Raw genomic sequence first — 115343 nt, 5'->3', positions numbered from 1 at the left:
AGAGTCAGTGAGTAATGAGCAAGGTAGCCGTTTAAAACCTGATGAATTATATGTTTCAGACCGTCGTTGGAAAAAAGCAGTTAAATTACTTAAAGCCAGTGCTTATTTTAATGGTCGAGATGAAATTAATGCATTAGATTTACTCTTATTGAAAGACTGCTTATGGAATTCACCAGAGTCTAAAATTATCGTAAATCAAGCGGTTGAGGATTTTTTACATGATTATGCCTACGATCAATTACTCTTAGAGCAAGAGATTGATCAAGTTGATCTGCAATTGAAAGGACTAGATAAGAATATTACCGAAACCTTCAATATTCAATTAGAAGGAAATACCGAAGGCACACTGCGCCGTAAGCAAATTTATCAATATGATTTATCTAAGTCGAAACGCTATAAAGTTTCTCATTCTAGTAACTTAATTAAGCTCGTCTTATTGGATAGTAATGTTTCAATTATAGAGCAAGAAAATACCGAACATTATTGGATCTATGTGTCTAGCAAAGAGTTAGAACAAGTTATCCATGATGGCAGTGGTCAAGCATATGGTTATGTAAATCGTATGACTGAAATCGTCGCTTTTAAGTTTGAAGTGAATGTTAATCAGCAACTGGTGATAAAAGATATCGCAAATCGTTCTGTTTCTCTTGCGCTTGTTACTGAAAATGGCTTATCGGATTCTATTCTTAAAGAATGGAAAGAACATTCAGAGTCACTCCATCAATTATTGGTCTCAATGGACTTTAAAGTTAAGAGTGCTCGTAATGATTTCCATGATGGTTTACCACACTTATTCATTGATAATCATTTAACATTAAAAATTGAATCTAGCATACAAGCATTGCTTGAGCGTTCTGAATTGATTAAATCCCAAAGCCAAGAGGTCCTAATGAAATTAGAACGTTTAGAAGAAGCTTTTGGGTCATAATTATGTTGGGAATTGATGCATTAGAAGCGGCAGTTCACATGGTTGATTCTGGTATGATGGAAGCTGCTATCAACGATTTAATGGGGCGCTCCCAGCTCAATCCGATAGTTGAACAAAACAAAAAGGTAAAAAGTTTAGTTCGTACGAAATTAACCCGATGGAGAAAAAAGACTTCGGTTAAGATTTCTCTGGCGGCTAATTCGACACAGATGAAGGAAGAGCTCGCTTTATATCAAGAAGTGATTCATTACGATGAAGCGCAATTTGAACAGCAATTGACGCTGATTCTACAAAAGCTTGAGCCATGCTCTTTGTTCTATCAAGATGCAAAGAAAATGGTTCAAGATGGTCAAGCGCAACATAACCCAGTCTTTCCTTATTATTTTTGTCAACGCTGGTACGAAAGTATTCAGGCTCGATTTCAAGAAGCTCAACAAGCTCAGTTAGAAGAAGAAAAGCAGCTCGAACTAGACGAACTTTATAAACGCTTAGCTAATTTAGAAAATATGAATTCAGTTAGTGAAGATATTGACACGAATGCTATTGCGGGACGTTTATGGGATATGACGAGTGTGAATTTATCTAAGAGCGATTGGTCGGTGATGAAGGCTCAAGCTGACTTTCTAAAAAAACATCCAAAGCTACAAGAGATTGCAGAGACTTTAGGCCGTATGGCAAGAGAGTCGCTTTGTAATATGTCACCTCAATTAAATGAAAGTATTCATTTTGAAGAAGATCAGAAAACAGAATCATTGGACGATATTGTTGGTGTCCATGAAAATGATGATCTTAATAAGTTACTTCCAAATGAATTACTTTTTTTAAGTCATCCAGAACTCGAAGTCGTTTTTTATAAACACCTTATCGATAAGCGATTAATGAATTATAAGATGAAGGGAAAAAGTCATTCGGTGAAAAAGGTGACATCGATGGAAGCTATGCCTGCAAACCTTGAGGACGTTGGTCCATTTATCGTCTGTATCGATGCCTCAGGCTCTATGCGAGGTTTTCCTGAACAATGTGCTAAGGCTATTGCATTCGCACTTATGCAAATTGCGCTAGCGGAAGAACGTGATTGCTATGTAATCATTTTCTCAACAGAGATCATTACTTATCAATTGACGAAGCAAGATGGACTGAGAGAAGCAAGTGACTTTCTTTCTTATACCTTTCATGGGGGAACAGACTTTGAACCCGCGATCTATGAGTCAATTGCTCAAATGAAAGGGGAAAAATATCAACATGCAGATTTAGTGATCATTTCAGACTTTATCGCACCGAAACAATCTCAAAGCTTGATGGTTGATGTGGAGTCTTTGAAAAGCAAAAATAACCGCTTTCATGCAATTTGCTTGTCAAAGTATGGAAATCCAGATTTGTTAAATATTTTTAGCCATGTATGGAAATATACACCTGGAATAGGGCAACGCTTTATAAAAAAAAAGTAATGAAATTTTTTATTAAAGTATGAACTTTGTTTTATTGGTCTGTTTTTTGAACACTTAAATTGTTTGATGATAATTTATTGTTGACTCGAAGTTTTTCTCAAGTAAAGTACGAACAAACCAAGTAAGCGGAACCGTTTAATTGGAACACAAATTTAAGATATGGCGCAAGCGATATCAAGATGGTGTCATTAACTTTACAGTTAGGCGTATCGTAAAGAATTGCGTGCCCTGGTGGTGGAATTGGTAGACACAAGGGATTTAAAATCCCTCGGCGTTCGCGCTGTGCCGGTTCAAGTCCGGCCCGGGGCACCATCTATATCAAAGGCTTACCGATATCGGTAGGCCTTTTTTATTTTTCACATCTCAAAACTCCCTCTCGTAATCAAATCGAAATATTACTGTCATTTAAAATTCAAATATAACCTAGAGCATAGTGTTTTTTATTATCAAAGGAAGATAGAACACAATGAACACTAAGTTATTACCTGTATTATCTGCATTAGCCCTCAATCTCTCTGCTTTTCCTAGTTACGCACTTACGATGGATCTAGTCGGGCGTTATCAAACGGGAATTTATGGGGAAGCTGGTGCTGAAATTGTCGACTATCATCAAAGCACACAATCGGCTTATGTGGTCAACGGTGCAAAAAATCGCATTGATATTATCAAATTAGATAACTTGTCTTCGGAAGCGATTAAAAATGCATATACCGCCAACACGTTAAAGGCAAACCAATTAACCTTACCTAAAGAAGTCCTCACAACAAACCGCCAAACTATACAACTGGGCGCCGCTAACTCGTTAAGTATTCATGGTGACTGGTTAGCTGTGGCAGTGGCTAATAAAGAGAAGCAAGAAAACGGTGTGGTTCTTTTCTATCAAATTAAATCTGATCAGCCAAAGCTAATTAAATCCGTCGAAGTCGGCGCTTTACCCGATATGGTGACTTTTACCCCCGATGGTTCAAAGGTAGTGGTGGCCAATGAAGGGGAGCCGACGAATGATTACCAGCATGATCCTGTGGGTAGTGTCGGCGTGATTGCTTTCGATAATAACGGCCCAGTTAATACCGCTGTTTTACTCATGTTTGATAAATTTGAAAAACAAAAAGAACAGCTGATAAAACAAGGCTTCAAATACGCGAGTCCAAAAGGACATTCACTAGCACAAGATATTGAGCCTGAGTACATTACCGTCAGTGTCGATAGTCGTTATGCCTGGGTTTCCTTACAAGACAACAATGCTTTAGCTAAAGTCGATTTAGAGAAAAGTAATATTGATGCGATTTACCCACTTGGTCTGAAAGATTATGGCCTAGAGAAAAATGGAATTGATGCAAGCGATAAAGATAAGGCTATAAACATCCAACCGTGGCAGGGGGTCTATGGCTTATATCAACCAGATACAATCCATAGCTATACCGTCGGCGGTAAGAGTTACATTGTCACAGCCAATGAAGGAGACTCACGAGACTGGTGGTTTGAGGCGAGTGATAAACAAGCTTGTATCGATGCCGGTAGTAAAAAGTATGATAAAGAAGATGGCTGTCTAGCTTACAGTGAAGAGACCCGTGCGGCTAAATTACCGTTAGCCGAAGATAGCCCAGCGAAGCAAAATATGAGCAAACAAGCACTTGGTCGCCTTAAAGTCACAAAAGCGATGGGTGATGAAGATAATGACGGTTTTTATGAGAAAGTTGTCAGCTTCGGTGCTCGATCATTTTCTATTTGGGATGAACAAGGGCTTCAAATTTTTGATAGTGGCAATGAGTTTGCCCAAGTGATTGCTGAACGTTTTCCGGGTAGCTTCAATACTAATGAAACTGAAAACAAAATGGACAATCGTTCTGACGATAAAGGCTCAGAACCTGAAGCGCTTGCAATAGGGGAAATTGACGGCAAGACCTACGCTTTTATTGGCTTAGAGCGTATGGGCGGAATCATGATTTATGATATCAGCCAACCAAAGCAATCTAAGTTTGTCGATTATCAGTTGAATCGCGATTTAACCGTTAAATTCGAAATAGATGATTCAACTCAACCAATCACTTTAAAAGGTGATTATGAAAAAGCTGGTGACTTAGCACCAGAAGGTATGCGCTTTATTGGTAAACAAGAAAGCCCAACCAGTCAGGCATTGTTACTGGTAGCAAATGAGGTCAGTGGGAGTGTGTCAGTCTATCAACTGAAATAAAACAATCTAAAGACCAAATATCTAAATATCTAAATATCTAAATATAAGAGTAAGCCTTGTTGAGATAACAAGGCTTTTTTTAACTGGTTAATTTGAAAAATATCAAAAAGTGGCCAAATATGAATAGAGCAAAATATATCCAACAGCGATAAGACATTAATTTCTTTTAAAAAAGACACTTTAAAAGTCATGGTTATGTCAAACTTAGTACAAACGTCAAACTTAATATAATGTTCAAGTAATTGATATTATTGTATTTTTTAAAATTTCAATACAGATGTACGCTCGAAAGTATTTGCACGGATATGTGAACTGGTTCAAAATTATCATTTAGTGGGTAACTGGTAAGAGTTCTTCTAACATCTTATAGGGCAAAGACTGAACATGAAAGTCGTTGATATGATCAAGCACAAAACAGATTCTTTAGCGAAGCATCAATTTGAATTGAAAGATTTGATGTCGCCAGTATTAAGAGAATACTGGGCTGATTTTATTAATCGTGCTAATTCCCAACAAATATTTCCTTGGCTAAAAGATCATCAAACACCAGCCGTAAATGAAGAAGTAGCACCTACTGTTGTTCCTGAGATAGAAATGTCACCGGAAGCAGAAGCCTTGTACCTTGAGTTAAGTGAAAAGATTGACCAAGAAATTCATGTAGGTGACTGGTTATCTGTCGATCAAGACCGTATTAATGCCTTTGCTCAAATTACTGAAGACATGCAATGGATTCATACTGATGCCGATCGTGCGGCAACAGAATCGCCTTTTAAAACCACAATTGCACACGGCTTTCTGACGTTATCGTTATTGTCTCGTTTAACGGATAGTGTTGATGAGGAAAATCCTCCATTTCCAACCGCTAAAATGACGGTTAATGTAGGGCTGAATGAAGTTCGTTTTCCTTATCCTGTTAAAGCTGGCAATAAGATCCGTGCTCGTAGCAAGCTTTTGAAGGTGACACCGATCAAACGTGGTTTAGAAATCGAACGTGAAATAAAAGTTGAAATTGATGGTGTACGACGTCCAGGTTGTGTGGTCGTTTCGGTGATCCGCCTTTATTTTTAATTTAAAGATATTTAAAGATATTTAAAGAATACATTATAAAAAATAGCGCTGATAATATTAGCGCTATTTTTTATTAAGAGAGGTTAATATGGCTCGTACCGCCGCGGCACTGCATATCTTAGTAAAACATGAGTCTCAAGCAAAAGACATTCTACAACAGCTTAAGAAAGGCGCTAAGTTTCAAGCATTAGCTAAGAAATATTCAACATGCCCATCAGGTAAGAAGGGGGGGGATCTAGGGGAGTTCCCTAAAGGTGCGATGGTGCCCGCTTTCGATAAAGTTTGTTTTAACGGTGAGTTAATTACCCCTCATTTAGTTAAAACCAAATTTGGCTGGCATATCATAAAGGTGCTTTATCGCACTTAATTACTCGATAACTAAACAACAAAAAAGCGTTCACTTCAAATTGAAGTGAACGCTTTTTTGTATTCGAAGTAACGTTTAAGCTGCTGGGAGCATAGGGGCTGGCATGCCGAGAAAGTAACCTTGATACATATCGATATTTAATGCGCGCATGGTATCTAATTGTTCCTGAGTTTCTATGCCTTCAATGACGGTTTGAGCGCCGTAAGCTTTGATGATCGCTATTGCTTCTAGCAGTTTATCTTGTTCTCCTTTCATGTATTGCTCTAAAAGACTACGATCAATTTTAACAATACTGGGATTAATCAGATTAACACGTTCACTATTTGAGTATTCTGAACCAAAATCATCAATCGCAATATCAAAACCATGAGCACTCATTTTTCTCACTGAGGCTTTCAGTTGTTCGATATTTTCACAGTGAAACTCAAGTAATTCGAGTACGATTTGATCCGAGCAAACATTAAGTTTGTTCAGTTCTTTTAAAAAATGAACTTCATGTGGACAAGAGGGTTCTAGTGCTTTAAAACTATTGGGTAAAAAGTTTAGAAATAACTTCATTTTTTTGTGCTGAGATTCAACGAAATTATTGATATGTAGAGTTCGACTAATAAGGTCTATCGCACCTTTATCATCATTGTTAGAGTTTTCATCTGAAAAATAGTAACCAGGGCAGATATGCTCGCCAGATTCACTCTTCATTCTCACTAATGCTTCAATACCAACAATAGCATTGTCTTGGTTAAAAATGGGTTGAAAAACGCTGCTTAATATTAAGTTTTTGTATTTTGCAAAGTGGTTGCCACAATCACTTTTAAAAAAAGACATGTCGAAATTTTTTGACATTGATAAAGATGCTCAAATTATTACTACAAATTGAGTTTAAGATAACAAATACGACAAGTATCAGCCACGTATTTAATGCCATAAAAAAGCGATTTTTATTTTTTAAAATCAATTGAGTAGATCATGTTCGCCAAATGTTACCTGTCATCGAAAAAGTCTTTGTCACGAATATATTTACTCATCAAATGATAAGAAAAAGGTCTAATTAACCAGCTCAATAATGAACGACCTAACCGTAATATCGTGGGAATATTTTCATAAATACGTCCATTGTATAACCACAGCATTTTCCCAACATGCCAGTACATAAATGGTATAGGTGGCAAAAAGGTGACGATATCAATATCACAACAAATACGAAATGTTCTTCTGGCTAACTGATAATGTCGTCGAAACCGCCACCCTCCGATGGCAGGCTGACCAAATGTCACCACTCGCTTTATAATATTAGGGTGCTTTGTCTCTAAATAATCGGCGAAAACTAACCCTATAGCGCCACCTGAAGAATGACCGGTAATACTGATTCTTTTACCTTGCTCAATTAGAGGCGTGAGTATCTTCTCTAAACGAATATAAACCGAATCACCCAGTTTATCGTCACGATGAGAAGGCATGCTTTCTTGATGTAATAAATAATAAAAGCCAGCGTGAATTGAATAAGGTAGGCCTAAGGTCGGAAGACAGGATTTATGCCACATAGCAAAGTTTAACAGCCAGTCGTTTATACTATGCGAGCCTTTAATCACAACAATCACTTCTTCTTTATCTTTACACCACAACACGCGGATTAAAGTTTTCCCTCTGGCATTATTAATAATACGCTGTCCATTCGGGTCAAAACCATAGCGTGTTTGCTTAAAAACTCGAAGGTAGGCCAATTGGCAAAGGATGGCATAACGTTCGTATTGGTAGCGTTTAAGTGTCTTCAAATAAAAAATCATCGTCAGCAAGTTATCCACTATCTTGCCAAACGATGATGAAGAAATTATGACTGTGCTTTATTTTTGACGCTGAATATGAAGCCAGCGCTGGATTTTTTCTTTTCTTAGCCACAATAAAAACAAGGCTCCTGCAATATAGAGGCTTGGCTCAAAAACTTCAGACTTAACTGACCAGTAATAATGGATTGGTGTGAGTATGGCGGCAAGATATACCCAATTGTGCAATTGTTGCCATTTTCTGCCCAGTTTGCGTTGCATCGCTTGTGTGGAAGTGATAGTCAGTAACAGTAGGATAATCCAAATCATCGCACCTAAAACAAGGTAAGGGCGTTTAATGATTTCACTGCCAATTAATTGCCACTGTAAAGCCAAATCTAGCCAAGCAAATGCCGTTAAGTGTATAACCGCCCAAGCGAAGCTATAAACACCTAACAGTCGGCGCGCTCTAATTAGCTGACCTTGTTTGAATTTTCTCGCTACCGGTGAAATAAGTAGAGTAATCAGCAGGGTATTAAGGGCCGCTTTACCGGTAAAGTGAATAATTGGCTGAACAGGATCTGCCCCTAAATGTCCATTAATCACGGCAAAAACCAACCAAGTAAATGAAAATATTTGGGCTAAATGTATGAACACTTTTAACCCAATAATGTGCTTTGGCTTTAAAGGCATTAATAATTTCGCTTTAAGTCTAGATCTTTATACAACGAGGCAACTTGCTCACCGTAACCGTTAAACATCAGTGTCTCTTGTCGAACGGAGCTGAATAGGCTGCCTTCACCAATAAATCGTTCACTTGCTTGGCTCCACCTAGGGTGATCAACATTTGGATTCACATTGGCATAAAAGCCATACTCATCAGGAGCAAGTAAATTCCAGGTAGTTGGCGGTTGCTTTTCAAGTAAGTGGATTTTGACAATCGACTTAATTCCTTTAAAGCCATATTTCCAAGGCACAATGAGTCGTAATGGAGCGCCATTTTGTGGGGCGAGAGTTTTACCATATAAACCGACCGTCATTAAGGTCAGTGGGGTCATAGCCTCGGCAATGGTTAAACCTTCTACGTACGGATAATCGATACTTGAAAAACCGCGCTGTCCAGGCATTTGTTCAGGATCATAAAGCGTTTCAAATGCCACATATTTCGCTTTACTGGTTGGTTGAACCAATTTTAATAGTGACGCTAATGTGAAACCTAACCACGGAACATTCATCGACCAGGCTTCTACGCAGCGGTGACGATAAATTCGTTCCTCAATCTCCATATTCTTCATCACATCAGCCATATCAAGCTTCACTGGTTTGGTAACTTCCCCTGTGATTTCTATCGTCCAAGGCGTGGTTTTAAAATTCTTTGCTTGCTCTGCAGGCTGGCCTTTACCTGTACCAAATTCATAAAAATTATTATAAGTCAGTATTTTATTTTCTGGTGTCAGCGCTAGTCCTTTCGTGGAATACTTAGAATCGGAGCCTTTTAATACTACTCTTGAATCTTGAGCCATGGCTTTTTCATCAGATGAACTGAATACATCAAACAATCCGGCATGAGCCTGAGACGCAAAAGGAGCAGCTGCCGCAGCAATACCTAGTTTTTTAACAATGTCTCTACGCTGTTTATAAATAGACTCTGGAGTGGCATCATTTTCACTTAAAAACCAAGATGGGCGTGATTTAATCAACATAAAGCAATCCTTGTGAAGATGAAAAATAATATTCGTTTTTATACTTAAGTGACTTTAAGCTCAGAGTTCAATTCTGCATTTTAGGTCACTTGGGTATAAGACCGCAGTAGGGCATAAATAATTTCAGTTTATTCATATGCATTGATTAACTTGACACTTCTTGACAAAATATTTGTTACATAAAAGTATCTATGATTTTACGTTTGTTATTCCTTACAATACTAATGGTTGTCACAATGTATACAACATCGTCAAAAAAATTGAACAAGTTGACCAAAGCAGACTCTTATCTTCTGTGAATGTTTTAGTAATACTATGACTAAACGAAAATAACTTTCATATATGGAATTAGTTACATGAATCAAGTTGTACATAGCTATAACCTTATTAGCAAAATTAACCATTGGATTTCGGCTGTTGTTATTATTGGCTTATTTGCTGCTGGTCTATGGATGGTTGATTTAAGTTATTACAGTGCTTGGTATCAAGATGCACCACATTGGCATAAATCAGTCGGATTATTGCTCGCGGCTTATACTGTGTTTCGAGTGATTTGGCGCTTATTTACGCGCTCACCTGAAGTAGAAGGGACTGCATTTGAAAAAGTGACAGCGAAAATAGCTCACTTTTTAATGTATGCGTTGCTGTTTGGCATTTTTATTTCAGGTTATCTCATTTCCACTTCTGATGGACGTGGGATTGATATTTTTGATTGGTACACCGTACCATCCCTCGGTGCACTATTTGAAGACCAATCAGATATCGCAGGTTTACTACATTATTATTTTGCATGTACCTTGATAGGTTTAACATCTATACATGCGATTGCAGCACTAAAACATCACTTTGTTAATAAAGACAATACGTTACGTAAAATGACAGGAGCGACAAAATGATCAAAATGGAAATGAAAAAATGGCTAACTACCGCTGGTCTATGTGCCACTATGGTATTACCTATGGGTGCAATTGCAGCGGATTACCAAATTGACACTAAAGGAGCCCACGCCTCAGTAAACTTTCGTGTAAGCCACTTAGGTTACAGTTTCACACAAGGCCGTTTTAATGATTTTCAAGGCACCTTTTCTTACGATCCAGCCAATGTTGAAGCTTCAAAAGTAAATGTTGTTGTCGATACTGGCAGCATTGATTCAAACCATGCTGATCGTGACAAGCACATTCGTAGCGATGACTTTTTAGATGTCAGTAAATTCCCTGAAGCAACCTTTACAAGCACTAAAGTGACGGATAAAGGTGACGGTCAATTAGCGATTGACGGTAACTTACAGCTACATGGTAAAACGGTTCCAGTAACCATTGATGCTGAATTTATCGGTGCAGGTGAAGACCCGTGGGGTAATGAACGTGCAGGATTTAAAGGTACTACTCGCCTGGAAGTAAAAGACTTTGGTATTCAAGAAATGGCAGGGGCAACTTACGTGGACTTAGACCTTTATGTTGAAGGTATTAAGCAGTAACGGTTTATAGACTTCATACAACAAAGGCTCGCTAATTAAATTAGTGAGCCTTTGTTTTTATTTGAAAACGTAACTTCAATATTCAATCGTAAAAAGCTTTGTTATAAAAAGCTGTGTTATAAAAAATTTAGTCATAAATTGTCGGTATAGGCTGACGTTTATGTTGCGTTGCTTTATAAATATCCACTAAACGATCAACCACTTCTTGCGCCACTGGCTTACCTTCCAAGAAATCATCAATTTGGTCATAGCTTAGGTTTAGTGCATCTTCGTCGGTTTTTTGTGGCGCAAGCTCCTCAAGATCGGCGGTGGGTACTTTCTTAACTAATGCCTTTGGTGCTCCGAGTTCAGCAGCTACTTGACGAACTTGGCGTTTGTTTAAACCAAACAGTGGAGCTAAGTCACACGCACCATCGCCAAACTTAGTATAGAAACCAGTAATGTTTTCTGCAGAGTGGTCTGTGCCTAACACTAGACCACCAACATAACCCGCCACTTCATATTGAGCCACCATACGGGCACGAGCTTTAACATTACCTTTCACAAAATCGACTTTCGCCGGATCGCTTGGTAGTAGCCCGGTACCACTTAATGCTTCATGGCTTGCCGCGTGCAGACCATCAACACCGGCTTTAATGTTGACTGAAATAGAGTGGGTAGGTTGAATAAATGACAGTGCGACTTGAGCTTCATCTTCGTCTTTCTGCTCACCGTAAGGTAGGCGTACTGCGATAAATTGGTAGTCAGTTGTATTATTTTCGGTATTCAGTTGATCTACCGCTAACTGAGCAAGACGACCACAGGTAGTCGAATCGACACCGCCACTAATACCAAGAATTAATGACTTACAGCCAGATTGCTGCAATTTATTCTTAATAAAAGAAACTCGGCGAGTAATTTCAAATTGAGCATCGATAGCGGGTAGGACTTGCATTTCTTGACGAATGAGTTGCTCCATGAGAATTCCTTATTGTGCAGCAAAAAAAGTTATAGATTAAACTGTGATTCCAATCATATAACTATACCTAAGTGACCTCAAGGAGTGAGTCTAGCCCATAGCCAAGTTACTTGGGTATATATCACTGTATGACTAACGATGGTAATCTTGCGTCTATTCGATATCGACTTGAGGAATTTCTGCTTCGTGAATATTGCAATTTTTGGTAGTGCGTTTAATCCGCCAAGCTTGGGACACAAAAGTGTACTAGAAAGACTCAAACATTATGATTTGGTTTTGTTAGTGCCAAGTATTGCTCACACATGGGGAAAAGACATGCTCGAGTATTCCGCTCGCTGCGAGATGGTTGAAGCTTTTATTCGAGATGCTAAGTTAGAGAATTTACAAATAAGCAATGTTGAAGCGGAGATTTTGCAGTCAAATGTAGAGGAGCAAGGGCAGTCAGTAACGACCTATGCCGTGATGACAGCGCTACAAGAACGCTACCCACAAAGTCAGCTTACCTTTGTTCTTGGTCCTGATAACTTTCTAAACTTTGGTAAATTTTATAAAGCGGATGAAATCACGACCAAATGGTCAATATTGGCTTGTCCTGAAACATTACCGGTTCGTAGTACTCAGATCAGACAGCGTCTTGCCAATCATCAATCAATTGACGACCTTACTACGCCATCTGTCGAGATATATATTCAAGAGCATAAACTTTATAGCTAAAGATCCTCTATGAACTTAACGATTTATTCGCAATCGCCAAACACAATTGCTCAGCCTGCTGGGCATTTGCCGAAAACACCTCATCAATAATACGTTCTGTTTTAATGCCTGATGCGCGAAGTTTAAAGGCTTGTCTTACTTTTAATGCCATTTGCAGTGAGGCGTGATCAATACTTGGTATTTTAGCTGCATTTTCTAGCGTTAACACTGAGTCATCTAGCTTAGGGCTCAGTTTTTCAAATTCAAAATCTACAATTTCCAGCCATTTTTTCTGCTCATTATTGCTTGGATCAAAAGGGGATTGACTCAAGGTATCTAGCAAAACATCTAATAGTGCTGAGCGTTGAACTAAACCCGCTTGGTGGGGATAGTTCTTGGTTGAACGTACCGATACTTCCACTTCAATCAATGAACAGTTTGGAAAGTAGGTTAGGGCGTTTAAACAGTCAAAAGGCAGCCAGAAAGTATCCCCCGCATTCATCACATATTCCGCTTTCCCCAAGCGCACAGAAGCAAAGCCACTTAAAACAGAAATTAACTTATGCTTTATAGTTTTTTTACGCGCGGTGGTATGCAAGAAAGGATATTGATGTATCTGATGAGCGATTAAATAGTTCATGAGCCGTTTTTTAGCGATTAAAATTCAGCGCTAAGATACCGTTTTCTAGTCATCATTCCAATCACTTTTATCCCTAAAACATTTCTAGTGTTGTTGTTTTAGCGCAATGAAATTAAGGGTTTTGTTAAACTTGAACATTCGTCTATTCACTAATTTAACGAATTCAGGTAATTTACGCATCCCAATTGGCTTTACCTTGAGATTGTTCCTGTCTATTTGGAGCATATCATCGTAAAATTACCTGTTTATTCATAACTGCAGTAAATTAATGAGCATTGATAACGATCCATACAAAGAAATTCGTCCTTATAATGATGATGAAATCCCAGCAGCTCTTGAGCGTCTAATTAATGATGACAGCTTCATTAATGCGATCATCAAATATCGTTTTTCTCATAAACCGGCTTGGTTTAAAAAGCTGGTTTCTCCTGCGATAAAAGTCTATCTAAAGATCAAATGGTCGAAACTCAAAACCGTTGATGATATTCAACGTGAAGTTGAGCTTTACATGGGATCAACCTTAAATAAGACGACGAATGGCGTGACGTACTCGGGCCTAGAAAAGCTAGACCCTGAGCAAGCTTATCTGTTTGTTTCTAACCACCGCGATATTGCAATGGACCCAGCATTAGTTAACTGGGGCCTTTATAATAATGGTCATAAAACCGTTCGCATCGCGATTGGTGATAACTTATTAAAAATGCCTTGTGCAACTGAGATGATGAAGCTGAATAAAAGCTTTATCGTAAAACGCTCAATTAAAGCGCCCCGTGAAATGATGAAAGCGTTAGGTTTACTGTCGTCTTATATTAAGCATTCATTAGAAACTAAGAATTCTATTTGGATTGCTCAGCGAGAAGGGAGAGCAAAAGACGGTAATGACATGACAGAGCCGGCTATTTTGAAGATGTTTCACGTAGAAGGGCGTCGCCAAAAAATTTCGTTTCCTGACTACATTAAATCACTCAAAATTGTGCCCGTTTCTATTTCGTATGAAAATGATCCTTGTGATATCGACAAAGCCAAAGAGCTTTATGAAATCGAAGTAAATGGTAAATACGAAAAAACAGAATTTGAAGATATTGCTAGTATTGTTAAAGGCATTATTGGTGAAAAAGGGCGAGTACATGTTAGCTTTGGTGATGTGATCACCGATGATTTTGAAAGTCCCGATGAACTTGCCAAAGAGTTAGATCGTCAAATTCATGCTCTGTACCGTTTGTACCCAGTAAACTTATTAGCCGCGGGTAAGCAAAGCGATGCCATCACGGAAGAAGTTGAAGCGAACTTTGCTAAAAAATTAAAAGCGTTACCGGCGGGTGCTCAAGAAAAATTAGTCGCGATGTATGCTAACCCGGTTGCCAAGAAAAACGAAGTCGTGCAACTAGAAGAATAACCGACGACTAAAATCCAGTAATAAAAAAGCAACTGATTGATTCAGTTGCTTTTTTATTACCTAAAGAGTAGATCGAATTATCGATTCAAAGAACGGCTTTGAAGTTCAAAAATTAACTTTTCAGCACTACATTCAAACTTAATGCGAGCGGTTAGTTGCGTGGCATTGTCGGCAACATCTTCAATGTCACTTTGATAGTTTGAATTCACACGCTCAGCAAGTTGAAGATAAGGTTGAAGTTGAGCCATTAATGTCTCTTTACCTTGAGCTAAAATGGTGACTTCAGCAACATCATCACCTTCTTTGATGATGAATCCCATTTCCGCACTACAGCCACAAGCTTCGCATACTTCATTTTCTGCGCTTACTTCTAACTCTGTTTCTGTTGTCATATGTTTATCCTCGTACAAAAACTGTGGGTACTTTACGCCTGATTTTAGATGAAAACCAGAAAAAAGCATTGAGCTAAAACAAACCCACAGCATATTAGCTGTAGTGACTAAGCCGGCATAATGACAGGGAACCCATGTTGAGGATGTTCAGATAAGAGTACTTTTTGCCCATAGACTTGTTCTATATTCGATGCAGTTAAAGTATGCCAAGCATTGCCATCACTTATAATGTCACCTTGATCGAGTAGTAAAATTCTATCTGCATATTGAGCAGCTAAGTTTAAATCATGCAACACAAGGACAACAGCAGTACCAGTCTTAGCCATCTCTTTTACTAACTGCAAGGTATTATGTTGATGTGCTAAATCGAGTGCAGAAGTCGGTTCATCTAACATAAAGATGCGATTAGATTGAGCATAATGAAGCTGAGTTAATACTCGTGCTAGGTGTACTCGCTGCTTTTCACCGCCAGATAATTGAGGGTAAAGCTGCTTGGCCATAGCGAGTATGTCCACTTGCTTCATTTTTTCTCTAGCAATAATACTTAGTTCAGCTTTAGAAGTATTTAATGGTAAACCACCTAACTCAACGACTTCTTCAACTAAGAAAGGAAATGATAGGGTACTATGTTGAGGCAACATACCCAGATGACGTGCAAGTTGCTGCTTATCCCAATTTGCCGTGGGCTTACCAAAATATTGCAAACTGGCATTTGAATTCGCTTGTTGTGAGAGTGATGCTTCTCCACATAACAACTTCAATAAACTGCTTTTTCCTGTACCGTTAGGGCCAAGTAAAGCCGTTACTTCCCCTAGACGAATATCTAAGCTGACATCATTTAAAATCTGCTTTTTGCCATATTGTAAGGTGAGGTGCTGTGCTTTTATGGCGATTTCATACTGCATATTTTTAACCTGCATTAGATAAAACGTCCCTTTTGCTTAAATAGAAGATACAGAAAGAAAGGGGCACCAACGAGAGCAGTCACAATACCGACCGGAAGTTCAGCGGGCATCACCGCCACTCGTGCAAACATATCCGCAACGGTTAACAGTAAAGCGCCTAATAGAATAGAAACGGGGAGTAAGGTACGGTGATCTGGCCCAACCAACATTCGACCTAGATGCGGGATCACGAGCCCCACAAAACCTATCATGCCGCTTAAGCTGACCGTCACACCCACACCGACTGCCGTTAGTAAGATCAAACGACGCTTGAGAGATTGAATCGGTACTCCAAGGTGCTTAGCTTCCGATTCACCTAACAGCAAGGCATTTAAAGCTGGAGCTTGTTTAATAAATAGAAACGATAATAGCGCCAACGTTATGCTAGCTAGAGTAATACTAGGCCAAGTCGCACCCGCTAATGATCCCATAGACCACAATGAGAGATCTCTTAACATTTGGTCATCAGCAATAAAGTTTAAATAACCAATCGCAGCCCCCGATAAGGCACTAATGGCAACCCCCGCTAATAGCATAATGGTAACGGAAGTCCCTAAGTTACTGGTGCCTAGCTTATAAACAATAATTGTCGTTAAAGCGCCGCCAAGAAAAGCAAATATTGGAACCGCAGCGAAATTCATAAAATTAGGGTAGTAGCTTGCCATGCCAGAAAATAACACAATCGCCAGTGCAGCGCCCAAGGCGGCGCCTGCGGAGACACCGATTATGCCAGGTTCAGCAAGCGGGTTACGAAATAGACCCTGCATGACCGCGCCACACAATCCCAGGATCCCGCCAACTAACAAGCACAGTAATGTTCTTGGTAAGCGTACTTGATGAATAATCAAAGCGACATGTTGAGGGAGTTCTGAGTTGGATGGCAGAAAGCTCATGATGCTGTGGGTCAGACTAATCTGCATCGGCCCAACCGCTATCGATACCAGACTGGTGATAATCACAAGACTAGTAAACAAGAATAAAATAATGGGTAGAGAAGCTTGTCTTAACATGTTTAACTTACTCGCTAGGGTAAATTAAAGGCTGAATACGCTCAGCTTCAGATAGTGTTTTTAAGCCCACACCGCCAACTAACGCCTTACCATCAATCGAAATGATGTTATGAGCTTTTCCTGCTGGGGTTGCCGCTAACATAGGCATTTTTTTTAAAATCGCTTCCGCGCCACCTAAGTCATCTAAGCTACGACCACTCACTAAAATGACATCAGGTTGCATCTCAATCATCGACTCTAATGAAATAGGCTTGTATGAATCGAATGATGCTGCGGCAGGGTTGATAGCACCCATCATTTCAATTAAAGCATTTGGCGTTGTATGGTTGCCGGCCACATTTGCAGGGCGCCCATCATGGATAAGTAAGAACATCACTTTCTTTTTATCTTGTGGCTGATGAGACTTTAAAGCGACAACTTGTTTATCCACATTTTGCTTAATACTGGTGGCTTGTTGCTGCTTTCCGGTAATGTCAGCAATTTGGTCAATACGTTTATCTAGTCCTTCAATCGTCGCTTCGTTATTAACGACCGCGACAGTAATGCCGGCTTGCTTTAACGTATTGAGAGTCGAATCAGGGCCCATTTCATCCGAACCTATTAATAAGCTCGGTTGCAGTGCCATCAACCCTTCGGTAGAGAGTTGGCGGTGATAACCCACTACCGGTAATGATTTTCCACTAGGCTGTTCACTGGTGACATCAATTGCCACTAATTGCTCTTCCGCGCCCAATGCTTCAATAATTTCAGTCACGGCTGCGCCGGCACTAATAATACGTTCGGTTTTGCTATTAGTATCAGAATCCAAAGCATTAGAAGCCACAGTATTAGAAGCTAGTACACTAGATGAAAAGCTAGCAACGACTGACAATAAAACCGTTAACGCAGACTTTTTAAAGCTTTGACGTTTCCTTACATCAAAAGAAGAAATAGCGTCGAAAGAAGGCATAACATTCTTGTCGCTATTTAACTTATTCTTATTGCTATTTAACATTGGTTGGTTCCTCCATGAGAATTTGAGTAGCTGAGATGTTTTGCTGTTGAAGGAAGCCAAATAATTTCACTATATGTTGTATTTCAGCGTGCTTATCGGCGGCAATAATCACTTCTTTTTTAGGGTCTTGCGTGGCAGTCGTCGTTAAAGATTTTTTAAATGCCTCCCAACTAGGGGAAGCTTTCCCATCAATCGCCCAGTAGGGGGGCTGATTTAAAATGTTGATTGTGATGGATTGTTTCTCGACAACTTTCGCCTCACCCGATTCCGTTGAGGGGAGTTGCACTTCTAATGAACTCAACTTAACGGAAGCGGTTAGCATTAAAAAAACCATCACAATAAAAATAATATCGAGAAGTGGTGTTAAGTCAGGAGTGATCGGTGATGAGTAACTTGAGGTATTTGAGCGAATCATTTTACAACCTGCGCTTCTGTGGCAGTTGAATGCCTAGACTCTGCTGATGGTGCTTTTTCAGAGGGCATCATATCGACACCTTCAATCCATAAATTGACTCGATTCATCGCATGTTCAAGTTTGCTAATAAGCTGCTCTGACCACAAAGTGAAAAGCTGCGCGCTGACAATCGCAGGTAGGGCGATAATCAAGCCAGCAGCAGTCGTGCGCATCGCGATACCTAAGCCATCGGCAAGATCGTTTGGCGTAATATTGCCAGAACTCGCCGCCACACCTTTAAACATATCGATTAGCCCCAATACGGTTCCTAATAGACCGATTAATGGGCTGATAACACCGATAAGTGTGAGGATCTTTAAACCGCTTTGTAACTGATGACGCTTTTCTTGTAGCCAAATTCCTGCCACATCTTCACGCAATGGCTTAGCTAAAGATGACTGGCGAAGAAGTAATGAAACGCCCTGATAAATCACAGCACGACGTTGAGAAAAAATATCCGCTAAATGCTGAACTTTTGCCGTTTCTGATGGCTTAATTGAGGCTAGAGGGCTTGAAATTTGAGCTCGTCCAACCGAGTGATTAAAGATCACATGAATTAAACGCTCGACAATAATAATCAAGGTAAGCAAAGAACAAATCATAAGCGGCCAAGCCATTAAGCCAAGCAACTGCTCTATTTGAGAAATAAATATCATTGATTAATCCAACTTGAAACGAATAGGAACCTGCACTCGATGCGCGATCGAAGTACCATTGATTTTACGTGGTGAAAACTTCCACTTTTTTATTGCCTCTAGCGCCGCTTGATCAAGCATCGAGGCACCAGAGGAAGACAATAAGTTTTGCTTAATTTGTTGACCATTTTCATCGAGCCAAATTTCATACATAGCCGTGCCTTCAATACCTCGGCGCTGAGCTAACCTAGGGTAGCGGGGCTTTGTTGGTGGCGCTAAAAAGCTTGGCTGTTCAATAAGGATTGGTTTTTCACTTACGCCTTGCTTTGCCGAGCTTGCAGGTGAAGCCTGAGCGGTAAGTTCTTTTTCAACAACTGGTTCAACTTTAGCCTTTGGCTGCGTCTTATCTATTGATGGCTCTTTTACGACGGAGCGTTTTGATACTGGCTTTTTCGCTATCTCTTTTTTAGCAACTGTTTGTTTTTCGATAGACTTATTCTTTTTAACGGGCTTTTTATTTACCACCGGATTTTCATTAACAGAAGCAACCTTAGGTTCTACAGGCTGCGCCGCTTTAGGGGTAGGCGGTGTAGGCTCTGTTTTTTCAGAAGGTGACGTTAGATTCGTCGACTCACTTGGCTTTATCTCAGATTTTGTTGATGTAGAAGGTGATGGCGCTTTGACAAATTGAAGAGAAATTGTGCTCGCTTGATTACCAACAGGCATGGCAAAAGCTTTTTTTTCATCAAATTGACTGACTAACGCAGCATGGGCGCCAAAAGAAATAAGAGCAGCACAAGTATAACGACGAACGTTCACATCAAATCCTTTAGAACATAAACTTAACTTTCAACGATTATTGATCACAATCTAAATAATATCAATTATCAATTGCATTCTCATTTGTGTGAATTTATGATTCCTCTCACATGCTTAATACGAATACAAAAAGAGTGATTAACAATGGATAGGGATGAACTAAAACAAAAAGTTAGAGAGTTTCTAGAGAAAGATGACAGCACTTTACCTGTTACCTTAGCTCAACACTTAGGTGTTAGCGAAGGAGAAGTAGTTTGTGCATTTCCAGACGATATGGCGGTTATCGTACCCGGTGAACATGCGCAAACATTGCTCGAAAGCATTGTCGGTTGGGGACCTGTAACCACCATAATGCATTCCTTTGGATCTATCTTTGAAGTTAAAGCAGCATTCCCAAAAGGTAAAAATGCTCATGGTTACTATAATTTAATGGGCAAACCTGGTGAGTTACACGGTCACTTAAGGTTAGATCTTATCGACAAAGTTGCTCTTGTCTCAAAACCTTTCAGAGGAAAGGAGAGCTATTACTTCGGCTTTTTTGATTCATTAGGAAATAGTATTTTTAAAATTTATTTAGGTCGAGATCAGAAACGCGTTTTATTCGCGGATCAGGTAGAGAAATTTAAACAAATTCAAATTGAATTAAGCCAATAAGGGAACATTATGGAAAGCCAAACCATTCAGGCAAAAGAAGTAAAACAAGAAAGGTTACAAAATAGGCTAGGACCAGAAATTCAAGAGTTTCGCTCAAAAAGAAAAACCATCCAGTTAGCGACGGTTGATGACACAGGTAAACCTAACGTGAGCTATGCACCTTTTGTGGTAAATGGTGATGGATACTTTGTACTCATTTCTGAAATTGCTCGTCACGCTAGAAACCTTATCGCAAACCCCCAAGTATCTTTAATGTTGATTGAAGACGAAGATAACTCTAAGCAATTATTTGCTCGTAAGAGATTAACGTTTGATGCGGTTGCAAATATTGTTGAACGAGATTCAGCACAATGGCAACAAGTGACAGCAGAGCTAGAACAACGATTTGGTGAAATAGTGAAAGGATTAAGCCAATTAGAAGACTTTAAACTTTTTTGTTTAAAACCCGTACAAGGTCTGTTTGTTAAAGGGTTTGGCCAGGCATTTCAAGTTTCAGGTGACGATCTTGTTGATGTGGTGCACTTAGATAAAGGCCATAAAAAGATCAGTAACCAATAATAATTGCGCACTAAAGGGCGTAAACGATTTTAGTCATCAAGTTCCCATTTTAATCTACGTGTCACAGTAGAACAGCAAGGGTTTTATAAATAAACATATGGCCGCCTAGATGCGGCCTTAGCAATTATCCATTTGCGAAGTGTTTCAACGGATACCGTCAATTTGCTCAAGCAGGACATTACAACCTTAGTGCGCATTATGTATCTTATGTTAAATAAGGTACTCGATTTCTTAATAATCAGTCTGTTATGCCCTGTGATTCCTTAAATTGTAAAACATCTCAAACAATTTCTATTTCTTTAAACTGTATAAAGACCATCTTTTGTCTTTGTCGGTAACCCAACTTAATACATTCTCTAGATTAGATTTAGGCTAAATTGCTCTCCATCCTTACCCAGACAAAATTCTGGTTTAAAGTAATCTGGATTTTGCATTGCCCAACACTCTAGTTGATGGCTGATATGAATTAGTCGAGTTTGCTTTGGTTTGGTTGCTGTGACTATCTCGACAACATCGCCTAGATTATTATGGTTTCTATTCGGATTGTTGAATTCCGGTGAATGGTTACAATCGATAAGTAAAATATCGATACTCCTATTCTCTAGCCATGTTTGAGTGTCTTTAGGCAAACCAACAGTATCGGTTAAATAAGCCAATCGTTTTGTGCTTCCAGTTTTTAAATCTCGGTAGCTAAAGCAATACCCAAAACAGATTTTAGAATGCTGCATTGGCAAAGGCGTTATCGTAATGTTTTGCCATGTGAACGATTCAAATGCAGTCAATGGCGGTTGAAAGTCTAATAAGCCTGAATGTTTGAATAAATCGTCACAGCCTTGCTCATCAGGTGGTCCATCAACCGGAATGCTCTCCCCGACTCCCCAGCGTAAATCAAACAAGCCATGAACATGATCCATGTGATAATGCGTGAGTAAAATTCTATCGATAGAACCACTAGGAAAACGTTGTAAAAGATCATCACAATTGGCGTCCAGTAAGAGCTGCTTACCATTATGTTCAATTAACGCAGACGTTTTTTGTCGGCGATATTGCGAGTTTTCTATTGCACGTTGGCAAGCTTGGCAATCACAACCATATACAGGCAACATACCGGTATTGCCTGTTCCTAATAAGGTTAGTTTCATCCTTTTTCATCCATTAATTGGCTACTGTTTTTATCTACAGTACATGATTGAATAGATAAAAGTCGTTGCTGATAATACTTATTAAAAGGTTCAATTGCTTTATCTAAACAGCCACTATTATCGAGTTGTATTGCGCCTTTTATTGGCTGTAAATTCAATTGATTAGAACGAATCAAACGCTGTTCAACCTCCTCAAGGCTTTCTCTTCCTCGGGCAATTAGTCGCTCTTTCAGTATGTTGCTTTCAACGCTTATCACCACAGGAATTAAGGTGCAGCCATAACGTTTTTTCGCTTGCTCTAAGTGGGCTCGTGAACCATTAATCATGACATCGACGCCTTTATCTAGCCACACATCTACTTCACAACCAATACCATAACAATGCCCATTGGCTTGCCAATCTAAAGCGAAAAGCTGGTTGTCTTTACGCTGTGAAAATTCATGTGACGACAACGCCACATGATTTTCGCTTCCTGCATCGGCAGAGCGTGTTATATAACGATGGGCAATCATGATGTGTTTTGGCCAGTGCTCACGAATTCGATTCATTACGCTATCTTTACCAGAACCAGACGCGCCAATTACGTAGAATAAACAAGCGGTTGACCTTGAATGAGGATAACTAGATTCCATTAAAAGACCTTTATCCCTTCACGCCAAACCCCATCGATATAGGCTTGACCGTGTTTATACTGCGCGAGTAATAAATCAGCTCGTTTTCCTTCTTCAATTACGCCACGATCAAACAGTTGCAGTGATTGAGCAGGATTAAAGGTTGCAAGTTTAACCGCATCAGAAAGCGTTAATGAATTACGAGAATCATTGGCTAAATTAAACACGGCATCGAGCAAACTGACTGGGTAATAATCCGAGGAAAGAATATCTAACGCGCCTATACTCGCCAGTTCATGCGCGGCAATATTGCCTGAGTGTGATCCTCCACGGATAACATTTGGTGCCCCCATTAATACGTGCAAACCAAGATCTCTTGAGGCTTTGGCCGCTTCCAATGTGGTAGGAAACTCTGCTATCACCATACCGAGATCTTTTGATTCTGTAACATGAGCTAGTGTTGCATCGTCGTGGCTTGCCATTGGGATATTACGTTCACGGCATTGCCCACAAATGTCTTCACGATTCGGTGCAGACCATCGTTCGGAAAATGCTCGCTGCATGGCTTCAAACTCGGCCATTTCGGCATCGTTGTAACCGTATTTACCTTGATAATAGGTGCGATATTTTTCTATATTGACGAATTGACGCTGCCCCGGTGCGTGATCCATCAAAGACACTAGTTGTACTCCAAGAGTATTAATATAACGCTCAAAAATGCCAACGGTAGTGTCATGTGGTACTTCACAACGTAAATGCAGACGATGATCAACGCGATTAGTACCATTTTTCTGGCTTTGTACTACGGTATCAATCTGACTATCGAGAATTTCATGACGAAGTTCACCGCGGTGGTCTCCTAAGGAAAGCGCATTTAATACCGTAGTGATCCCTGCTCCAATAAGTTGAGTATCATGGGCTTTCATGGCTGATAATGGTGGCCAATCCACTTTGGGTCTAGGAGCAAAATACTTCTCAAGATTATCAGTGTGCAGCTCAATCAAGCCCGGTATTAAAAAGCCATTATCGCCATCAATTGCTTGTGGTAATTGGCTTGAAGTATTCGACATACTGCGAATCACACCATCTACAACTTCAACTGACCCTTTAACGATTTCATCTTTGAGCACTAAATTTACATTGGTAATGATCATATTATTTGGTCCTTAAACTGGCGTAGTCGTTGCCGCATTGATTTGATTAGTGTGAGAAATAGTCTGAGTACTCATGTGATATAAGCGATCCGAGACTTGATTACGGTTTATTTCATCATGAAATATGCCCACAATTGCTGCGCCACGTTGCTTAGCCTCTTGAATCAATTCCACCACGACTGCACTATTTTTTGCATCTAGTGAGGCGGTTGGTTCATCGAGTAATAAAATGGGATAATCCCAAATAAAGCCGCGTGCAATATTCACTCTCTGCTGCTCACCACCTGAAAACGTGGCTGGCGCTAAATGCCATAAGTGCTCACCCACATTCAAACGACTTAATAAAGTTTTGGCTTTCTGTTCTGCTTCAATGCGATCACCACCCATCTCAATCATAGGTTGCATCACAACTTCAAGCGCACTGATGCGTGGAATCACTCGTAAGAACTGGCTGACCCAGCCAATAGTATGGCGACGAATATTAAGTACTTGGCGTGGAGATGCTTGAACCATATCGATCCATTGTTGGTTATGGCGAACTTCAATCGAACCACTATCAACTAAATAATTGGCATATAAAGCGCGTAATAATGTCGATTTACCTGAGCCAGAGTGACCGTGTAACACAACGCATTCGCCCTGCTCTACATTAAGGCTCGCGTGGTTTAATACGGGTAAACGGATCCCGCTTTGGTTATGCAGCACAAAGATTTTACTGACGTCATTGACCTTGAGCATGATTGTTTTTTGATTCTTCATGTGCCGTTATCCCTGTAATACGGAAGAGACTAATAATTGCGTATATGGATGCTGTGGGTCATCTAACACTTGGTCGGTTAAACCGCTTTCCACGACTTGACTTTGTTTCATCACCATTAAGCGGTGAGCCAATAAACGAGCCACGGCTAAATCATGGGTAACAATCACTACTGCCAAATCGAGTTCATTGACCAAACGGCGCAATAGATCCAATAACTTCGCTTGAACGGAAACATCTAGTCCGCCAGTCGGTTCATCCATAAAAATCAATTTCGGATGTGTGACTAAGTTGCGAGCTATTTGTAATCGTTGCTGCATACCGCCAGAAAAAGTGGTTGGCATACCATCAATACGATCGGCTGGAATTTCAACATCCTGCAACCATTGCAATGCTTTATCTCGAATGTCGCCATAATGACGCTCGCCGACGGCCATTAATCGCTCACCAATATTGCCACCGGCTGAAACTCGCGCACGTAAACCGTCCATTGGATGTTGGTGTACGACTCCCCACTCTGTTCTAAGTAAATGGCGACGCTGACTTTCTGCCATTTGATATAAGTTTTCGAGCTGTTCAATACTGCCTTCACTAGCTGATTGTAGATAAAGAACCTCACCATTATCCGGTGTTAAACGGCCTGATATTGATTGTAATAAGGTACTTTTACCTGAACCTGATTCACCAACAATACCCAGCACTTCTCCGGGATAAAGCTCGAAAGATACATCACTAAACCCTTTGCCAGGTGCGTACAATTTACTGAGTTTATGTACTCGCAATAACGCGCTTTCAGAACTTGGTGAGCTGCTCTTTGATAAATCTTGAGACTGAGTTGAAGTTAACATGGCACTTGCTCTCCATTTTGACGGCAGTAATCGGTATCAGAACAAACAAAGGTACTTTCCCCTTGGTCATTAATAATGATTTCATCTAAGAAGGTATCGGTAGCGCCACAAATACTGCATGGCTCATCCCACTGCTGAATCTCAAATGGATGATCATCAAAATCTAAGCTCTGCACTTTGGTAAAAGGAGGAACGGCATAAATGCGCTTTTCACGCCCTGCGCCAAATAATTGCAGCGCAGGCATGTTGTCCATTTTCGGGTTATCAAATTTAGGAATGGGTGAAGGATCCATAATGTAACGGTCATTGACTTTCACCGGGTAAGCATAGGAAGTCGCGATATGACCAAAGCGAGCGATATCTTCATACAGCTTCACTTGCATCACGCCATATTCTTGTAATGCATGCATTTTTCGAGTTTCCGTTTCCCTTGGCTCAATAAAACGCAGCGGCTCAGGAATCGGTACTTGATAGACTAAGATCTGCCCTGCTTGTAATGGCGTTTCGGGAATGCGGTGGCGGGTTTGAATGATACTCGCTTCAACCGTTTTCTCTGTGGTGCTGGCATCAGCGATATTTTCAAAGAATGAGCGAATCGAAACCGCATTGGTCGTGTCATCCGCGCCCTGGTCGATTACTTTTAACGTATCGGATTGACCAATAATGGTCGCGGTGATTTGTACTCCACCGGTTCCCCAACCATAAGGCATAGGCATTTCACGGCCAGCAAAAGGCACTTGATAACCGGGAATTGCGACTGCTTTTAATAATGCACGACGGATCATTCGCTTAGTTTGTTCATCCAAGTAGCCGTAGTTATAACCTGAGTTTGAAACTGTTTTAGTTGAGTCTGTCTTAACTGAGATTAGCGAACTGATTTGATTAGACATTGTTCTGGCCTCCTTGCTGATGCTTGGATTCATACTCTTTATGCATTTCACGTAATAGCGCCAATTCAGATTGGAAATCGACGTAATGCGGCAGTTTCAAGTGCGATACAAACCCTGATGCTTCAACGTTATCGGCGTGTGCTAATACAAACTCTTCATCTTGAGCCGGCCCATCAACCGCTTCACCGTATTCTGGCGCTTGTAAGGCACGATCCATCAGGGCGACTGACATAGCTTTACGCTCGGTTAATCCCATTGTTAAACCGTAGCCTCGGGTTAATTTCGCCTTGTCTTGTTTATTACCCACAAAGCCGTTAATCATTTGGCACTCGGTTAACTCAATATCGCCAATTTCAATATTAAAACCGAGTTCTTCTGGGCAAACCGACAACGTGACTTCACCACTACGAATCTCACCAGCAAATGGGTGATTGCGCCCATAGCCACGTTGAGTGGAATAACTGAGCGACAGTAGAAAACCTTCATCGCCCCGTACTAGATTTTGCAAACGCGCCGAACGATCACTTGGATAATTGACCGGCTGCATCGTGATATCTTCAGGTGCTTGCTGATTATCGATTTCTGTAACCATCAAGTCAGCATGTTCTAGCATGGATAATACTTGCGGGCTTGCTTCTGGTTCCGCTTGCTGTGAATCGTGAGCATTATCTTGTTGTACTTGCGGATCTACTCCTTCGGCTAGTAGCGAAAAGTCGAGTAGTCTATGGGTGTAATCGTAAGTTGGGCCAAGTACTTGCCCGCCGGGAATATCCTTATAAGTGGCGGAAATTCGACGCTCGATTCGCATTTGGGTGGTATCAATTGGCTGACAGACAATCACGCGTGATAGCGTTGTTCGATAGGCGCGTAATAGGAATATCGCTTCGATTAAATCGCCTGCGGCCTGTTTAATGGCTAATGCGGCCAGATCTTTATCGTAAATGCCACCTTCATTGATCACTCGATCGACCGAGCCGGATAACTGCTCACGAATTTGCGCCACTGATAATTCATTAATCGAGGTATCACCACGGCGTTTTTGCGCTTGTAATTGATGGGCGGCTTTAATTGCTTTTTCGCCCCCTTTCACCGCTACATACATGGCATCACCTCCACAGTCGTTGAGCGAGGCAGTGCTACAACTTGCTCGCCACTAACCAAGATAAAATCTAACCCTAATGGGAATTTGTGCGTTTTTCGTTGCGATAACATGGCGCTGATGGCTGTCGGGGATAAAGATTGCACGACTACCCTAGCCTCATGCTCAATTCCTGGTCCTGAAAGACACAAAACAACTTGAGATTCAGTATCAGATTCGGATAGCGAGCAAGGTACAGTCGATAAGCCGGCGACCTCTACGATCACGGTAGTGCTGCGGTCTGGGTATTCTTCACATCCGACATAAAATGAGGTTTGTGACCAATCAAAGTTCTCCATATCTTGTTGACTAATCACGCCAAAGCTCGGCTTCTGCTGAATTTCTGATAACGGTTCCGCACCCTTTTGACTTGATAAAATTGCACAGCCAAGGTGGAAATTTAGGTTTTCTTTGATGGCGATATCACTGGCAAATGCATTGGATAACCATACCGGCGTGCTGTTATCGGCCAGTGCGAGTAAAACTTGTGTAGAAGCTGGCATCATACCGCCAAATCCTTGCGCTAAATTAAGCTCAACCAAAGTGCCAGGTTGTGACATTGCGGTGAGTAATTCTCTAAAACAGTATTGACTGTCATGTATGGTGTCGCCAAAACCAGCGGCTATTGCGCTCATGTGGACTCCTAATTAATAAAATTGTGTATTCCGTTATTTGATTTTCAGCGTGAATCTAGTCTTCACCTCTTACTAAGGTAAAGAAATCCACTTTACTGATCGCCACCTGCTGCTGACGGAGTTGATGCTTTTGCGCCCGAGTAGTTTGTAGTGGTTCAATAACGCTCATCATTAATTCTTGCTGGTAAGTCTCTGATTGCATCAAGCCATCAATCACTGCGGCAAGCTCTGCATGAGGTTTGTTTCGACCTGATAAGTAGCTATAACCAAGATCGCCACTTTCTAGTTTGACGACACAACGGGTCACGGTGACATCGGTAACATTAAAGCGGTTTCCGGTTCCGCCCATACGAGCCTGAACTTGAGCTAAACCGATTTCTGGTGCTCGGATCAGCTGATAATTAGGCGTAAAAGATTGGCTTTTCCAAAGCTCACTCAGTTGCTCGAAATCTGCTGTCGCCAGTGCAGACATCCATTGCTGACGTTGGCTTTGGTTTTGGGCGGTTAATTCATCAGTTTTCATTTAATGGTCCACAACAAGTTCCATCAGATCAGAACGAGTACTTGAGCAGGAATATTCCGCTATAGTATTGGTTCCGCTGATCACATTAAGGGTTTTCACCGTAAGTAACGGCAACGAAGGAGTTATCTGCAATAGTCGACAAGTTTGATTATTGGGTGGGTTGGCACTGATTCGTGTTTTATGACGGGTTAGATTCACCCCCAAATGTTCACGTAAAAATTGATGTAAAGAGCCTGATTTGAAGTTCTGCAACACTGGCCACCAGTTTAGATTGGCAAGGTATTGCTCAATCATTGCCATTGGTTTGCCATCGACTTTACGTAAAGTTCGAATGTGAATAATACGACTATCGAGTTCAACATTGAGTTGCTGTGCTAAATCCGAATTGGCATTGATCAATTGTGCTTTCAGCACTTCGCTACGAGGCAGAGAACCTTGATCGATTAGATTACTGGTAAAAGCGGCATTGGCATGTAATGGATAGCTCACTGGCTGAGCAAGTACCATGCAACCTTTGCCTTGTTGACGATGAACTTTGCCAAGTATGACTAATTCATCAACCGCTCGACGAACCGTGTGTCGATTCACATCAAAGCGCTCTGCCAACATCTTTTCCGAGGGCAAGTAATCTCCAGCGGAATATTGGTTAGAGATCTCTTGCTCCAGCGTATGGGCAATATCTAAATACACCGACATGTCATTCCACTCCCTCAGGCCACAGACCTTGCGACTTATCTAGACAAGCAAAAAAGAAACGACTTTCGCTTGCTGTTGAAACCCATATTGATGGTGAAATATGACAGTTACATGGCTGTTTTATGTCGAAGAAATGTCGATCGAGGACTTGTTGGGTTTATTAACCATTTGATTATTAATGCTTAAATGGTTTTTAAAGGCAGTTGCGTGGAACTTGTCTAGATGTGTTTGTCACATAAGGTTCATGAGATAGATGAACTTGCTGATGTTGGGTTAAAATTTTAATCAACAAAAAAGCCAGCACCTACTCGGTAACTGGCTTTCGATGTTTATGGTGTAGTTAACGTTAATCTAACGCTTACAACCCATTGTGATATTGCTGATTGGTCGAGCTTGGCACCATTTCATAGAGCGCCTGACTAGCGGCTGTTTCACCATTTAGTACAGCTTCAAATTGTTTAATAAGCTCTACTTTGCTTGGTAATTGCTTATTGCCAGCACCAATCTCGGTAAGGTCAATCATGAAGCCATCAAACAGGTCGCTTAAATCATCGATAATATCGGTGTTTAGGAACTGATCTTGGTTATAAATGCTTGGATACCCGCCCTTTTGCTTATCAATCGCGAAAGAGTCACCTTTTAAATTTTTGATGCTCGTCTTTTTATCACATGACAACATACAACCATTATCGATACGTGGTTTTTCACAACCGACACTTTGTTGGAAGAAGCACTGACGGCTTGCCATCAACAAGATTGGATGGTAGATGCTGTACATCATTTTGAAGTTCTTTGGTCTTGCAATGTGGCGGATTTGTTGACGGCTTATCTCATTTGAAATAAACGCACCACTACAACCAAAGTTCTGTTGGAATGATAAAAGCGCGTAAGAGTTGGTTGTATTTAACAGTGGCCCTGCAATCCATTTAATGCCTAAGCGTTCAGCATGATAAGCAATACCGGTATTGTTGGTTACGATTAGCTCAGGCTTTACTTCTTGCAAAATATTCAGTGCAACATCGAAGTCTTTACCAATTAATACTGGTGGGAACCACGGAATTAAGCGTGGATTCTCTTGGAAAAATGTCACGAATTTTGTGCAGCCGCGCTTGTAGGCATCCGGTAGTTTAAAGTAGATGTCAGCATCAGTTTCACCCACCAACGCAGCATCGTCTTCATCACAAATAAGAATCGACAGTTCCGGTTTTTGATCGGCTGGTTTCGCATGACGTTCAAGTTTAGGTAGTGTGACTTCTGCTACTGGCTTGATGCCGTCATTCAAGTAAGCAAGTAATTCATTTTTAAGCGCGGTAATTTCACGATATGGAATGCTTAATCCATCGGCAACTTGCTCTACATCGAACTCAACGAGTTCATAGTTAGCGTTATTAATGTTTTTGAAGCGCTTCTCAACTGCCTCTTTATCGACACTCAGCTTCTCACTTTCAGCCATTAAACTGTTTGAAGTGAATACGGCTGTCTTTGTTGTCGCTGGGCTATTAGGAAGTGCACTTGCATTTTGCTCTGTCGTGACGGTAAGCGTTAAAGGTTGATCTTTTTGGCTAGCGAAATGCAATTTAAGTTTTATTTTCTCAATACTGACTTGCGCGATTTTTTCATCGACCGTAGCGTTGATCTGTTGCTTTTCTTCATGCAATTGCTTTTTAGCATCAAAGATCTGCACCACTGAAATGATTTCATCTTTGTCGGCTTTAAATTTATCGATAATGTGATTTTTTGAGTTATCACGAGGGTTATCAATAAACATAGATTGGTTTAAATCACCGCGTAAGAAGGCATTGGTAAAATCACGATTAAATACTTTATATAAACGCTCGCCATCTTGAGTCAGTTCACCTGTTTCTATATAGCCATCGATTTGTTTACGGAAGCTGTCGATAACGGTATGAACATAGCTAGCGCCTTTAATGCGCCCTTCTACTTTAAATGAATGAACGCCCGCGTCGATTAACGCCGGTAGATCGAAGAAAGCGGAATTGTCTTTGATATTCAGTGGAAAATTGTGACCTGATTCCGTCGTTTCATACTCTTCACGACAGGCTTGGCTACAACGACCGCGGTTACCTGAGTTACCAGCGGTAGCTGATGTTGAATAACATAACCCAGAAAACGCCACACACAATGAACCATGTACAAATACTTCCACGAGTACGTCATGCTCATTAGAAACCTTAGTGATCGCGGTGATCTCACGTAGGTTCATTTCTCGTGATAAATTGACACGGCTGGCACCGAGCTTTTTAAGAAACGGAATTTGGCCTACATTGTGAGTCGTTAGCTGAGTAGAGGCATGAATATCAAGCGTTGGGAAGTATTCACGCAATACGTACAATAAACCTATATCTTGTACGATAACACCATCTAGTGTGGTATTGGCAAGGCGGTTAAGCAGCTTAACGACCGTTTTAAATTCACTTTCTAATATGACAATATTCAAAGTGAGAAATATTTTACAATCATATTGGTGAGCGAGTCGGATCGCGCCAACGAGTTGATCAAAGGAAATATTAGACGCACGGTTACGGGCATTAAAGGTATCTAGGCCGCAGTAAACGGCGTCAGCGCCTGCAATAATGGCGGCTTTAATGGCATCAATATCGCCACCTGGGGCTAATAATTCAATCTTTGGATTCATAACTCGGAGTCTCGTATAACTTTAAAGGCGGCATGATACCTTGATCTGTAGATGATGAGTATCATTGGGGGCAATTAATCTATTATCTTTGGTTTAATCGCGGTATTTTTATCAGGGAAGTGATTAATTTGAACCATAAGCGTAGAGGAAATCATAATGAATACAAACTTAAGTGGATCGTTACCTGTCCTCTACTCTCTGAGAAACTGCCCATTTGCCATGCGAGCGAGAATGGCAATATATCGTTCACAAGTACCTGTGCTACTGCGCGATATAGTATTAAGTGATAAACCGCCTGAAATGTTAGAAGTCTCACCAAAAGGCACAGTTCCAGTTGTTGTCACAAGTCACGGCACAGTAATAGAAGAAAGCTCAGAAGTGATGTTATGGGCGCTGAGTGAAAATGATCCAGAGGATTTATTGTTGAGCACGAATCCGGATATGTTAGATTCGATACGCGGTCTTATTCACCAGTTTGATACTGAGTTTAAACCGTGTTTGGAAGCCTACCGTGCAGCTAAGCGTTACCACGAACCAAACCTAGTTGCATGTCGACAAGCCTGTGAGAAATACCTTTGTGAATTAGAAGATCGCTTAACTCAACATTCCTTTTTAATGGCCGACCAAGAATGCCTTGCCGATTTAGCCTTACTGCCCTTTATTCGTCAATTTGCCCGAGTGGAAAGGCAGTGGTATCTACAGTCGCCCTATCCCAAATTGCGACAATGGCTAAATCAATACTTACAGAGCAAAATGTTCAGTAAAGTGATGACAAAGCATGAGTTATGGCTGGTTAATCGTAGAGATATTTTGATGGAATCCAAAGCAGGTTAAATTGGAGGGAAGAACATGCTTCTCTCCAATTTCAGTTTATTATCGTTGTTTTCTTTCAAACAGCGGAACGTCTTCTCCAACAATATACTTTTGTCGTAGTTTGGATGAGATCATGTCCATTATCATCACAATCACTACCAAGTTTAAGGTAATGAACATTACTACATCCCAGTTCCATAAACGCATATTTTCAGCATAGACTAAACCAATACCGCCAGCCCCGACAAAGCCTAGTACGGCGGCAGAACGCGTATTCGACTCAATTTGATATAAGCTCAATGCTAAGAAAGTTGGAAATGATTGAGTGAAAATAGCAAATCGATGCTTTTGTAGGCTTGCCGCTCCTACGGCGGTTAGACCGCGAGAAGGCTTTTCATCGGCAGCTTCGTGCCCCTCTGCAAATAATTTACCCAGTAATCCTAAATCTTGAATAAATATCGCCATCACCCCGGCTAATGGCCCCATGCCAATCGCGCGAACAAAGATCATGCCCCATATCGCCATATCAATGCCACGTAATACATCAAAAATTTTACGCAGCGTATAGGCAATAATTGTAAACGGCCCTTTCATAATGTTGCGAGAAGCAAAAAATGAAAGAGGAAGCGCAACCAAAGACGCGGTAATGGTACCTCCAAATACAATCGCTAAAGTAATTAATATTTGGCTGTAGTAATAACTGAATGGCCAGTTAGAAAAATCTTTCCAAACAAACATATTTGAAAAATAACGCATTAACTGTTGGCTGCCATTGATGAAAACTTGGTTGTTAACGCCGAACTGATTAAAGAAGAATAGGTAGAACAGTACAATTGAGACACCAATTATCGCAAGTTTCTTTAGATAGCGTTGTTGCTGAGAAAAAATGGCTTGATGCTCTTCACGCCAAACATCTAAATTTACATTATGATCGAACTGGGTATTGGCTATCATATTATGATTCCCCTAATACTTTTTGGCGTAAGTAACCAGAAATAGAATCGAGAAGTGATACCACTATGATAATGAGCAGTAGTGTCATGCTGACTTGATCATAGCGGTCGAGTTTTATATTGGTCATTAGTTCTTGCCCTATTCCGCCAGCGCCAACTAACCCCAGAATGGTGGATGACCGGAAGTTTACTTCTAGTCTTAAAAAGCTGTATGACATGATGATGGGTTTTACTTGTGGCCAAATGCCAAAACGAACATTCTCCCATCGGTTTCCGCCACAGGCACGCAAGCCTCTGACTGGATCCATAGATGCGGTTTCAATTGCTTCATAGAAAAGCTTGGTTAAACTGCCAACAGTATGCAATGCTAAAGCGATAAAACCGGGTAAGGCGCCGACACCATAAGCCATAACAAACATAACTGCCCAGGCCAACTCTGGCATCGTTCGTAAAAAGGCGACAAAGGACCGGATGGCCCAACGTACTCCAGCAGGAGCATAAGTATTATTGGCGGCAAAGAAAGCTAAAAAAGTCGCAACAATGGCTGAGACTACCGTTGCTGCAATGGCAACACAAAAGGTTTCCCACAATAATGGCAGTTGAATTGGTAGCCTATATCCCCAATAAATTAGCGAGCCTTCAACCGCATGGCCATTGGCATCACGCCCATCAAACAGGACATCCCACTTTAGAACGGGAACCGTATCAGCCAAATAATCAAAGAAATGTGGTGCACTGCTGATAACCTTTGCCAAGCTAAATTCAGCGAAGTAGCCAGATGTCAGGTATAACAACATAAATAGACCTGACCACATTAAAGCATCACGCTTTTGCTTTGAACGCACCTGGTGATAATAATGTTCAAACTGCTTATCCAAAATAATTTTTCCGTTGTAATGTAGGCATCAAAGATGAAAAATTGGCCACTATTAAAGGTCTACTGTCAGACGAATAAATAAGTGGCCAGGTTAAGTGGATTAACGAACCGTTTTTTTCTGTGCTTTTACTAGGTCAATCACCGATTGGTATTCCGCAATCGATGTATCTTCTAGATGCAGTTTTCCGCCTGCTGCTTTAACAAAACATGAGTGGTTTTCTTTATCTAGCTTTTTGACTGCGGCAATAAGATTTTGCTTTAACGTTTGATCCATATTGCCGCGCACAATCGTTGGGCCATTAGGGATTAAAGGCGATTCCCAAATAATACGGACATTAGACATGAGGTCATCAAAGCCATTATTTTTGACTTTACGCAATGCGCCTGCGGAATAACCATCCTCACTATTCCCTACCATTGATGTCCACGTTACCGCACCATCAAATTGGCCATTCAATACACCGAGAATGTCTTGCTCATGGCCTCCAGAAAAGCCGACTTTTTTGAAGAAGCCATTAAATTGATTATCCATGTTGCCACCAAGCTTTTGTTCAAACTGATTATTTGGGATTAAGAAACCAGAGGTGGAATCAGGGTCAGCGAAAGAGAATACTTTACCCTTCAAATCTTCGAGTTTTTGATAAGGACTATCAGCTTTTACGAGAATCACGGAATGGTAGCCTTTCGAGTTGTCGGTATCATCGGTGGTAATGCCAACCAATTCGACTTTACTGCTATCTTTTAAGTAGACCGATGCAAAAGATTTCGGTGACATGTTTAATACTAGGTCGACTTGATCGCCCAGTAAGCCTTGGATGACGGCGCTGTAGTCTGAAGCATTGCGAATGTTAACTGTTGCGCCAGTTTCATCTTCTAGAAAAGTCTTTACGCATTGGTTATTGCCTATTTGTGCGGTCGAGTTCTCGCCACCTAATACGCCAAGGTTAATTTCTGGCGCAGCTTGTACAGAAGTGGCAAATATTCCAGCGATAATCGCAACAAGGGGTAATACTTTTTTCATTGTGTGTTCCTTTCCAATTGAACTTAAGTGTGTTTTTAAACATAGAATCTGAATCAAGATAACTGGTCGACTTCATCGCCGTAGAGAGTATGGAGAATGTCATCGGTTAACCCTGCTGGTGCGCCGTCATACACTACTTTGCCTTTTTCCAACCCAATCACGCGGGTGCAGTATTGGTGAACTAATTCGATGGAATGCAGGTTTACCATAACGGCAATACCCTCCCCACTGACTTTTTGCAGAGCGTCCATGATACGGGTGGTATTTTTAGGATCGAGCGAGGCAACGGGTTCATCCGCCAGTAAAATTTTTGGCTCTTGCATCAAGGCTCGACAAATAGCGACGCGCTGTTGTTGGCCGCCAGAGAGGTTTTCTGCACGTTGTAGAGCGTGAGGGAGGATTTTTAGCCATTTCAGTAATTCAATCGCTTTTACACGATCTTTATCATCAAAGACTTTAAACATGGATTTCCATGTTGGGGTATGACTTAAGCGACCAAGTAAGACATTGGTGATGACATCTAACCTAGGTACTAAGCAGAAGTTTTGGAAAATCATGCTGCATTGGCTGCGCCAGTGTCGTAGCTGCTTACGAGGCATGGTGATGACATTTTCATGCTCACCACTGACATCTAAAATTTCACCAGAGCTGGCGCTAATTGTACCGTTTAAGGTGTGTAGCATGGTTGATTTACCTGCACCAGAGCGACCAATTACCGCAACAAACTCACCTTCATATAAATCAAAACTGATGTTATCTAATACATTCTTACCACCCTTGTAGGCTTTGGTGAGTTGCTTGACGCACAAAACCTGCTTTTTGGCTTTAATTTTTGGTGATATTTGATCACTAAGATCATTGTCTTGTTCAAAAACTGGCTCAGGAGCGATAAAGTAATTTAGCGCGTTACTATCATTTGATTGGTACATAATCTCATTCTTCTTAATTCTCAAATCTGATATGAATTAAGAAGAAACACTGTGACACTTTAAATACAAATAAGTGACGGAATTGAAATATTAAGATTCGGAGGTGAGAAAATAAGGTCGACAAGTGATTGCTAGGCGGGGAAAGCCGGAGCTTAGATGAATGGACATATATTTTTGAAAATTTGACCGTATAAATTCATTTTTTGTGATGTTGAGCTCTAAAACAAAAAAACCTAACGCGCATTAGGTTTTTTTGGGGATGTTTAATTTACAGTAGCTGAGGTTATTGAGAACGGAATTACTTCTCTTGAGCTCTCTCAGTTTGCTGTTCAACGCATTCATTAACCAGTTGTTTTGGCTGCAAGCTCACTATTTTGTATTCACCCTGTAGGTTGCGAAATACTTTAGTAACATAAGCGGTACCATCATCTACGGTAAATGTAACTTTATAGTTCATTCCTGCCACAACTTGTTGCTCAACAGAAAGTATCTCTTTGAGCGTGTGGTTTCCTTCCATACTTGCGATAGCTAGTGATGCAGATTGCTTCGCTTCTGGCGTTATTTCAGCTTTTTGCCAACCGCCAACGAGCCCTTGAGCCGTTTCACATTGAACTTTCAATTCTGGATTAGTTTCTTGTTCTGGCTCTGATGAGCTACATGCAGATAAAACGATAGCGGCTGCAGATACAGCAAGTAATTTCTTATACATAGTAAAACCTTAAATTTTCTAGTTACTTGGGACATTATGTACGATGTTCATCGATTTCTATATAGGCTTCGTCAGTAATTTTAGCAATTTGTTTGTCATCTTCGGTTAGATTTTTGTTTTTCCAACTGCCCCTTGCAAACCAAGCGATAGAGAATAACGCAACAACGATATTGGTGATCGCAAATGACCACCAAATTCCTGATGCCTCAAGCTGAGTATGCTTTGACAATATATAAGCCAATGGAAACTGTACGACCCATTGGGAAAACAAAGAGATCAGCATGGTATTAAGCATGTTCCCCGATGCTCTAAACGCTGACACAACACACAATTGCACACCAATAAAGCCCCAGGTTAAGCACATAGTTCTAACAAATTGAGCGCCATGCTCTATCACTTGTGGATCATCTGGAATAAAGAAAGCAACACATTGCGGAGCAAAAATGTAGGCAAAAATACCTAGGATGGTCAACGCTACCCAGCCCCAAATCGTGCCTAAGATTGTGATTTGTGATGCTCTTTCAATGTTCTTAGCGCCAATGTTTTGTCCAACAAGCGTAGAGACCGCCATCGATAACCCCATAGCCGGAATAGTGACAATTTGCAGAATGGTCGAGCCTACTCCATAAGAGGCAATGGTGACAGTGCCAAAGCTTGCCACTAAGAAAGACATAATCATTAAGCCTAGTGCTCTTGCTGAAAGTTCAACCGAGCCTGGTGCGCCTAAGAAGAATGCCCTTTTAATGTATGACAGATCGGGTTTGAAGCTGGTTAGGGTTAAGTGAATACCATGTTTGCCACGGAAGAAAATACACATGCCAATTACTGCGGCGATAGCTTGGGTGACTAAGGTGGCTAATGCTGCGCCTTTTACCCCTAATCCTTCAAAGCTACCTAAGCCAAAGATGAAAAGAGGATCAAGTCCGAAGTTTAGAATCACCGTACCAAACACAATAATCAGTGGGATTTTTACCTGCCCGATACCACGCATGATTGATTGAAACATGGCATAGGTGAAAACAAATATCACACCAATAAACGATACGTGCATGTAGTCTAGTGCATCGTGATACACCGCCTCTTCTACACCAAGCAGCGTTAAAAAATGTGATGATAGAGCATAACCGGTGAGCCCTAAAACAATTGCGGTGACGACTACCATCAACATGGTTTGGGCGGCCACATGGTTGACCATTTTCTTATTTCCTGCCCCCATATACTGAGCAGATAACGTCGCGCCAGCCATTGCTAGCCCTGCGCCGAGTGCAATTACCAGAAAAGTGACAGGGTTACTTATTGATACCGCAGCAACTTGCGCCGCGCCTAAACGGCCAACCCAAAATGCATCGGTGAGTTGATAAGCAGATTGAAGTATTTGGGCAAGAACAATTGGAACAGCTAAGGAAAGTAAGGCCCTATTGATAGAGCCTTCAAACATATTCTGACGATTCATAAATGGGCTTCTTGGTGAGAAAGAAAATGAGCGATTAACCGCCCGCCAGTTTAACCGTATGCCCTTTTTTCTCTAGATGAGCTTTGATTTTATCTCGATTATCGCCTTGAATTTCAATGGTGCCATCTTTCACACTACCACCGCAGCCACACACTTTTTTTAGCTCGGCAGCCATTAATTTTAATTCGGTATCATTCATATCAAGACCAGTCACTATACAAACGCCCTTGCCTTTACGACCTTTGGTTTCTCTTTGAATGCGAACAATACCGTCGCCTTTTGGTCGTTGTTTAACTTCTTCTTCAGGTTTAATACGACCGACTTCGGTTGAATATACAAGTGACATAAGGCCTCTTTAATTACGGTTTATTTGTTTTCTATATACCCTTCGTACTTGATGCTGCAGCTTTGTTGCCAGCGCTCATTCCCCCCAATCGAATAGGCAAGCTATGCTCATGGGCCTTCACTCACTTGGCGCCTCACTACAACTCCAATTACTTTGGGTATAATAGTATAAGAAGTCACTACAAGATGCTATTTTCAGTATGCACTACCGCTCATTTAGTAAGGTAAATGATGAGAAAGAACATTCCATTGATGTCAGACCCTGCCCAATTAAAAGAAAGTATTAAATTGTTTTCCAAACCGATTGGTTATCAAGATTTTGTCGAGTTAACTCACAGCCTATATTCGCATAACTCTTTGCTTTCGATGGTTAATGATTGGAATCGCTTTGTTGAATTTTGTATCACTCGTCATGTCAATCCGCTGCCCGCTTCGGTGACTGCTATTCGCTTATTTTTAGAGCATGAAGGCAAGCAAAGAAAATATGCCTCTATCCGTCGCTACAGCTTAACTATTGGTTTAATACACCGCTTACATTCACTTCCAGAACCGACTAACCATAGACAAATACACTTCACTTTATCGGCATTACGTAATATGAAAAAAGGTGACGCCGCTCAAGCGACTCCTTTTACCGAAAAGCATCTTAATGAACTATTTAAATGCTTAGGTGAAAGTGATTCAATAAAAGATCTGCGTGATTTGTTGATATATAGCCTAATGTTTGAATGTTTTTTAAAGCGTGGGCAATTGCGAGACTTAACATTAGAACAGTTAGATTTATCTAGTGATGAATGTGCTCAGTTGATGATTGGAGAGAATACTTATCAGCTGACCCCAAGAACTAGCCAATTACTTCAAAAATGGTTAACTGTGTTGGGCGATGAGTACCAAGGTGCTTTATTTTGTCGAATCGATAAACATGGCAACCTAGGGAGCGAATCGTTAAATGATTCATCAATTTATCGCGTATTTCGCCGAGCGAGTGATCTTCTTAACCTACCTCAGCATCTAGCGTTTTCTGGGCAATCAAGCCGAGTTGGAGCCAGTCAGGATTTATATAAGAAAGGTTATAATTTACGACAAATTCAGCAGTTGGGGCGTTGGACGAGTGCCGTTATGCCGGCTCAGTATATTGGTAAATATGCCCTATCAGAATCTGAACAACTTGTGTTTAAAAAAATAAAAAGCTGGGATTAACCAGCTTTTATCTATTGCCGAGCTTTACGTGATTAGGCTTATTTTAAGCTGCTTTTAATCGAGCTTTCTAAGAAATAACTGAACTTATGACCGTTATGTTCCATTAATTTAGGGAACATGGAGATTGGCGTCATACCCGGAAAGGTATTCACTTCATTTAAGTAGATATCGCCTTCTTCGGTTAAAAAGAAATCAATACGTGACAGGTTCTTCAAATTCATATGCGTAAATACTTTACGTGAATAGTCTTGAATTGCCTGTTGCTCAGCGTCGCTAAGCCCTTGAGCTTCTAATACAGTCGATGAGTGGCTATCTGCACTGTATTTTTCATCGTAAGTATAAAACACACCGTCGGGCGCAATGACTTCACCTGGCTTGGTGATCACCAGTTCGCCATCAAGTTGATAGGCAGCAACTTCCAATTCTCTTGGTTTTACCGATTTTTCAATAAGCACTTGATCTGAGTAAGTAAATGCCTCGCGAACTGCTTGTGCTAACTTGGCTTTTTCAGTCACGCTGTAGCAACCTACTGATGAGCCTTGTCTTGCCGCTTTAACGAAAACCTTTCCCCATAAATCAAAGACTTGTTCAGCAATTTGAATTGACTGCTCATTGTTTTCGGTTAAAAAACGATATGGTGTATTGGGGATGCCTAAAGCGTCATACCATAATTTTGAAGTGATCTTGTTAAAGCTATTAGAGCTTGCTTCTGGGCCACAGCCTAAATATGGAATGTTGGCCATTTCAAACAAGGATTGAATATCGCCAGTTTCACCGGGGAAACCATGAATACAAGGCACAACAAAATCAATTGCATGTGAAGGGAAATCTTCGCCTTTTAAGCAAGAATGAGCAATATCCAGTTCCACTTTCTCTCCAGAAGAAACAAACCAAGCGTCTGTTTTTATTTCAACTTTAATGACGTTGAAATCTGGAGTGAGATTAAGTTGTTGCTCAAGGTATTGGGCTGAAACCAGTGACACTTCATGTTCAGAAGAGCCACCACCACATAAAAGTAAAATATTTATCATCTTAATGTCGACGCTGTTTATGTTAACGCTATAGATTAATCATAATGCTTTATCGTTCGAAGAGCAGTACAAAATCGCGTTAAAGTCCTAAATCATCATAAAAAAGGAGCGCGTCAGCACTCCTTTGTTTGTTTTTTATTCTATACCCTTCGTACTTGAAGATGCAGCTTTGTTGACTGCGTTCATTCACCCCAATCATTTAGGCAAGCTAAACTCATGGGGCCTCATTCACTTGTCGCCTCACTGCAACTCCAGTTACTTTGGGTATAGTTTTAGAATTTTAATCTCTTATGGTAGTTTTTTCAGCGTTGGATACTGTGAATTAGTAATCGATTTTACACTTTTCACAAATGGGCCCATGTTTTGGTAGCTTGCCGGTAGTCGCATAATGGCATCTTTCGCTTCTTCTGCCGTTTTAAAGTTACCAAATAATAAGCTGTGCCATTGTTTACCATTAACTGTTTTTACGTTTTCCCACTTAGGCTGATTTTCTGGCAAGCCTTTTGCTGTATTGGTTAAGAATTTCTCACTTTGCAGAGCCGCTACTTGAACAAGGTAGTTACCCGCTGCTGGTTGAGTAACATCATTTTGTTCTGGGTAAAATACTTTAACGGTTGATTCAGAAGATTCTGCTTTGGTTTCTTCTTCCGCTGGAGGACTCAATTTAACGACTTTTTTACCTGATTCTGTCTGTGCTTTAGGTGCCGCTGGTTCAACCATGCTTGGTTCTGCTGCTTGGGTTGAATCTGCAGTGAAATCTTGCTCTAAAGGCGCTTCAGATTCAGTGATTGGTTGAGATACTTCATCGGTTTTATAAGTTTCTTGATACGTTTCTGTAGACACTTCGTCATCGTAATTTGCCGATGAACAAGCTGCTAAAAATAGAACGGATAGAGAGATAATAGCTATTTTTTTCATAGTAAGACCAAAGTGTTATAAAAAACTTTTAATATCATGCCTCTGACATACCGGAATATCAAGGTGATTAAGGGGGTGAAAGTAATATGTTTGTAAATTTATTTTCCATTGAGGTTACTTAAGGATAATTAATTATAGCGATAGATCACATTGATGCTCTTGTGAAGCGGATTCGACGTTAATATTGATTATGATATTGGTAAGTTTTGTATAAATATCAGGTGGAAGAATGCTAACGTTAGATAAACTGTTAAAGCCAAAGTCTGTTGCGGTGATTGGTGCTTCACAGCGCCCTTTTCGCGCCGGTTCTATCGTTATGCAAAATTTGCTCAGTGGTGGTTTTCAAGGCGCTATCATGCCAGTGACCCCAAAGTATCAATCCGTGAGTGGTGTCCTTGCCTATTCTAGTATTGATCAGTTACCACTGATTCCCGATCTCGCCATCATTTGTACTAAAGCGAAATACAATAAAGCTATTTTTACTGAATTAGCAGCTAAAGGTGCTGGTGTGGTGATCGTGGTTTCATCGGATATGTACCAATCTGAGCAAGATTCAGCGCAAAGTATCGATGAAGAGTGTTTAGCTATCGCACGTCAATCGGGTATGCGAGTGTTAGGGTCTAACAGTTTGGGATTAATACTCCCTTGGGCTAAGTTAAATGCCTCCCTCTCCCCAGTGACAGCGTCACAAGGTAACATTGCCTTTATTTCTCAATCTGCGGCAGTGTGTACCACCATTCTTGATTGGGCGACTGATAAACAAATTGGTTTCTCGGCTTTTGTATCGCTTGGCAATGCCGTTGATATAGATTTTCCTGAGTTGTTAGATAGCTTATCTGTTGATAGTAAAACTTCCGCTATTTTGCTTTATGTTGACTCGATTAAAGATGCCAGAGCCTTTATGTCAGCAGCTCGGAGCGCGTCACGTAATCGTCGGATCTTGGTTTTAAAATCAGGACGTAGTGTTGAAGGTCAGCAAGCCGCTTCACTACATACGCGTGGCCAGCAAAGCATCGACATTATTTATGACTCTGCAATTAAGCGCTCTGGCATGCTACGAGTAAACAATACGCATGAACTGTTTGCCGCTTTAGAAACCTTGACTCATTCGGTTCCACTACGTGGTGAGCGTTTAGCGATTATGACCAATGGCGGCGGCCCCGGTATTATGGCGGTTGATGAATTGATTCACCGTGGCGGTAAGCTCGCGACATTAACAGAAGATACCATTGAGCAATTAAATCAAATCCTACCGCCAAGCTGGTCGCACAGTAACCCTATTGATCTTGTTGGTGATGCGGATAGTCAGCGTTATGCAAAGGCAATGGATATTCTGCTCGATAGTGATGCGATTGATGCCATATTAGTCATGCACAGCCCTTCTGCTATTTCTCATCCAACACAAACCGCTCAAGCCTTGATTGAAACGATAAAGCAGCATAAAAAGAGTCGACGTTTTAATATTTTGACTAATTGGTCTGGTGAAAGCACGGCAAAAGAAGCGCGTTCCTTGTTTACTCAGGCGGGTATTCCTACCTATCGAACCCCAGAAGGTGCGGTCGGTGCTTATATGCACTTGGTCGAGTACCGACGTAATCAAAGGCAATTAATGGAAACCCCTTCTTCTGTTGAATCACGCAATCCTGAGCAATTATTACAAGCGCAAAGTTGGATTCAGTCCCAGCTTGAAGAATCGATTAGCCTGTTTGATTCTCATCAAATTGATGGCTTACTAAAAAGTTATAACATTTCGGTGCTTCCGACGTGGTTAGCCTCAGATGCCAGTGAAGCGGTGCATATCAGTGAAAAAATTGGTTATCCGGTAGCGGTGAAATTACGTTCCCCAGATATTGTGCACAAATCAGAAGTGCAAGGCGTAATGCTGAATTTACGCAATGCCAATGAAGTTGCTAGTGCCACTCAAGCTATTATGGATAGAACATCACTACTCTATCCTTCCGCCTTAATTCATGGCGTTTCGGTGCAAAGCATGGCAAGTCGAGCCGGTTCGCAAGAGTTAAGAATTCGCATCGAAACCGATCCTATTTTTGGTCCGGTGATCATGCTAGGTCAAGGCGGTACGGAATGGGATGTGACTGAAGATGCTTCGGTTGCCCTATTGCCTTTAAATATGGCACTAGCACGTTACTTAGTGATACGAGCTATGCGGGTTGGCAAATTGCGATTAGAACAGCTGCCAAATCCAGTCGATACTATCGCTTTATGTGAACTATTAGTTCGTTTATCGCAAATGGTTATCGATAATCCTGAAATTCTTAGTTTAGATTTGCATCCACTATTAGCCGCAGGAAATGAATTTACTGTTATTGATGCCCGCTTAGAGTTACGAGCTGCCAATGGCAATAAAAGGCAACGTTTAGCTATTAAGCCTTACCCGGTCGAACATGAAGAAGTGACACAACTTAAGAACGGCCAGCGTTGTTTGGTGCGTCCAGTATTACCAGAAGACGAAGAAAAGATGGCTTCGTTTATCACCCAAGTTTCTCGTGAGGATTTGTATAAGCGTTTCTTCTCAGATGTTGGCGAATTCAATCACGAGGCTTTGGCCAATTTAACTCAAATTGATTACGACCGAGAAATGGCCTTTGTTGCCACACAAACTAATGAGCAAAACCAAGAGATCTTACTAGGTGTTGCTAGAGTGATCGCCGATTCTCACAACTATGACGCAGAGTTCTCGATTTTGATTCGTTCTGACTTAAAAGGCATTGGGCTTGGAAGATTGCTGATGGAAAAACTCATTGCTTATAGTCAAACCAAAGGCACTGTTCGCTTAACCGGAATAACAATGCCATCTAACAAAGGTATGGTGCAGTTAGCCAAAAAGTTGAACTTCAAAACAGAAACCCACTTTGAAGATAACATTGTTGATATGCTTTTAATTCTCTAAAAAGCAGTGGGTATTTTTATATCCACTGCCAGCTGTCTAGGGCCTGTTGATCTTAGTGAAGGTTGGCGACTTTCCAGTGCTTTTTAAGGTACTGAATACACCAAGACTTCGCTTTGCCCATTTTGTTGCGTCGCCATGCAATCACCATTTCTACCAGTTGAGCATCACTACCTTCAATCACTTTGAGTTTACCCTGTTCAATTAGCGGTTCCGCGATATGCATCGGTAGTGTACCTATTCCCAATCCTGCACATAAGGCTTCTACTTTGGCGGGGAAATTACTGACGGTTAATCTAGGCTGGTCATCTTCTAAATTCTTACTTAATACCGGAGAGGTCCGCGCAGAATCAGCAACCGCAATGGCACGATATTTGTTACGAGTCGTTTGGTCAAAGGTCGACGTTCTCTTATGAACGATGTGACCCGGTTCGGCCACCCACACCATATTAATCGTCCCTATAGATTCAATTTTTAAATCAATCGGCGTGTGTTCCATCTTTGCACAAACTAGCAAATCGGCACGACCATAAGTTAGAGCTTCCCAACAGCCAGCGAGAATCTCTTCTTGTATTTTAACCCGAGTTTTTGAATGGTTTTCTAATTCTTTCACTAATGGAAAGAAAAATTCAACCGGCAGCAAATCATAAGCAATGGAGATTTCTAATTCCCAGCCGTGTGCCAGTATATTGGCATCTTCGACTAATTCATGCGCCGCAGAAAGAATCGAACGCCCTCTTTCTAGCAGTAACTGACCTGCATCGGTAAATACTGCTTTGTGGCCGGAACGATCAAAAATAACAAGGTCGAGATCTTGTTCTAGCTTTTGCACCTGATAACTCAAAGATGATGGCGCACGATTCAATTCGTTGGCAGCTGCAGCGAAACTACCTCTCCTAGCAATGGCATCTAATACTTGCAGTGCTTCTAGTGTAATACTGTTGTTCAAATCATTTTTCCTTACGCTAATTCAGAGCACCTATTCATTAAAGATTGCATTAAATGTGAAGAAGATCACAACTTACGCAACTGGATGACGTATAAGTGAACTTTTGCATGTGAAGTTCAATTTGTTGATTTTAAATGAATTTATCTTTATCCACTAACCATTTACATGAGGGATTTACTTATTACTGCAATACAAATGATAGTTATTATCATTCTTATTTATTAGAATGCATTCAACACTAAACATAGGGAATGGAATAACTATATGTACACCCACAAATTAAAACCAACATTACTTGCAATTACCATTGCTTCCACTTTAACTCCAGCAGCTTATGCGGCACAAGAATTAACTGCGCTTCAAGAAGTGGTTGTTTCAGCAACTCGAACTGAGCAAGACATCAAGGATGTGTCCTCTTCGGTTAAAACGGTTTCGTCGAATGATGTCGATAATCAAATGGCGACTGATCCACAGCAAGCATTGAAATATACCCCAGGGGTTGATGCTGAAGGGACAGGTCGATTTGGCATCTCGGGATACAACATTCGAGGAATGGAAGATTCACGCGTTAAAGTGATGGTCGATGGTGTTGAACAACCGGTTCCATACAACCCAGGAGCAACCGAACAACGCTCCTACCCTAACAATATCGAAGTCGATACTTTAAGCGCGATTGAAGTGAATAAAGGCCCTTCTTCTACCCTTTATGGTTCTGATGCACTAGGCGGTGCAGTACTATTCAAAACCAAAGATCCTTCTGATGTTTTAGTAACCGACGGCGATGAAAATCGTTTTGGTCTTAAATCCTCATATACTTCAGCCGATGAAACATTGAAAAATACCCTTACATGGGCGATGAGATATGGTGATTTAGAAACTCTACTAATGATGACTTATGCTGATGGCCAAGAAACTGAAACGCACTCTGATGGTGATGATATTTCTGGTATTGGACGTGGCCAAGCGGATCCAGCTGATAAAGATATTAGTAATCTACTTGCTAAAGCTTATTATCAAGTGAATGAAGCTCATCGTATTGGTGTCTCGTTAGAGTACTACCTGAGAAATTACGATGAAGATGAATTGTCATACGATGGTTACTCTATTTCAATGCCCGGTATGGGCCCAATGATCACTTATTCTAATAGCTATAATGAGGATAAATCAGAGCGACTACGTGTTGGGGTTAACCATCAATGGCTAATGGATGCTGCGGTTGCTGATAGCTTAAATTGGTCGCTTAACTACCAACAAAGCGATTCTTTAAGTAAGAACTATGACACTACCACTGGCATGATGGGCAGTGGCGAGCGAATGCGTGAACGTGACGCTACCGATAAAAGCGTTCAGTTTGATTCTCAATTCGATAAACTTGTTGAATTTAATAACCATTATCATCAATTTACTTATGGTGCCTCTTTTATTCACGATAAGTTTGAATTGGATAATACTGATTATAAATATGATTTAGGTACCGTTGGACCAGGTAGCACGGGAATGCCAGATGCGACCTTGACCAAATGGGGGATCTACTTCCAAGACCAAGCTTTCTTTTTACAAGAGCGCTTAATCCTAACTGCCGGTATTCGTTATGATTCGTTTAAAACAGAACCTGAAACCGATGATGGATTTGCTACCGATTACCCAGATAGTGATAGTGATGCTGTGACGGGTAAATTAGGTTCGGTATATCACTTCAGTGATGGGTTCAGTGGTTTTGCTCAAATAAGCCAAGGCTTTAAAGCTCCTACTGTTTATGATCTTTACTATTTTTATAATCAAGGAGCGATTGTTGAACCTAACCCAGATCTAAAACCAGAAAAGAGCATTTCTTATGAAGCGGGTTTCCGTGGCCGTAGTGAAAGTACTCGTTTCGAAATTGTCGGTTTCTATAATGACTACTCTGACTTTATCAGTGATACTAATCTTGGTACTGATGCGAGCAGTGGCAAAGATAAGTATACTAAAGAAAATATTAACAAAGCGGAGATTTATGGTGCGGAATTCTCATCAACAACCATGTTAGATACCGCGTTCGGTGCACCACAAGGTTTCTACTCCAAGGTTTCTGTTGCTTATGCCGAAGGTCGAGATAAAGACACGGGTGAGCACCTTGATTCTGTGGCTCCACTAACCGGTAATCTTGGTTTAGGTTATGACAGCCTTAACTCCGTATTCGGTGGCTTACTTAACGTCACAATGGCCGCGAGTAAAGATGATTGGTCTAACGATGAATATAAAGATGCACCGGGATATACTTTGGTGGACTTAACTGCGTATTACCGCCCTATTAATGATTTAACGCTTCGTGCGGGTTTATTTAATGCGTTTGATAAGAAATATTGGCATTACTCTGATCTAGAACGTGGTAACACGCCGGGATCAAAGAATGTTGATTTTTATACTCAACCAGGTCGCAACTGGGGTGTCAGTTTAGATTACCAATTTTAACATCCCAATTTAAACCATAAATGAAGGCTCTTATTTCACAATAGGAGCCTTTTTGTTTCACTACTATGCTGAATACTCTTTTTAAGAACAATGTATAAACGGCAGGCAACAAAAAAGCCAGCAATCGCTGACTTTTATTAAGTTAATCAATTTACACTAAAAGTAGTATTAAAGTGTATGTAAATGATTATAAATTATGATTGTTTAGACATCTCATGCTTTACCATTACTGCACTTGCAACAATAAAAGCAATGATCAGACCTAGTGATAATGACATGTTTTTCCCCAGATTTAAGTAGACTAAAAGTAGCCCTAAAGTAAAAATCGAGGGAATTATAACCATATTTGTTATCAAAATGTAGTGAGAAGTTTGTTTTTGCGAGCAATCCACTATTTTGAGCTAAAAAAGAGCAACTTAACATTGCCCTTTTTAATCGTTTGTTTCTTATGCTTCAGGGTAACCTTGTGGGTTATTAGATTGCCAACGCCAAGTATCTTCTGTCATTTGTTCTAATGAACGTGTCGCCTTCCAATGCAAATCCGCTTCTGCTTTGGCGGGATCGGCCCAACACTCAGCAATATCACCAGGACGGCGATCAACAATTTTATAAGGTACCTTCTTACCCGATGCTTTTTCGAACGCATTAACCATTTCTAGCACGCTATTGCCATTACCTGTACCTAGGTTATAAATATGAAGACCTTGCTTGCTTCCTACATGTTTAAGCGCAGCTAAATGACCATCCGACAAGTCCATCACATGGATATAGTCACGCACACCCGTACCGTCAGGGGTTGGGTAATCGCCACCAAACACAGATAAAAACTCGCGACGACCTACCGCAACTTGAGAAACAAAAGGCATCAGGTTATTCGGAATGCCTTGAGGATCTTCCCCTAGTTCACCTGATGGATGAGAACCGACAGGATTGAAATAGCGTAATAACGTAATACTCCAATCTGGATTGGCTTTTTGGAAGTCTGTTAAGCATTCTTCTACAATTAATTTACTACGGCCATAAGGATTGGTCGCGCTGGTTGGGAAATCTTCTAAAATTGGCACGGAAGCAGGATCGCCATATACTGTGGCTGAAGAGCTGAAAATTAATGATTTAACGCCAGCGTCACGCATGGCATCAACAAGAACTAAAGTACCGTGAACATTGGTGTCGTAATACTCTAGTGGTTTTTCAACCGACTCACCGACTGCTTTTAAACCTGCAAAATGAATGACAGATTCAATATCGTATTGTTTTAAAACTTGGCTGATTGCTTGCTTGTCGCGGATGTCACCTTCAACAAAAATAGGGCGAACACCGGATACTTTTTCAATGCGATCGAGTACGGTTGATTTACTATTATATAAGTTATCAAAAATGATTGGCGTCATGCCTGCTTCAATCATTTGAATACAAGTGTGACTGCCTATATAACCCATTCCACCGGTGACTAAAACAAACATAAAAGCCTCTATCTCAACAAATTATTACTTGGGTCTAACCTTACAACATTGTGCCTTGTAGATATACCCTTGGGGTGTCAATATTAAAATCTCAAAGATACATAATAGACTATGATTGGTGCGTAAAAATGACACTGGAATCGGAAAAATTAAAACTCAATTGTGATATGGGGGAAAGCTTTGGTCATTGGGTGATGGGAAAAGATGAAGCCATTATTCCTTATGTCCATATGGCTAACATAGCCTGTGGTTTCCATGCTTCTGATCCTGACACAATGGCAAAAACCATTCAACTTGCCGTTAAGCACAGTGTCAGTATTGGCGCCCACCCTTCATATCAGGATTTATTAGGCTTTGGTCGACGCTCGATTGCGCATACACCAGAACAAATTTCCCATCTCATTAGCTACCAAGTTGGCGCGATTCAAAGCCTTGCCGTGCTTTATGATACGCAAGTTGATTATGTGAAACCTCATGGCGCTTTGTATAACGATATGATGGTGGATCTTGAGGTTTTTGAAGCGATTGTGCAGGCTGTCATGCCGACAGGGCTTCCCTTAATGGTGTTAGCTAAAAAAGATAATACCGCCTACCTAGATATTGCCGATGAGTATAATGTACCGCTGCTTTTTGAAGCTTTTGCTGACCGCGCTTATAAAGATGATGGTTCGTTAGTTCCTCGAAATAAACCTAATGCGGTACACCAAAATGCGGAAGATATTTTTTACCAAGCGATGCAGTTGGCAAATTTCGGAACCGTCACAACTATTAAAGGGCATGCGCTCGAATTACAAGCGGATACCCTTTGTGTTCACGGTGATAATGAGGAATCCATCGCTGTAGTTGAGCGAATTTATACCGCACTCACTCAACCTATCATTTAAGAATAGTTGAACTTAATCAGTAGATTGAGCTCGAAAAAGTGTATCGAGCTGATCGACCACTTCTACCCAGTCGGCATCCTCTTTCTTGGCTTCTTTAATAAAGTTTGATTGTGATGCATTCCAAAAAGACGCTCGGTGTAAAGGCTGAGTATGATCGAGCTCCTTTGCATGTTTGGAAATAAAGGCCTCAATGTCTTGCTTAGTACTTGATAACCCAAGCTGTTCAAATAAGGTTTCTAATGTTTGTTTATGCATTTCCATAAGCTACCTCTTCAATTCGTATTTGTTTAAAGCATAGATCAATATTCATTCATTGCAGGCTTTGCGTTTAGATTGAATATAATGAGTGAAAAGCATACCCATTACCATAGCCGAAACAAAAGCCATCAAACTTAAGTTAAGCGTTGATAATGATGCTAAAGCTGGACCTGGGCAGATCCCGGCAATTCCCCAACCTAGTCCAAATAAACTGGCACCAAGGATCAGTTTACGATCCACAACTTTACTCTTAGTGATACAGAACTCTGTTTGATCAAGCGGCTTTTGTCTTGCCTTAATAACAAAATGGTACATTGGAGTAAAGATCAGTAATGCTCCTCCCATCACAAAAGCCAAATCGACTTTCCATGCGCCTGCTACATCGAGAAAGGCGATAACTTTAACTGGGTTGACCATATCTGAAATCACCATGCCAGCGCCAAAAAGCAAGCCTGCTATCAATGGAATAAAAGAATAACGTTTCATATTAATTCACCTATAAAACATGTAATCGAATGTAAACAGTGACTGCTGCCACTAACATAAAAGTGAGTGTGGCGATCATAGATCGGATAGAAAACCGCCCCATTCCACAAATGCCATGACCACTCGTACAGCCATTACCTAACTTGGTTCCAAGACCAACTAGTAAACCAGCCAGTAGCATAGTCACAATAGAGCTAGAGTAATGAGCAGGAATACCGGATAACTCCGGTTGGACAAGCCAATTTGTCAAGAAACCGCCAGCAATCAAGCCAATGATAAATTGAATTCGCCAGCCTTTATCTACCGATGATGGCGTTATTGCACCGCTAACAATCCCACTAATTCCAGCTACCTTTCCTTTAAATAACATAAGGATAGTTGCAGAAATACCGAGCAGCATCCCACCGAATAAAGCACTCCAAGGAATGGTCATAATTACCTCTTGATGATTAATATTTTCAATTATTATATTAGTAAATATTAATTTAGAAAAGGCTTAATATCGTGGCGATGTGATAAAAAACGTCCATGGATTTCTCCTATGGACGTTTTAAAAGGTGTATCAGTAGTTATTTATTACTTTTGATAGGCCTTACAATGCTCGATGGCTTCTTCCAACAATTGTAGAGCTGTTTTATCACAAGGCTCTAGTTCCGCTGTTTGTGCTTCGGTAGGTGTGACTCTATCGCCCCACTTAATCATGCCTGCGCCCCAGGTTAAACCTGCACCAAATGCGGCAACAAGAATATTCATATTCGGTTTTACAAATCCTTGTTCAACGGCTTCGCATAAAGCGATAGGAACCGTTGCTGCGGAAGTATTACCGTATTTTTGAATATTTACGAAAGCTTTATCTTGAGAAATACCTGCAAAATCACACAAGGTTTGGATGATACGAATATTGGCCTGATGAGGTACCACACAATCAATTTCTTCTTTGGTTAAACCGGAACGTTCAAGTACGTTTTGCGTCGCGGCACTCATGCCTTTTACTGCACGTTTAAAGATATCTTTACCGATAAAATCAAAACTCCAGTGACCACTATCTTGATCAAAACGATCCATGGCAGTACCAAACTTAGGAATAGCAAGAATGTCACGCCCTTCCGCATCACAGCCTAATGAAGCCTGCTGAAGTCCGACAGAGTTATCTTGTTCACGTCGAGATAGTACAACTGCGCCTGCGCCATCACCAAACAATACCGCGGTATCACGTTGGGTCCAGTTTAGATAAAACGATAAGTGTTCTGCACCAATAACAATCGCATTACGATAATTACCCGCTTGGATTAGCCGAGTTGCAGTTTCTAAACCATAAAGGAAACCAGTACAAGCTGCGTTGAGATCAAAGGCGGCAGCGGCTTGGATACCAAGGTTACTTTGCACTTTCGACGCAGTATTTGGAATCAAGGTATCCGGTGAGCATGTTGCGACAATAATACAATCAACGTCATTGGCGGTGATTCCCGCCGCTTGCATGGCATTTTTGGCTGCTACTGTTGCAAGATCAGATGTCTCTACATGGCTAATGCGGCGACTTTCAATTCCGGTACGAGAGCGGATCCATTCATCGGAGGTTTCTAAAAATGTACTTAAATCGTTATTAGTCAAAACAGCAGGTGGTAGACACTTTCCCCACCCTGTAATTTCTGCGTAAACGTTCGCCATAAAAAACACCTTATTAATTTTATTGTTTTATTTTTGTTTATTTCAAACTTGTAAATATTATACGATAGTTGCTTGAAAACTTATACGTTAAGCACTTCCTTACTAACCGTTTTATAAACAGCTAGTCACATTTTTATATATAGCAGAGAATATTCTTAAAAGAGGTCCCTCATGACATCATTTGTAACCGCTTGCCCACAATGTCAAAGTAAGAACAAAGTCCCTGAAGCGAGAGTGTCAGATAGAGCGAGTTGTGGGCGCTGTCAGTCACCTCTGTTTGATGGCAAGCCAGTAACGGCTACAACTGAAAATTTAAATGCATTATTAACCAGTGAACTGCCAGTTGTTATTGATTTTTGGGCACCTTGGTGTAACCCATGTGTTGGCTTTGCTCCTATTTTTGAAGATACGGCGGCTGAAATGACTGGCCAAGTGAGATTTTTAAAAGTAGATACCGAATCACAGCAAAATATTGCCGCTAAGTATCAAATTCGCAGCATTCCAACCGTTATGGTGTTTAAGTCAGGTAAAATGGTTAATTCTATTAATGGCGCATTGCCAAAAGGCCAGTTTACACAATGGTTAACCCAAGCGATTGCCAAATAGTTAACATCTAATAATCCACAATAAAGACTGCCTAATATGCTTATTATTAGGTAGTTTCCTACTGAAAATACAGTAACTCCTCTTCAATCAATTTCTTTTATCGTTAAATCAAAAAAATCTCATTTTACATCTTGTAATATTAGCCTCATATTCGCCGCGAAATTATCCTATTATTTACATTAATCTTTGCGGAGTATGCGGTGAACGACGTAGCTTTGACTTCATCAAAACCATCATTTTTTATCCCAGTTGCAGCACTATCTTTATATGCGGTTGCATCGGGTTATTTAATGAGTTTGATCCCATTGATGTTAGGTCAATATGGTTTAAGCACGGACGCTGCAAGCTGGTTAGCCAGTGCTTTTTATGCTGGTTTATTATTGGGTGCGATGTTCATTGAGCCTATTGTTGCTAAAATTGGACATAAAAATGCTTTTATCTTTTTCCTAGTGCTTTTTTCGTTCACTATTGTGACAATGCCGATTGTTCCGGCATTTGAGTCATGGCTATTTGCTCGTTTCATTGCAGGCATTGCAGTGGCTGGCATATTTGTGGTTGTTGAATCTTGGCTACTAATTGGTGATGAAAAAAGCCGAGCTAAACGACTAGGTTTATACATGGCTTCACTTTATGGTGGTGCGACGATAGGTCAACTAGGCATTAGTGTTTTTGCAATGGAAAGCGAGTGGCCATTTGTGGTGATTCTGTCTTTACTTGTTGCTGCTACCCTGTTGCTTTGTTTTGGTCGCTGCCAACAACCGCAAACGGAAACCCATTCAGTGCTTAGCTTAAAGCAAGTATTTAAGATGAATAAAGCGGCCTTAATTGGTTGTATGGTGTCTGGTCTGTTAATTGGCTCTATTTATGGCCTTATGCCTTTAGAGTTACACGATCGCCATGTTTCAACCGCGAAAATTGGCAGCTTGATGGCGCTGTTAGTCATGGGCGCAATGTTGGTACAGCCTATTGTGTCTTGGGGCAGCCAATTTATGGGCAAGAAATTATTGATGGGATTATTTTGTCTACTCGGTGTGTTTGCTATTGGCTTAACCACATTAAGCTCTAGCCTAGTTGTACTTGCAATTAGCCTAGTGTTACTTGGTATGGCAACCTTCTCTATCTACCCTTTGGCGATAAGCCTAGGTTGTGATGGGTTAGAAGAAAACTACATTGTTTCTGCCACGCAGATCATGTTACTTGCCTACAGTATAGGTTCGGTTGCTGGCCCTATTGCCGCACAGCATTGGATGAATAATCCTGAACGTTTGACGGGTTTCTTATTCGTGACCTTGTTAGCGACATCACTTTATATGTTTGCTATGAGTATCAAGCGTAAATCACGTATGGTTGCGGGTGAGTAATCGAGTAAAACCAATAAGAACTTGAACAAATAAAAAGCGCCTCATTTCACATCAATAAAGTGGAATGAGGCGCTTTTTTATATCAACAGATAATATCTCTACACCCTGCTTATCTAGTTATCCGAAGAGATTCATTAAGCAATGTTCAAATACTTATGTGTTTGGATAGATAAACGCCAGTTACGCTTAATGCAGGTTTCCATACAAAGCTCAGTGGCTCTAGGTTTCTGACTGATTGGCTGCAGGGCTATGTTGGCTTTAGATTCACATTGTGCACGAGTGAGTAGCGCATCAAGTTGATCGATATCTTTTTGTGTCCCTACTGGGTGCTTAACTTCATTTGCACGCTGTAGTGCAGAATCGAGGACTTCCAATTTACCTTTCATGGCAATTTTTGGTGACACTGTCACCCAGGTGTTATCAGAACATAACACTTCCGATGTTCCACTGGTCTCAATTTGACATTGACAGCCTAACGCTTCAAAAGCAGACGTTAATGGCTGTAAATCATAGATACAAGGCTCACCACCAGTGATCACAATATGCTTTGCTGTGTAGCCTTGCTGTTGATATAGAGATACAATTTCGTCAACGCTAGCTGGGCTCCAGCTTGGGCTATCACCCTGTTTTATGATGATATCACCGAGTGTGGTTTTATCGATTTCTTCAGCGGTCCAAGTTTGTTTGGTATCACACCATGAACAGCCTACCGGACAAACTTGTAGGCGAATAAAAACAGAAGGCACACCGGTAAAGTAGCCTTCTCCTTGGATGGTTTCAAAGATTTCGTTGATCTTGTACACAAGGCTCGCCTTTACTCTTGACCGCGGTATATACAGCCAGCTGTACAGGTTTCTTTAATTTCAACTTTGCTGAGTTGTGGCAGCAGAGGTTTCACTTTTTCCCAGATCCACTTCGCTAATACTTCGCTAGTTGGGTTCTCTAGGCCAGGGATATCATTGAGGTAGTAGTGGTCAAGTTGATCATAAATCGGCGCGAAGATTTTCTTCACATCACCAAAATCGATAATCCAGCCAGTGGTCGAATCTACTGCACCTTGAATGTATAAGCGAACAAAGAAAGAATGACCGTGCAAACGCCCGCATTTATGCCCTTCTGGTACGTTAGGTAAATGGTGCGCTGCTTCAAAAATGAAGTCTTTGTATATCTCGCAAGTCATAGTAATTCCGAGTCTGATTAAAATGGGGTTCGAATATATAGAACTCGATCACGAATGAAAAGCGAATATTGCACTATCGAACGCTAAATACACTTAAGCCCTTAACGAAATCAATTAAAGCAACTGAAAATATAAGCTAGCATTAAAATAGGCGTTTGATATGATGCGCACCCACTTGATTGCAGAGACTGGTTATGAACCGTAAGAAGAAAATCAACTCGATTTTAAAAAAACGCTTAAAGCAGCAAAATTCCAAGCTGCATAAAACCAATAAGCCGAAATATATTTCTAAAGCAGAGCGAGCTCGCATGGAAGAAGAGGCTCAAACTCAAGCCCCTTCAAATGATGTGCAAACAACCGATCAAGTAGAATCAGAGCAATAACTCATCTTCAATGGGTTGGTATCGATCGGCGGCTTCAATCAGAGAATTCGCCGTTAAGCCCGGAACCCCATAAACTTCAACGGTTTTTCCATAACGACTCTGAATACGCTTAGCTAATAAATCAAAGTCACCATCTCCCGATGCAATCACAATCACATCTGAAATTTCAGCTAATTCCATCGCATCAAGCGCAATTCCAACATCCCAATCCCCTTTTGCAGAGCCATCTTGTCGTTGAATAAATGGTTTGAGTTTTACGTCAAATCCAATACCTCTTAGGATATTATGAAATTGCTTTTGTTTATCGTCGCTACGCGCTATCGCATAAGCATTGGCATTGACTAAAGTGCGATCTTTCATCACTTTTGCCCAGAATGCGTTGTAATCAAAATGGCGGTGATATTTGTCGCGAGTGGTGTAATAGATGTTTTGTACATCAACTAATATGGATACAGTTTGCATAAATTTCCAAATAAAAATACGGCATTATGAGTGACTACTAGACTGGATCCATTGTAGGTACTCGTGGAAACCCGTTTCGATGGGCAGCATAACGATTTGTGGAACTTGATAGCTATGGTTAGCTAGGATAACTTGCTCAACTTCTTGGTAGTGTCGATGCAGAATTTTAATGATCAATAGTGATTCTTGATCATGATTCACCTCTCCATGCCAATGGTAGTAGCTCGTTATTGGCATGACTTGGATACAAGCGGCTAATTTTTGGGTTAATAACGCATTAATAATCGCTTGTTGGCTTTCTTCTTCGTTTGTTGTTGATAGAACAATCGCATAGCCATCAGGGTGTGTGTCCATAATGCAATTCTCCCTTCGTTCATTATCGAAAGTGTCTATTTAGTGTAGAGCTTTACTCTGGTTTTACCCATACCTGACTAAAATCAAACCAACCCAATGCATTACAAGTGGCATTTTGCAGTGAACCACATTGATCTTGGCTAACCCCTAACCAACAGTGAAACATCGGTATGAGTTGCTGAGTTTGCACTAATTGTTTGGCCAACTCTTTTGCCGGGAAAGTTTGATTCGGTTGAGAGCGCCAATCTGAAACCATCTTCTTCCAATTAGAAAAGTTTTCCTGATTACTCATAATATCGATATCACTGTAACCAAGAAGCCAACCGATTAAAGCATCCTTACGATGGTTAGCCAGCCCCATAGGTTTGAGCCAAATGTCCACCTCATCAGGTTTTTCAACGGTGAGATCATATTTGACCGTTTTTAAGCTAATCCCGTCTTCTTTTAATAAACTTTTCATGGATTGAATTACATACGGAAACAACGGATGCATGCTGTGATAAGCGACAGTAACTTGTGCTTTCTCATTATTTTCTATCGCTGGTGGCATTAAGTTTGATTGTAAAATTCCACTATGATGCCAGCCAGGCTTTAAGCCATGAGCGTGTAGCAAGCCTAGTTCAATGACTTTTTGATCAGGGATCCCTCGCAATAAGCTAAACGGGTTTAACCTTTGCGCTAAGTAATGTGCCCAATCATCATTTTTCGCGATGCCAGATCGACGGTTAAGTAGTAGATAGGTGCAACCAGGATCAAGTTCTACGTCAGTGAATTGCCCTTCTGTAGGTTTATTTGGGTGAGTTAAGCTAGGGTAAACCATGGATGAATGAGCTTCATCTATCACCCATACTTCCACTCGCTCGATCAATGGTCGATAACCAAAGTAGTGCTCAAATGCTTCTAGCACCAAACGAGATGAGTCATTTCTGGTGACTTTATATGGCCCTGTGCCGTTGGGAATTAAATCAAATTTATCAGGGTTATTGAGGTGTGACTGCAATATTTTTGCCGGTGTTTCTGTAAGTAATAAAGGTAAGTAATAATCGGCGTCGGTTAAGTGAATATCGAGCGTATTATTGGAAGGCGAAGCCACTGATTCAATATGTTCAAATAAAGTTAATGTTTTTAATCGGTTAATGCTCTCAATCACATCCGTTATGTTCAAACGATCACCGTTATGAAAGCGTACCCCTGAACGTAGGTAAAAACGCCAATGAGTCGGCGATAACATTTCCCAGTGATGAGCAAGATCCGGTTGAACTTGCTCTTTTTCATCTAACTGAGTTAAGCCACTAAAAATTTGTCGAATGATGTGTTGCTCAGAACGGCGAGTCGGCTTTAACGGGTTGAGTGTGGCGAGTTGGCGATAATAAGGCAAACGGATGACTTGCTGCCCTTCTAAATGACTAAAACCTAGGTAGCCTTGGAAAACTTGAGTAAGCCGTGCTGGGTCATTATCTAAGACAGAGAGAGCATGCTCAATTTTGCCTTCTTCTAAATAACGCTTGGCAAGATTCTCACTCACATCAATTTTATTACGTTTAAAAATCAAGCGTGATAACTTGCCACGCCCTGCTGCCGGCACCCATTCGATCCAGCCTTCTTCTGCTAACTTGTTAAGGACAATACGAGTATTTCGGCGAGTACAACACAATATATCAGTTAATTCTTCTAACTGAATCGCGCAATCTTCGCCTTGGAAGTGTTCAAATAAACGCTCAAATTGTGTTCTTAATCGTGGGCTGCTCATAAAGGGGAAACTCTATTGTTTAGCAATAAGAAATAATTTCCCACTTTATCAGCTTTAAAGGGATAAATCTTGTGGTAACGCCACTTTTAGGCATTGCAAATAAAAACGGAAAATTCCCCTTTTATTAGAGTCAACAAAGCAATTCACTATTGTATTGGTAAACAAAGGAAATCAGCCAGTTGTTGTAATTGTTGTTCGGAATCTAACTTAATCGACCATTGGCATTGTATATCATATGCAGTAATCACATTGGCACCACGACCAATCAGTTGCAGCGCTTCGGTTTGACATTGCATAGTGACACTCGCTATTTGGCTCAAACGAACAACAATTTCGTGTTGGTTAGCAATGATTTTTCCTTGGGAGAATTCAATGACCATTTTCGGACTTTAACCGCCTTTTCGAGTTTTAACGGCCATAGTAATTCGGCTCGTACATAGTAGACGTTGTTCTTCATCAACAATTTCAATTTGCCACACTTGAGTAGACACACCGATATGAATTGGCCACGTTTTCCCCGTGACTACCCCGTTACGCTTTGCTCGAATATGGTTGGCGTTAATATCGAGACCGACGCAGTAAGCGTTATCGTCCACGCACATATTGGCAGCTAGAGAACCTAACGTTTCAGCTAATACCACAGATGCGCCACCGTGCAGCAAGCCCATTGGTTGGTGAGTGATACTCGATACCGGCATGGTCGCTGAAATACTATTATCTGTGATCTCAACGTACTCAATATTGAGATGCTCCATCAAGGTGTTGCGAGAAGTTGCATTTAAACGCTCTAAAGTGACGTCTTTTTTCCAAATCATGGTGATTCCTATTGTCTATAACGCTGAGCTCATAACAATATTCTTATCAATAACTAAGTGCAAGATCTCACTTCTCAATATGAAGATGCCACTCTAACTTTGATTTCAGTTTTATCCAATTGCCGTTATAGATAATGTGTTTTAAAGTTAACTCAATATCGTTAGATCAAGGAATGATTATGAGGAAGCTTTCATCACCGTTAAAGGTCGTCACTTTAAGTGGATTGATCATGATAGGTTTATCTGCTTGTACTTCTTCCCCAACAGGCAGAAGCCAAGTAATTCTATTTTCAGACAGTGAAATGTCTCAATTAGGCGCTCAATCATTTGAGCAGATGAAGCAAAATGAGAAAGTCAGTAAAGATGCCAAGGTCAATGCTTATGTGACTTGTGTAGCTAATGCGATTACCAAGCAAGTACCTAAGCAAGCAAGTTTTGCACAATGGGAAGTCGTCGTGTTTGATTCTGACCAAGTCAACGCTTTCGCTCTGCCTGGCGGTAAAATCGGTGTTTATACTGGCTTACTTAAAGTGGCAACTAACCAAGATCAACTGGCAACGGTTTTAGGGCATGAAGTGGCGCATGTACTTGCTAATCACGGTAATGAACGTATGTCACGTAGTCAAATAACTAGCACTGGAATGCAAGTTACCGATTTTGCCTTAGCTGGTACTGAATATAAAGAAATGGCGATGAGTGCTTTAGGTTTAGGCGTAGAATATGGCATTAGTTTACCTTATGGGCGAACCCAAGAAACGGAAGCCGATATTATGGGCATTGATCTGATGGCCAAAGCTGGATTCGAGCCGCAACAAAGTATTCAGCTATGGAAGAATATGGCAAAGGCATCCGGCGGAAATCAACCTCCTGAATTACTGTCAACTCACCCCTCTCATAATACTCGAATACAAGATCTAGGGAACGAAATTAAAGATTTACCTAGATACAACGCGTCGGCCCCTAATTGTCAGGCATAGAAGTGTGAAATATTAATGACAGAAAACATTGTTTCATGGCTTCTTACGCAGATTTAGAGTGAAGTCTAATAAGTCAATTATTACAAACGTGAATGAAATGTTTGTTGTTAAATTCCATCGTCTATGCGTTTGGTTGTTTCAGTACGAACAACTTTAAAATCTGCCGCATCTTTATCGTTCGATGCGACAATAATATTAATATAGTCAGATAATGATTTTATGCTTAGATTCATTTAAGGCTTTCGTAATATGCAGCGATATCAGCGATATCGGCATCATTAATGGTGGTCGCCATTGGAGACATTACTGGATCTTTACGTTCACCGCTTTTAAAAGCTTTGATCGCCTTTTCAAGATAAGCGGCATTTTGACCTTTAAGATTTGGATACGTTTTGATTACCGCAACACCATCTGCACCGTGGCATGAAGCACACATTGCAACTTTCGCTTTACCAGCTTCTGGATCGCCTGCAAAAGCAAAATGGGAAGATGTAGCAAATAAACATAGCGATAAAATAGCGAGCTTTTTCATACAGCACCTCAAAATGGGAAGATAAAATGTGAACATCACTGTATACAATTTAGCAATTTAACCGACAATATCTAGGATTGAGAATAAGAAATTTAATCTCGATCACTTACTATCACAAAAATTTGACTCAGCAGATGATGGTTTCTAGGTTAAAAGTCGAGTAATTTACTAAGATCGGCTTTGATACTATGCACTTTCTTACTGGCTTTCTCGCTTCGAGATGCCTCACTCACCAGATACTCAATCGCTTCTGATAGTGTGCAACCTAATTCTTGCGCCCTATCCGACAGTTTTTCCCAAACCGCATAATCTAAGTCGATCGATTTCTTCTTGGTATGAGTATGTTCGGCGTTAAAATGGCGTTTGCGTTTAGCACGGATAGCTTGCTTAAGTTTATTATCAAGCTCAGGATTCATATGATCATCAATCCAATTCAGTACTTGTGTCGGCTGATGTTCTAGCTTTTGAAGCCCCATAATGGCAGCGTGAGATTCACTAGAATCTTGGTAACGAGTAATCGATTCTCCGTCTTTCCATTTACGAATTAAATATTGCCACTTCCAGCCACATTCAAGGTTTTCAAGCTGTTGATATTTCATTAGTCTTCCCTATAGACAATTTACAGTGACAGCGTAACTAAAAACCATCACATTCTCAACTGTTTTGACTCCATCTAGAATAATAGTCCAACCTATTTTGACTTTATGATAACAGCCTCTCAAATCCATTGATTAAACACTCAACTTACGCAGCATAAACAGGTATAAGGTTAAGCTATTTTTCTATATACTTCTTTCCTTCTAACCACATATTGAATTTTTTATAATGATCAAAGAGTCTTGGCAATCTGCAACACCCAACTTTTCACAATATGAAGATATCCTCACGCAAAACGACTCTAGTAGTCACCTATCCTTTTTGGATCTTCAGCCTAGACTCAAAGCTTCTATTCTGCATTTTGCACAAATGGCGAGCTTTCCGCGTTTCCTATTAGTAAATGCACCGGATAATTTCATTTATCGCCAAGCAATCCATAATGCTTACTCTATGCTAATGAATACGGGTGAAATAAACCGTACTCCTGTTATCACCAGTGAAAGCATCGAGCTTGAAGAGTTATTTGGGCAATACCAAGTTGAAAATGGCCAAATTATTCATGCCTCTGAAGGATTGCTTGATAAGGCTGATGGCGGCTATCTTATCATTTCGTCAAACTTAATATTAGCTAACACTCGTGCTTGGCCGAAATTAAAAGCTGCGGTTTTAGGCAATGCTTGTTCTGGAATGTCTTCCGACTCAAAACAGGTTATCGAAAACGTACCACTCAAAAAATACGATGTAAAGCTGGTCATTATTGGCGATAGAATGCAGTTAGGTGATTTAGATTTATTCGATGCGGATATGAGAACTCATCTATGCTTGTTCGCTGAAGTAGAGTTAGACCTTAAAATTACCGCTGAGACGCTTGAATCATACATTCAATACATTAACGGCATTATTGATGGTTACCAACTTCCTAAGCTTCTAGACTCACATGCCTGGACTTTCCTGTTAGCTCAAGGAGCTCGTGAAACCGAAGACCAAGAAAGAATGCCTCTGTGCCCTATTTGGCATAGAACATTGTTAACGGAGGCTGCTTTAGTTTCCAATGGGCAAGCTATTTCTCAATCCGATATGGAAAAAGCTTTAGCCGATCGAACCTATCGTCAAGAATATCTACCTCAAAGAGCTTTAGCCGATATATTAGACGGCCAAGTTATCATTGAGACCCAAAGCGAACGTGTCGGTCAAGTCAATGGCCTAACGGTTATTGAAGTACCGGGACATCCTGTTGTTTATGGTGAACCAGCTCGTATTTCATGTGTTATTCACTTTGGTGATGGTGATATTGCTGATGTTGAGCGCAAAGCAGAACTAGGTGGCAATTTACACGCGAAAGGCATGATGATAATGCAAGCCTTCTTAGGCAGTGCTCTAAACTTGGATGACCCTTTACCGTTTGCCGCTTCTATTGTATTTGAACAATCGTACTCAGAAGTTGACGGCGATAGCGCTTCTTTAGCTGAATTGTGTGCGCTTGTAAGTGCTTTATCTGAGTACCCGATTAATCAACAAATTGCTGTTACTGGTGCCGTGGATCAATTTGGTCGCGTACAAGCAGTCGGTGGTTTAAATGAGAAAATCGAAGGCTTCTTCCAGATATGTAACCATCGTGGATTAACAGGTCATCAAGGTGTGGTTTTACCGAAAACTAACTTAAAACACTTATCCTTACATCATGATGTTGTTGAAGCGATCAAAAATGAAAAATTCCACCTATGGTCAGTTGAATCTGTAGATGAAGCATTACCTATCATCTTAAATAAAGCCTTCCGTGGTGATGAAGAAGAAACCATATTGAAGAAAATCTCTGAGAGAATCGAGCACTTTGATAAACATGAATCCGCACCTTGCGGTATAGTAAATAAGATCAAAAGTTTACTTGGTATTCACTGATCGGACTTGTTTAGCTTACACCTGTTCTCTAAGATACACAGACTATTTCTGGAGTGATTATATAATGCAAAACAAACGTAACTCATATACTCGTGAAGACCTTCTAGCATCAAGCCAAGGCGAACTTTTTGGCCCAGGCCGTCCACAGCTTCCTGCACCAAGCATGTTAATGATGGACCGTATCGCTAAAATTACTGACGCTGAAGGCGAAGGTGAATTTGGTAAAGGTGTGATTATTGCAGAATTAGATATTACTCCTGACCTATGGTTTTTTGACTGCCACTTCCCTGGCGACCCTGTAATGCCAGGTTGTCTTGGTCTAGATGCAATGTGGCAACTAGTCGGCTTCTTCCTTGGTTGGGTTGGCGGTGAAGGTAAAGGCCGAGCACTAGGTGTTGGCGAAGTAAAATTCACAGGCCAAATTCTACCGACTGCCAAAAAAGTCACTTACGAAATCAACATCAAACGCGTAGTAAATCGCCGCCTAGTAATGGGCCTAGCAGATGGTCGTGTACTTGTTGATGGAAAAGAAATCTACGTAGCGAAAGACTTAAAAGTAGGTCTTTTCCAAGATACGTCGGCTTTCTAGAACGAGATTAATTCCCCTTTAATTAAATAAATCAGCAAAATAGCTGATTTATTTAATTAAAAATATTTAGTTATAGTGCGCTAATACTTCGTAATAAAGGCTCCATTTTCGGAGCCTAATTCTGTACCGACTAAACTTATTAAATTAACCTTTGGATAAACTATCTACTCTTAAGTTATTTAATAAGCCCGGATTGACGATCATCTCTTGCATCACGCCAACCGCCTAACCAATTCGATTTAGCATCCATTTGCTGATATGGACAGTCATCCATCGATCTCCCATTAAGACCGGCTTTATAACCTTGAGATTGCGCTCTTTCTAGGCGATCGCGTTTCTGTCTCTTCATAGTACAGTCCTCTTACTTTGATCATTACCAAAACGACTATCTGTGGCAGTTTTATTACAACGCCACTCATTAAGCATCGGCCAAAGATCCGATTTTCTCAAGGCGAAAAAAAACCGAGATTCAATTTTGTGAACCTCGGTTTAATGCTAGGTTTGTTAACCTTATGATTTGATTTTTTTTCTTCTGAAACCTAATAAACCAAGTAAAGCTAAAGCGAAATAACCTAAGCTACCGCCTTCTCGCTCAACTGGTGGTTTTCCGGACTTACGCAAGATGATATCGTCAGCCGTAACGCCCGCAATTGGAACTAATTTAACCGCAACCAATTCTTCTGTACCACTACCATCTCCACAGTATGAATTATGGTCGGTATTATCATAACCACCAGCACAGTAATTAGCAGTTGCTGAAATTACACCATCATCATTAATACCGGTTGCATTCACAATGCGATATGCGTTGTTGGCATCTGAATCAGTACCACCATTAGTGAGGTTATCTAAATACCAAGCTTTACCTTGGAATAAGGCTAACCGGTCTGGATTAGTACCATTTAAATTCAGTGGATCAATAAAACCACGGCGGCGGCGTTGTTTGCCATCCCATTCACGACTTTCTTCTGCATCAATAGAACCGACTACTTCGTTATAGTTGTTAATAGCGTTAGCTTCACCACCCGCACTACTGAAGAAAATATCACCGTTCAAGTAAGTTGCAACAGGTTGAGTATCAACACTTCCTTTGGATGCATCAGTATAAAATAAACGGTTACTAGCGGCTCCATCTTTAGGATAACGACCACTACGCTTAGCTTCACCGATAGCAATCAAGTTTTTATTGATGTCTTTAATTAGACTATTACTGTAAATATAGTCGTCACCATCTTCAACTTCAGCGCCTTTGACAAACACAGAATCCCACTGATTTTCCGTAGTTATATCAAAACTTTTTTTAGGATAAAAAATAGCCGCCTGCATCAATAAATTATCATCATCACGACGAGTATTAAAACCTGCCAATACGGGTAAGTTTTTGTATATAGAGGAAGTAGTATCACTCACTATCCCTGTTCGAGCACTCGCTTGAGCCGCGGCATCATCACGATTTGGAGAGGTGGTATCTTGACCAATCCAACCAGACACGGCTTTCCCTGATGCACCATCGATACTATCCCAAACGTATGCTTGTGTAGCAAAAGCAAAGTTTTGGCATGCAGCAAAAAGTGCAGGATCGTCATAAGATGTACAATTAGAAAGCTCCCCGTATTCCCCACCGTTATAATAGCGCTTATTCTCATCGCCATTATCAAATGGGGCAATTGAAGCTGAGCCGACAACATAAGTCGTACCATTGTACTCAAATGAATCATACGCAAAGGTACGACCCATTTGTTTTACAATCTCGTCTTTAGCATCTTGCTTAGGTAGTAAAACAGTATCGTTATAAAAACCACGTTGGCGATACGGCAAAACGTACTTACCATTAACGTCGTAATAACCACTACTAGCAATACCAATCACATCAGCATTAGGTGTAATTTTGTTAAGCACCGCATTAGTAGAGTTGGATACAGGAGATCCTGTAGATGGTGCAGCAGTTGAATCTACAGGAGGATTCTCACTATCAAATGATCCATCTTCAACAAACACTTTAGCATTAGAGGTGTACTGACCATGTTCAAAAGCTCTACGCTCCTGACATAGACCGCCAGTTAAGCTGTAATCACAATCATCTTCATCATTTTCAGAATAGCCGCCAAACCACTGATTTATCGCCCAACTATCACAAGTCGAGTAACCCAGTTGGTTATAGCAGTAATTACGTAGATCTCTCAAATCAAGATAGGTAAACGTATTATCATATCTAAATGGCACTTCATCACGGTAAGAAATTCCATCTTCGCCATCACGAGTATCACCACCTAGCTGATAATTAGTACCTTCAGCACAGTCTGCACCAAAACAGCCTAGTGGATTTGTATCAGACACAACTGGTGAAGATGAATCACTAATCGCACTTGAGAAAACCTGTTTAGCTCCAACATTAGAATCTACAGGGACAATTTTATACAGCGCTGCATTAGCAGAGTTGGCTGCCATTAACGCAGCAGCCACCATTGATAATTTAAATGTTTGATTTAGCATTAATTTACTTCTAATCCTTTAGCCCTGCATCGACTCGAGTTCTTCCCAACGTCCGAATGCAGTTTCTAATTCTTGTTCAGCAGCGTTCAGTCGATCCAAAATCGCTTGAGTTTTATCGCTACTCTGTGTGAAAAAGTCAGGTTGATTGACCTGAGTTTGTAACTGTTCAATTTCCGCTTCCAATGACTCTAGTACTTGAGGTAAAGACTCTAACTCACGTTGCAGTTTATAAGATAACTTCTTCGGTTTGTTAGCATTTGGTTGAGTTTTGGGAGTTTCTTCAACCACTGTGTCTACTTTCGCTGGTTTTTCATTCACAGAAGAAGACTGTTGTGTAACACCTCGAGACTGCAACACTTGAGCACGTTGCTCTTGAGCATCATGATAGCCACCAACAAACTCTTCAATTTTACCGTTACCTTCAAAAATCCAACTGGTTGTAACAGTATTATCAACGAATTGACGATCATGACTTACTAAAAGCAAAGTACCTTGATAGTTGGCAAGAATTTCTTCCAAAAGTTCCAATGTTTCGATATCTAAATCGTTAGTTGGTTCATCGAGAATCAATAAATTATTCGATTTTAAGAACAAGCGCGCTAAAAGTAAGCGGTTTTTCTCACCACCGGATAAAGCTTTAACCGGTGTACGCGCCCTTTTCGGTTCAAATAGGAAATCTTGCAAGTAACCCAGAACATGGCGAGTTCTTCCACCGACGGTCACTTCTTGCTTACCGTCAGCTAAATTATCCATTACTGTTTTTTCAGGATCGAGCACTTCACGATACTGATCGAAATACGCAACTTCCAATTTCGTTCCGCAATGCAAGCGGCCTGAATCGGGTTTTAACTTATCAAGCAACAATTTCAATAAGGTACTTTTACCACAGCCGTTTGGCCCAATTAATGCGATACGATCACCGCGCATAATATTGAAGCTGAAATCATCGACAATGATTTTGCCATCAATTTGATAGCACAGATTCTCTGCTTCAAAGATGATTTTGCCAGAACGGTTAGACTCATCAATTTGAATATTGGCTTTACCCTGTACTTCACGACGGTCAGAACGTTCTTCACGGAGCTTTTTAAGTGCACGAACACGCCCTTCGTTACGAGTACGACGCGCTTTGATACCTTGGCGGATCCATACTTCTTCTTGAGCGAGTTTTTTATCAAACTCTGCGTTTTGCATTTCTTCTATGCGTAACGCTTCTTCTTTATCAATCAAATATTGCTCATAATTGCCCGGGTAAGAACTCAGTTTTCCGCGATCTAAATCAAGAATACGAGTCGCCATTGATTGAATAAAAGCACGGTCATGAGAGATAAAGACAATCGAACCACGGAAATCTTTCAAGAAGGCTTCTAGCCATTCAATCGTGGTGACATCTAAGTGGTTAGTTGGCTCATCTAGCAATAAAACATCTGGATCACATACTAAGGCGCGAGCTAAAGCAGCTTTACGTTGCCAGCCACCAGATAAGCTCGTCAGTAGTGTATGTTCATCCAAAGATAAAGACGTCAGAATATTTTTAATACGGTCTTCAAGACGCCAGCCGTCATTATGATCAAGCAGCTCTTGAATTTTAGATAAACGATTGATGTTCTTTTCCGATGGATCTTCCATCATGATATCGAGCTGATGTTGGTAGTCTTTTAATAATTCACCAACTTCTGCTAGCCCTTCTGCAACATAATCGTAAACCGTACCTTCGGCATTTCTTGGTGGATCTTGCTCTAAACGAGACACTACCACATCTTGCTCTATCTGAATTTTTCCATCATCCATAATGATTTCACCCGAAAGCACTTTCATCATGGTGGATTTACCTGCACCGTTACGGCCAACAAGACATACTCTTTCATTTTGCTGAAGCGCAAAATCGGATTTATCTAATAGAGGATGATCGCCAAAAGCCAGCTGGCCATTATGAATGGTAATTAATGCCATTGTGTTTTAACCACGCTTGTAATTCGTCTAAATTGAATGGCCAAAATAACTCACTCACTATATGTTGTAAGTTATTTTGGTGTTGTAAGTTACTTTGCTCGTTTTGTTCATCTTGCGAATGCAAGGTAAGCACAGGAATAGTGACGCCGTAACGAGAAAATAATGCATCATCAAAAGCAATATCAATCACTTGTACTTTATCGGCTAAAGACTGTTGAGAATCTTCCCCCCATAAAGTATCAAGCTGTTGATAAGCTAATTCACATAAATGACAACCCGAAGTTGAGTAAAGCGTCAGCATTTTTAATCTCTACCTCTGTGTTATTTAGCATTTATACTTAAGTGACCGATATATTTAAGAGATTTAGCTATATCACCTAGTCACGATGAGTAATGATCCAACAGTTATGGATATGCTTATTACGCGTAAAATCCATCGGCAATGTCTTCGCTGAAATATTCTCAGCTTTCAGCCCTAATTGCTCTAAGCCATCAAGATCCATCTTAAATAAGCGTTTATTGTTCGAAAAGACCACCACGGCATCTTCACGCATCAAGCGCTTTAGATTTTCCATCAGCATTAAATGGTCACGCTGAATATCGAAGGTTTGCTCCATACGTTTTGAGTTAGAAAACGTGGGTGGATCGATAAAAATCAGATCAAACGTTCTGTCTTCATGCTGCAGCCATTGCAAACAATCCGCTTGTTCAAATTGATGTGCTTCACCTGTAAAACCATTGAGCTCCATATTGCGCTGAGCCCATTGTAAGTAAGTATTCGACATATCAACTGTCGTGGTACTTTTCGCTCCACCAGCCGCGGCATGTACCGTTGCACTACCCGTGTAGGCAAATAAGTTCAAGAAGTCTTTGCCTGCTGCCATTTGGCCTAAACGACGACGGGTTAATTTATGATCGAGGAATAGACCGGTATCAAGGTAGTCTTGCAGGTTAACCAATAGCTGTACGCCATATTCGTTCACTTTTAAGTATTCCGAATCTTGCGATAGTTTCTGATATTGGCGCTTACCTTTTTGCTTTTCACGGGTTTTGATAACGACTTTATTGGCATCAACACCTAACACCTGAATCGTCGCACGAATAATATCGGTCAAACGACGCTTAGCCACTTCTTCAGGAATGGTCTTTGGTGGCGCATACTCTTGAATAACGACGTGATCTAAATACAGATCAATCGCTACATTGTAATTAGGTAGGTCAGCGTCATAGGCACGGTAGCAGTCTAGTTGCTCACGTTTAGCCCATTTACCAATTTTGGCTAAATTTTTCTTTAAACGGTTAGCGAAATCAGGGGCAATTTGTGCCTCTTCTTTTTCTGAATGACGCAGCGTTTCGCCGTTTGGATTCACTCGTGCGGTAATTGAGTAGTTTTTCTGGTGACACGGTAACGCACCATTACTCAATTTATACTGCTTATCCGCGCGCATACGTAGGCAACTTAATAACTCTTCACTTGAAGAGAAGATTGAAGCCTGACTACCCGCAAACTCACTCTTTAATTGCACACCAAACGACGTATACAGAGCTATAAGGCCAGGTTCCGTACCTAAACGCTCACCATAAGGCGGGTTACAAATCACCACGCCTTCAGTAAAGCCCTGTGGTTTTTCAAGTTTAGCGGCATCACCTAGGCTGAATTGAATCACACCGTCTAAACCAGCACGCTTAGCATTGTCTTTAGCCGTTTGTAGAACGCGACGGTCATTATCAATACCAAAGAAACGATTGTCACCAAGCGCTTTAATGCCCTTACGCCCCTGAACGCTAGCTTCTGCTTTAATTTCAGCCCAAGTTTCAGCTTCAAAATCATATAGAGATTCAAAAGCCCAAGCTTCACGCTGAATACCAGGAGCCACATTCGCAGCCATTAAAGCCGCTTCGATAAGCAAAGTACCAGAACCACACATAGGATCGAGTAAAGGCTGAGATTTATCCCAACCACTACGACTAACAATCGCACACGCTAAGGTTTCTCTTAATGGCGCTGCACCGGCTTGAATACGATATCCACGTTGATGCAAACCACGGCCTACCATATCAATACCAAGAATCGCTCTATCACGATGCAAACGGACATGGATACGAAGATCTGGCTGATCTTTGCTGATCTCCGGGCGACCTAAGTCTTTTTTGGTAAAGCTATCAACGATGGCATCTTTTACTTTCATCGCACCATACTGACTGTTGCGGATTTCGCGGTTGGTACCATTGAAATCAACAATTAAACGCTTTTTCACCGAGAAATAAGAAGACCAATTTACTGCAGAAGCTGATAAATAAAGATCCATATCATCGTTACAGTAAAACTCAGAAAGAATTAATACGAAACGAGAAGCCAAGCGGCTCCATAGACAACAGCGGTAAAGTTGTACATTGGTAGCAGTAAATCGAACCCCTGCTTGCACTGGTTTTGCATCGGTAACACCTAGTTGTGTCAGCTCATCAGCGAGCAAGTTTTCAAGGCCATTAGATGTTATCGCTAAATATTGATTCATTATAACTTTCAGTACGGTAATAAATGGAGTCAGATTATATAACGAAACCCCCACCTTATGCGACCACCTACATGCTTTAAGCATCGAATATCACAGAAAAGTCATCATATTTTTCCACATTCATCATTTAACACTTCAAATATCCACCTGCACATCTAAGTCCAGCACTTAAATCCTATACAACTAGTACATTCGCGCTAACTTCGCTTCACTTAAATATGCAGCATGCGCATATATAAAAAATCAACACCAAGGCGGAAGTGAATACTTATTCACATAAAAAACCACACCAAACTGGTCTATACCAGAAAGAGTTTTACAGTGTAAATTTATTACCAAATCAGCTTAAATGCGGAATTTTTTCACTTTAAGAGAAAGAAATACGATGGAATAAAGCTTAAAAAAGCTTTCATTTTTGCTTAAAAACTGTCTTTTTATCGCTTTTATTTTGCTCTATTCACAGTTTAATTGCTTATTCAGAGCGGTTAGCTGATAAATCGATAGTCAAACTAAGGCGATTTCATTTGGTTTTTAGGAAGTTGTTAACTGAATACGTTAGCGATAGGTGGGAAATTTTAGACAAAAAAAAGCCGGCACTAAGGCCGACCAAATGAACAACAAGGAACGAACAGGTTTAGATAAGATAATTACCCTACCATTGCATAAGTTTCAAAGTGAGTATGTAAGTTCGCTTTCGCAAAGCGATCGTGCATCACTTTAATTGACTCACCAAATTTAAGCGCTTTGGACTCTGTAAGACTGAAATCACGCAAAGATACAGAGACACAAATGCTGGCGCTTTCTCCAACTTCTACCACCATGAAGTGGCCCTCAGAGAAACAATTACGTAAATGTACAATCTCCCCCTCTTCTGGCGTAAAATCGCCGCCTTGTGTAGAGAAGAACCAACTCTTAGGTTGAACTGGCTTATGAAAGCGACGAGCTGCAACGCTATTTAATGCCAATTCTGCTTTTCTTGGTTCTGATAAAGGAAGTACATCAACTTGTTGTTTAAATTTATGGTAGCTAGATGCATCATCAACAGAAAATTCATTTTCTTGAAATGCACTGTTTACTAGAAGTTTTTGAGGAAGATTTACGCTGAAAACCATGTCCTGCCCAAGATCCAGCATAAGGGACTTGTTGGTCTCATTGTAATACCATTTCCATGTATCACTCGGTTTAAGCATTGTTCCAGCCTCTTCAAAAATAAAGTGAAATAAACACTTCACTTCTCGTCTATCCAATAAGATGTTATTAGATTGTACAAACAGATAGGCAAAAAAAAAGAGGAAAACATGTTCCTCTTTTCAGGCTGAAATCGATTTTTAGGCAGGATCTTTTTCTTGATCTTTAAATATTTTTAACAATGTCTTTGATCAATGCTGGGCCTTTGTAAATAAAACCAGAATAGACTTGAACAAGCTTAGCACCGGCTAGCATTTTCTCTTTAGCTGCGATATAAGAATCAATACCACCAACACCAATGATTGGGATCTCTTCACCTAGCTCTTTATAAAGCTGACGGATCACTTCAGTACTTTTCGATTGAACAGGACGACCACTTAAGCCCCCTGTTTCATTGGCATTTTTCATACCGTCAACTAAAGTACGATCCAATGTTGTGTTGGTTGCAATAACACCATCAATCTTATACTTCTTCAGTGAGTCACAGATTTGCTTTAATTCATCATCGGTTAAATCTGGGGCAATTTTTAACGCTAACGGAACATACTTACCGTATTGCTTAGCCAACTCCGCTTGTTTTTCTTTTAATGCTGACAATAATTCATCCAAAGCTTCACCGTATTGTAGAGTACGTAACCCAGGAGTGTTTGGAGAAGAAATATTCGCCGCAATATAACCTGCATATGGATAAACTTTTTCCATACAGATTAGGTAGTCTTCCGTACCCTTTTCAATTGGCGTATCTTTATTCTTACCAATATTGATACCTAGGATGCCATCGAAGTTTGATTGCTTCACATTTTCAATAAGTGCATCAACACCTTCGTTATTGAACCCCATACGGTTGATTATTCCTTCAGCTTCGACTATTCGGAAACAGCGTGGTTTGTCATTGCCTGGTTGTGCACGTGGCGTCACAGTACCAATTTCTAAAAAACCAAACCCCATCGCGCCAAAAGCATCAATGCATTCACCATTTTTATCCATTCCAGCAGCAAGGCCGACTGGGTTCTTAAATGTCAGTCCCATCACTTCAACAGAACGAGTTGGTAGATTTTGGCGGAAGAAAAAGTCTAAAGGTGTTCCATTGAGTCTTCTTAAATTCTTAATCGCTAATTCATGTGCCGTTTCTGCATTGAATTTAAACAAGCCAGCTCTGGCGATACGGTAAAGCATATTTCCTCCAAATAAGATCAAAAAAGCCCCGAAATTCCGGGGCGAAGTATACCTTTGTTATCAGTCTTATACTACTGCAATCGTTTGCAGTGCTTTGATCTCATGTTGTTATAGATGAGATCAAAGCTAAAATACAAAACATTAGTTACGCGGTCACCTATGTGATTACCTATTAGCGGCACAATTTAAGTTTAAAAGCATAAGTTCACGAAGTGCGACGGAAAACTTAGCGAATTCATGTGCGGAGCCTACTTTGAATTCATTCAAAATATTTTCCCAACGTTCTAGTGATGATCGGTTAGACTCCAGCCAATCAGTTAACTCACTCTCTACTTTCCTACCTTGCTTATCATCACAACGGCAAGAAAGAACTTGTAATGTTAAATTGCGTTGCTGCCAATCTAGATCTTCACGGAACGTTGCACGAGCAAGTGCTTGCCAATGGTTATCAACCGGTTGATTATTGATTTGATTCAAGAACCAATGCAGTGATAATCGATCACCTAAAGTGAAATACATCTTAGCGGTTTGCTCAATCGTCACCTCACATTCAGCGGCTACCGTAGAAATATCTAAAGCAGAATACAAGCTAGTTAAACGAGCGATTTTATTGGCCAATTCAGAATCGACACCTTGTTTTATCCAAGACTGAGCTTGCTGATTGTGCTCTTTCACTTCATCACTGACTAAATAATCATCAATTCCCGACTGAACAGCAACCACATCAGCTTGGTAGTGTTGAATGATCTCATTAACACTTAACTTCAGCATACGATTTCGCAATAGCCAACGCGATGATCGGCGCAAAATACGACGCAAAGACATCAATAACTCATACTGTACTTTCGCTGTAGCAGTGTTATCTAGGCTTCGCACCTTCTCAAACATAGAACCAGCATCAAATATTTCTCTAGCAGCAACATAGGCATTGGTAATATCTATTACACTAGCTCCAGTTTCATCATGCAAACGCGAGATAAAATTACAGCCCATCTCATTGACCATTTGATTGGCAAGTGACGTCGCGATAATTTCTTGCTTCAATGGATGTTGATTCATGTACGAACCATAGTTACGGCGTAACTTGGTTGGGAAGTAATTAGTCAACAATTGTGCATTAAATGGGTCAGTGGCAATCTCTTCACAAGCGAGTTGCTCTTTAAGTACCATTTTAGCGTAGGCAATCAATACTGAAAGCTCAGGTCGAGTTAGCCCTTTGCCCTGCTTCTCCCTCTCCAGTAAAGTTTCATCATCAGGAATATATTCTAAAGCTCGATCTAATTTACCAAGCTTTTCTAATGTATGAATAAAGCGAATTTGTTCTTTCACTTGAGCGGTACCTTGGTACTCACTCACCGAAATAGACTCTGACTGGCAGTACGCATCTTCTAAAACAATCTCGCTAATTTCGCCTTCCATACTATTAAGTACTTCATTACGCTGCTTGATGGTAAGATCGCCATTGCTGACTAGCGTATTCAAGAAGATCTTAATGTTCACTTCATTATCAGAACAATCTACACCACCAACGTTATCAACAAAGTCGGTATTTACTCGGCCGCCAGTGAGTGCGTATTCAATACGACCAAGCTGTGTCATACCTAAGTTACCACCTTCACCGACAACTTTTGCACGTAGTTCACGACCATCAATACGCAGACCATCATTGGCTCTGTCACCAACATCGGAATGATTTTCTTCTGACGATTTAATGTAAGTGCCGATACCACCGTTCCACAGTAGATCAACATTCATTTTCAACAGTAACTTGATCAATTCTGTTGGCGTTACAGATTGCTTTTGCGTACCAACCATTTTTTGGATCTCAGGGGTCAACGAGATCGACTTGGAACGTCTTGAGAATATCCCCCCCCCTTGCGAGATCAAGCTTTGATCATAATCTTCCCAACTCGATCTTGGTAATTTGAACAAACGATCCCTTTCTTTCCAGCTGCTTGCTGAATCTGGGTTTGGATCAATAAAGATATGCATGTGGTTAAAGGCCGCTTGAAGGCGAATGTGCTTAGATAACAACATGCCATTACCAAATACATCACCGGCCATATCACCAATCGCAACACAGGAAAAATCAGTAGTTTGGCAATTAATCCCCATTTCACGGAAGTGGCGTTTAACCGACTCCCAACCACCTTTGGCGGTAATCCCCATCGCCTTATGGTCATAGCCATTTGAACCACCAGAGGCAAAGGCATCACCTAACCAAAAGTTGTATTCAGCCGACACTGAGTTGGCAATATCGGAGAAGGTTGCGGTTCCTTTATCAGCCGCCACAACAAGATAAGCATCATCGGCATCATGTCGAACTACATTAGTTGGTGGTACAATTTCGCCTTCAATAATATTGTCAGACACATCCAATAACGCGCGAATAAAACGCTTATAGCAACGTTGCCCTTCTGCAAAAATTTCATCTCGAGTGGTGAAATTTTGTTGACGCTTACAGACAAATCCACCTTTTGCCCCTACTGGAACAATCACGGTATTTTTAACTTGTTGTGCTTTAACCAAGCCTAAAATTTCAGTACGGAAATCTTCTTGGCGATCTGACCAACGCAGACCACCACGAGCGACTTTGCCAGCACGTAGATGCACACCTTCCACATCCGGAGCATAAACAAAGATCTCAAACTCAGGCACAGGCGCTGGAATTTCTGGAATATTTCTCGGCATCAATTTCAGTGCTAACCATGGCTTCTCGCTACCATGTTCATCAGTTTGGTAGAAGTTTGTTCTGATGGTTGCTTGGATCATTTCCATATAACGACGAATGATTCGATCATCATCTAAGCTTTCAACTTTCTCTAGTTGTTCTTTAATGGATGAAACCAGTTTATCTTCCGCTTTCGCTCTAGCTTTAACACTAGGATCAAATCGCTTAACAAATAAGGCAACTAAGGCTTGTGCCAATTTAGGATGATTAGACAACGTATCTTCAATGTATTGCTGACTAAATGGGAAACCAACTTGACGCATATAACGTGCATAACTGCGCAAGATTGTAACTTCTCTTCCCGTTAAACCTGCAGAAAGAATCAATCTATTAAAACCATCGCTCTCTAGATCGCCAGACCAAATTGCAGCAAAAGCTTGTTGGAAACGATCTTGCGCTTCACGAAGATCGACTTTTTGATCACCGCGGTGCAGCATTGAGAAATCTAAGATCCAAAAAACAGTACCATCGGCTTTTTCGATCTCATATGGAGATTCCCCGATCACGCGTAAACCTAGATTTTCAAGCATTGGCATCACATCAGAAAGATGGATCGGCTCATCACGGTGATACAGTTTCAAGCGTACGGCTTTTGAATCGGCTCTGACTTCTTGTGGGCGGTAAAACAACATTCCCAACTTTTTATCTTCATTTAAAGATTCCAAGAGTTCAATATCGGCAACGGCTGTACCACCAGCTAATGTGGCTTCTTTATATGAGCGAGGGAAAGCATCCTGGTATTGCTTAGCCAGTTGGGTGCCTTGATTTTCGCCAAAATTACCCATAATAGATTGGATTAAACGATCATCCCAAGATGAAGACGCTTCCATTAGATCCCTCTCAATCGTTTTAACATTGATATCTTGATTATTATTATCCACTCGCACTATATAGTGGGTTCTTGCTAGCGGGCTTTCCGAAAAATAAGTAGTAAACTCAACATCTTGATCGCTTTTAAAATAGTTCTTAAAAATCTGCTGAGTCTTAAATCGAAGCTCTGTGTTGTAACGCTCTTTGGTTACGTAGACCATGCAACTAAAGAAACGTCCAAAGGGGTCTTTACGAACAAACAGACGTAGTAAATCGCGGTCTTGCATTTGCACAACACCCATACCCACTTCAAGTAGCTCTTCCTCACTGGCTTGAAGGAGTTCATCTCTTGGGTAGTTTTCTAAAATATTATGCAGTGCTTTCCAGGAATATGACCCTTTAAGATAACCACTTGATTGTAAAATACGCGCGACTTTATCTCGAATAAGCGGAATGCTACCGACACTTTGGTTGTAAACCGCTGACGTGTATAAGCCTACAAAACGATGCTCTCCAATTACCTTGCCTTCATCATTAAACTTTTTGATGCCAACATAATCGGTATAAGCACGACGGTGAATAGTAGAAGCATGACTGCCTTTTGTTAAAACCAGTAATTCTTGCTTGGTGACTTCCAATCTTGCGGATTCAAGCAATTCAGATAGTTTGTAACTACGTATGCGACTTTCTTGTTTCAATAAACCAAGTGCGGGAGATTTAGATGGATTTAACTCTAAGTCCCCTTTTGTGGCTTTTAGCTCAAATTCTTTGTATCCCATAAAGGTAAAATTATGTTCACCAAGCCAACGTAGGAATGCTAAGTCTTCTTGTAGTCTTTCTTTCTCTAATGGAATATTTTTTATGTTATCTTCGGTTTCTTTTATCGCAAGTAGTAACTTGTCACTCATCTTGTGCCAGTCTTCAACAACTGAGCGAGTATCTTTCAGAACCGACAATAATTCGTCTTTCAATTCCGACATTCGAGCTTTGTCATTCAAACGATCTATTTCAATATGAAATAGAGATTGCATGTCACCTTGCCCATCATTGATAGCGACAACTTCATCTTTTTTTCTACTAATTTGAGTAGGTGCATTGGCCATGAAGTGACTGGTTAAACCTAAGCGATTGATCGCCATTTTGACTGAATCGACTAAAAATGCAGAATCAGGAACGACTATCTCAATAACCGTATGACTCGACTGCCAACCTTGGCGACTTAATGTTGGGTTGAATACTTTCACTGACACCATGTCGGCGTCTTTTTCTAAGATGTGCTGCCACAAACTGACAACCGCACCATAGAGATCAGATTCATTCCTTTGAAAAAGATCATCTTGCGAAATATTACTGTATAGATGTTCAGCTAACTTGCTGACTAAAGGCTGAGTTTCCACTTCTAATTTGTCCTGTATAAGTTGATAGACTTTCTCAAGTAATACAGGGGTGACTTTTTCACTCGTTGGCATCTTTACACTCCACAAAATGGGGATATTATTTTTATATTGTTCACGTTACGAAACAGTACCAAACACTACTGAAAAACGGCTTGTTAGAATCTTTACTGTCTTATTCCAAAAGCTACCAGATGTTATTTAGATACAGGTATATTGTAAGAGTAGTATTGATAGAAAGTTAAATGGTTTCCTATCGATATACAGGATAAAAGTCGAATATGTGACTTAGACACTTATTGGAAGCACTTAAAAATAATCAATATAAGAATAAAACGTCTGTTTAAGTGGATTATGGCAATCAATTTCTCTAGATGGAAAATGATTGTCGGTATTTTTTATACATAAAAATGATAAATCGCGCTGCTTCTCAAAGACATTTTCCCAAAAGTTAAAACGAAAAAAGCAGCCCGAAGACTGCTTATAGATTAGCAACTTAATGTTATGAAAATCGTTAAGACTAAGACTTACGCCTCTAGTGCTTTATTGATTTTTTCATAAAGATCTTTAGCGAGATTCTCAAGTTTCGATAACTTTTCTAACTCAGTACGAATAAGCGTCTGACGAGTTTCATCGTATTGGCGATACTTCAATAAAGGATCGATCATACGAGAAGCAACTTGCGGATTACTTTCATTTAGTTGAATAAGGATTTCACTGGCAAATTGATAACCCGAACCATCAATTGCGTGGAAGTTCACTGGATTTTGTCCAAAGAAAGCACCAACCAAGCTGCGCGTTCTATTTGGATTTTTCAAGCTAAATGCAGTATGAGACATGGTTTGCTTAATCATCTCTAAAGCATTATTTGCAGGATTGGTTCCTTGCAGCATAAACCATTTATCCATTACCAATCCATCATGACTCCACTTATCACTAAAATCTTTCATTAGTGATTCACGGCAAGCTAATTGTGCTTGGTTGGCTGAACTCATCGCCGCCATCGTATCTGTCATATTATTTGCAGATTGATATTGTGCTGTGACCAGTTTTTCGCCTTCATCCGTCACTGCCAAATAAGCTAAACAAGTATTACGTAATGATCGTTTACCAATGCAATCATGCTCTACCGAATACTGCTCTTGCTTTAAGCTATGGTACATAGCGGTTAGTTCTTCAACTAATTCTGCCGCAATGGCACGTTTCATAAAGCCTAGTGCCTCAGCGATTGCATCGACATCAACCGGTTTGAACCAACCTGCTACTTCGTTCTGACTTGGTAGCGTGAGCATTTCTGCGATAAAGGCAGGCTCCAATGTTTCACTTAACAAAATACCTTTAAAAGCATCAAGCACAGATTGTGGTAATGACAATTCTTTGTCCGTTTGGAATGCAGCGATATTTTGGCGTAAGTATTTAGCAATCAAGTTCTGTCCAGCATCCCAACAAGCAAATTCATTCTGTGCTTTGACCATTAGGAACATCAGATCTTCATCAGAGTAATCGTACTCTAATTTAATTGGCGCAGAGAACTCACGTAGTAACGAGATAACTGGCTTTTCTGAGACATTTTCAAACACAAAGCTTTGTTCATCTTGGGTAAAATTCAACACATTGCCGACTGGTTTACCATTTACCACCATAGGAACGATGCTGCCATCTTGGGCATATAATTCAACATTCATTGGAATATGCAAAGCTTGTTTTTCAGGCTGATCTTGTGTTGCAGCCGTTGCTTGAGTCAGCTGTAAAGTGAAGGTGTTATTTTGCTGATCATAGCTTGTTGTCGCTTTTACTTGTGGCGTACCTGATTGGCTATACCACAAGCGGAATTGCTGTAAATCAACACCAGATGCATCTTCCATAGCCGCCACAAAGTCATCACAAGTCGCCGCGGTTCCATCATGGCGCTCAACATAAAGTTTCATGCCTTTTTGGAAATTCTCTTCGCCCAGTAATGTGTGGATCATTCGGATCACTTCGCTACCTTTTTCATACACGGTTAAAGTATAGAAGTTATTCATTTCTATCACTTTTTCAGGACGAATTGGGTGTGACATTGGGCTGGCATCTTCAGCAAATTGCGGGCCACGAATGATGCGAACGTTATTAATACGATTCACTGCGCGCGAGCCTAGATCGGAAGAAAACTCTTGATCACGGAAAACCGTTAAGCCTTCTTTCAGACTCAATTGAAACCAATCACGACAAGTAATTCGGTTACCCGTCCAGTTATGGAAATATTCATGACCAATCACTGCTTCAATGCCTAGGTAATCAGTATCGGTTGCAGTTTGGTCATTCGCCAATACGTACTTAGAGTTAAAGACGTTCAAACCTTTGTTTTCCATTGCGCCCATGTTGAAGAAATCAACCGCCACAATCATATAAATATCAAGGTCATACTCTAATCCAAAGCGCTCTTCATCCCACTTCATTGCATTAATCAGTGAAGTCATTGCGTGTGGCGCTCTATCTAGATTACCTTGATCAACAAAGATTTCTAACTCTACTTTACGACCAGACATTGTCGTATATTGATCTCTTAATACATCAAACTGGCCAGCCACTAAAGCAAACAAATACGATGGTTTTGGATGTGGATCCGACCACTTCACCCAATGACGACCATTATCAAGATCACCACTATCCACTCGGTTACCGTTACTTAGCAAATAAGGATTGATTTCTTTATCCGCAATAACAGTGGTGGTGTATTTTGCCAACACATCTGGGCGGTCAAGGAAATAAGTTATTCGGCGGAAACCTTCAGCTTCACATTGAGTACAGAATGCACCGCCAGATTTATATAAACCTTCTAATGCCGTATTTGAAGATGGATCGACTTTAGTAACGATGGTTAATTCAAACTCTTTCGGCAAGTCATGAATATGGAGGTTTGTTTGAGTAAGCTCATAAGCTGACCACTCCACTCCATCAACTTGAATACCAGCCAACTCCATATGCTCACCGTCTAAGGTAAGTGTTGAGTTATCTTTTTGCTTAATCACTTTAGAGACAGCTGTAACCGTTGTCTCTTGATCAAATAAATCAAAAGTTAAATCGAGATCGCTAATCGTAAAATCTGGAGAAGTGTAATCTTTGCGATACTTAGCTTGTGGCTGGTGGCTCATATTCAGTCCTTTTCATGTACGAATGATTAAAACTATTCTTACATAAAATATTAACCTTGCCCATTTCCACACTAGTTAAATGCTAACAATGTTACTCTATTGAGCGAGTTTGATTGGTTTTTACCCTTAATTTGAAGTTTATAGAGAGAGCTAATGCAAAGAACTGCGCTGAAATGCAATGTACATATCAGCATCCTGGCTACTCAAAACAAGTTGTTGCGAATTTAACGCATATTGGGAAGCTTGTTCACCATCGTTGTAAATGAAGTAAATATAATTATCTTCAATATAGTAAATACCATCTCGATATTTATTACTACCTTTCGATGTAAACGACTGAATAGAAAAGTAAAAATTAGGATAGAGTACAAGATCGATATCTGAAACAAAGCTAGATTCTACATCGCTTCCCCTTACCTCTGTACTTCTCCAGTAACCAGACAAATGCTCAGGTACTGTTTTACTAAACGCCACACCATTAAGTAACAATTGGTTCGGGTTAACTGTATATTGATAAGTTTGTGGGGATTCCGATTCCACTCCAAGCACAATTTCAGAATCATCAATGGAATATTCACCAGACCATGAATGCACGGTTCTATCTTTACGCTGTATCTGTATTCCAAACTGATAATTCGATTCGAGTTCCAAAGTAATTGATAAGAAATCTTCTGGAATTGTTTCTGGTGCAGGGTTAATCACATGCCATTCTCCAATCAAAAAAGGATTATCGAACAAAAACATATCATATTTTTTAGGTGACTCGAACGCTGCGGCCCCTAAGGCAAGACAACTTAATAACACAATTAAACTTTTCATCCGCCTCTCCCAGTATCATTGTAAACAAGACAAAGGCTCTTCACTCAGGCATATCGAAAAGGAAAAGACTTGAACCTATGAATTAAGGATAGTTGTATGTTTTAAGAGCGGCAAATTGAATTGAATAAAAAAAGCGAGAGCCAAATGGCCTCGCTTGATATAGATAAAACAAAACGAATATAACTAACTATTTGATAAATCGGCAGTAATAGCGACAGCTTCGTCCAAGTAAGCATCTGGAGCTTCATAGTCTTTAGGGATATCGTCCAAAGTTTTAAACTCTGGTTTATCTGCTAATTTTTGACGCTTATTCACGCGCTCTAATCGCTCTTTATCCGCTTTATCGACTTCAGCTTCACGGAACTTCTCATTTAAAGAAATCGTCGTATCATCTTTTTCTGCTTTATATTTCTCAATATTTTGCTGAATAAATGAAAACTCAAGGTCGTTAGCAATACGCTGCTTATGTAAAGTGGTTAATTTCGCGACTTCAGCTTGTAATGCATCTTTCGATTCAACGGGAGTATAGTTAGCCGCAGGAATTTGGTCCCAAGGCAGAGCATTATCTTCTACACTTTCACCTGTATCTTCCGGAGCAATCGCACTTGGGAATGGAATATCAGGTGATACCCCTTTTCTTTGTGTGCTACCACCGCTGATGCGATAGAACTTTTGAATCGTGTATTGAACGTAACCGAGTTCTTGATCGAACGTATCGTAAATATGCGTTAGCGAACGATGCTGTTGTACCGTTCCTTTACCATAAGAGTTTTCGCCAAGAATAATGGCACGATCGTAATCTTGCATCGCTGCAGCAAAAATTTCAGATGCCGAAGCACTGTAGCGGTTAATTAATACTGTTAATGGACCATCGTAATGCTCCACCGCATCGGTATCGCTATCGACATTGACTCGGTCATAACTATCACGTACTTGAACCACTGGTCCTTGCGTGATAAATAAACCTGATAAATCAATGGCTTCTGTTAATGCACCGCCGCCATTGTTACGTAAATCAACAACCACACCATCCACTTTCTTCTGATTAAATTCAGCCAACAGTTTATTGGTATCTTTTGCTAATCCAACGTAGAAACTTGGAATTTCTAGTACACCGATTGTTTTGCCACTTTTTTCAATGACTTTCGATTTAACAGCACGGTCTTCTAGGCGAATTTTATCACGCACAATTGTGACAACGTGACTTTTTGCACTCTTTCCTTCCGGTAAGATCTGCAGGTTAACTTTAGTACCTTTAGGACCTTTGATCAGCTGAACAACATCATCAAGACGCATTCCGATGATATCAACCATCTTCTTACCATCTTGACCAACCGCGATAATTTTATCGCCTTCAGACAATTCTTTCGATCCTGCTGCAGGGCCACCCGTAACGAGCGAACGAATAATAGTATAGTCATCTTCTGACTGTAAAACCGCACCAATTCCTTCTAACGACAAGCTCATCTCTGATTGAAATTCATCCGCTGAACGAGGAGAAAGATAGCTAGTGTGTGGATCAATTTGACGCGCAAACGCATTCATGTAGATCTGAAAAGCATCTTCACTATGAGCCTGAGTAATTCGTTTGATGGCATTATTATAACGCTTAGTTAATAACTCTTTAATTTCCGGCCATTCTTTACCCGTCAATTTAAGGTTTAACGCATCATACTTAACTCTTTGACGCCATAACTCATCAACTTCAGCTGTATTCTTAGGCCATGCAGCTTCAGAACGATCAAGCTCCATTCTCTCATCAGTATCAAACTTGATTTCATTATCGAGCAAGGTTAATGCATAAGAAAAACGTTCGTAACGACGCTTCATTGATAGGTTAAACATATCAAATGCAGCTTTGGTATCGCCCGACTTCAATTGATCATCAATATCCGTTTCAAATGGTTTGAAACTATCAATATCCGCTTGAGTGAAAATATTACGATTGTAATCGAGAGATTCTAAGTAACGGTCGAAAATACCTTTAGAAAAAGCATCATCTAGGCTGAAGTGTTTGTAATGAGAACGAGTAAAACGTTTAGCGACTCGCTGACTTGCAATTGCATGCTGAGATTCAGGAGCCAGAGTAGGAATCTGTGACTCGCTGATCGTCGGCTGTACAGCAAATGCAGAGTTTGCTGCTAGCGTTAAGCTAGCAGCAAGTAGTGAAACTTTTAATCGGCAATTCATGCGTAGGAATATCCTTTTATACGCGCAAGTGCTCCGCTTTTACGACCATTTGTAAGCCGTTAGCAAGACGGACACGAACATCGTCTTTATTAATCTCAACAATCGTTGCAGCCATGTTGCCTTGACCCATGTTTACATTGATATCTTTACCGATGACAATTTCATCTGATTTCAATTCACGAGTTTCAACGACAGGTGCTTTTTGAGCAGGCTTTTTAGATTCAGCTTTTGGCTTACGTGGCGCTTTTGGTGTCGTTTTTGCTTTAGCTTTAGCTGCTCTTTCTTCACGGTTTTTATCCGCTTGCTCTTTACGACGAGCTTGAACACGCGCTTTACTTTCTGCAAGTGTCGTTTGAGCATGCTCAACATGTTCGGCTTCTAACTCACCGCATGCATTACCATCAAGGTCAACACGAGTTGCGCCTAATTTTACGCCGTGAAGGTAACGCCAAGATGACGTGTATTGACGTAAAGCAGCACGCAATTGAGTTTTACTTACTTTAGGATCTTCGCTTAGACGCTCTGCAAGATCTTGAAAGATACCAATTTTTAAAGGCTTTGCTTCGCCTTCTAAAGTAAAGCATTGTGGGAAACGTTCAGCAATATAGGCAATGACTTCTTTGCTGTTCTTTAACTTTTCAGTGTTTTCCATGAGGGTTCCTGGTTGGTGCGGTCTCATCCGCACGGGTGTTCGTATAAATAATTCACGCTATTATAGTGAGATGAAAATGAAAAACCACCAACACGTGCAAATTAACATGGGTTATTATGACTATATGGTGATAAAAAGTTTTTTTTTCACTCAAAAAATGCACGTTTCGTACTATTTATTTAATTAACGTGATTTTGTTATTTAAAGTGAGTTTGCAATATTAACTCAACTTCTTTCATCATTGCGACCAATCCTTGCTCATCTTCTTCCGAAAAACGGCCAATATTTGGGCTATCTATATCTAAAACGCCAACCACTTTATTATTGACCGAAAATGGGATAACAAGTTCCGAATTACTTTGGGCATCGCAAGCAATATGGCCTTCAAACTGATGAACATCATAAATGCGCTGCACACTATTCCCTGCTGCTGCAGTACCACACACACCTTTTCCTAATGGAATACGTACACAAGCTGGTAATCCTTGAAAAGGTCCTAATACCAGCTGGTCGTCTTTTAACAAATAAAAGCCAACCCAATTAATTTCTTCTAATTCCATGTTCAATAACGAGCTAATATTAGCTAAGTTGGCAATAAGATCCGGTTCAGATTCAATTAATGCTTTTACTTGAGCTGTAATACGCTGGTACATCTTTAGACTCATGCTTTGTCTTCCATCTTTTTTCAATTTACGTACAATGCCTTACATCGGAAATAGGAATCATTATCAAATATGAATAATAACGATAGGCATATGATTAACCAGAGTTGGTTATTCACTCAAGTTAAGAAACATAAGGGTAAATTAATCTTTGCCAATGTGGTAGCAATTTTGGCGACTATTATCAGTGTGCCTATTCCTCTATTAATGCCTTTAATGGTCGATGAGGTCTTACTCAATAAACCATCTGGTGGCATTGAGTTTATGAATGCGCTTTTACCCCATTCACTGCAAAATCCAACCGGATATATTGGTTTTGTTTTTTTGCTGATCGTACTAATGCGCACCGTGAGCCAACTTCTTAATATTGTGCAGAGCCGGCAGTTTACTTTGGTGTCAAAAACCATCACCTACCACATTCGTTCTAGAATGCTCGATAAGCTCGGATTAATTAGCATTCAGCAATATGAAACCCGTGGTAGTGGCGGCATTAATTCCCATTTAATTACCGATGTTGAAACCATAGATGCTTTTATTGGAACCACTCTCAGTAAATTCATCATCAGCTTTTTGACCGTTTTTGGCACCGCTATTGTATTGCTTTGGTTAGACTGGCGATTAGGGTTATTTATTTTATTGGTCAACCCTATCGTCATCTACTTTTCGCGCAAGCTTGGTAGTAAAGTTAAGCACTTGAAACAAAGGGAAAACCAATCCTTTGAGCGTTTTCAAAATCGTTTGATTGAAGTACTTGATGGTATTTATCAGTTACGAGCATCAAATAAAGAAAAGCTCTATCTAGAACAATTAAAACAACAAGCAGATGAAATACGCCAAGATGCAGATAAATTTGCCTGGCAATCTGAAGCGGCTGGACGTTTGTCCTTCCTACTCTTCCTTCTAGGGTTTGAGCTATTCCGTGCTGTTGCCATGTTAATGGTGCTATTTAGCGACCTGACTATTGGTCAAATTTTTGCCGTCTTTGGTTATTTGTGGTTTATGTTAGGGCCCGTTCAAGAACTACTGGGCGTTCAGTTTTCGTGGTACAGCGCTAAAGCCGCATTGCAGCGCATCAACTTATTATTACAAATGGAAGAAGAACATCGTCCAACCTCGACAGTTAACCCATTTGAAGCTGATAAACCTATTGATATCAAGATCAATAATGTTTGCTTTGCATATAACGATGAATCACAAGTATTAGACCATTTGAGCCTAACGATACCTGCGGGCAAGAAAGTGGCGCTTGTTGGCGCAAGCGGCGGAGGAAAGTCAACGTTAATTCAGCTACTTATCGGCGTATACCAACCACAAAGCGGCACAATCCAATTTAACGGTGAAAATGCCGATAACATTGGTTATGAAGTGATTCGAGATCAAATAGCAGTTGTATTACAGCAACCTATCCTATTTAATGACACCCTCAGGAAAAACCTGACACTTGGTAGTGAGCTTCCTGACAGTGCTTTATGGCATGTATTAGAAGTTGCCCAGCTAGATGATGTGATCACTCAACTTTCTGAAGGTTTAGATACCCAGGTGGGTCGACAAGGCGTTCGGTTATCCGGTGGGCAAAGGCAGCGACTATCAATTGCTCGTATGCTACTAACCAATCCGCAATTTGTGATATTAGATGAAGCGACATCCGCTTTAGATACTGCGACAGAATCAAGATTACACAAAGCGATGAATGCCTTTCTTGAAGGTCGTACGACGCTTATCGTTGCCCATCGTTTGTCTGCGGTACAGCAGGCTGACCTTATCTATGTTTTAGAAGACGGCAAGGTTATTCAAAGTGGCACTCACCGAGAACTAGTGGTTGAAGACGGCTTGTACCAAACGTTATACGGTAACGCCGAAAAAGACAAGTATGACAACTTAGCATATAAGTAGAGAGCAATATGAGCGCTGATAATGTTCACGACATGAATTCCAAAGTTAGAGGTGAGGATAATCTATCCAACCTTTCTTCGGATTATGCGCCAAACATCACCCAGCAAGCTCAACCCTCAATTATTTGTCCTTGTTGTGATATGAAAGTCGTCACCCGAGATTTACGCTTAGGAATTAATGCACACTGCCCTAGGTGCGATACTTTGCTTTACCGTGGCAAGGACTTCTTACTCAATACCAACTTAATGCTGGCTTTTAGTGGTTTACTATTTTTCATCCCTGCTTTATTTATCCCCTTTATTACAATACGTCTCATTAATGTGAATTTTTCATCTACGCTCGTTTCAGGCGCATTTGCACTATTTAATGAAGGCTTTTATGCCCTTGGGATTTTAATTTTCCTATGTTCATCTGTGATTCCCATGCTGCTGTTTGCTTCTGTGATTGGGGCGCATTGGGGATTAAAACATAAAGATTTTACCGTGTTTAAATACTCTCTTGTCACTTATCAAAAAGTAAAACACTGGTGGATGATTGATGTTTTCTTATTAAGTATTGCGGTAGCGGCTTTCAAACTTCTTGAGTACTCCACCGTTACCCCACAAATTGGTTTAATTTGTATCACCTTATCGCAAATAATTGCTATTACCTTAATTGTACGTATGAGTGTCCGCCGTTATTGGGAAGCTTGGAGCCCCAGTAATGAGTTGAATATTACGGCTGTTGAATCTCATTGTCAGCACTGCCATCTATCTCAAGCTAAAAGTGACAACTGCCTACGCTGTCATAGCCCTCTCATTTATAGAAAACCACGCTCTACCCAAAAAACATGGGCATTTTTAATTGCGGCAACCGTATTTCTTATTCCTTCCAACTTTCTAGAAATATCGATTATTTTCAGTAATGGCATTCGTTATCAAGATACCATCTTCTCGGGCGTTGTAAGCTTAACTAAAGGCCACACACCCATCGCCATTGTGATTTTCGTGGCCAGTATTTTAGTCCCTGTAGCTAAAGTTGTGGGTTTAGCTTATATTTTGATCTACATACAACTAAACTCATCACTCGATCAATATAAAAGAATGAAACTCTATCTCTTTGTAAAGTGGATAGGAAAATGGTCAATCTTAGATCTTTTTGTAATAGCTACCACCATTGCACTTGTCGACCGTGACCAAATTCTAGATTTTTCACCCGGCCCTGCCGCAATAGCATTTGCTGCAGTAGTGGTATTAACCATGTGCGCAGCTGAAAGCTTAGATCCCCGCCTAATTTGGGATATACCATCTAAAACCAACAATAAGAATGAATCCTCTTATGAATAATGAAACACCAGAAAACCAAGTCAAACTAAAGCAAGACCGTAAAATATCGCCACTATGGATTTTGCCGGTCATCGCTTTATGTCTTGCAGGCTGGCTTGGCTATAAAAGTTATAGTGAAATGGGTCAACGTATCCAAATTCACTTTACCAATGCTCAAGGGCTTATTGAAGGTAGAACGACGATTCGTTATCAAGGCTTAGAAGTTGGGATCGTCCGTAAAATTAGCTTATCGGACAATTTAAAAGACATTTATGTCGCCGCCGATATTTACCCTAAAGCCACCAAACTTTTATCTAAAAACACCCGTTTTTGGTTGGTAAAGCCCAAGGCAAATTTAAGTGGCATTACTGGTCTTGATGCGCTTGTCTCCGGTAACTATATTGCTATTCAACCGGCAGAAAATGCCATGAATGGCAAAAAACACGATATCTCAAAGGAGTACACTGCACTAAAAGAAGAACCGATGGATATCCGAGCACAGAATGGCGTCAATATTACTCTAACCTCCAAAGACTTAGGGTCCATTTCTGTCGGTTCTAAAATCATGTTTAGAAAAATTCCGATCGGCGAAGTCACCGATTTCACCCTAGCCGACGATACAAGCTCAGTAAAAATTCAGATATCGATTAAGCAAGAATATGCCCATATTGTTAATTCAGACAGTCGCTTTTGGAATGTGAGTGGCGTCAGTGCAAGTGTTGGGTTTAATGGTGTCGATGTGCAACTAGAAAGTTTGAATTCATTGCTCATGGGAGCCATTGCGGTAGATTCCCCAGAAGATGGCCAACCGATTAGCGCAGATAAAGTTTATAAACTCTATCCTGATATTAAAACTGCGGGTCGTGGCATTCGAATTACCATGGATGTGCCAGACAACAGCAATATTTCAGCTAACGCCCCTATCATGTACAAAGGCATCGAAGTCGGTCAAATTACTGATATCAGCTTGTCTGATGACAAAAGCAAAGTGGTCGCCTCTGCCGCGATTCAGCCTGCGTTTTCGGATGCGTTAAATACTGGCTCTCATTTTGTTTTAGAAGAAGCCAAACTTTCTTTGACTGAAATGAAAAATGTCAGCAACTTCATCCGCGGTAATTTTCTTAGCTTAGTACCCGGCACAGGGCAGCGAGCGCGTCATTTTAATGTTGTAAAAAAGAATGAATTACTACGAGCTTCACACCAAACCACACAAATTAATTTAGCGGCAGACGATACCTACGGTTTAGAAGAAGGGACACAAATTCTCTATCGTGGCATTCCCGTAGGTAATATCAATAAGATTTATCTTGATGGTGAACGCGTTCGTTTTAATGCTCAAATTGATACTCAATACCAGCACCTAGTTAAATCTAAAAGCCGATTCTTTATCACCTCCAGCGTCGACGCAAGCTTTACAGGTACTGGCATTAACGTCTCGATGCCTCCTATTAAACGCCTTCTAGCAGGCTCTGTCAGCTTTGATAGTCTTGGTGATGACAAGATCAATTCAGAATACCATTTATATGCAAGTAAGCCGTTGGCCGATCTTGCTAAGTATGAAACGGCAGGCTCAACCGGCTTAACATTATTCGCGGCTAGCCTACCTCCCGTTTCGATTGGTAGTCCCATTTTGTACCGCAATTTAGAAGTCGGTAAAGTTTCACAATTTTCATTGGTTGATGGCGGCGTTAAGATTCAAGTTCGAATCGAAAACCGCTACAAGCACTTACTCACCAAACAAACGGTATTCTGGAACCACTCTGGCGTTAAAATCGATGCTAACTTAAGCGGCTTAAACGTGACCGCGTCACCTATCTCCAGCTTGCTTAAAGGTGGAATCTCGTTTGATAACTTGGCAGGCGTTGAGAATAAACTCAATGATAACTGGATTTTATATCAAGATTACAAATCCGCTCGCCAGTTTGGACGTAAAATCACCCTAGTGACAAAAGAAAATGAAACCGTCGCCAAAGGCATGCCGATTAAGTATCAAGGTGTTCAAGTTGGCGAAGTGACTCTAGTTCACCTTAATTTCCCGGGTAAAAATGTTGAGATTTCAGCGCGCATTTTCCCTGAGTACGTCGATAACATCGCCAAGAAAGACAGTCATTTCTGGGTAGTTTCGCCTGAAATTGGTCTCTCTGGAGCAAAACACATCGATACTATATTAAGCCCATATATCGAGGTATCTCCTTCTGATTCAACTCAACTCAGTTACACCTTCAATCTTGAGACTCATGAAAAATCGACCAGTGGCACCACTTTCTACTTACAGAATTTAAGTCGTTCTTCAGTAAAAGTTGGCGCACCGATTCTCTATCGTGATTTTGAAATTGGTCATGTAACCAGTGTCGAACTGGGTGATCTCGCTGACCGAGTCATTACCACCATTGAGGTTAAGCCTAAGTATGCTTACCTGATCCGTAAAAACTCAGTATTTTGGAATGTTTCAGGGGTGAATGTAAGCATTGGTTTATCTGGCGCAAACATAAAAGCAGGAACAGTAGATAACGTACTACGTGGTGGTATTGCCTTTGCGACACCAGACGATGAATCCTTACAGCCCAAAGCAGCGGTAGAGTCTACATTCTTACTCAATAAAGAGCCTGAACCAGAGTGGCTCACTTGGCAATTAGCAATACCCAAGTAGTCGCCGAGGTCAAAAAGTAAATTAACCGAAAGTGCAGCTGTTAAATCAGCTGCATTTTTTTTTATATCAGTTAAAATTCGCCCCCTACTTTTTATATGCGTTGAGGCCACTCCTTTGCACTCTAATGTCAAGCTACCCAATGAGTTTCTTGAACTTGTTAAATCCACCATGCCAAGTCATTTGTCTATGGAGGATTTTATCGCAGCATGTCAACGGCCTCTTCGTCGCAGTATTCGAGTGAATACACTCAAAACCGACCTAAACACATTCAAAGCGATTTCAGCTGAAAATGACTGGAAATTATCACCAATTCCATGGTGTGAAGAAGGCTTCTGGATAGAGCGCGAAGATGAAAGCGTCCCACTAGGCAATACAGCGGAACATTTAGCTGGCTTATTCTACATTCAAGAAGCCAGTTCAATGCTACCCGTCAGCGCATTATTAAAAGGCAATGATAGCCTTAACCTAGTACTTGATATGGCGGCAGCACCCGGTTCAAAAACCACGCAAATCGCAGCGGCGATGAATAATCAAGGCGCACTGGTTGCGAATGAGTATGCCGCTAGCCGAGTTAAAGTGCTTAGTGCCAACATTCAACGCTGTGGTGTTCATAATACGGCTTTAAGTAATTTTGATGCACGTGTATTTGGCGGTTGGCTTCCAGAACACTTTGATACTATTTTATTAGACGCGCCCTGCTCAGGTGAAGGCACGGTTCGTAAAGATGCTGATGCGATGAGCAACTGGGATCTAGAGTCGGTTGCTGAAATTGCCGAGACGCAAAAAGATCTGATTGAAAGCGCCTTCTACGCCTTAAAACCGGGCGGTACAATCACCTATTCTACCTGCACGCTCAATCAACAAGAAAATCAGCAAGTCTGCTTACACTTAAAACAAAAGTTTGGTGAGGCGGTTGAGTTTTTGCCACTAGGTGACTTATTTGAAAACGCCGAACAAGCGTTAACTGAACATGGTTTCCTTCATATTTACCCACAAATATTTGATAGCGAAGGCTTCTTTGTCGCAAAAATCAAAAAGCTGTCATCGGTTCAAGCCCCTGAAGTGAAAAAACGTATGGGTAAGTTTCCTTTTGAAGTCGCTAATGACAAAACCTGTCAGCAACTGCAACAAGAATTACAAAACACCCTTGGTTTGGATATTCCCACCAGCAGCCAAGTATGGTTACGAGATCAAGAAGTATGGCTATTCCCTGCTGCCATGACTCATATGATCGGCGAGCTTCGTTTTAGCCGAATTGGCTTGAAATTAGCCGAAGTGTTAAAACCCTCCAAGAAAAAGAATGCCCCTCTTTATCGTTGGCAACATGAAGCGGTCATGGCTTTAGGTAAAGCAAGCAATGCTAAAAGTGTTGAGTTAACTATCGAAGATGCCCGTGAATGGTTTATGGGACGAGATGTTCGCCCAAATATAGAATCAGGTATTGGTGAGGTGATGGTCACCCACTCAAGCGCGGTTATCGGCCTAGGGAAATGGGTAGGCAATCGCATCAAAAATGGACTGCCGCGAGAGTTAGTCCGAGATAAGAATTTATTCTAGGCTTATTTTTATAGGGTGGCTTTCTAGGCTACTTTCTACAGTGGTTTTTTACGGTTATTAGCTGTACGGCTAGTCATATCTTCGGCTCGTAGACTACTCATACGAGCCGTATTCATTTACTGACTAAAGCGCAGAAGCTCTACTGCACCACTTCCCACTGCTTAGCTAGGCGGCTTTTGGTATTGCCAGCTAACCACTCATTCACTTTAGCGAGTAGCTCCGGATTACTTTTATCCATCATATATACTTTGTAACTCTCCGTGCCTGCAAGAACATCTTCAGAGGCAATACAAAACACGCCTTTTTCATGATTCTGGTAGTACTTGCCCTCGATTAAGTCGGTAAACATCACATCGGCTCGGTTCGTTCTTATCGCTTGTAAGGTATCGAAGTTATCTTTCTTACGTATAATTTGCGCTTGTTTAATATGTGAATTCACATACGCTTCGTTGGTACCACCAGGATTCACCACCACTTTCACTCTAGGCTGATCAATATCCTCTAAAGTTTGGAAATCTAATTTTTTACTGCAATGACTTAATGCTATTTTGCCGTTCTTGGCGACAGAGTTAGATAACGCGAATAGTTTTTGCCTTTGCGCCGTTTTGGTGACACCACCAGCTGCAATATCAAATTTGTCTGCCATTAAATCTGCACTTAAGCTTGGCCAAAACGTTTCGACAAACTTAACTGTTAAACCTAAAGATTGAGCCAAATTCTTAGTCATATCGACATCAAAGCCGACCAAGTGCCCTAATTTATTACGAAATGACAACGGAGAGTAGTCTCCGGTGAGACCAATACGTAGCTCTCCATTTTGTTTAATTTCATCCCACGTTCTTGCTTGAACCGATTGAGCCATTAACGAAACACAAGTGATCAGTAAGCACACTCGCCCCGTAAACCAATGCTGTTTCTTTTCCATTCTATTAACTTCCATGTTTAAAACGACTAAGGTGAAAACGCCTCATTATAGCAATGTCGCTGAGTACCTATCTATGACGATGAAACGACTATAGCAACAAAAGCACTTAAACCTCTATGGTTTTTCAGTAGAAGTTTAGAATGAAATTAATGCTAACTGGGACTAATTAACCTAAGCTGCGACTAATTCAGATAGATAAAATATAAGGGAATTTGATAAACGAAAAACAAACTCTGTCCTTGAGTCTGTTAATGCATGAGAGGAGATTAATGGCGAATAAAACTGGGGATCTCATCAATAAAGTGGTGTTCTTTTTCTATTACTCCGGCTTTTGTCCGTTGTTGGATCAATTCTGGAGCATCTAAAAATGCTTTCGCTTTCTTCGCATCACAGACTTTAAACATACAAAACACATTCAGTTCTGATTGAGTCGATGATGTTTCATGCCAAAGACTTTTAAGCATTAACCCTGCTTCTTCATAGGAAATGGTGTTTACATTGAAGTAATCACGCCATACCTGATAGTCCATGATTTTATTTCTACATAAAAGGTACATAATAAAACCTTGTTGAATATATACCCAATTTGGATGATAGCTCTGAATTCTGCATCTTGAAGTTACTTGGGTATAACAGTTACTCACTTTCAGTGGGCGGCTATTTAATGTCATTTGTTTCGATGGTTCAAGCATAGGTGATTAAATTATCACCAAGCCTCCCCTAGAAAAGCGACTTCTTTGATATAACTCAACTCAACTTCACCCTTTCAGCTCCTTTAGCTGGCTATCATGCCACTTGGCCATCAAGATAAGGCAGGTAATGGCACCAAATAGAGCAAAAGCCATATCCGACTGAGTGTCCCATACGTAGCCTTGAGTGCCGAGGAATGCTTCTGCATTTTCCCCCGTCGCGACCGCTACCCACCATTCGATTAACTCGTAGAAAGCACTAAAGGCCAAACAAACCGAGAGTACAAATAAGTTCATCCATGCCTTACCATTGACAATATTAAGCCTGACCAAGAGTTCACGAGCAATTAAAGCAGGAACAAAGCCTTGTGCAAAATGCCCCAGTTTGTCGTAATTATTACGAGCGGCACCAAATAGATTATCGAAGAGGGGCACTTCAGCGTACGTATAATGCCCACCCACCATCAAAATGATGCAATGAATAAGAATGAAAAAATAAAGCAGCGAGGTCAGCTTAAAACGCTGGTAGGTAAACAGTAATATGGCTGCACCAATAAGCGCGGGCAAGACTTCCAAGAACCATGTGAAGGTGTCTTTCGGTTCAATCGCTGACCATACAAACGTCACTACAAACACGACAGCCCATAAAATTCTTGCCATTGTCTATCCTCTCATACTCTTTGAATAGCAAAACGCACAACTTTAAGTTGTGCGTTTTAGTTAAAGTCTTAATGCTAGATCTTGTAAATCCCATCTTTATCTATGCGGATTTTACCTTGTTTGTATAATCCACCGATGGTTTTCTTAAATGTCCCTTTACTAGTACGGAACACTGTGAAAATCGCTTCGGGTGTAGATTTATCGCTTAGTGGTAAAAAGCCGCCTTTGGTTTCCAATACATGCATGACCTTTTCACTCAGATCATCCATCTTCGCTACACCAATTTTCTGTAAAGAGAGATTGATACGCCCATCTTCCCGGATGCCTTTGATATAACCTTTTAAGCGTTTCCCAACAAACAGCTTACCGAATACATCAGACTTAAAGATAACCCCCCAGTGCTCACCATTAATAATAGCTTTGAAGCCTAGATCGGTACGCTCTGCAACCAACAGCTCTACCTGCTGATTAATTTCATAATTAGCAGGTGTTTTATCTAATAATTTATTAAATTTGGTGGTACCAACAATACGGCCAGAGGCTTTATCAGAATAGACATAAACTAAAACGTTTTGTCCTTCATTTAATGGCACGCGTTGGTTGCTAAAAGGTACCAATAAGTCTTTCTTATCAATGCCCCAATCAACAAAAGCACCAACATTGTTGACGCCTACCACATGCATCATCGCCCACTCGCCTACTTGCGCCAGTGGTTTCTCGGTGGTCGCCGATAGTTGGTTATCTGAATCAAAGTACAACATCACATCAATGTCATCGCCAATATTTGTCCCTTCTGGTACAAATTTATTTGGCAACAAAACCGAGCCGTAATCATCAGCGTCTAGAAAAAGACCGAAATCGGCTTGTTTGGTTACTTTAAGTGTGTTGATTTGACCAATATTAATCATGAAAACTCTTATTTATTAAAAACGTATTAATTGCTAGTAATAACTGTAGCAAGACTGAAAATATTATACTCGCTTGCCGACATTATTCACGTAAATACTACGTAAAACTAAAAGTTAGCTGATCACTGTTAATTTCCCACCGCTTTCACTGAAAGGGTTAATTCAAACTCAGCCATTGGCTTGTCATCATTGAGGCTCGGACATAATGCTGTAATTCGTACCGGCTGATTAACGCGCTCACCGGTCTCAATGGTCTCTGTTAACATTTGGTCAATGAGCTTTCCATCATTACAAACGAAAACCACATCCGCTTCAGGACGCGCAAGAAATTCAGCTTTAACCGCCTTAAATGCTAACGATATTTTCTTACCCATTTGCTCAGATTTACTGATCGCCAAAAAGCCACCCGCCGCATCGGCCCCAACGGCAAGAGCGCCAAAGTACATACTATGCAGATGATTTTTGGTTTCTTTATTTAGTGGAATTTTAATTTCAACCGATTCATCAGTTAGCTTCAAAATCTCAGGCTGACAATAGCCAATCATAGGAACCAATTGTTCACCGAAATATTTTAAATGCTGGTTTGCCTTGCTAAGTGCCGTCATGGATATGTTCCTTTTTAGTTATCACATCAGACCAGTTAAATCAGTATTAACAACTTCGTCAACAGTAAAATTGACAAGCTGTTAGCGACATAAAAAAAACCGACAGTTAAGTCGGCTTTTTGTGACAACGATAGTATGTTTTGATTAATTACACAGCAGCAAGAACTTGTACCGAGTCTAGCTCCGCCAGCATTTCTTGGATCTTAGGATAGTCCGTAAGATTTTGACAGTACACCACACAAGGCTTATTCGCATGACTGGCCGCTTTTACTGCTTGTGATAACAGCATTAATACCGCTTCATGATCTGGATTAAATAACGATTCTAATGCTTCGTTATGGATATCTACCCCCAAGGTTAATTGAGTTAAATTGCCGGTATTCACCACTAAACCATCAAAATACTGGAGAAGCTTATCCGCGAGCAACACTGAAGAAGGCGCATCACAGCAATACAGAACTTTTAATCCACCCAGCCCTCTCGGTAGCCCTTGAACAGCCAAACGATCAATCACCATTGCAGCATCACTTAACGCTCTTACAAATGGCACTACGATTTCAATATCGATTCCTTTCTCACGTAGCTGTTTAATCACTTTACATTCAAGTTCAAAGGAATGGGTATATTCAGCAGAAGCAAAACGAGAAACACCTCGAACGCCTATCACAGGGTTAACTTCCTGCTTTTCAATACTGCCACCAATCAGAGCCTTATAAGCATAACTGTCAGCATCGGATAAGCAGACTCTCACCTGTTTATGTTGGGGTAATATTGAAGACTCGATACGCGATACTAGCGTCGACACGAAATGTTCATCAGCAGATTGTTCACCAAGTAGTGCTTGTAAACTCGATTTATCTACCTCAGATAAGGTATCCAAATGCAGCCCAATTTCTGGGTGATAAAAAATGCTTTCTTGCACTAAATCACTTAACGAGACAAACAGATGCGTCGCACTTTCAATTGATGATTGAGAAGATGGCAGCACATCCCCTAGTAATGCATTAGTTGGGATTGTCCCTTGCACAGTATCCGACATAATAACTCCATTAATATAGTTATAGTCTGAAAATACTGAGATTAGAGAAACAAAACAAGAAAAATCCCAATTTCCTGCTTAATAAGACATCAATTAATAACAAAGTAATAAAATTCCCCAACAAAATGTCCGTGAACGTTTATTCCCTCCGCTATTTCCGTTATCTTTAGCCAGTGTATCTTTAAATGAAGACAAACGAATGCCTTTAAAAACCGATGAGCTAAGAACTCAAGCGTTAGGGCCTATGCCTACGCCGATGGAATTAATGCAAGCTCACCCACTGCCTGATGATGTGGCAGAACATATTGAAAACTCGCGCCGCCAGATAGAAAACATTTTGTCAGGTAAAGATTCTCGCCTACTGGCGATTGTTGGACCATGCTCGGTTCATGATACCAACGCAGCACTGGACTATGCGCAACGCCTTAATGAACTGCAAGATCAATACAAAGATCAGCTATTTATTGTGATGCGTACTTACTTTGAAAAACCAAGAACGGTGATTGGTTGGAAAGGCTTAATTACCGATCCTAACCTCGACGGTAGTTACGCGTTAGAAGACGGTTTAAACAAAGCTCGTAAATTACTGCTCGATATCAATAAGCTTGGCTTAGCTACTGCGACTGAGTTTTTAGACATGGTGACCGGCCAATATATCGCTGACCTTATTTCATGGGGCGCAATCGGTGCACGTACCACTGAGTCCCAAATTCACCGTGAAATGGCTTCGGCGCTTTCTTGCCCTGTTGGGTTTAAGAATGGTACCAATGGCAATGTGAAGATTTCAACCGATGCCATTCGTGCAGCACAAGCGTCCCATTACTTTTGCTCGCCAGATAAAAATGGTCGAATGACGGTTTATCGCACATCGGGTAACCCATACGGTCATACTATTTTACGTGGCGGTGATACAGGCCCTAACTTTGATGCAGAATCGATTAAATCTGCTTGTGAACAATTAATCGATGTAGGCTTAACGCCCCGCTTAGTAGTAGATTTCAGCCACGCTAACTGCCAGAAAGAGCATCGTAAACAATTAGATGTGGCGCAAGATATTTGCAACCAAATCAGCAATGGATCTCAATCAATCGCAGGTATCATGGCGGAAAGCTTTATCGAGGAAGGTAATCAACCAATGACGGACTTGAATGCCCTCACCTATGGTAAATCGATTACTGATCCATGCCTAAGTTGGAAAGATACGGTAACCATGCTCGACATGCTTGCCAATACCATTAAGAATCAATCGGAGAAGAACTGAACATGCCTTCATTTGACATAATTTCTGAAGTGGACAGCGTTGAAGTAAGAAACGCCGCAGAAAACGCCAATCGTGAGTTGGATACACGTTTTGACTTTCGTAACGTAAACGCTAGCTTTGAGTTTAAGAACGATATTGTAAAACTGACTGCAGAAAACGAATATCAACTTGGACAAATGATGACTATGCTTCGTGGTCAACTTGCTAAGCGTGGTGTCGATGCCAATGCGGTAGACTTACAAAAAGCCGACCAAACTGGTAAAACGCACACTCAAGAAGCCAGCTTTAAACAAGGCATTGATGTTGCCATTGCCAAGAAAGTGGTAAAACTGATTAAAGACTCGAAAATCAAAGTTCAAGCTTCGATTCAAGGTGATAAAGTTCGTGTAACTGGTAAAAAGCGTGATGATTTACAGCAAGTTATGGCACTCGTAAAAGGTTCCGAGATGGACCAACCCTTCCAATTCAATAACTTTAAAGACTAAATCCATCATCCACTACAACTTTAATGAAGAAAGGCGATACATCAGAGTATCGCCTTTCTTTTATTAAATAGCCTCAGCTAAGAGCTACGTATAACGATTAAACTTTAACTCTGAGGTTTTATACCTAGCTTCGTAATTAAGGCTTTCACATCGGCGAGTTCTTGCTTTTTCTTAACTAGAGCGCTATCAATTTTTCCGATTTGCTCAGTGGCGAGCTTCTCTTTTTTACATGAGTCTGATTTAGGATCCCAACTGGTGCCGTCTTTAAATAACTTACACTCTTCTTTGAGTTTTTTTGTTTGAGCCGCCAACTTATCACGAGTCGTTGTCAGCTTAGCAACTTGAGATTCCAACTCATCTTCTTTATCAAATAACTCATGGGACTGTTTATATAAATCACTTTGTAGTTCAGTGGTTTTCTCTAGCTGCTTATTTTCTGTTTTCAATGAAACCGCTTGCTCTTTTTGCACAACTAAGGTTTTTTCAACTTTTTTCTTTTGCTGCTGTAGTTTCGATAACTGTTGAGTCAGTTGATCTATCTTTTCTTGTTGTTGCTGAGATTTTTGTTCGAATGATTGCCCTTCGGTATCTAGCTTAGTTTGTAATGTTTCGACTTTCGCTAATAATTGCTGATGTTTTCCAGCCAGTTCATTTTGCTGAAGTGTTGCTTCTTTTGCTGATGGGTTAATAACGGCGTAAGTAATCACCGAGCCTAAAACAACCCCAATAACTGTTGAAATCATGAGCGGAACTTTATTATTCATGGATGTCGTGTTTCCTAGATTTATTAACGATGTTGAACCAATGGAAATGCATACCTAACGAACAAGCTCAGTAATCACCACGGAGCTAATATAGATTAGTAATGCAGATGACAAGACTATTGCCACCCAGGTTTGTAGTTTGGCATTGGTTCGATATTTCAGTAGCAAATATGCAAGCACCACAAAGATGGCAATGGCAATCAATCGAGTCATAGTATCCCTTTCAATGTTATGTCGCTTACAAAAGTCAGTAAGTTATTCAATAAGCTTAAAAATTTATAACATCTTCATGGAAAATTACCTAGTTAGGGGCTGCAGTATTTTCATGATGATTTTTGCAGCGAATTGTTGGGCCTTTAAGCAAGGCAGAGGCTTCGTGGTGTAGTTAACCTACACGAGAAGCCGATAACGCAGCTCAAAGGCCCAACAAACGCTGCCCAAAGGGTTCGGCTAAAAGCATTTTATACTTCGTTAAGTCTCATTTACTTAGAGTACTAAGCTACAACCGACTTGCCTTGCCTAAAATGCTTTTATCTCGAACAAAAATTTATCATGAAATTACAGCATCCCCTATTGCAAGGTTTGTTTTCACAATGTCATTTTTACTGAATACAGCATCACTTTGTGAAGTCCCGCATTCATTCAAGCACTTAATCGTTACCTAATGCTAATTTTAGACCAAGAGTAATCAAAACGGCACCAGTGATCCCTTCCATCCACTTCATTGCTGAGGAATTTTGCACCCAGTTTTTCGCAGAATGCACCATAGTCGCGATGCCACACTGCCATACCATCGCAATCACAAAGTGAATCGAGGCCATGAATAATGACTGTAGTAAAGCTGAATGCTCAGGATTAATAAATTGAGGCAAAAAGGCTAAATAAAATACCGCTGTTTTCGGGTTAAGCACATTCGACAATAAACCTTCACGGAACGAGCGCTTAGCAGATAATGGTTTTCCAACTGTACCACTTGTGACATCTAATTGACCCTGGCCTTTCCAAATCGCAATTAAGCTGGTTACACCAAGGTAGATTAGATAAGCTGCACCGACTAATTTCATCGCATGGAATAGTTCAGCAGACTGTAGCAATATCGCTGAAATACCAATGGCAGATAACGTGGCATGGACAAACAAACCACAGCAGATCCCTAAACTGGTCACACAACCGTCTACACTACCACTTCGAGACGTGTTCCTGATCACAAGTGCGGTATCCAATCCCGGAGTGAGTGTCAAAATAGTAATCGCAATCAAAAATGCGCCAGAATTGATGATATAAAAGTCCATAATGTCCCTATGGTAAACGTCCAAATGAATGTTTGTTATATCAGTGAAAGCTTAGTAAATAAAGAGTTTTGCAGCGTTCTTTTCAAGATGTTATAAGATGAAGTCATACTGCGCAGCAATGAATTAAGGAAAATTATGATCCATTATCAAAAACTCGTTCAACACGCACAGAAAATCGCTAACTTTAATCATTTAGCGGCAATCTCTGGTTGGGATCAAGCTGCCGTTATGCCAAGCGGTGGCAATGAAGCTCGCTCCAAAGCAATGGCAGAATTATCAGTGTTAATTCATCAACTCAGCACTGAGCCACAATTAGAAGACTGGTTCCATGAAGCAGAACAAGAATCATTAAGCCCTATCGAGAAAGCCAGTTTACGTGAAATGAAACAGCGCTGGCAGCAGGCTACCGTCCTTCCACAAGATCTCGTACAAGCCAAATCCTTAGCCGGTTCTAAATGTGAACATGCTTGGCGAACACAACGTAAACAAAATGATTGGAATGGCTTCGCTCAAAATTGGCAAGAAGTGGTAAACCTATCCCAGCAAGAAGCACAGATTCGCGCCGATAGTTTAGGCACTACGCCTTACGATGCCATGCTCTCGCTCTATGAGCCCGGCACAACCAGCCAATCGTTAGATGTCGTGTTTGAAAATGTGAAAACTTGGCTGCCCAATCTTGTGGATCGAGTGATTGAAAAGCAAGACAAGGAAAGTGTGATATATCCGAAAGGTCGCTTTCCAAGTTCACAACAAAAAGCACTAGGCTTAAAAGCGATGAAGTTTTTGCAGTTTGATTTTGAGCATGGCCGCTTAGATGAAAGCGTGCATCCATTTTGTGGCGGCGTACCGACTGATGTTCGGATCACTACTCGCTATGATGAAAATGATTTTATCCAATCGCTAATGGGCACAATTCATGAAACTGGGCACGCTCGTTATGAACAAGGGTTACCTACCTCATTAGCAGGTTTACCCGTCGGTGAAGCCAGATCAATGGGTATTCATGAATCACAATCTCTGTTCTTTGAAATGCAACTAGGCCGCAGCCCAGAATTTATTAACCATTTATCAGCAATGGCGAGAAGTGAATTTCGAGCTGGAGATCAACCTGCCTTTTCGGCGGACAATTTCCGCAAGCTTTATACTCGCGTAGAAAAAGGCTTTATTCGTGTTGATGCCGATGAGCTCACCTATCCTGCTCATGTCATCCTACGTTATGAAATTGAACGTGATTTGATGAATGGCAATATCTCTTATAAAGATGTTCCAGAGTTATGGGATCAAAAAATGCAGGCTTACCTTGGCTTATCAACCAAAGATAATTACCAAAATGGTTGTATGCAAGATATTCACTGGACCGACGGCGCTTTTGGTTACTTCCCAAGTTACACACTTGGTGCCATGTATGCTGCTCAATTCATGGCAAGTATGCGTAAACAAGTAAATGTTTCTGAAGTAATTGAATCAGGCGATTTAAGCTTAATCTTTGCTTGGTTAGATGAGAATATTTGGAAGAAAGCTAGTCAGTTTTCAACCGATGATCTTGTTAAACAAGCCACTGGCGAAACCTTAAACGCCGAGCATTTCAAAGCGCATTTAAAGTCACGTTATTTGTAAAGTGTACTGAATACGTAATTAGACTAAAAACCGGCGTTAGGTTGTTTTAAAAACTCAACCTCGGCGTCGGTTGAAGGTCGGCCTAAAATATCATTACGGTGAGGGTAACGACCAAAACGTTCAATAATCGCTTTGTGCTTATATTCAAAACCTAGATTGGATGGCAAACCGAGTTCAGTAAATAACCCAACGGCAATTTCATGGATCATTGCTGATTCGCTGTGCATATAAGGCAAATATAAAAACAAACGTTCATCTTTGCTTAAATGTTGATCAAGACCTTGGCTAATCGCTACTTGGGAAAGTGTTAAAGCTTGAGCATCGCTAGCAAAAGCTCTTGGCGTATCTCGATAAATATTACGGGAAAATTGGTCAAGAATGATGATTTCTGCAAGCGCCCCTTTCGGCTCTGAGCGCCATGTGTAAAGCTCTCCTTGCTCTGCTTGAATATGTAAATTAGCAAACTTGTATTCAATTAAAGAGTCTAATTCGGGATCCTTTGCCCACCACTGCTCTGGCGATAAGACTTGAAACCAAAACTCAAGAACTTGTTCCTGCATAATCATCTCCTTTTTATTGAGTGTTATTCAGTATAGGAGATAAATCATCATGCAAAATCCAATAAGTAAATAGTATAAATTTTTAGCAAACTAAAGTGCTCAGTTACTTGTTGGAATTGGTATCAAAGCTTATTGTACTCTTGCTGCACGAGTTCCTTGCCATAGGTTCTTTCTAAGCGGCGGATAATAAAATGCCCGGTTGCCATGTCCTGATAATGGCCAATAAAGATAGTATTAATGATTGCGCCACCTGCTGCACCAATTGCTGGTACTGCTTGGGCTGCCGCTTTTTCAGTAACTTGAATACCAAATCGTTTGGCTATTTCAGCGGTAAACTTCACCAAAATCGGCGAACCTTGGTCGGTAATGGTTTTTTTAGCTAGAAACTCTGAAGCATCGAGCACAGATTTCGCTAATGCGGTTCTTACTGCATAGTAACCACTTTCAGCACCATCATCTTGTTTGCTTTTTCCACCTAGTGCAAACACTTCTAAACAAGCTAATTTGGTCTCTAGGTTAGAAACCGATTCCCCTTCCGCACGTGCAATATCCGCAATCGAGCGCAACATAATCGTGGTTGAAATGGGCAGCTCAACCGCAATACCGGCGACACCAAAAAACCCACCAACCCCGCCAGTTACCGCAACACTCAACTTATGCATTCGGTTTGAAGCGAGTCCAGTAGCCGTGCTCTTCATCGTGTAAATTGCAGCATCAGAGGCTTTTAATAAGGCTTTTTGCGTCACATCATTAATACTGCTATTCCAACTTTTAGGTAATAGTTTTAACCCTTGCTCTATGGGTGAGCCTATCGCGTTGGACATTTTGGCGGCCAAGCCAGGGTTTTCCAATAATTGCTTGGCTTGGCGTAGCTCTTCAACTTCGTCTAACTGTAAAAGCATTGGCACACCTTAAATCGATAAAACACAGCATATGTAAACGCAATATTTATATTGATACAAATAAGATCACAACACGTTAAGTACAGTGCGATTATTTGTTTGCTGAATGTTTAATTGATTCATATTTCCTATATAAATTGCGTCAAATCAATAATTGGTTAATATTTAATTACAAATAAAACATCACAGTGATATGTTAACTGCATCACATTTCAGAGGGAAATATATGAAGAATTTAAAATTAGTGCTTTGTTTATTAGGCACTACATTACCTATTGCAGCACCTACTCTAGCAGCTGATGCAGATACAACCAACCGAGATTTTTCAGGTTTTTATCTTGGTTCTGGTTTTGGTCAGTCGTATTTCAGTGATGATGATATTGCAAAAGAACAAATCAACTCTAATGCAGAAACTGATACAAGCAGTACTAGTCACCAAATTTATGGTGGCTATTACTTCAACAAAATTGTCGGAGTTGAAGCAAATTATATTAACTATGGCGATGTGAAGGTAAAATCTGGTGGTCAAACATTCGGAAAAGAATCGGTCAAAAGTTACTCGGTTGCCGCCAATATTGGTTACACTTTTGACAATGGTATACGCTTATTTGCCCTTCCTGGTCTTGCCTACGTAGATAGCGATCTTACTGAGGATAATGTCGGTTTCCACTTTGGTACAGGTGTTGAGTATACACCAAACTTCCTACCTCATTTATCGGTACGAGCTATCTATCAAGGGGATTTATTCTTTAGTGAAGAAGAAAACAACGATGGTGATGCCTACTCTTTAGTATCTTCAACACTGGCATTTGGTGTTGCTTACCGCTTCTAACTCTACCTAATATAACAAGAATATCTAAAATAAAAAGAGCCTCGATATGTTCAATATCGAGGCTCTTGCTTTAGGTAAATTTAAAACTTATAAAAAGTGGAATGTTGCACTAACGGTATAAGTATTTGCGTCAAACTTATCAAAACCAAAATGGTTGTAAGCAAGACCAAGTGACAACGAACCTAGAGGAATGCCATCTAACACTGTGTATTCAACACCAGCGCCATACATCATGTCATAACCATCATCACTCTTAAATTGACCAGAGCCTACATCATACTTGTTAGCACCGAGTTTACCGTAGAATTCTAGAGGGCCAACATTGATGCTTGGCTTGATTGCCGCATAAACAGTCGTTAAATCAGAACCGCCGATATCACCTAAGTCCCAGTAACCTGCTTCAACGCCGATAAATGGTAAAATACCTGTACCGATATTCACACCGTAAGTACCTTCATTACCAGCACCTGATTCAGTAAAATCAGCCGTACCGTAGTTCACACCAGCATAAAGCCACGAGTCAGCTAGTGCAGGTGACGCCGCACCCATTAAAGCCAAAGCTAAAAGCGTTTTTTTCATTGTAATCCCTTCGAATCCTTCGATTATCATATTCATGGAAATGAGAGTGGCTCAAAATCCATATTTAAAACTTATTATGCATGATTAGTGAGATGGGCTGTAAAATCAAGAAAAAATCTCACTTTAGCGACTATTTCAATCATTTACTTACAAAACAGCCACAAACTATACCCAAAGTAATTGGAGTTGCAGTGAGGCGACAAGTGAATGATATACCCAAAGTAATTGGAGTTGCAGTGAGGCGACAAGTGAATGAGGCCCCATCCCATGAGCATAGCTCGCCTATGTGATTGGGGCGAATGAGCGCCGTCAACAAAGCTGCAGCTTCAAATACGAAGGGGATATTCTTACTTATTATTATTTAACATGCATCAATAGCATTCTTAACTCGCTTATCTGAAACCGGATATGGCGTGCCTAATTGCTGAGCAAAGTAGCTCACACGTAGCTCTTCGATCATCCAGCGTATCTCCTTGACGGAATCGGGGATCTCTACCCCTTTAGGGATCTTGTTCAGCAGTTCTTTGTAATCCTTAGTCACCGACTCTACCTTCAAGATATGTAAGCGGTCTTTATTTGGATCAATTGGCAATTTTTCCATTCGACGTTCAATCGCTTTCAAATAACGCAAAATATCAGGTAGACGCTTCCAACCACATTCGGTGGCAAAGCCTTTAAAAATCAAACCTTCTACTTGCGCTTTAATATCCGATAACGCAAATGCCATGCTTAAATCAACTTTACCTTTAAGCTTTTTATTAATGTTAAAGGCAGTAGTTAAAATCGTTTCTACTTGCTGTGCGATATCGACAACCGTATCTCCCAACTCAGCACGGACATGCTCTTTCAATGCTTCAAACTGTTCAGGTTGCCATACTAGGCCGCCCTTTTGTTCAATCAATTTATCAACACCACAAGCAATGCAGTCATCAATTAAATCGAGCACTTTACCATAAGGGTTAAAGTACAAACCCAATTTTGATTTATTCGGTAGGTTGCTGTGCAAATATTTAATCGGTGACGGTACATTAAGCAACACTAGTCGACGTTGACCTGCGCGCATCGCCTGTTGCTGCTCTTGTTCGGTTTCAAATAGTTTAATTGCAACACTATCTTTCGCATCGACTAAAGCAGGAAAAGCTTTAACCTCAAAGCCACCACGTTTTTGTTGGTAAACCGTTGGTAGTTCACCAAAGCTCCATGTATGCAAACCTTGCTGCTCGATATCATCGTCAGCCACTTTTGATAAGGTTTCTTGAACTTTATCTTTCAAGCTTTCTTTAAGTTCGTATAAATCGTAATGCTCTTTTAGCTTACGTTTACGGTGATCGACCGCGCGGAATGTCACTTTAAGGTGATCTGGAATTTGTTCGAGTTGCCAATCTTCCCGCTTCACTTCTACCCCAGTCATGCGACGTAATTCTTTTTCTAACGCATCTAGAATTGGCATTTCCATTGGGGTAACACGAGATAGAAACGCATCCGCATAGTTTGGCGCTGGTACAAAGTTACGACGTAACCCTTTAGGCAATGATTTAATCAAACTTACCACTAGCTCATGACGTAAACCCGGTATCTGCCAATCAAAGCCATCCGGACTCACTTGGTTCAAAATGGGTAGCGGAATATGTACTGTCACACCATCATTGTCTTGCCCAGGCTCGAATTGGTAACTCAGTTTTAACTTCAAACCATTTTGATGCCAAAAGTTTGGGTAGTCTAAGTCGGTCACATGACTGGCATCACCTTGGAACAACATCTCTTTTTCAAAATCGAGTAGTTCAGGATTTTCTTTGCTGGCCTTTTTCCACCACGAATCAAAATGACGTCCTGAGACTACGTCAGTACTGACACGTTGATCGTAGAAATTAAATAGCTCATCATCATCGACCAAAATGTCACGACGACGTGATTTATGCTCAAGCTCTTCGACTTCTCGTAATAACTTACGGTTTTGATGGAAGAATTTATGTTTGGTTTCCCAATCGCCTTCTACCAACGCACTACGAATAAAGATTTCACGGCTGACAACCGGATCAATTGGCCCATAATTCACATTACGCTTAGGCACAATCGGAATGCCATACAGCATCACTTTTTCTGACGCGATAACAGCCGCTTGCTTTTTCGACCAATGAGGTTCGCTATAACTACGCTTGATTAAGTGCGGTGCAAGAGGTTCAACCCATTCAGGCTGGATTTTAGCAATGATGCGTCCCCACAGCTTTGATGTTTCCACCAGCTCTGCCGACATGATCCATTTAGGCTGCTTTTTAAATAAACCTGATGCAGGGAAGATATGAAAACGTGCATTACGTGCACCTTGATATTCACTCTTTTCGGTATCTTTCACACCAATATGCGACAGTAAACCGACTAATAATGCAGTATGAACCGATTGGTAACCGGCCGCTTCTGTGTTGAGCTTGGCATCCATTTCACGCATCGCTTGATGCAGTTGGAAATACACATCTTGCCATTCACGGACACGTAAGTAATTTAAGTAATCTTGTTTACACTGCTTACGGAATTGATTGCTCGATAAGGCTTTTTGTTGCTCTTTGATGTAGTTCCAAACGTTCACAAAGGTAAAAAAGTCTGACTCTTCATGGAAAAAACGTTTGTGCTTCTCATCTGAGCTCTGTTGTTTATCACTAGGACGTTCACGTGGATCTTGAATCGACAACGCCGAGGCAATAATCATCACTTCTTGCAAGCAGTTATATTTAACCGATTCAAGAACCATACGCGCTAAGCGAGGGTCAATCGGCAAGCGAGCTAATTTGCGCCCTATTGCGGTTAACCGTTTTTTAGGATCTTTGGCATTCGGATTAATCGCACCCAGTTCTTCTAGCAGACGCACACCATCTTGAATATTACGCTTATCTGGCGCTTCAACAAATGGGAAGGCTTCAATATCACCTAGCCCTAGTGCCGTCATTTGTAAAATCACCGAGGCTAAGTTAGTACGCAGAATTTCAGGGTCGGTAAATTCCGGACGTGAGTTAAAATCCTCTTCCGAATACAGTCGAATACAAATACCTTCGCTGACACGGCCACAACGCCCTTTACGCTGATTGGCGCTGGCTTGAGATACCGGCTCGATAGGCAAACGCTGCACTTTAGTACGGTAGCTATAACGACTAATACGCGCGGTACCCGGATCAATAACATATTTGATTCCCGGAACCGTTAACGAGGTTTCGGCTACGTTGGTCGCCAACACAATACGGCGACCAGTATGTGATTGGAAGATTCGGTTTTGCTCGGCAGATGATAATCGCGCATACAAAGGCACGATTTCAGTATCTCGCATATTGCGGTTAGTATTCGTACGCTTTGAAAGCGCATCCGCGGTATCACGAATTTCACGTTCACCATTCATGAAAATGAGAATGTCACCTAAACCGGGTTCATCACATAATTCATCGACCGCTTGGAAAATACCTTCTAGTTGGTCAAGATCTTGGTCGGCATCATCTGGATTCAGCGGACGATACCGCACATCAACCGGATAAGTTCGACCCGACACTTCAATAATTGGCGCTTTATCAAAATGGTTAGAGAAACGTTCTGGGTCAATGGTTGCCGAAGTAATGATAATTTTAAGGTCTGGGCGCTTTGGTAGTAACTCTTTCAGGTAACCCATGATGAAATCAATATTCAAGCTACGTTCGTGCGCTTCATCGATAATGATGGTGTCGTATTGATTTAAAAAGCGATCGTGCTGAATTTCCGCCAGCAAAATACCATCGGTCATCAGCTTAATTTGGGTATTATCGGAAATCTGATCGTTAAACCGAACCTTATAGCCGACATACTCACCCATTGGAGTTTGCATCTCTTCCGCAATACGGCTGGCAACAGAACGCGCCGCTAAACGACGTGGTTGAGTATGACCGATTAAACCCGCTCGGCCTCGACCAAGTTCGCTGCATATTTTCGGAATTTGGGTAGTTTTACCTGACCCCGTTTCACCAGCAATAATCACCACTTGGTTATTAGCAATCGCTTCTGCAATATCATCACGCTTTTGACTAACTGGTAAGTTTTCAGGATATTCAATATGCGGTTTATGTAGGCTACGGTTTTGCACCACCATCATCGACTTGGCAATATCCATGGCGATTTCATCAAACACCGCGGCTTTCGCTTCTGGTTTCTTAATTTTACTAGCACCATGAATTCGCTTACTTAAACGAAAGCGGTCACGGATCATGCAATCTTTTAATGCGGCACGTAGGCTGCCAGCAGTATTGCCCTGCGCGCCATTCTCTTGGGTGGTCATCTCTTGAGTTGATGAGTGAGAATCAGCGGAAGAATGGGCGTTATCATGAGGGTTGGTCAAAACGATTCCTATTGAAACGATTAGAGAGCGCAGATGAAGATTGCTCTGCACTCATAAAATATAGAATTATCAAAATTGTAACACAGGGCGAAATGAGATCTAAACTGTCGCCCTAATTAATCTTTATAGTCTAAGACTACAACTGCAAGCCACGCACAATCGCTGTCGTGGCACTGGCTAGACACAACACTAGGGTAAAAATGCGAATCCACTCTTTCGAGACATACTTCACCACCATTTGCGCTGCAACATAACCAAGCCACCCCATTGGCAACAACGGGAGCGTCATAACTACGTGCTGCCAAGTCAAATAGCCAATAAAGTATTGAACGACTAGGGATATCATTGAGCTGAAAACAAAGAACGCCGCTAGGTTACCGCGTAACGATGAAGCATCTTGGTGCTGCAAAATCAACGCCATTGGTGGCCCACCAATACTTGAACTAGTGCCCATAAAACCGGAGAAAAAGCCTGCAACTGCCATTCTATTTGGGGTCGGTTCAAAACGTATCGGCATTAAACTAATCAATACGGCTAATAACACCATTCCACCTAGCCACAATGATAAAACGGAACTAGACACGTACAGCAGTAAAACGCCCCCAGCAACAGAGCCAGGAATGCGACCATAAATCGCCATTTTCAAACCACCAATAGAAATGTTATTGCGGTATTTATAGGCATTAAAAAGTGAGTTAAATAACGCCACCATCACTATCGGTGCCGGGACATATTGAGGAGAAATTAAGAACAACAAAGGAGCCGCGACTACCGCGAGCCCAAAACCAATCGCGCTTTGTACAAATGAGCCAAGGAAAATCATTCCCATCGCAAGTATCACAGTACTATTTATATCAAACATGACATTCCAAATTGGCAAATAAGGTGTAAGGAAAGCGGCATTATATCGCTAAATCATTTTGATTGATGAAGACTTTTCTTGATTTTTAATGTCAAAGTTTTAGGGTGTCTTTATACAAACTAGTTAGTAGGTCATTATGATTCAATCTTTAAAAAGCTTCTTTAATCAAATCGTTGATGAAAACATTCAAGAAAATCAATCGGTTGATACTAACCTAGCGATAGCCGCCTTGCTCTGTCAGGTTTCGCAAGCCGATCATTCTGTTGATGAAAAAGAAGAAGCCGCCAAAATACAAATGCTCGGTAAGCTGCTTTCTTTAACCAAAGCGGATGCGAAAGCTTTATTACAAGAGGCCACTTTGCGTTCAGAAAACTCGGCATCTCTTTATGAATTTACCGACCAATTACGCGATTTAGAACATCAACAACGTTTTGAGCTGATTCAATCCATGTGGCAAGTCGCTTATGCAGATAACGTTCTAGACCCAATTGAAGAAGCAATTATTCGAAAAGTCGCCGAACTGTTATACGTTAATCACAGTGATTTTATTCGCGCCAAACTCTCTGTCGCTCCTTAATCTAGCAGTATCAGCAAGAGGCAGCAGCTTCTCTTATCGGTGTAGCAACGATAACCAAAAAAAGCCCAAGAAAGTCGCCATCATTGCCTGTGTTAGAAAGATGGTTGTTATCTTAAATTCGATACTAAGGGATGGCGTCATGTGGGATGAAAATAGAGTTAAAATTTAATTATTGACGCCATAGTCGTTTGTTATGTGCTAGTTTTTACCATCGTACGCCAGTACTGCTCTTTTCAGTTGTTGGATATCTGACGCACACAGATACCGTTTCAATGCTTCAAACTTCTCCAAAGGCCAATCATAGATCCGCATTTGCAAAAGCTCAGCAATAATCGATTCATCAAAACGATATTTGACTAATTTCGCGGGCGTTCCTCCAACAACACTATAGGGAGCAACATCTTTGGTTACTACGCTATTTGCTGCAACTATCGCACCTTCTCCAATAGTTACGCCAGGCATAACCATTGACCTCATTCCGAGCCACGCACCATCATGGATAAAGGTATCACCTTTACCGATATATGCTTCATCAATGTAATCCATAAATGGGTACAAGCAGAACCAATCCGCTCTATGGGTATGATTACCACCCATTAAGATAACCACTTCTGCACCAATACAAACATAATCACCAATATGGAGCTTATCTATTTTCCACCTTGGCTCCCAATTACGGCTAACTTCATCACCGTGAAGATATCGAACAACAGATTCTTCAAACCCGCTATCCCAGCAATTACTGTAATAACTGTGAGTACCTTTGATAGAAATATTAGGGTTAGTTACCACCTCATGAAGTAACTGAAATTTTGACCAATGTTTTTTTTGCATACGAAGCCTCAAGCTAATGTTAAATAATAAGAATTATTGAAATAACACTATGCCGTCAGTGAATGCGAGGCTGCTTTAAAAGAGGAATAAGTTTCATAAAAAACACCGTAAAGTGGAAGAAATTGATGATAGCACATAACGCCAAGCTAAGCTGTGAGTGAAAGTGTGCCAAAATTGGAGCGAAGCGAAAATGGCACCTGTTCACGAATCAGACTTAAGCGCCTTGTTATGTGTATTTAAGCGCGAAAGCCCCAAACTGCATCAATTAGTTTCACCATCAACTCTTTTGAAATACTTTTTTCGTCCAGTTCAGGCATATATTCAACAAAGTCAGCTCCGATAAACTTAGGACTAGATGCTATTGTATGGACAAGGTGCAATGCTTCGCGTGCGGATAGACCACCGATATTAGGCGTGGCACAGGCCCGAAATATGCTGCCATCAAGTGCATCGTAGTCAAAGGACAAATATACACGATCAAATTGACTATCAATTTTGGCCATTAAGTCAGCTAATACGCTTTGAATACCATGTGTGTCCAAGTAGGTCATATCGTAGTTTGTAACGCTGGAGTTCGAAATAAACTCAAACTCATTAGGCATTAAGTCTCGGACACCAATATAAAAGACCTGTTCAGAACTCAACTGTGACTCTGTGGGTACTGACCAACCATTATGGCGATATTCGTTCATTAACATTGCTAGAGGCTTACCATGAAGGTTGCTATCAAGAGAGCTATTGCAATCCGCATGAGCGTCAACCCATACAACAGCTACTTTTTCATTTTTATTTTTTTGATAATGTTCTAAAGCTGCTTGCACAGTACCGACCGCTATAGAGTGATCACCTCCAATTGTTATAGGAGTTCTACCAGCTTCGAAACTATTCAATAATTTGGACTTTAGTTCGTCACAATAAATGCCTAAAGCCTTTTCATTTTGGTCATTTAAAATGGCATCATTTACACTTTTATTTGTAGTTATATCGCCAACATCTTTGATGTCCATTCCCCAACGAGAGTTACGGACATCTATCCAATTACTTAAAGCTAACCAAGTAAATTCATCAGTGCTGCGGAGCCCTTCAACTGTATTTTTTTCTGTCTTTAAGTAACCAAGTTTATTAAATGGTGCACCAATAATATCAAATTTCTTATTACCCATTCTTCCTCCAGAGCTCATGACTATCTCTTATTCACATAACAGATAATTAGACTCCCTCTCCTCAGCTAAACTTAACCTGCTAATAAATTTTTATTGGGAGTCAAACAGTTATGAATAATTCTACTATTATTGGTGTTGATTTAGCAAAAGATGTGTTTCAAGTTTGTGTGTACACAAACAATAAAGTGCTTTCAAACAATGAAATGACGCCGCAAGCATTCACATCTTGGATTGCCAATCAAACACCTACTATCGTGATATTTGAAGCCTGTGCGACATCTAATTACTGGAAGCGCCTTGTATCACAGTTTGGTCATGAAGCTCGACTAATAAGCCCTCAATTAGTTTCTAGAATA

General features: G+C 40.7%; 108 protein-coding genes, 1 tRNA gene and 2 pseudogenes (1 of these 111 running past the window's edge). 34 read left to right on the top strand and 77 right to left on the bottom strand.

The window, feature by feature from the left end:
- The 6 genes from K358_RS0106020 to ppiC form a co-directional block, all read left to right on the top strand.
- A protein-coding gene (locus tag K358_RS0106020; RefSeq protein WP_027695973.1) for an ATPase RavA domain-containing protein crosses the window boundary here: on the top strand, positions 1-928 show its 3' portion. It extends 746 nt beyond the left edge of the window; 928 of the gene's 1674 nt are visible here — the last part of the coding sequence; its start codon lies beyond the left edge, outside the window; the stop codon is at positions 926-928.
- Positions 929-930: 2 nt separating this feature from the next.
- Positions 931-2376 (top strand): ATPase RavA stimulator ViaA, encoded by a 1446-nt coding sequence (gene viaA / locus K358_RS0106015; protein ID WP_027695972.1) that lies wholly within the window; start codon positions 931-933, stop codon positions 2374-2376.
- 225 nt (positions 2377-2601) lie between these two features.
- Positions 2602-2688: transfer RNA gene (locus K358_RS0106010), tRNA-Leu, on the top strand.
- Between the two features lie 154 nt (positions 2689-2842).
- Positions 2843-4570, top strand: a complete 1728-nt coding sequence (locus K358_RS0106005; RefSeq protein ID WP_027695971.1) for a choice-of-anchor I family protein — start codon at positions 2843-2845, stop codon at positions 4568-4570.
- A 384-nt stretch (positions 4571-4954) separates the two neighbouring features.
- On the top strand, positions 4955-5638 hold the full coding sequence (locus K358_RS0105995) for a MaoC family dehydratase (protein ID WP_027695970.1): 684 nt from the start codon (positions 4955-4957) through the stop codon (positions 5636-5638).
- 88 nt (positions 5639-5726) lie between these two features.
- On the top strand, positions 5727-6005 hold the full coding sequence (ppiC, locus tag K358_RS0105990) for a peptidylprolyl isomerase PpiC (protein WP_027695969.1): 279 nt from the start codon (positions 5727-5729) through the stop codon (positions 6003-6005).
- Between the two features lie 75 nt (positions 6006-6080).
- On the opposite strand, the gene K358_RS0105985 is transcribed toward ppiC, so the two are convergent.
- The 4 genes from K358_RS0105985 to msrP form a co-directional block, all read right to left on the bottom strand.
- A complete protein-coding gene (locus K358_RS0105985; RefSeq protein WP_027695968.1) occupies positions 6081-6830 on the bottom strand; it encodes an EAL domain-containing protein in 750 nt (249 codons plus the stop codon).
- Between the two features lie 155 nt (positions 6831-6985).
- Positions 6986-7777 (bottom strand): lipase family protein, encoded by a 792-nt coding sequence (locus K358_RS0105980; protein WP_027695967.1) that lies wholly within the window; start codon positions 7775-7777, stop codon positions 6986-6988.
- A 69-nt stretch (positions 7778-7846) separates the two neighbouring features.
- Positions 7847-8458, bottom strand: coding sequence for a protein-methionine-sulfoxide reductase heme-binding subunit MsrQ (msrQ, locus tag K358_RS0105975; RefSeq protein ID WP_027695966.1), 612 nt, complete (start codon positions 8456-8458; stop codon positions 7847-7849).
- A complete protein-coding gene (gene msrP, locus K358_RS0105970) occupies positions 8458-9468 on the bottom strand; it encodes a protein-methionine-sulfoxide reductase catalytic subunit MsrP (protein WP_027695965.1) in 1011 nt (336 codons plus the stop codon). The genes msrQ and msrP overlap by 1 nt, the downstream gene beginning before the upstream one ends.
- Positions 9469-9824: 356 nt before the next feature.
- Here msrP and K358_RS0105965 point away from each other — a divergent pair, with 356 nt between their 5' ends.
- Together K358_RS0105965 and K358_RS0105960 are read left to right on the top strand one after the other, a co-directional pair.
- Complete coding sequence (locus K358_RS0105965; protein WP_027695964.1) at positions 9825-10364, top strand: cytochrome b; 540 nt, start codon at positions 9825-9827, stop codon at positions 10362-10364.
- Between the two features lie 11 nt (positions 10365-10375).
- Positions 10376-10945 carry a YceI family protein gene (locus tag K358_RS0105960; RefSeq protein ID WP_027695963.1) on the top strand — a complete coding sequence of 190 codons (570 nt, stop codon included), beginning with the start codon at positions 10376-10378 and terminating at the stop codon, positions 10943-10945.
- Positions 10946-11072: 127 nt separating this feature from the next.
- Here K358_RS0105960 and nadE read toward each other — a convergent pair whose 3' ends face one another.
- Entirely contained in the window at positions 11073-11903 is an 831-nt protein-coding gene (nadE, locus tag K358_RS0105955; RefSeq protein WP_027695962.1) for an ammonia-dependent NAD(+) synthetase, read from the bottom strand.
- Positions 11904-12041: 138 nt separating this feature from the next.
- Between nadE and K358_RS0105950 the strand changes: the two genes are divergently transcribed.
- Positions 12042-12617 (top strand): nicotinate-nicotinamide nucleotide adenylyltransferase, encoded by a 576-nt coding sequence (locus K358_RS0105950; RefSeq protein WP_051241216.1) that lies wholly within the window; start codon positions 12042-12044, stop codon positions 12615-12617.
- Positions 12618-12624: 7 nt separating this feature from the next.
- Here K358_RS0105950 and K358_RS18145 read toward each other — a convergent pair whose 3' ends face one another.
- Positions 12625-13236, bottom strand: coding sequence for a hypothetical protein (locus K358_RS18145; RefSeq protein WP_051241215.1), 612 nt, complete (start codon positions 13234-13236; stop codon positions 12625-12627).
- A gap of 268 nt (positions 13237-13504) precedes the next feature.
- Between K358_RS18145 and K358_RS0105940 the strand changes: the two genes are divergently transcribed.
- The gene (locus K358_RS0105940; RefSeq protein ID WP_027695960.1) at positions 13505-14632 is read left to right on the top strand and encodes a 1-acyl-sn-glycerol-3-phosphate acyltransferase; all 1128 of its coding nucleotides are present in this window, start codon (positions 13505-13507) and stop codon (positions 14630-14632) included.
- Between the two features lie 77 nt (positions 14633-14709).
- On the opposite strand, the gene K358_RS0105935 is transcribed toward K358_RS0105940, so the two are convergent.
- The 7 genes from K358_RS0105935 to K358_RS0105905 all read right to left on the bottom strand — a co-directional run bounded on the left by K358_RS0105935 (position 14710) and on the right by K358_RS0105905 (position 19880).
- On the bottom strand, positions 14710-15024 hold the full coding sequence (locus K358_RS0105935) for a DUF406 family protein (RefSeq protein WP_027695959.1): 315 nt from the start codon (positions 15022-15024) through the stop codon (positions 14710-14712).
- Between the two features lie 107 nt (positions 15025-15131).
- Entirely contained in the window at positions 15132-15929 is a 798-nt protein-coding gene (locus tag K358_RS0105930) for a heme ABC transporter ATP-binding protein (RefSeq protein ID WP_027695958.1), read from the bottom strand.
- A 14-nt stretch (positions 15930-15943) separates the two neighbouring features.
- A complete protein-coding gene (locus K358_RS0105925) occupies positions 15944-16978 on the bottom strand; it encodes a FecCD family ABC transporter permease (RefSeq protein WP_027695957.1) in 1035 nt (344 codons plus the stop codon).
- A 7-nt stretch (positions 16979-16985) separates the two neighbouring features.
- Positions 16986-17927 (bottom strand): heme/hemin ABC transporter substrate-binding protein, encoded by a 942-nt coding sequence (locus tag K358_RS0105920; RefSeq protein ID WP_051241229.1) that lies wholly within the window; start codon positions 17925-17927, stop codon positions 16986-16988.
- 34 nt (positions 17928-17961) lie between these two features.
- A complete protein-coding gene (locus K358_RS0105915) occupies positions 17962-18387 on the bottom strand; it encodes an ExbD/TolR family protein (protein ID WP_027695955.1) in 426 nt (141 codons plus the stop codon).
- Positions 18384-19082 (bottom strand): MotA/TolQ/ExbB proton channel family protein, encoded by a 699-nt coding sequence (locus K358_RS0105910; RefSeq protein ID WP_027695954.1) that lies wholly within the window; start codon positions 19080-19082, stop codon positions 18384-18386. The genes K358_RS0105915 and K358_RS0105910 overlap by 4 nt, the downstream gene beginning before the upstream one ends.
- Positions 19083-19085: 3 nt before the next feature.
- On the bottom strand, positions 19086-19880 hold the full coding sequence (locus K358_RS0105905) for an energy transducer TonB (RefSeq protein WP_027695953.1): 795 nt from the start codon (positions 19878-19880) through the stop codon (positions 19086-19088).
- Between the two features lie 144 nt (positions 19881-20024).
- On the opposite strand from K358_RS0105905, the gene hutX reads away from it, so the two are divergent.
- Together hutX and hutZ are read left to right on the top strand one after the other, a co-directional pair.
- Positions 20025-20534: a heme utilization cystosolic carrier protein HutX gene (gene hutX / locus K358_RS0105900; protein ID WP_027695952.1), complete on the top strand. Its 510-nt coding sequence runs from the start codon at positions 20025-20027 to the stop codon at positions 20532-20534.
- A gap of 9 nt (positions 20535-20543) precedes the next feature.
- A complete protein-coding gene (hutZ, locus tag K358_RS0105895) occupies positions 20544-21092 on the top strand; it encodes a heme utilization protein HutZ (RefSeq protein WP_027695951.1) in 549 nt (182 codons plus the stop codon).
- Positions 21093-21448: 356 nt separating this feature from the next.
- Here the strand turns inward: hutZ and phnP are convergent, their stop codons facing one another.
- The 11 genes from phnP to K358_RS0105840 form a co-directional block, all read right to left on the bottom strand.
- Positions 21449-22234: a phosphonate metabolism protein PhnP gene (phnP, locus tag K358_RS0105890; RefSeq protein ID WP_027695950.1), complete on the bottom strand. Its 786-nt coding sequence runs from the start codon at positions 22232-22234 to the stop codon at positions 21449-21451.
- On the bottom strand, positions 22231-22866 hold the full coding sequence (phnN, locus tag K358_RS18140) for a ribose 1,5-bisphosphokinase (protein WP_038149872.1): 636 nt from the start codon (positions 22864-22866) through the stop codon (positions 22231-22233). Before phnN ends, phnP begins: the two co-directional genes overlap by 4 nt.
- Positions 22866-23999, bottom strand: a complete 1134-nt coding sequence (gene phnM / locus K358_RS0105880) for an alpha-D-ribose 1-methylphosphonate 5-triphosphate diphosphatase (protein ID WP_027695949.1) — start codon at positions 23997-23999, stop codon at positions 22866-22868. Before phnM ends, phnN begins: the two co-directional genes overlap by 1 nt.
- Before the next feature lie 12 nt (positions 24000-24011).
- A complete protein-coding gene (gene phnL, locus K358_RS18135; protein WP_211232234.1) occupies positions 24012-24758 on the bottom strand; it encodes a phosphonate C-P lyase system protein PhnL in 747 nt (248 codons plus the stop codon).
- A 6-nt stretch (positions 24759-24764) separates the two neighbouring features.
- The gene (gene phnK / locus K358_RS0105870) at positions 24765-25604 is read right to left on the bottom strand and encodes a phosphonate C-P lyase system protein PhnK (protein WP_051241214.1); all 840 of its coding nucleotides are present in this window, start codon (positions 25602-25604) and stop codon (positions 24765-24767) included.
- Positions 25598-26494 (bottom strand): alpha-D-ribose 1-methylphosphonate 5-phosphate C-P-lyase PhnJ, encoded by an 897-nt coding sequence (locus K358_RS0105865; RefSeq protein ID WP_027695947.1) that lies wholly within the window; start codon positions 26492-26494, stop codon positions 25598-25600. Before K358_RS0105865 ends, phnK begins: the two co-directional genes overlap by 7 nt.
- Positions 26487-27596, bottom strand: coding sequence for a carbon-phosphorus lyase complex subunit (locus K358_RS0105860; RefSeq protein ID WP_027695946.1), 1110 nt, complete (start codon positions 27594-27596; stop codon positions 26487-26489). The genes K358_RS0105865 and K358_RS0105860 overlap by 8 nt, the downstream gene beginning before the upstream one ends.
- Entirely contained in the window at positions 27587-28267 is a 681-nt protein-coding gene (gene phnH, locus K358_RS0105855) for a phosphonate C-P lyase system protein PhnH (protein WP_027695945.1), read from the bottom strand. The genes K358_RS0105860 and phnH overlap by 10 nt, the downstream gene beginning before the upstream one ends.
- Positions 28268-28322: 55 nt before the next feature.
- A complete protein-coding gene (phnG, locus tag K358_RS0105850) occupies positions 28323-28790 on the bottom strand; it encodes a phosphonate C-P lyase system protein PhnG (protein ID WP_027695944.1) in 468 nt (155 codons plus the stop codon).
- Entirely contained in the window at positions 28791-29486 is a 696-nt protein-coding gene (gene phnF / locus K358_RS0105845; RefSeq protein WP_027695943.1) for a phosphonate metabolism transcriptional regulator PhnF, read from the bottom strand.
- Between the two features lie 358 nt (positions 29487-29844).
- A complete protein-coding gene (locus K358_RS0105840) occupies positions 29845-32142 on the bottom strand; it encodes a peptidase U32 family protein (RefSeq protein WP_027695942.1) in 2298 nt (765 codons plus the stop codon).
- Between the two features lie 156 nt (positions 32143-32298).
- Here K358_RS0105840 and K358_RS0105835 point away from each other — a divergent pair, with 156 nt between their 5' ends.
- Entirely contained in the window at positions 32299-32976 is a 678-nt protein-coding gene (locus K358_RS0105835) for a glutathione S-transferase (protein ID WP_027695941.1), read from the top strand.
- 39 nt (positions 32977-33015) lie between these two features.
- Here K358_RS0105835 and phnE (K358_RS0105830) read toward each other — a convergent pair whose 3' ends face one another.
- The 7 genes from phnE (K358_RS0105830) to yciH form a co-directional block, all read right to left on the bottom strand.
- Complete coding sequence (gene phnE, locus K358_RS0105830) at positions 33016-33909, bottom strand: phosphonate ABC transporter, permease protein PhnE (RefSeq protein ID WP_027695940.1); 894 nt, start codon at positions 33907-33909, stop codon at positions 33016-33018.
- 1 nt (position 33910) lies between these two features.
- Positions 33911-34786: a phosphonate ABC transporter, permease protein PhnE gene (phnE, locus tag K358_RS0105825; protein ID WP_027695939.1), complete on the bottom strand. Its 876-nt coding sequence runs from the start codon at positions 34784-34786 to the stop codon at positions 33911-33913.
- Between the two features lie 99 nt (positions 34787-34885).
- A complete protein-coding gene (gene phnD / locus K358_RS0105820) occupies positions 34886-35806 on the bottom strand; it encodes a phosphonate ABC transporter substrate-binding protein (RefSeq protein WP_027695938.1) in 921 nt (306 codons plus the stop codon).
- Positions 35807-35859: 53 nt separating this feature from the next.
- Positions 35860-36735, bottom strand: coding sequence for a phosphonate ABC transporter ATP-binding protein (gene phnC / locus K358_RS0105815; protein ID WP_027695937.1), 876 nt, complete (start codon positions 36733-36735; stop codon positions 35860-35862).
- A 298-nt stretch (positions 36736-37033) separates the two neighbouring features.
- Positions 37034-37444 carry a cystatin domain-containing protein gene (locus tag K358_RS18130; protein WP_051241213.1) on the bottom strand — a complete coding sequence of 137 codons (411 nt, stop codon included), beginning with the start codon at positions 37442-37444 and terminating at the stop codon, positions 37034-37036.
- A 34-nt stretch (positions 37445-37478) separates the two neighbouring features.
- Positions 37479-38897, bottom strand: a complete 1419-nt coding sequence (locus K358_RS0105805) for an MATE family efflux transporter (RefSeq protein ID WP_027695936.1) — start codon at positions 38895-38897, stop codon at positions 37479-37481.
- Between the two features lie 34 nt (positions 38898-38931).
- Positions 38932-39243, bottom strand: a complete 312-nt coding sequence (gene yciH, locus K358_RS0105800; RefSeq protein WP_027695935.1) for a stress response translation initiation inhibitor YciH — start codon at positions 39241-39243, stop codon at positions 38932-38934.
- 230 nt (positions 39244-39473) lie between these two features.
- Here yciH and K358_RS0105795 point away from each other — a divergent pair, with 230 nt between their 5' ends.
- The gene (locus K358_RS0105795; RefSeq protein WP_027695934.1) at positions 39474-40442 is read left to right on the top strand and encodes a tyrosine-type recombinase/integrase; all 969 of its coding nucleotides are present in this window, start codon (positions 39474-39476) and stop codon (positions 40440-40442) included.
- A 38-nt stretch (positions 40443-40480) separates the two neighbouring features.
- Here K358_RS0105795 and K358_RS0105790 read toward each other — a convergent pair whose 3' ends face one another.
- Entirely contained in the window at positions 40481-41479 is a 999-nt protein-coding gene (locus K358_RS0105790; RefSeq protein WP_156888691.1) for a D-alanine--D-alanine ligase, read from the bottom strand.
- A gap of 282 nt (positions 41480-41761) precedes the next feature.
- On the bottom strand, positions 41762-42391 hold the full coding sequence (locus K358_RS0105785; protein WP_027695932.1) for an SPOR domain-containing protein: 630 nt from the start codon (positions 42389-42391) through the stop codon (positions 41762-41764).
- A gap of 229 nt (positions 42392-42620) precedes the next feature.
- Here K358_RS0105785 and K358_RS0105780 point away from each other — a divergent pair, with 229 nt between their 5' ends.
- Entirely contained in the window at positions 42621-45302 is a 2682-nt protein-coding gene (locus tag K358_RS0105780) for a bifunctional acetate--CoA ligase family protein/GNAT family N-acetyltransferase (RefSeq protein ID WP_027695931.1), read from the top strand.
- A gap of 52 nt (positions 45303-45354) precedes the next feature.
- On the opposite strand, the gene K358_RS0105775 is transcribed toward K358_RS0105780, so the two are convergent.
- A complete protein-coding gene (locus K358_RS0105775) occupies positions 45355-46248 on the bottom strand; it encodes a LysR family transcriptional regulator (protein ID WP_027695930.1) in 894 nt (297 codons plus the stop codon).
- Positions 46249-46512: 264 nt separating this feature from the next.
- On the opposite strand from K358_RS0105775, the gene K358_RS0105770 reads away from it, so the two are divergent.
- Positions 46513-48699 (top strand): TonB-dependent hemoglobin/transferrin/lactoferrin family receptor, encoded by a 2187-nt coding sequence (locus K358_RS0105770; RefSeq protein ID WP_027695929.1) that lies wholly within the window; start codon positions 46513-46515, stop codon positions 48697-48699.
- A 446-nt stretch (positions 48700-49145) separates the two neighbouring features.
- Here the strand turns inward: K358_RS0105770 and galE are convergent, their stop codons facing one another.
- A complete protein-coding gene (gene galE / locus K358_RS0105765; RefSeq protein WP_027695928.1) occupies positions 49146-50162 on the bottom strand; it encodes a UDP-glucose 4-epimerase GalE in 1017 nt (338 codons plus the stop codon).
- 128 nt (positions 50163-50290) lie between these two features.
- Between galE and K358_RS0105760 the strand changes: the two genes are divergently transcribed.
- A complete protein-coding gene (locus K358_RS0105760; RefSeq protein WP_038149869.1) occupies positions 50291-51046 on the top strand; it encodes a 5-oxoprolinase subunit PxpA in 756 nt (251 codons plus the stop codon).
- A 12-nt stretch (positions 51047-51058) separates the two neighbouring features.
- Here K358_RS0105760 and K358_RS0105755 read toward each other — a convergent pair whose 3' ends face one another.
- The 4 genes from K358_RS0105755 to K358_RS0105740 form a co-directional block, all read right to left on the bottom strand.
- Entirely contained in the window at positions 51059-51307 is a 249-nt protein-coding gene (locus tag K358_RS0105755) for a DUF2789 family protein (RefSeq protein WP_027695926.1), read from the bottom strand.
- A gap of 45 nt (positions 51308-51352) precedes the next feature.
- Positions 51353-51790 (bottom strand): YeeE/YedE family protein, encoded by a 438-nt coding sequence (locus K358_RS0105750; RefSeq protein ID WP_027695925.1) that lies wholly within the window; start codon positions 51788-51790, stop codon positions 51353-51355.
- 10 nt (positions 51791-51800) lie between these two features.
- Positions 51801-52223, bottom strand: a complete 423-nt coding sequence (locus tag K358_RS0105745; RefSeq protein WP_027695924.1) for a YeeE/YedE family protein — start codon at positions 52221-52223, stop codon at positions 51801-51803.
- A 143-nt stretch (positions 52224-52366) separates the two neighbouring features.
- Positions 52367-53458, bottom strand: a complete 1092-nt coding sequence (locus tag K358_RS0105740) for a ketoacyl-ACP synthase III (protein ID WP_027695923.1) — start codon at positions 53456-53458, stop codon at positions 52367-52369.
- 171 nt (positions 53459-53629) lie between these two features.
- Between K358_RS0105740 and trxC the strand changes: the two genes are divergently transcribed.
- Positions 53630-54064: a thioredoxin TrxC gene (trxC, locus tag K358_RS0105735; RefSeq protein ID WP_027695922.1), complete on the top strand. Its 435-nt coding sequence runs from the start codon at positions 53630-53632 to the stop codon at positions 54062-54064.
- Between the two features lie 200 nt (positions 54065-54264).
- A complete protein-coding gene (locus tag K358_RS0105730; RefSeq protein ID WP_027695921.1) occupies positions 54265-55425 on the top strand; it encodes an MFS transporter in 1161 nt (386 codons plus the stop codon).
- 134 nt (positions 55426-55559) lie between these two features.
- On the opposite strand, the gene queE is transcribed toward K358_RS0105730, so the two are convergent.
- Entirely contained in the window at positions 55560-56228 is a 669-nt protein-coding gene (gene queE / locus K358_RS0105725) for a 7-carboxy-7-deazaguanine synthase QueE (protein ID WP_027695920.1), read from the bottom strand.
- An 11-nt stretch (positions 56229-56239) separates the two neighbouring features.
- The gene (queD, locus tag K358_RS0105720; RefSeq protein ID WP_027695919.1) at positions 56240-56605 is read right to left on the bottom strand and encodes a 6-carboxytetrahydropterin synthase QueD; all 366 of its coding nucleotides are present in this window, start codon (positions 56603-56605) and stop codon (positions 56240-56242) included.
- A gap of 194 nt (positions 56606-56799) precedes the next feature.
- Between queD and K358_RS0105715 the strand changes: the two genes are divergently transcribed.
- Complete coding sequence (locus tag K358_RS0105715; protein WP_027695918.1) at positions 56800-56988, top strand: DUF2986 domain-containing protein; 189 nt, start codon at positions 56800-56802, stop codon at positions 56986-56988.
- On the opposite strand, the gene K358_RS0105710 is transcribed toward K358_RS0105715, so the two are convergent.
- The 5 genes from K358_RS0105710 to K358_RS0105690 all read right to left on the bottom strand — a co-directional run bounded on the left by K358_RS0105710 (position 56977) and on the right by K358_RS0105690 (position 60369).
- A complete protein-coding gene (locus tag K358_RS0105710; RefSeq protein WP_027695917.1) occupies positions 56977-57450 on the bottom strand; it encodes an NYN domain-containing protein in 474 nt (157 codons plus the stop codon). The genes K358_RS0105715 and K358_RS0105710 overlap by 12 nt on opposite strands.
- A gap of 24 nt (positions 57451-57474) precedes the next feature.
- Positions 57475-57804 carry a divalent-cation tolerance protein CutA gene (cutA, locus tag K358_RS0105705; protein WP_027695916.1) on the bottom strand — a complete coding sequence of 110 codons (330 nt, stop codon included), beginning with the start codon at positions 57802-57804 and terminating at the stop codon, positions 57475-57477.
- A 52-nt stretch (positions 57805-57856) separates the two neighbouring features.
- Positions 57857-59554 carry an SgrR family transcriptional regulator gene (locus K358_RS0105700; RefSeq protein ID WP_027695915.1) on the bottom strand — a complete coding sequence of 566 codons (1698 nt, stop codon included), beginning with the start codon at positions 59552-59554 and terminating at the stop codon, positions 57857-57859.
- Between the two features lie 146 nt (positions 59555-59700).
- Complete coding sequence (locus K358_RS0105695) at positions 59701-59934, bottom strand: DUF3389 family protein (RefSeq protein ID WP_027695914.1); 234 nt, start codon at positions 59932-59934, stop codon at positions 59701-59703.
- Between the two features lie 9 nt (positions 59935-59943).
- The gene (locus K358_RS0105690; RefSeq protein WP_027695913.1) at positions 59944-60369 is read right to left on the bottom strand and encodes a hotdog fold thioesterase; all 426 of its coding nucleotides are present in this window, start codon (positions 60367-60369) and stop codon (positions 59944-59946) included.
- Positions 60370-60548: 179 nt separating this feature from the next.
- Between K358_RS0105690 and K358_RS0105685 the strand changes: the two genes are divergently transcribed.
- Positions 60549-61346 (top strand): M48 family metallopeptidase, encoded by a 798-nt coding sequence (locus tag K358_RS0105685; RefSeq protein WP_027695912.1) that lies wholly within the window; start codon positions 60549-60551, stop codon positions 61344-61346.
- Positions 61347-61575: 229 nt separating this feature from the next.
- Here K358_RS0105685 and K358_RS0105675 read toward each other — a convergent pair whose 3' ends face one another.
- Both K358_RS0105675 and matP read right to left on the bottom strand, forming a co-directional pair.
- Positions 61576-61878 (bottom strand): c-type cytochrome, encoded by a 303-nt coding sequence (locus K358_RS0105675; protein ID WP_027695911.1) that lies wholly within the window; start codon positions 61876-61878, stop codon positions 61576-61578.
- Between the two features lie 149 nt (positions 61879-62027).
- Positions 62028-62477 carry a macrodomain Ter protein MatP gene (gene matP / locus K358_RS0105670; RefSeq protein WP_027695910.1) on the bottom strand — a complete coding sequence of 150 codons (450 nt, stop codon included), beginning with the start codon at positions 62475-62477 and terminating at the stop codon, positions 62028-62030.
- Positions 62478-62703: 226 nt separating this feature from the next.
- Here matP and K358_RS0105665 point away from each other — a divergent pair, with 226 nt between their 5' ends.
- Both K358_RS0105665 and fabA read left to right on the top strand, forming a co-directional pair.
- Entirely contained in the window at positions 62704-64374 is a 1671-nt protein-coding gene (locus K358_RS0105665) for a S16 family serine protease (protein ID WP_027695909.1), read from the top strand.
- Between the two features lie 64 nt (positions 64375-64438).
- A complete protein-coding gene (gene fabA, locus K358_RS0105660; RefSeq protein WP_027695908.1) occupies positions 64439-64963 on the top strand; it encodes a bifunctional 3-hydroxydecanoyl-ACP dehydratase/trans-2-decenoyl-ACP isomerase in 525 nt (174 codons plus the stop codon).
- 175 nt (positions 64964-65138) lie between these two features.
- Here the strand turns inward: fabA and rmf are convergent, their stop codons facing one another.
- The 13 genes from rmf to K358_RS0105595 all read right to left on the bottom strand — a co-directional run bounded on the left by rmf (position 65139) and on the right by K358_RS0105595 (position 86684).
- Complete coding sequence (gene rmf / locus K358_RS0105655) at positions 65139-65312, bottom strand: ribosome modulation factor (protein ID WP_027695907.1); 174 nt, start codon at positions 65310-65312, stop codon at positions 65139-65141.
- Positions 65313-65473: 161 nt separating this feature from the next.
- Positions 65474-67456: a DUF3466 family protein gene (locus K358_RS0105650; RefSeq protein ID WP_027695906.1), complete on the bottom strand. Its 1983-nt coding sequence runs from the start codon at positions 67454-67456 to the stop codon at positions 65474-65476.
- Positions 67457-67474: 18 nt separating this feature from the next.
- On the bottom strand, positions 67475-69409 hold the full coding sequence (locus K358_RS0105645; RefSeq protein WP_027695905.1) for an ABC transporter ATP-binding protein: 1935 nt from the start codon (positions 69407-69409) through the stop codon (positions 67475-67477).
- Positions 69387-69710, bottom strand: coding sequence for a glutaredoxin family protein (locus K358_RS0105640; protein WP_027695904.1), 324 nt, complete (start codon positions 69708-69710; stop codon positions 69387-69389). Before K358_RS0105640 ends, K358_RS0105645 begins: the two co-directional genes overlap by 23 nt.
- A 76-nt stretch (positions 69711-69786) precedes the next feature.
- Entirely contained in the window at positions 69787-71925 is a 2139-nt protein-coding gene (gene rlmKL, locus K358_RS0105635) for a bifunctional 23S rRNA (guanine(2069)-N(7))-methyltransferase RlmK/23S rRNA (guanine(2445)-N(2))-methyltransferase RlmL (protein WP_027695903.1), read from the bottom strand.
- Positions 71926-72572: 647 nt separating this feature from the next.
- Positions 72573-73115, bottom strand: a complete 543-nt coding sequence (locus tag K358_RS0105630) for a cell division protein ZapC (RefSeq protein WP_027695902.1) — start codon at positions 73113-73115, stop codon at positions 72573-72575.
- Positions 73116-73278: 163 nt separating this feature from the next.
- Positions 73279-74289, bottom strand: a complete 1011-nt coding sequence (gene pyrD, locus K358_RS0105625; RefSeq protein ID WP_027695901.1) for a quinone-dependent dihydroorotate dehydrogenase — start codon at positions 74287-74289, stop codon at positions 73279-73281.
- 165 nt (positions 74290-74454) lie between these two features.
- On the bottom strand, positions 74455-79299 hold the full coding sequence (locus K358_RS0105620; RefSeq protein ID WP_027695900.1) for an NAD-glutamate dehydrogenase: 4845 nt from the start codon (positions 79297-79299) through the stop codon (positions 74455-74457).
- A 452-nt stretch (positions 79300-79751) separates the two neighbouring features.
- Positions 79752-82358 carry an aminopeptidase N gene (pepN, locus tag K358_RS0105615; RefSeq protein ID WP_027695899.1) on the bottom strand — a complete coding sequence of 869 codons (2607 nt, stop codon included), beginning with the start codon at positions 82356-82358 and terminating at the stop codon, positions 79752-79754.
- Positions 82359-82508: 150 nt separating this feature from the next.
- Positions 82509-83177, bottom strand: a complete 669-nt coding sequence (locus K358_RS0105610; RefSeq protein WP_027695898.1) for a hypothetical protein — start codon at positions 83175-83177, stop codon at positions 82509-82511.
- Between the two features lie 183 nt (positions 83178-83360).
- A complete protein-coding gene (prc, locus tag K358_RS0105605; protein WP_027695897.1) occupies positions 83361-85367 on the bottom strand; it encodes a carboxy terminal-processing peptidase in 2007 nt (668 codons plus the stop codon).
- Positions 85368-85383: 16 nt separating this feature from the next.
- Positions 85384-86019, bottom strand: a complete 636-nt coding sequence (gene proQ / locus K358_RS0105600; protein WP_027695896.1) for an RNA chaperone ProQ — start codon at positions 86017-86019, stop codon at positions 85384-85386.
- A 197-nt stretch (positions 86020-86216) separates the two neighbouring features.
- Complete coding sequence (locus tag K358_RS0105595; protein ID WP_027695895.1) at positions 86217-86684, bottom strand: GAF domain-containing protein; 468 nt, start codon at positions 86682-86684, stop codon at positions 86217-86219.
- Positions 86685-86774: 90 nt separating this feature from the next.
- Here K358_RS0105595 and K358_RS0105590 point away from each other — a divergent pair, with 90 nt between their 5' ends.
- The 4 genes from K358_RS0105590 to rsmF all read left to right on the top strand — a co-directional run bounded on the left by K358_RS0105590 (position 86775) and on the right by rsmF (position 94085).
- Complete coding sequence (locus K358_RS0105590; protein WP_425315032.1) at positions 86775-88574, top strand: ABC transporter ATP-binding protein; 1800 nt, start codon at positions 86775-86777, stop codon at positions 88572-88574.
- An 8-nt stretch (positions 88575-88582) separates the two neighbouring features.
- The gene (locus K358_RS0105585; RefSeq protein ID WP_280456398.1) at positions 88583-89899 is read left to right on the top strand and encodes a paraquat-inducible protein A; all 1317 of its coding nucleotides are present in this window, start codon (positions 88583-88585) and stop codon (positions 89897-89899) included.
- A complete protein-coding gene (locus K358_RS0105580; protein ID WP_027695892.1) occupies positions 89892-92528 on the top strand; it encodes an MlaD family protein in 2637 nt (878 codons plus the stop codon). Before K358_RS0105585 ends, K358_RS0105580 begins: the two co-directional genes overlap by 8 nt.
- Positions 92529-92642: 114 nt before the next feature.
- Positions 92643-94085, top strand: a complete 1443-nt coding sequence (rsmF, locus tag K358_RS0105575; RefSeq protein WP_027695891.1) for a 16S rRNA (cytosine(1407)-C(5))-methyltransferase RsmF — start codon at positions 92643-92645, stop codon at positions 94083-94085.
- Between the two features lie 139 nt (positions 94086-94224).
- Here rsmF and K358_RS0105570 read toward each other — a convergent pair whose 3' ends face one another.
- The 6 genes from K358_RS0105570 to K358_RS0105545 all read right to left on the bottom strand — a co-directional run bounded on the left by K358_RS0105570 (position 94225) and on the right by K358_RS0105545 (position 98911).
- Complete coding sequence (locus tag K358_RS0105570) at positions 94225-95010, bottom strand: transporter substrate-binding domain-containing protein (RefSeq protein WP_027695890.1); 786 nt, start codon at positions 95008-95010, stop codon at positions 94225-94227.
- Between the two features lie 266 nt (positions 95011-95276).
- Positions 95277-95567, bottom strand: coding sequence for a hypothetical protein (locus K358_RS0105565; protein WP_027695889.1), 291 nt, complete (start codon positions 95565-95567; stop codon positions 95277-95279).
- A gap of 201 nt (positions 95568-95768) precedes the next feature.
- Complete coding sequence (locus K358_RS0105560) at positions 95769-96359, bottom strand: DUF2238 domain-containing protein (RefSeq protein WP_038149864.1); 591 nt, start codon at positions 96357-96359, stop codon at positions 95769-95771.
- A 74-nt stretch (positions 96360-96433) separates the two neighbouring features.
- Positions 96434-97267, bottom strand: coding sequence for a CvfB family protein (locus K358_RS0105555; RefSeq protein ID WP_027695887.1), 834 nt, complete (start codon positions 97265-97267; stop codon positions 96434-96436).
- 128 nt (positions 97268-97395) lie between these two features.
- Positions 97396-97872, bottom strand: coding sequence for a PaaI family thioesterase (locus K358_RS0105550; protein WP_027695886.1), 477 nt, complete (start codon positions 97870-97872; stop codon positions 97396-97398).
- Between the two features lie 148 nt (positions 97873-98020).
- A complete protein-coding gene (locus K358_RS0105545) occupies positions 98021-98911 on the bottom strand; it encodes a putative PEP-binding protein (RefSeq protein ID WP_027695885.1) in 891 nt (296 codons plus the stop codon).
- Between the two features lie 199 nt (positions 98912-99110).
- Here K358_RS0105545 and K358_RS0105540 point away from each other — a divergent pair, with 199 nt between their 5' ends.
- Positions 99111-100172, top strand: a complete 1062-nt coding sequence (locus K358_RS0105540) for a 3-deoxy-7-phosphoheptulonate synthase (protein WP_027695884.1) — start codon at positions 99111-99113, stop codon at positions 100170-100172.
- Positions 100173-100174: 2 nt separating this feature from the next.
- Positions 100175-100657, top strand: a complete 483-nt coding sequence (locus K358_RS0105535) for a YajQ family cyclic di-GMP-binding protein (RefSeq protein WP_027695883.1) — start codon at positions 100175-100177, stop codon at positions 100655-100657.
- Positions 100658-100761: 104 nt separating this feature from the next.
- Here K358_RS0105535 and K358_RS0105530 read toward each other — a convergent pair whose 3' ends face one another.
- The 3 genes from K358_RS0105530 to K358_RS0105520 all read right to left on the bottom strand — a co-directional run bounded on the left by K358_RS0105530 (position 100762) and on the right by K358_RS0105520 (position 102713).
- Positions 100762-101421 (bottom strand): hypothetical protein, encoded by a 660-nt coding sequence (locus K358_RS0105530; RefSeq protein ID WP_027695882.1) that lies wholly within the window; start codon positions 101419-101421, stop codon positions 100762-100764.
- Positions 101422-101475: 54 nt separating this feature from the next.
- Positions 101476-101634 carry a hypothetical protein gene (locus K358_RS19340; RefSeq protein WP_027695881.1) on the bottom strand — a complete coding sequence of 53 codons (159 nt, stop codon included), beginning with the start codon at positions 101632-101634 and terminating at the stop codon, positions 101476-101478.
- A gap of 437 nt (positions 101635-102071) precedes the next feature.
- Positions 102072-102713, bottom strand: a complete 642-nt coding sequence (locus K358_RS0105520) for a LysE family translocator (RefSeq protein ID WP_027695880.1) — start codon at positions 102711-102713, stop codon at positions 102072-102074.
- A gap of 135 nt (positions 102714-102848) precedes the next feature.
- Between K358_RS0105520 and K358_RS0105515 the strand changes: the two genes are divergently transcribed.
- Positions 102849-104330, top strand: coding sequence for a carboxypeptidase M32 (locus K358_RS0105515; RefSeq protein ID WP_027695879.1), 1482 nt, complete (start codon positions 102849-102851; stop codon positions 104328-104330).
- 23 nt (positions 104331-104353) lie between these two features.
- Here the strand turns inward: K358_RS0105515 and K358_RS0105510 are convergent, their stop codons facing one another.
- Positions 104354-104890, bottom strand: coding sequence for a DUF924 family protein (locus K358_RS0105510; RefSeq protein ID WP_027695878.1), 537 nt, complete (start codon positions 104888-104890; stop codon positions 104354-104356).
- A 122-nt stretch (positions 104891-105012) separates the two neighbouring features.
- Complete coding sequence (locus K358_RS0105505) at positions 105013-105792, bottom strand: EcsC family protein (protein ID WP_027695877.1); 780 nt, start codon at positions 105790-105792, stop codon at positions 105013-105015.
- A 226-nt stretch (positions 105793-106018) separates the two neighbouring features.
- On the opposite strand from K358_RS0105505, the gene K358_RS18125 reads away from it, so the two are divergent.
- Complete coding sequence (locus tag K358_RS18125) at positions 106019-106624, top strand: porin family protein (RefSeq protein ID WP_051241211.1); 606 nt, start codon at positions 106019-106021, stop codon at positions 106622-106624.
- 87 nt (positions 106625-106711) lie between these two features.
- Here K358_RS18125 and K358_RS0105495 read toward each other — a convergent pair whose 3' ends face one another.
- The 3 genes from K358_RS0105495 to K358_RS0105485 all read right to left on the bottom strand — a co-directional run bounded on the left by K358_RS0105495 (position 106712) and on the right by K358_RS0105485 (position 112380).
- On the bottom strand, positions 106712-107203 hold the full coding sequence (locus tag K358_RS0105495) for an outer membrane beta-barrel protein (RefSeq protein ID WP_027695876.1): 492 nt from the start codon (positions 107201-107203) through the stop codon (positions 106712-106714).
- 361 nt (positions 107204-107564) lie between these two features.
- Positions 107565-111491 carry an ATP-dependent RNA helicase HrpA gene (gene hrpA / locus K358_RS0105490; RefSeq protein WP_051241226.1) on the bottom strand — a complete coding sequence of 1309 codons (3927 nt, stop codon included), beginning with the start codon at positions 111489-111491 and terminating at the stop codon, positions 107565-107567.
- 196 nt (positions 111492-111687) lie between these two features.
- Positions 111688-112380 carry a sulfite exporter TauE/SafE family protein gene (locus tag K358_RS0105485; RefSeq protein ID WP_027695874.1) on the bottom strand — a complete coding sequence of 231 codons (693 nt, stop codon included), beginning with the start codon at positions 112378-112380 and terminating at the stop codon, positions 111688-111690.
- A 169-nt stretch (positions 112381-112549) separates the two neighbouring features.
- On the opposite strand from K358_RS0105485, the gene K358_RS0105480 reads away from it, so the two are divergent.
- The gene (locus tag K358_RS0105480) at positions 112550-112990 is read left to right on the top strand and encodes a tellurite resistance TerB family protein (RefSeq protein ID WP_027695873.1); all 441 of its coding nucleotides are present in this window, start codon (positions 112550-112552) and stop codon (positions 112988-112990) included.
- A gap of 61 nt (positions 112991-113051) precedes the next feature.
- A pseudogene (locus tag K358_RS19210) lies at positions 113052-113159 on the top strand (IS110 family transposase); the annotation flags it as partial.
- 29 nt (positions 113160-113188) lie between these two features.
- On the opposite strand, the gene K358_RS0105475 reads toward K358_RS19210, so the two are convergent.
- Together K358_RS0105475 and K358_RS0105470 are read right to left on the bottom strand one after the other, a co-directional pair.
- Positions 113189-113824 (bottom strand): CatB-related O-acetyltransferase, encoded by a 636-nt coding sequence (locus K358_RS0105475; RefSeq protein WP_027695872.1) that lies wholly within the window; start codon positions 113822-113824, stop codon positions 113189-113191.
- Between the two features lie 236 nt (positions 113825-114060).
- Entirely contained in the window at positions 114061-115005 is a 945-nt protein-coding gene (locus K358_RS0105470) for an arginase family protein (RefSeq protein ID WP_244875228.1), read from the bottom strand.
- Positions 115006-115097: 92 nt separating this feature from the next.
- On the opposite strand from K358_RS0105470, the pseudogene K358_RS0105465 reads away from it, so the two are divergent.
- Positions 115098-115343 (top strand): annotated as a pseudogene (locus K358_RS0105465) (IS110 family transposase); the annotation flags it as partial.

The organism is Vibrio litoralis DSM 17657, assembly GCF_000426765.1.
GTDB classification, from domain to species: domain Bacteria; phylum Pseudomonadota; class Gammaproteobacteria; order Enterobacterales; family Vibrionaceae; genus Vibrio; species Vibrio litoralis.
The sequence above is the reverse complement of the archived record's forward strand: the minus strand, read 5'-3'. Positions and strand labels throughout refer to the sequence as shown.

What these genes read in the sequence shown, in the direction of transcription:
- viaA (WP_027695972.1), top strand. Translation starts at nt 931, where the DNA reads ATGTTGGGAATTGATGCATTAGAAGCGGCAGTTCACATGGTTGATTCT.
- K358_RS0106005 (WP_027695971.1), top strand. Translation starts at nt 2,843, where the DNA reads ATGAACACTAAGTTATTACCTGTATTATCTGCATTAGCCCTCAATCTC.
- K358_RS0105995 (WP_027695970.1), top strand. Translation starts at nt 4,955, where the DNA reads ATGAAAGTCGTTGATATGATCAAGCACAAAACAGATTCTTTAGCGAAG.
- ppiC (WP_027695969.1), top strand. Translation starts at nt 5,727, where the DNA reads ATGGCTCGTACCGCCGCGGCACTGCATATCTTAGTAAAACATGAGTCT.
- K358_RS0105985 (WP_027695968.1), bottom strand. Translation starts at nt 6,830, where the DNA reads ATGTCTTTTTTTAAAAGTGATTGTGGCAACCACTTTGCAAAATACAAA.
- msrQ (WP_027695966.1), bottom strand. Translation starts at nt 8,458, where the DNA reads ATGCCTTTAAAGCCAAAGCACATTATTGGGTTAAAAGTGTTCATACAT.
- msrP (WP_027695965.1), bottom strand. Translation starts at nt 9,468, where the DNA reads ATGTTGATTAAATCACGCCCATCTTGGTTTTTAAGTGAAAATGATGCC.
- K358_RS0105965 (WP_027695964.1), top strand. Translation starts at nt 9,825, where the DNA reads ATGAATCAAGTTGTACATAGCTATAACCTTATTAGCAAAATTAACCAT.
- K358_RS0105960 (WP_027695963.1), top strand. Translation starts at nt 10,376, where the DNA reads ATGAAAAAATGGCTAACTACCGCTGGTCTATGTGCCACTATGGTATTA.
- nadE (WP_027695962.1), bottom strand. Translation starts at nt 11,903, where the DNA reads ATGGAGCAACTCATTCGTCAAGAAATGCAAGTCCTACCCGCTATCGAT.
- K358_RS0105950 (WP_051241216.1), top strand. Translation starts at nt 12,042, where the DNA reads ATGGTAATCTTGCGTCTATTCGATATCGACTTGAGGAATTTCTGCTTC.
- K358_RS18145 (WP_051241215.1), bottom strand. Translation starts at nt 13,236, where the DNA reads ATGAACTATTTAATCGCTCATCAGATACATCAATATCCTTTCTTGCAT.
- K358_RS0105940 (WP_027695960.1), top strand. Translation starts at nt 13,505, where the DNA reads ATGAGCATTGATAACGATCCATACAAAGAAATTCGTCCTTATAATGAT.
- K358_RS0105935 (WP_027695959.1), bottom strand. Translation starts at nt 15,024, where the DNA reads ATGACAACAGAAACAGAGTTAGAAGTAAGCGCAGAAAATGAAGTATGC.
- K358_RS0105930 (WP_027695958.1), bottom strand. Translation starts at nt 15,929, where the DNA reads ATGCAGTATGAAATCGCCATAAAAGCACAGCACCTCACCTTACAATAT.
- K358_RS0105925 (WP_027695957.1), bottom strand. Translation starts at nt 16,978, where the DNA reads ATGTTAAGACAAGCTTCTCTACCCATTATTTTATTCTTGTTTACTAGT.
- K358_RS0105920 (WP_051241229.1), bottom strand. Translation starts at nt 17,927, where the DNA reads ATGCCTTCTTTCGACGCTATTTCTTCTTTTGATGTAAGGAAACGTCAA.
- K358_RS0105915 (WP_027695955.1), bottom strand. Translation starts at nt 18,387, where the DNA reads ATGATTCGCTCAAATACCTCAAGTTACTCATCACCGATCACTCCTGAC.
- K358_RS0105910 (WP_027695954.1), bottom strand. Translation starts at nt 19,082, where the DNA reads ATGATATTTATTTCTCAAATAGAGCAGTTGCTTGGCTTAATGGCTTGG.
- hutX (WP_027695952.1), top strand. Translation starts at nt 20,025, where the DNA reads ATGGATAGGGATGAACTAAAACAAAAAGTTAGAGAGTTTCTAGAGAAA.
- hutZ (WP_027695951.1), top strand. Translation starts at nt 20,544, where the DNA reads ATGGAAAGCCAAACCATTCAGGCAAAAGAAGTAAAACAAGAAAGGTTA.
- phnP (WP_027695950.1), bottom strand. Translation starts at nt 22,234, where the DNA reads ATGAAACTAACCTTATTAGGAACAGGCAATACCGGTATGTTGCCTGTA.
- phnN (WP_038149872.1), bottom strand. Translation starts at nt 22,866, where the DNA reads ATGGAATCTAGTTATCCTCATTCAAGGTCAACCGCTTGTTTATTCTAC.
- phnM (WP_027695949.1), bottom strand. Translation starts at nt 23,999, where the DNA reads ATGATCATTACCAATGTAAATTTAGTGCTCAAAGATGAAATCGTTAAA.
- phnL (WP_211232234.1), bottom strand. Translation starts at nt 24,758, where the DNA reads ATGAAGAATCAAAAAACAATCATGCTCAAGGTCAATGACGTCAGTAAA.
- phnK (WP_051241214.1), bottom strand. Translation starts at nt 25,604, where the DNA reads ATGTTAACTTCAACTCAGTCTCAAGATTTATCAAAGAGCAGCTCACCA.
- K358_RS0105865 (WP_027695947.1), bottom strand. Translation starts at nt 26,494, where the DNA reads ATGTCTAATCAAATCAGTTCGCTAATCTCAGTTAAGACAGACTCAACT.
- K358_RS0105860 (WP_027695946.1), bottom strand. Translation starts at nt 27,596, where the DNA reads ATGTATGTAGCGGTGAAAGGGGGCGAAAAAGCAATTAAAGCCGCCCAT.
- phnH (WP_027695945.1), bottom strand. Translation starts at nt 28,267, where the DNA reads ATGAGCGCAATAGCCGCTGGTTTTGGCGACACCATACATGACAGTCAA.
- phnG (WP_027695944.1), bottom strand. Translation starts at nt 28,790, where the DNA reads ATGAAAACTGATGAATTAACCGCCCAAAACCAAAGCCAACGTCAGCAA.
- phnF (WP_027695943.1), bottom strand. Translation starts at nt 29,486, where the DNA reads ATGTCGGTGTATTTAGATATTGCCCATACGCTGGAGCAAGAGATCTCT.
- K358_RS0105840 (WP_027695942.1), bottom strand. Translation starts at nt 32,142, where the DNA reads ATGAATCCAAAGATTGAATTATTAGCCCCAGGTGGCGATATTGATGCC.
- K358_RS0105835 (WP_027695941.1), top strand. Translation starts at nt 32,299, where the DNA reads ATGAATACAAACTTAAGTGGATCGTTACCTGTCCTCTACTCTCTGAGA.
- phnE (WP_027695940.1), bottom strand. Translation starts at nt 33,909, where the DNA reads ATGATAGCCAATACCCAGTTCGATCATAATGTAAATTTAGATGTTTGG.
- phnD (WP_027695938.1), bottom strand. Translation starts at nt 35,806, where the DNA reads ATGAAAAAAGTATTACCCCTTGTTGCGATTATCGCTGGAATATTTGCC.
- phnC (WP_027695937.1), bottom strand. Translation starts at nt 36,735, where the DNA reads ATGTACCAATCAAATGATAGTAACGCGCTAAATTACTTTATCGCTCCT.
- K358_RS18130 (WP_051241213.1), bottom strand. Translation starts at nt 37,444, where the DNA reads ATGTATAAGAAATTACTTGCTGTATCTGCAGCCGCTATCGTTTTATCT.
- K358_RS0105805 (WP_027695936.1), bottom strand. Translation starts at nt 38,897, where the DNA reads ATGAATCGTCAGAATATGTTTGAAGGCTCTATCAATAGGGCCTTACTT.
- yciH (WP_027695935.1), bottom strand. Translation starts at nt 39,243, where the DNA reads ATGTCACTTGTATATTCAACCGAAGTCGGTCGTATTAAACCTGAAGAA.
- K358_RS0105795 (WP_027695934.1), top strand. Translation starts at nt 39,474, where the DNA reads ATGAGAAAGAACATTCCATTGATGTCAGACCCTGCCCAATTAAAAGAA.
- K358_RS0105785 (WP_027695932.1), bottom strand. Translation starts at nt 42,391, where the DNA reads ATGAAAAAAATAGCTATTATCTCTCTATCCGTTCTATTTTTAGCAGCT.
- K358_RS0105780 (WP_027695931.1), top strand. Translation starts at nt 42,621, where the DNA reads ATGCTAACGTTAGATAAACTGTTAAAGCCAAAGTCTGTTGCGGTGATT.
- K358_RS0105770 (WP_027695929.1), top strand. Translation starts at nt 46,513, where the DNA reads ATGTACACCCACAAATTAAAACCAACATTACTTGCAATTACCATTGCT.
- galE (WP_027695928.1), bottom strand. Translation starts at nt 50,162, where the DNA reads ATGTTTGTTTTAGTCACCGGTGGAATGGGTTATATAGGCAGTCACACT.
- K358_RS0105760 (WP_038149869.1), top strand. Translation starts at nt 50,291, where the DNA reads ATGACACTGGAATCGGAAAAATTAAAACTCAATTGTGATATGGGGGAA.
- K358_RS0105755 (WP_027695926.1), bottom strand. Translation starts at nt 51,307, where the DNA reads ATGGAAATGCATAAACAAACATTAGAAACCTTATTTGAACAGCTTGGG.
- K358_RS0105750 (WP_027695925.1), bottom strand. Translation starts at nt 51,790, where the DNA reads ATGAAACGTTATTCTTTTATTCCATTGATAGCAGGCTTGCTTTTTGGC.
- K358_RS0105745 (WP_027695924.1), bottom strand. Translation starts at nt 52,223, where the DNA reads ATGACCATTCCTTGGAGTGCTTTATTCGGTGGGATGCTGCTCGGTATT.
- K358_RS0105740 (WP_027695923.1), bottom strand. Translation starts at nt 53,458, where the DNA reads ATGGCGAACGTTTACGCAGAAATTACAGGGTGGGGAAAGTGTCTACCA.
- trxC (WP_027695922.1), top strand. Translation starts at nt 53,630, where the DNA reads ATGACATCATTTGTAACCGCTTGCCCACAATGTCAAAGTAAGAACAAA.
- queD (WP_027695919.1), bottom strand. Translation starts at nt 56,605, where the DNA reads ATGACTTGCGAGATATACAAAGACTTCATTTTTGAAGCAGCGCACCAT.
- K358_RS0105715 (WP_027695918.1), top strand. Translation starts at nt 56,800, where the DNA reads ATGAACCGTAAGAAGAAAATCAACTCGATTTTAAAAAAACGCTTAAAG.
- K358_RS0105710 (WP_027695917.1), bottom strand. Translation starts at nt 57,450, where the DNA reads ATGCAAACTGTATCCATATTAGTTGATGTACAAAACATCTATTACACC.
- cutA (WP_027695916.1), bottom strand. Translation starts at nt 57,804, where the DNA reads ATGGACACACACCCTGATGGCTATGCGATTGTTCTATCAACAACAAAC.
- K358_RS0105700 (WP_027695915.1), bottom strand. Translation starts at nt 59,554, where the DNA reads ATGAGCAGCCCACGATTAAGAACACAATTTGAGCGTTTATTTGAACAC.
- K358_RS0105695 (WP_027695914.1), bottom strand. Translation starts at nt 59,934, where the DNA reads ATGGTCATTGAATTCTCCCAAGGAAAAATCATTGCTAACCAACACGAA.
- K358_RS0105690 (WP_027695913.1), bottom strand. Translation starts at nt 60,369, where the DNA reads ATGATTTGGAAAAAAGACGTCACTTTAGAGCGTTTAAATGCAACTTCT.
- K358_RS0105685 (WP_027695912.1), top strand. Translation starts at nt 60,549, where the DNA reads ATGAGGAAGCTTTCATCACCGTTAAAGGTCGTCACTTTAAGTGGATTG.
- K358_RS0105675 (WP_027695911.1), bottom strand. Translation starts at nt 61,878, where the DNA reads ATGAAAAAGCTCGCTATTTTATCGCTATGTTTATTTGCTACATCTTCC.
- matP (WP_027695910.1), bottom strand. Translation starts at nt 62,477, where the DNA reads ATGAAATATCAACAGCTTGAAAACCTTGAATGTGGCTGGAAGTGGCAA.
- K358_RS0105665 (WP_027695909.1), top strand. Translation starts at nt 62,704, where the DNA reads ATGATCAAAGAGTCTTGGCAATCTGCAACACCCAACTTTTCACAATAT.
- fabA (WP_027695908.1), top strand. Translation starts at nt 64,439, where the DNA reads ATGCAAAACAAACGTAACTCATATACTCGTGAAGACCTTCTAGCATCA.
- rmf (WP_027695907.1), bottom strand. Translation starts at nt 65,312, where the DNA reads ATGAAGAGACAGAAACGCGATCGCCTAGAAAGAGCGCAATCTCAAGGT.
- K358_RS0105650 (WP_027695906.1), bottom strand. Translation starts at nt 67,456, where the DNA reads ATGCTAAATCAAACATTTAAATTATCAATGGTGGCTGCTGCGTTAATG.
- K358_RS0105645 (WP_027695905.1), bottom strand. Translation starts at nt 69,409, where the DNA reads ATGGCATTAATTACCATTCATAATGGCCAGCTGGCTTTTGGCGATCAT.
- K358_RS0105640 (WP_027695904.1), bottom strand. Translation starts at nt 69,710, where the DNA reads ATGCTGACGCTTTACTCAACTTCGGGTTGTCATTTATGTGAATTAGCT.
- rlmKL (WP_027695903.1), bottom strand. Translation starts at nt 71,925, where the DNA reads ATGAATCAATATTTAGCGATAACATCTAATGGCCTTGAAAACTTGCTC.
- K358_RS0105630 (WP_027695902.1), bottom strand. Translation starts at nt 73,115, where the DNA reads ATGCTTAAACCGAGTGATACATGGAAATGGTATTACAATGAGACCAAC.
- pyrD (WP_027695901.1), bottom strand. Translation starts at nt 74,289, where the DNA reads ATGCTTTACCGTATCGCCAGAGCTGGCTTGTTTAAATTCAATGCAGAA.
- K358_RS0105620 (WP_027695900.1), bottom strand. Translation starts at nt 79,299, where the DNA reads ATGCCAACGAGTGAAAAAGTCACCCCTGTATTACTTGAGAAAGTCTAT.
- pepN (WP_027695899.1), bottom strand. Translation starts at nt 82,358, where the DNA reads ATGAGCCACCAGCCACAAGCTAAGTATCGCAAAGATTACACTTCTCCA.
- K358_RS0105610 (WP_027695898.1), bottom strand. Translation starts at nt 83,177, where the DNA reads ATGAAAAGTTTAATTGTGTTATTAAGTTGTCTTGCCTTAGGGGCCGCA.
- prc (WP_027695897.1), bottom strand. Translation starts at nt 85,367, where the DNA reads ATGAATTGCCGATTAAAAGTTTCACTACTTGCTGCTAGCTTAACGCTA.
- proQ (WP_027695896.1), bottom strand. Translation starts at nt 86,019, where the DNA reads ATGGAAAACACTGAAAAGTTAAAGAACAGCAAAGAAGTCATTGCCTAT.
- K358_RS0105595 (WP_027695895.1), bottom strand. Translation starts at nt 86,684, where the DNA reads ATGAGTCTAAAGATGTACCAGCGTATTACAGCTCAAGTAAAAGCATTA.
- K358_RS0105590 (WP_425315032.1), top strand. Translation starts at nt 86,775, where the DNA reads ATGATTAACCAGAGTTGGTTATTCACTCAAGTTAAGAAACATAAGGGT.
- K358_RS0105585 (WP_280456398.1), top strand. Translation starts at nt 88,583, where the DNA reads ATGAGCGCTGATAATGTTCACGACATGAATTCCAAAGTTAGAGGTGAG.
- K358_RS0105580 (WP_027695892.1), top strand. Translation starts at nt 89,892, where the DNA reads ATGAATAATGAAACACCAGAAAACCAAGTCAAACTAAAGCAAGACCGT.
- K358_RS0105570 (WP_027695890.1), bottom strand. Translation starts at nt 95,010, where the DNA reads ATGGAAAAGAAACAGCATTGGTTTACGGGGCGAGTGTGCTTACTGATC.
- K358_RS0105565 (WP_027695889.1), bottom strand. Translation starts at nt 95,567, where the DNA reads ATGTACCTTTTATGTAGAAATAAAATCATGGACTATCAGGTATGGCGT.
- K358_RS0105560 (WP_038149864.1), bottom strand. Translation starts at nt 96,359, where the DNA reads ATGGCAAGAATTTTATGGGCTGTCGTGTTTGTAGTGACGTTTGTATGG.
- K358_RS0105555 (WP_027695887.1), bottom strand. Translation starts at nt 97,267, where the DNA reads ATGATTAATATTGGTCAAATCAACACACTTAAAGTAACCAAACAAGCC.
- K358_RS0105550 (WP_027695886.1), bottom strand. Translation starts at nt 97,872, where the DNA reads ATGACGGCACTTAGCAAGGCAAACCAGCATTTAAAATATTTCGGTGAA.
- K358_RS0105545 (WP_027695885.1), bottom strand. Translation starts at nt 98,911, where the DNA reads ATGTCGGATACTGTGCAAGGGACAATCCCAACTAATGCATTACTAGGG.
- K358_RS0105540 (WP_027695884.1), top strand. Translation starts at nt 99,111, where the DNA reads ATGCCTTTAAAAACCGATGAGCTAAGAACTCAAGCGTTAGGGCCTATG.
- K358_RS0105535 (WP_027695883.1), top strand. Translation starts at nt 100,175, where the DNA reads ATGCCTTCATTTGACATAATTTCTGAAGTGGACAGCGTTGAAGTAAGA.
- K358_RS0105530 (WP_027695882.1), bottom strand. Translation starts at nt 101,421, where the DNA reads ATGAATAATAAAGTTCCGCTCATGATTTCAACAGTTATTGGGGTTGTT.
- K358_RS19340 (WP_027695881.1), bottom strand. Translation starts at nt 101,634, where the DNA reads ATGACTCGATTGATTGCCATTGCCATCTTTGTGGTGCTTGCATATTTG.
- K358_RS0105520 (WP_027695880.1), bottom strand. Translation starts at nt 102,713, where the DNA reads ATGGACTTTTATATCATCAATTCTGGCGCATTTTTGATTGCGATTACT.
- K358_RS0105515 (WP_027695879.1), top strand. Translation starts at nt 102,849, where the DNA reads ATGATCCATTATCAAAAACTCGTTCAACACGCACAGAAAATCGCTAAC.
- K358_RS0105510 (WP_027695878.1), bottom strand. Translation starts at nt 104,890, where the DNA reads ATGCAGGAACAAGTTCTTGAGTTTTGGTTTCAAGTCTTATCGCCAGAG.
- K358_RS0105505 (WP_027695877.1), bottom strand. Translation starts at nt 105,792, where the DNA reads ATGCTTTTACAGTTAGACGAAGTTGAAGAGCTACGCCAAGCCAAGCAA.
- K358_RS18125 (WP_051241211.1), top strand. Translation starts at nt 106,019, where the DNA reads ATGAAGAATTTAAAATTAGTGCTTTGTTTATTAGGCACTACATTACCT.
- K358_RS0105495 (WP_027695876.1), bottom strand. Translation starts at nt 107,203, where the DNA reads ATGAAAAAAACGCTTTTAGCTTTGGCTTTAATGGGTGCGGCGTCACCT.
- hrpA (WP_051241226.1), bottom strand. Translation starts at nt 111,491, where the DNA reads ATGACCACCCAAGAGAATGGCGCGCAGGGCAATACTGCTGGCAGCCTA.
- K358_RS0105485 (WP_027695874.1), bottom strand. Translation starts at nt 112,380, where the DNA reads ATGGGAATGATTTTCCTTGGCTCATTTGTACAAAGCGCGATTGGTTTT.
- K358_RS0105480 (WP_027695873.1), top strand. Translation starts at nt 112,550, where the DNA reads ATGATTCAATCTTTAAAAAGCTTCTTTAATCAAATCGTTGATGAAAAC.
- K358_RS0105475 (WP_027695872.1), bottom strand. Translation starts at nt 113,824, where the DNA reads ATGCAAAAAAAACATTGGTCAAAATTTCAGTTACTTCATGAGGTGGTA.
- K358_RS0105470 (WP_244875228.1), bottom strand. Translation starts at nt 115,005, where the DNA reads ATGAGCTCTGGAGGAAGAATGGGTAATAAGAAATTTGATATTATTGGT.